This window comes from Aurantivibrio infirmus (genome assembly GCF_054767315.1).
The window spans coordinates 288,358-403,700 of the sequence record NZ_BAAFSK010000005.1 but is presented as its reverse complement, the minus strand read 5'-3'; the positions used below and the strand labels follow the sequence as shown (position 1 = coordinate 403,700).

Sequence of the window (115,343 nt, the reverse complement as noted above, 5' to 3'; positions counted from 1 at the left end):
GCGCAGGAACTCGCGCATCGACCTGTAAACCCAACACCTCGGTATAAAATTTCTTTGAGCGCTCCAAGTCACTAACTCGAATTCCCAAACCGGAAACACGAATTGGCTTTTCCGCATCTGTTAGTTCTGCTAAAGCATTTTCCGCCAACGAAGGCGTTGCGTAACACATCAATAATAAAATTGACGCACTGGTTATAGATAATAATTTACGAATCAAGAGATACTCCTTATGTTTATTTTTATTCACCCAAAATTTCTGCTCGATTAGCTAGTACGTTCACATTTGGACCCGCTTGAACTTTTGCTTTTCTGTCTGGAACGATACCATCAACAACATATGAAAATGAACGAGCGTTGCCTTCATCTTTAGGCGCTTGAGCTTTGTATGACACTACGGATGCCACTTCTTTTTTTGCATCTGGCGTCATCACAAACGCAGGTAGCGCTTCAATTCGCAACGCGAAAGAGATATGTGTTTTTTCGCCCATCGTTCCCGGTGGACTGTAATCAGCATTTCTTTTTAACGCATAATATATGCTCGGCAATTCAACCCAGGTTAGCGATTCAATCACCGGACCGCGAGCGTTTACCCACCCGTCATACACTGGCTTCCAAGGCCGGTACCCGCCCAAATAACCTTTGAGCGATCCATCTTCTTTCATTTCAAGCTGGAGTTGGGCTTGCAACATTTCCAGATCCCGAGTGTAGCCAGGTTCACGAATAACTAATTCACCTGGCTCCTTCGTATAGATCACTCCCTTCTTGGTTCGTGCAGACAATATGCCTTCGTACTTTGCATTTGGTTGAATACGAAAAGTGTAATTACTTGCGATATTGCCGTCGCCGCCTTTCACTAGCGGATCTTGGCTCATGTAAAAACCAACTTTTACATTCTTATCGTTCATCGGATCGGAACCTTGCCCTGAAACGACAATGACGACCGTCCATGAACCATTTCGCATTGAATCGTTAAACTGCAACGCACCGCTCGAAAGACGCTCGGGGGCCCGATACGTTTTCCAGCAACCAAGGGTTTTATAAAAAGTATTGTCTATGCCTTTTTCACCATTTGGGCTGATGAAACCGGTTTTTTTGTTGCCGTCTAAATTTATTCCTTCAGCAATTTTGCCACTGACTTCCGTCAAGCCCGGATCAGGATAGGATTCAGGATCAATATAAACATTTGCTCGGTTTTTACCGCGATACGCCATTTGATTCTGGCCATGAACCGGGCTTCGCGTCGGGTTGGCAGGGTTGCGCAACCACTCCGCTTCTTCTTTTGTGTAACCCGCATTGACCATGACCTCAATCCAATCGATTTCTGGATTAGTACCATTCGGACAATCAGTACCGGGCTCTATCACACCGCTTTCTGCACCGTAATACATTGCCGGCTCATACCATTCAATCACGTAAGAACGAGTCCAATCCGCCGCTGCCAATCCAGGAAAAATAGCAACCAAAGCGAATGACATTTTTAAGATAGTATTTTTCACAACGACCTCCTTCTATGCCATAACTTCGGTAATTGGACGAGAGGTTTTCATCGCGCCTTCTCCAAATTCACCAACAGGTGCGCCAGCAATTTGCATCGCGGTCAACGATAAGCGAGTAACTGATTCACCTTGTTGATGAATATGCTGCCCAGCTTTGTGACCGCCACCAGCACCACCTGCAAGAAACATCGGAATGTTTTCGATAGAGTGAATTTTTGCATAACCTGTATCACTGAACGCCATAATCAAACTGTTATCTAAGAGCGTACCGTCACCTTCTTTAATAGCATCCATTTCAGTTAGGAAATCACCAAAACCTTGCATCACATGACCTGCTAATTTACTGGTTTCCGGCTGATAGCCTAACGCTTTATCGGTTGGCTCATCGTGAGTAATTTGATGATAGATTTTGCTTTCACCGGCGATGTAAGTTTCAGAAGCACCAGCGGTATGCACAAAAGTAAACACCCTACTTTGATTACAGGCGAGACCCATTGCTAGTAATTTCGCCATCGCTTTAGTATTTGCGTTTACAGCGTCAACTGAGGCAGAACGCTTTCCTTCATCAGGAGCACCCGGCACAACACAGGCCTCACATTTTTCTGGACGTTGTAACTGAATCGCTAACTGATTCTCCATGTCGCGAACCGACGTAAAATATTGATCCAATTTAATTTGATCATCCTTTCCAACAGACCTCATTAACTCTTGGCGCTGATCTTTTACCGCCGAAAGCACGCTCTGACGTAAACGAATTGAAGGATCCGGCTGCCAGTTGTCGCTGTTTGGATCTTGAAAACCTTCACCAAATAAACGGTTGTATAAGGCCAATGGTGTGACTTCAGGAGAAGCGAAGGTCGAACCGGTTCGAGTGGAATAACTCACCGGCTGACGAGAAGTAGATGCGTCGATATCGAGTACTTTAAAGCGTGTTGACGTACCAATCGCATCAGCAATTTTTGTATCAAATGACGGCGCATCAAATCTATTCGACGCTGAAGGTGCAACACCAGAAAGAATCGATGCGTGGCCACTCCAGTGCACTAAGTTTGCACGACCATCAGGAATTGCGCGAAAACCAGAAAACACCGAGACCTTATCTTTTAAGGCACGCAAAGGTTCTAGTTCAGGCATTACTTCATAACCAAAGCCAGTAGTCGGCGGTACCCAACGAGTGCCACCTGCCGGTGTATCGGTTAGCCCTAAACCCCAAAAATAAGTTCCGAAACGCGTCGGCAATTTAGTGCCATCGGCAAAAGCACTGCCGTTGCCATTTAAAAACACATCCAAAACTGGAAGACCAACACAAACAGCGCTGCCACCTAACATGCCGCGCAGCAGCGAACGGCGATTAAAACGTGAACGTGAGCTCATGAGTAGTTCCTCTCTAGTTATTGTTGAGCAGCGATAGAAACGGATTCAGCAGCGGATGCTGTTTCTTGCCCTTCTGGCACTACCACTTTAAAAAATTCAGGTGTTGAAACAATTTGTTTCATTAAATCGGGAACGCGATAACCATTTTCCGCGAACGCATCGGTTTGGTCGGCGAGATAATCTTCATCCCAAAAATCTGTTTCACGTCCTACACCGTATGCATAAACATTACGAACTAAACAGGCCGGAATTCTTGGATCTTCGTGTAAAAATTCTCCAAGACCTTTCGCACCAACTAATTTAACGCCGTTTAGATCAGCACTAACATCAATCAATGTTCCGTTTTCGTATTTCCGTAGCTGACCGAGACCATCGAAATGCTCCAAGGCTAAACCCGGTGGATCACTTCGTTGATGACAAGCAGTACAACCAGTATTTTCCATATGATCCAGTAATCGCCCACGAACAGTGCCAGACATACTGTCTTTAACTTTAGAAAAATCGACATCGGCCGGTGGATCAGGAGTGGGTTCACACATAAAAATTTCATGAATTTTTATGCCACGCCGTGTGGGTGAAGATGTACCAGGATGCGCAAACAAAGAAAGGAAGCCGACTTGAGTAAGGATACCAGCACGTCCAGATGAATCTGAAAACTCATACTCCGTCCACTCTTCAGCGGAAGCAAAAGGAACGTTATAAATAGAGGCTAGAGATCTGTTGATAAACGTTTTATTCGAGGTAAATAAATCTCGATAATCACCGCGCTCCTCAATCAACAAGTTGATCGCAGTCTTTAGCATTTGCTCGCGGGCGCTATCGGAAACGGTTTGATTGAATTTAGGATAAATTGCGGGGTCTTTTACTAGATTGGCGAAACCATCGAGCTGTAGCACGTCTGCTAAAAAAGCATTTGCACCGTCTTTAAAATTCGGAGAAGACGCTAGGCGATCAAGTTGTTTATTTAAACCCGCTTCAGTGTGCAAAGCACCACTTTTCGCGGCCTCTAGTAATTCCTTGTCCGGCGTTGTATCCCAAAAAAGAAAAGACATGCGAGCTGCTTTAGTATATCCGTCAAGTCGCAGCTCTTCCGCATTATTGGGATCGGGTTCTGCCATCTCAACCCTAAAAATAAATTCCGGAGCCACTAACAAACTCGTCAACGCCATATTCAAACCAAGATAAAAATCTTTTTCTTGCTTTGCACCAGTAGCGGCAGTGTTGAGACGAGCGTTTGTTTCTCCCTCACTCAATGGGCGGCGAAACAGCAGCTCGCCATAGTGAGTAATGAATTGTTTTGCACAAGCTTCGTCAAATGACTTGGCATTTTTGGGTTCGCAGCTTACAAATTTCTTACGGTTCTCTTCATTGAGAACTTGAGTAGAAACGGCACTTGCTAAGGTGAAATACTGCTCAAAGCCGGAAGACGTCAGCGATAATAATGAGCTCCCTATCGCCAACAAACCACCCTCTCGTTTCTCAGGCTCGAAGCGAGCATTAATTTCAATCTCTGAACTGAAAATATCTTCGATCGTATTCCGGTATTGGGATTCTGTGAGCCTTCGCACAGCGACTTTAACGGTTTCAGCATTAGCCGCAGTTTCTACTGCGTGCGTTGAATAGCTTAAACTAGCTAATCCTAGACCCAGAACTGGAAGACATAAAAGACGCGCCAAATTCTTTTTGTTAAGCACTTAAAAACCTCCGGAATTGCAAATTTTCTTCGCTAGTTATTCTTTATTAACGAACTTCTACCCAGTTAGATAAGCGCCAGACTATTAACTTTTATTTTAATGAAGCCTAGACAGTACGGACTCATTAACGGTTCTTAACCAGGTGTTTTAATCTCGGAAAACAGTTTGTTCATTTATTAAATTTATCTTGCTTGCGTCCCATTTCCGGCAGCCACCTTAGTTATTAGCAACCAAAACGGCTGAGGATAAAACTAGGAAAATATAAAGCTGTTGTTGTTTTCCAGATCGACACGATTGTACAATGCGAAGGCTTAAAGTCAAGATAACAAGTGGCTAGTAGAGTTAAGGTAAAAAATGACTAGAACAAAGGAACCAGTGTTGGCGTTATAGACTCTTAAGGTTATATGAAAGGAGCGCTTCTTTTCACTAACAAATGTAAAAACAGCAAGAACTTGAAAACAGTAATAAATAGTTAAGACTATATTTGTAACAGGATTTATGTAATGAACAATAGAAATCAAACCAAAAACGAAGTGTCATTTTTAAACTCGAACCGTTTTAATCTCAAAATCTTTCTCGCCTTTATCACTTTTACATGCGCGTCGTTCAGCACCCTCAACACACTTGCGCAAGATAATATTATTCCCGATTTAAAATCCGGCCAGCAAATGTATAAAGCCGTATGTAGCGGCTGTCACGATGTATCAATTGCACCGACCTTACGGGGCATCATCAATCGCCCTATCGCTAGCGTTGATTCCTTCAAAGGTTACAGTGACGGCCTAAAAGAGAAACAGGCGATGACTTGGACTAAGGAAAACTTAAATACATTTCTTATCGACCCATTAAAATTCGCGCCGGGAACCTTAATGATTCAAGTTATTCCAGAAGCACAAAAACGCGCAGACATTATTGCTTTCTTGGAAAAACTCCCTCCGCCACGTAAATAAGTGCCTCTAAACAAAAAGGGCTGAATTAACTCCGATATTAATTCAGCCCGCGTTTTTGAAAAGCAATTTTTTAAAACAGATTAAGCCAACTACTGTGAAATTTTATTCCGTTCTTCTCGCTCGTCTGCAATTTTTTCCACCCTGGTTAGAAGTTCATTCAGCCAAATGCCTTGCTCTATCGACCAAAACTTCTCATGCAAAATCTCGGGGGAGGTCACTCGGTAGATTTTAAAGCCGCAACAAAAGCTTCCATCCATTTTTCAACATAGCGTTTATTCTTTTGCTCGTAGCCATTTCTAGACTTCCCATCTATATAGGAGTAGCTGGGGGTTTCAAGATTGATCGCATAAAACAACGCCTCTTCTGGAGATGTTAAAAAATATTCTAGATACACTTGCTCTGCTGGTTGATCTAAATATAAACCGTTCCGTGAACTATATTTTTTTGAGGATTTTAAAGAGGTGTGAGCACCGCCTCCAAAACCCAAACCAAATACATTAACGGAAATCGTATAGCTTCCTGGTTGTGGTTTTTCTAGCAAACTAAATCCTGCTTTATTCAATTCCGATTTTAATGAGTCCTTTATTAAATCAGCCCAAATAGTTGTCGCTTTATTTTGTTCATCTTGAGACCAAAAGGAAAAATCTACTGTTTTATAATATTCATCTAAAGATACCTCGACCCGGTCAATATAGATCTGATTTAAATTAATTTCAGAGAACTTAGAACTAATGAATACCTTGTCGATATTCAATACATTTGGAACCTCAATCATTCCCTGTTCCGTAACCAATGTGTTCACCGGTAATTGCACTAATTTCGCGCAAGCAGTAAACAGCGTAATACAAACAAGTCCAACAATGTAATTTCTCATATTAAGCACCAGTCATTTTATTTTGCGAGTGTAAAAACGTTAAAATTGAATTTTAAATCCCACTGAAGGGAAAAACGGCAAGCCTTCGAATTGCCTAACGGGTACATTATTTCCGTAGCCAGATGGTGGCGAACTTAAGGTATCTTCGCCATTCGGCGCAAATTCGTAGCCTTGCACATTTTCTGAAAAGTACGCGTTTAATACATCAACATAAAAACTAAACATTCCGAAGCCGGTTTCTTTCGTGTATTCAACGCGCAAGTCTAAACGATGATAAAAAGGCAGGCGTTCGCTATTGAGTTCACCGTAGACAGGAATCGTCACGCCGGGATTGGTCACGCTAGCTTGCGTGTCGACGATCGGGGTATACAAGGCGCCGCTTTGCAAAGACCATTTGGCGCCTAACATCCATCCTCTTCCCAAATCGTAATTCGCGACAAGGTTAATAATGATGGGCTTATCAAATTCATAATCACGTGTAACACCGTTGCGATCATTACGACGTGTAGTTTCTGCAACACTAACGGCAACCCAACCATAAAGTTTATCGGTTAATTCTTTATTTAATAGAAACTCAAAACCGGTGGCTTCACCACTTAAGTCATTCGCGTAACGATTAGCGAAATCAGCATCCACACCGGGAGTTAAACCTAAGGGTAAATTACTCATCTCTTTGTGATAAAGGTCAATTTGCCAAGACCAACCGTCACCAAACCTGTTTTTAATCCCGATAACACTGTGAGTTGATTCTTCATATTCTAAACTTGGGTTTCCGGTCGCGGGAGAAATAAATTCCGGCTCAGAAATTTGTGAATATGTCCCGTAAGCCAAATAAAAATTCCAATCATCATTTAAAGTAAAGTCCGCCCGAAAACGCGGATCCAATTGCTTATCATCAAGGAAATCATCACTTAACTGATGCAAACCAAAGCGCATTGAAAACCAGTCACTCGGTTGCCAACGATCTTCTAAGTAAAGCGTGGTGGCCTTAACCTGAAAATTATCATCGAATTGCACCAACGGTGCATCAGTGGTGAGGCAGTTCGTATCGAAATCAGAACAAATTGGAATTTTTGCGTTAATTACTAAGTCGAAATCGATGTCCTCGACATACACGCCAGTAGTTATTTGATGCTGAGATGCAACGTCAATTAAAAAACGACCGTGTGCGATATCTCGAATAGTGGAAATATCAAAAAATTGCCCGGTACCATAAACGTATTCGTCGCTTTCATCTAAACGGGATAACACTAAACTGCTGCTCATTTTCCCGGATGCCGATTGCCAATCCCAAAGTAAACCTTGGCTGTCGAAACGAGTATCTAAACTTGCTGGACCAGAAAGATCAGGATCGGTTAGTGCAGTATTTGAAGTTTGACCAAAGGTGAGCTTGGCCTTATCGCCCGCACCCGCCGCCAAAAAACTTAAACGCTGTTGTGTGGTGAGATCCCAGGTTGCTTTTACTTGATAGTCATCGGCAACGGGAAGACTGTTAACAACAACGCCCTCTTCTTCATCGTCGAGATCTTCTTCATTAATAAACTGATCAATTAAACTTCGTCGGTAAGACGCATAAATAGCGCTGTCTTCGGTAATCGCGGTTTCAATCATCGCGCCCGAACTCAAAAAGCTAGCGTCGAGTGTTGTAGTAAATCGCTGCTGCTTTGGATCACGAAGTCTGACATCAACTATTGCGCCGGTCGCATTGCCAAATTCACTAGAAAAAGCAGCAGGATATAAATCGAAACTATGAATAAGGTTGTGATTGAAAATACTATTTCCAAATAAATGGAACACGTAGCGCGCAGGCATTAAATCAATAAGATAGCCATTATCCGCCGGAGACGAACCGCGCACCGCCGGCTCGCTACTGTAATCACTGGCGAAAGTTACGCCGGGCAAGGACAATATTGCCGCCAGTGGATCAAGCCCAGCGCCGGCTACGTTCATCAATAGTTCTGTATCGGGGCGAATATCTGTTTTTGCAGGAAGGGGTTGGCCAACGACGAGAACTTCTTCTATATCCTCTGCTGGTCGCGTCTCCGCTTGCCTGGAAACCGGAGATGGATTGGCCGTTTCTGATTGAGAGTAACTCGATTGAGGGTAGGTAAATAATAAAGTGAAAGGTACTACTATCAGTAGCGGAGTCGGGGCCGCCGAGAACAAGCGAGTCATTATGAAGGTCCTTAGTCATTGAATTCGCAAATCTAAAGGCCGTAGTGTAGCACTGGTTTTAGATTGGATCTCCGACCCCGACTTCTAAATTAGGTTATTTTGTAGCCTTATTGCACAGATACCCTCCGAACAAACCCTCTACATCTATCAAACAATATGCGTCGCCTGACCCGCCACAATATACCAGGTGACAAATAAAGCATTTACCAGCGCACCAAGGTATGACCTTCCAGTGATTCGAAAACAGTATGTCGTGATGCACGCGATTACGATGAGCAAGGGTACAAACTGAATGGCAACAATGGTCAACAATGATTGATTAATAAGTAAGGTGCCGGTTTGAAATAGAGAAGCATATTGAATCAATAACAATACAATGAACCCGCCAGAAGCAATAAGCGCATTCACGCAAAATTGTGCAGCGAGATTTTGTTCTTTGGCTTGCCAAAAGGCACTACGCAAGGGGCCCATCAGATTCGCCGAAAATGTGAGAAAAAACACAACGAATATCGGCAAATAACAGAAGAATATTTTCCACTGTGGCCAAGACATTGGCTTTAAAGCGACGACCCAAAATCGAAAATCGCTATTGAAGATTGATTGCACGCCGGAAGCGAGAATCGACAATACAAGCATAATCACAGTAGCCAAAATGATGGTGCTGAATATTTCTTTAAGGCTTATAGTTAAACCATAACTTTCGAATCCACTCCCTCTGACTTTTGCACTACTCCAATGTCGAACTGACAACAATGCAAGCGTTATCAATCCATTTAAAACCGCCCACCCAGCAATCGCCGTCGTAATATTTTGTGGCCAGAACCAACTACCGGGGATTGCTGACGCCGTCCAATCGTAAAATACGAAAAAGCTCGCCGCCGGAATCGTCGTTGTTAACAAAGCGCCCATCCACCAGAATACGCCGCTGTCTCGATGGTTCACAGGCGATTGTTTTTTTAACGAAGCAAAAAAAGGCATATGCAAAAGCAACTGGCAAAGTGGGAAAATAAATAAAATAATCCCAATAAGCGCAATCAACGTTCCCAACTCTTTCCATAAAAATATGTGGTCATCCGGCGCTATCTCGCTTGGTTGATTCAAGCTTAATTGTAACCACGAGACGGCGTTAAGAATTGCTTCCGGAGAAATATGGTCGCCAGGGTGTGTCGTCGCAGGCTGATAAAGTATTCGTCCTGTGCCCTGCTCAATGTCACCATATAACTTTCCGACTTCTACGGGAGAATCGGTGCCGAAAAGTTCCATTAGTATTGGCGAGCTTGCAAGGTCTTGCGGTTTTGATCCGCGCCACATCATTTCGGAAAATTCATCATAGAGGCTAAACACAATGGCGATATTTTTTGGATCATTCGCGCTGCCAGTAAAATTACCAAAGGCCAATGACGTTGTCGAAGAACCCTCCATCACTATTGCGTGATACTGATCAGGCATCTGCTGAGTCGCTGCGCGACTTGCCCAGCCCCCCATCGAATGACCCTCTAAACCAATTCGATTGGTGTCAACAAATGGCAGGCTGCGTAAATATGTCAAACCGTCCGTTGCGCCGAAGGCGTTCGCAAATGCCGGAGGATCAGTATAGCCATGACCACTTTGATCAATAGCGAGAACAACGAAACCACGTCGAGCCAATTCAATCGCAAAACCCGATTGAGTTTCACGGGAATTTATATAGCCATGAATCGCCAATACGCCCGGCGCTTTATTCTCAGCGCTTGCCGTATCTGGCTTGTAAAGAAGCGCACTCATAGTGCCGCCGGAAGCCGTTGGGAACCGCAGATCTGAGATCGTAACTTTGCCTCCGGCCGTGCTAATCGTTTTTGATAACGCGCTACCAAAGAGAACCAAAACGAGCGAGATCACTAAAAACAAAACAGGTTTTTTCAACATAATTATTTTTCTTTTTGTTGGCGAGCCTGGCATCGAAAATTTGCTGCCTACTCGGGGTTAATTCAAATTGATAAATGTAGATATGTTACTTCTGAACTACTCGGGTCACAAAATACCTGAGCGACTATCAAACCAACCGATCGACGGAGTTTAATTCACGCAAATAGGCCCCTCCTCAACAAACTCCCCACATTTGAGAAATACGAAGGCAGGTACTTAAAACTAGAAAATAGCAAAAATCGCTGTACACTATGCCATCCGATGTTATTTAGAGAGTCCAATGTCAAAACGTATCAGTCGCCTCGACGAGATTGCCCGTCTAGTCCGACAAGAAGGTTTCGCCAGTATCGAAGAGCTCGCTGGCAACTTTCAAGTCACTCCCCAAACTATTCGCCGAGATATTAATAGCCTCTGTGAAGACGGGATCCTGAGGCGATATCACGGTGGCGCTGGTTTGGCGACAAGCAACAGCAATGTTGATTACAAAGATCGACAGACCCTCTATTCAAACGAAAAAAATAGTATTGCTCAACTCGTTGCAGACTTTATTCCAAACGACGCTTCTCTGTTCATTAATATCGGTACGACAACTGAAGAAGTCGCAAAACATTTACTCGATCACAAAAACCTTCGCGTCGTCACCAACAATCTCAATGTCGCTAATTTGCTTAGCAGCAATGAAACATTCGAAGTTATCATTGCTGGCGGCTCGGTGCGCCCCTGGGATAAAGGTATAACCGGTGAAGCAACTATAGACCTAATCAAACAATTTAGAGTTGACTACGGCATTATTGGGATCTCGGCAATCGACAGTGACGGTGCATTATTAGATTTCGATTATCACGAAGTTCGCGTCGCCCAAGCTATTATTGAGAATTCTCGTAATACGTTATTAGTCGCCGATCATAGTAAAATTGGTCGCAAAGCAATGGTGAGGCTCGGTCACCTTTCCCAAGTTGAAATGTGGTTTACCGATCAAGAACCCAGCGACGAGTTAATGAGCATTGCCAAAAGAGAAAATGTAGAAATTTATTTTCCTGCGAAAGTTTCCCACATTAACTCCGTTTCTTAGTTGTCTTTACCTACGCTCCCACAGCATGAACAACAGGGCCCTCAAATCCGAGAATAAGCTGTCGATATTCCTGTACTTTCATATCAGCTTTGGATTCACCAAATAAAATTGCCGCTATATGTAAAAGTGCAGGATGGTTAATTAATTCCTTCATCGGCAGCAGCTGTGCTATTTTCGTTCTTCGCCGTAAAAAATCGTCTAGCGTGATAATCATTTCTTGCTTTGCCATCAGCATTACTTCTGCAACACATATATCCATACCGGGAATTATTGGGTCGGTAGTTGTTGGATTTTGTTCTGCGATAATCAATATTTCATTTGCTTGCTCGCCATATAAACGCCACCAACGCTCCACCTGAGCAGGCTTAACTTCCGTCTTTGACCTAGATAAAGCAACGCTTAACTCACAACCGAAACCATGAGTCGCGGCACGATACAAAAAGTTCTTTTTATCTTGTTCAGCGGCTTCGCCGTACCATTTTTTCCTTTGACTGTTTGGCAGAATATCGAAGCGTTCACATTCGTCAATTAAAGTGTTGCCGATATTAATACAATCAGTAATCTTGCCACCAAAAATACTAATGAATTTATCGTCAGTATTTTTGTGGATCCGATGTTTACGCGATAAATTTATCCAATCGGCCGTTTCATGCTTTCTTCGCTCAACAACTAAAGGACGCACTCCACAGCGTTCGGCAATAATATTTGCCCGCGTTAAAGGCTCTTTTAACCTTAATAACTTGTTAACGTTTCTCAGAATAAAATCTCGATCATCATCGCAAACTTCAACCTCTGGATCTTCAACTTGCGTGTCGGTTGTACCAATACAAGTGTAACTGCCCATAGGAATAACAAAAAAAAGACGTCCATCGCTAGCAAAAAATGCCAAGACTCGCTCATGTTCCGTTAGCTGAGGAACGATCAGGTGTACGCCTTTGGAAAATACATGACGATAAGGAGTGTGTTGCGCAATGCCTTGATTGTATTCATCAACGAAGGCGCCGCAAGCATTGATCAAAACTTTCGATTTTAAATTAATCCGTCTGCCACTGAGCTCGTCCCGCAATTCTGTAACCCAATGCCAGCCACCACCGGGACGACGTTCTGAACCCAAGGCTTCGACATAGTTTGCGACTGCAGCACCACTCCCCATGGCAGCCTGGATAAAACCAAAAACAAAACGCGAATCATTTTCAGGCAAATAACAATCTGAGTACTCCACACCTCCAGCCAGCTCATCAATATTGATTACGGATTCTTGAGACTGCATATCGCTGCGTGTTAACAATCTTGGTGCCTTAGTGCGAAAATTACCGATAATCCAATAAAACAAAGCTCCTAAGTAAACACACCAGCTAGGCCAGCGAAAGTTTTTATTTATGGCCGTTAAAAATCGAACCTCTTTCACTTGTGAAGGGTATTCATCCATCAATAGGTTGCGGCTCTTACACAACTTACGTACTAAAAGTAATTCGCCGCTTTCTAAATATTTAATTCCACCCCACGCCAAGTTAGATGAGTTTGAACTAGAAAAGCTGGCGAAATCAGATTTTTCTACCAGCGCAACCTTCGCCCCTTGTTTAGATAGGGCTGCTGCTGCAACCGCACCATTAATACCTCCCCCCAAGATAAGAACATCGAATTCCTCTTCGGCAAAGCGTTGCAAACTAGACTGTCTTTGATTCATGAAAAACGATCACTAACTATATTGATAACAGAGAGGGTTTAGAAGCGCGAAATTATAGTTCACTTTCGAACTTTATTGGATCAGTATTTAGTTTTATTTTCTTATTCGAATGTTTGTACAACATACTATTGATCCAAGCTAAGCCCACGGGGAAGCCCAAAGGAGCATAACTTATTGTATTTGTTAGCTATTTATACATTTTGTGACACACAAACAATTATAAACCCTTACATCGCCAAGCTAACACCATGTACTCACTCAAACCAAAGTGCTAGCTAGTCGGTGAAAAACTTTCGGGGTGACAAGAATAGATAGCTAAAAATACGAACACTAAAATGCGTAACACCCAGAAAAAAAAGGGTATTTTTGTCTTTTCTACGAAAAACAGCGCGCCCGTTCACCTTTATCTAGCGACGCCCAACAATCGGTCTTTCTATTTCTAATAGCAACATTTATTAGAAATCATGTTCTATTTTTTTAAATAATGCAGTATTGTGTTCGTTTTCGAAACGATAATAATAAATAAGTAACATTTTAAGCCTGAGCGTCTTCCCAGTAACAATAATTAAAACCTAGGGGTGTCAAATGAATTCCAAGTTTATTCTAAAATCCTCAATTCCCTGTTTCCTAATCCCGACATTGTTGGCGGTCTCTAGCGCAAATGCCCAGCAAACGCGCGAGATAGAAGAGATCATGGTGACAGCGACTAAGCGAGTACAAAGTCTGCAAGATATCTCTGTCGCGGTGAGCGTTATCGATGGCCAGATGGTAGAGAATGCGCAAATGGATAATGGTACTGATATTGCCCGCCTGTCTCCCAACGTTAACGTGTCGTATTTTGGCTTACCTGACCAGCCCAAATATTCCTTACGGGGCGCGGCCACAACAGACTTTGCTTTAAACACTTCTTCAGCAACAGGCACTATTGTTGATGAAGTTAACTTGGCCGCCTCTTATTTCGGCGGCCCACTGCTATTCGATATCGAACGTATTGAAGCCCTCCGGGGTCCGCAGGGAACACTATTCGGAAAAAACACAACGGGTGGCGCCCTGCACTTTATAACTCGTAAACCCAGCTTTGAAACCGGCGGCTATATCAAAGCCTCTCTCGGTGAATATGGCTACGGCCACGTTGATGGCGCAGTCGAAACACCCCTTGTTGGCGACCAGCTTGCAGCCCGTCTCGCATTTAGCTATTCAAACAGTGATGGGTTTTGGGAAAACGAAAACCCCAATGGTTCAGACTTAGGAGATATCGACAACCGGGCCGCTCGACTTTCATTCCTCTATCAAAATGAAGGCTTCGATGCGACATTGCGATTAATCTCGTCGCGAAGCAGTCCAAAAGCAGCAGGCGTAATTGCCGTCGGCAGCGGCCCAGGTAACACCAATGCTATAGGGGTTAACCCTCGAGTCTCTTCTATCACCGGAAGCTCTTACGATCTTCACGAAGGTTTCTGGGATCGATCTGGAGATATCGAAGTTAAAACTGATGGTGCTTACCTAACCATGAATTTTGATTTAGGAGACCTGACCTTAAGCTCGGTAACATCGAAAATCTCTGGCTCATTTTTAAATCTCGTCGATGCTGACGGCAGCATGAATAATTTGCTTCATATCGATTTTTACGCGGAGTCTGACGAAGTTCAACAAGACTTAAGGATTACATCGAACTACGATTCTGGATTTAATTTTATCGCTGGGATTTATTATTTCGACGAACAGTCGGAAATCCCTACGACAACTCGTTTATTCGAGGAATTTATTCGCGACCCTAGTTTTGACCCAATGATAGATCCCTTTGCCAATACCCCGAGTTACGTTGAAACTGATTATGATCAGCGTCGAACTTCCTACGCTGCTTATTTTAATGGCAACCTAGACCTAAGTGATTCGCTAGTTTTGAACGCTGGAATTCGTTGGACTCAAGACGAAGGCGATCTGAATAATTTCACCTCAACCGGTACGTTTTTGTTGCCAGCAAGCATGGTCATGGTGCCATTTATTGTCGACAATCCTGCCAACGATTTAGACTATTCCGATTCTGACTTTACTGGAAAGATTGGTTTAGATCTTAAATTAGATCGAGGGTCATTGTTGTATGGACATTATTCTCGCGGCTATCGCAGCAGCGCGTTTGATGGTAGCGCCTTGTTCTCTACCAACCAACTAAGCACCGCAGCGCCGGAAACAATCGATACGATTGAATTTGGTTACAAAACACAATTTGCAGACAATCGTGTTCGAGTAAACTCGGCTGTGTTTTTCTCGAATTACAATGATTTGCAATTTCTCAACGTGATCAGCGCAACCGAGTCACAACTGGTCAACGAAGATGCAGAAATGTATGGCCTAGAAGTAGAGGCTATGGTCTTAGCAAGCGAAAATTTACAGTTGAGTTTAGGTTTGGGTTACTTACAAGGTGAATACAAAGACGCCGTACTTAACGGCGTTGATATCAGCGGTAATGATTTGGTTGAAGCCCCCGACATTAATTTTCATCTTGCTGTCGATTACAATATCGAGATTGGGAGCAGCTTGCTGACTTTACATGCGGACACTAATTTTGTGGACGAGCAGTATTTTGATGCTTTCAATTCCGAAGACGTTGCAACCGATAGTTTTTGGAATGCGAATGGAAAAATAATTTTCATTCCAGGTGATGGAAAATTCCAATTTTCAATATGGGGTAAGAACCTGACTAACAACGACGAATATGTTGGGCGAATTCGAGCAGGCGCCGTAAATTCCGTGTTTGGCATTGCTCCTCAACCACGCCGGTTCGGTATTGACGCAACATTTAATTTCTAGGGTTCAGAATAGACTTCTCAGAAATAGAAAATATTCAGCCACCAAGATAATTGGCGGCTGAATATCAATGATTTGTAAAGTGTAAAAATTTTAGAAAAGTGGAGCCGTCGATAAAAGTATTTGTTCAGGAAAGATTATTCGGCTATTTTATTCCTCGGTTCGCTCAAGAACTTGGCGAGACTGCTGATCAGCAGCTTCAGAAAACTGTTTTAATAGCTTCTCTAGTTTACTAATATCAATTGGCTTGCTCAAATATTCGTCCATACCTGCCTCAAAACACTCATCAACTTGAGTCTGCACGGCGTGAGCAGTCAGTGCAACAATACGGATAGGCGGTTTTTCTTTTTTTTGCTCCCATTCGCGAATATGTTTTGTTGCCGAAATCCCATCCATAACCGGCATATCGCAATCCATCAACACCAAATCAAAATGACCTGTTCCTTCTTGAACCGCTCTCAATGCTTTCTCACCGTCTTCAACGAGCGTTACTGATTGATCTAAACGCTTGAGAATACCGTCAATAACCATTTGATTTACTGAGTTGTCTTCCGCCACCAATATGGAAAGTTTTGCCAAACTCTTACTTTCATCCGAGCTAACGATCATGTCACCGTCTTGAGCTTCATCTTTGGACAGCAATTCTTTGTAGGCTTGTTTTAACTCAGCGGGAAGCGTTGGTTTTTCTTTGATTCGCTTTATGCCCGCCGCTGACAAAGTATGTGGTGCAGGGAAATTGGTTGCAGAAGTTAATAGTAAGCGAGGGATATTTTTGAAACGCGGATCTTGTTGAATTCTGCGACTGGTCTCCAACCCATCCATTTTTGGCATCACTAAGTCCAAGCTAATTAAATCAAAGTGATTACCTTTTTCGAATTCTCTTTCGAGAACCTCTAGCCCTTCCTCACCATCGCGAGCAACATAACTATCCATTCCCCAAGTGCGCGCTTGGCTTTGCAGTAATTCCGCGAAAGTATAATTGTCTTCAACAATTAGCAGCTTGTAGCCGCTAAGATCTATGTCACTGGCATCTAAAGAGCGTTGTACAAAGTCACTCTTCGGCAGTTTTGCGGTGATCCAAAAAGTTGAACCTTTGCCCTCTTCACTTTCTACGCCAATATCACCGGCCATCAAATAAGCCAATTGTTTACTTATAGAAAGACCCAAACCGGTTCCACCATGTATGCGTGCAGTTGACGTACTGGCCTGTGAAAAAGCTTTGAATAATTTTTGTTGGTTCGCTTTACTAATACCTTCACCAGAATCAATCACGGCGATACGAACCATATCTTCTTGACCCGCAACGAGATCTATTCGCAAAACTATTTGACCTTTCTCGGTAAACTTTATCGCGTTACTGATAAAATTGAGGATCACTTGTTTTACGCGATTAGGGTCTCCCAACACAAAAGACGGCATATCTAAATCAAGGTCAGCAATCAACTCGATATTTTTTTCAGCTGCCTTTACTTTGAATATATCGAGACTATCTACCGCTAGGCGCTGCAAACTAAAAGGAATTTTTTCTAGCTCCATCTTCCCGGAAGAAAATTTTGAGTAGTCGAGAATGTCATTAATTATTGTCAGTAGTGATGTGCCAGAGGATCGTATAATGTTGGTGTAATAAATATTCGTTTTATCTTTTAGTCGATCAGACAATAGTTCTGCCATACCTAACACCCCACTGAGTGGGGTGCGAATTTCATGGCTCATACGAGCAAGAAACTCGCTTTTAGCTTTATTATCAGCTTCCGCTTCCATCGTCGATTGTCGCATCGTTCGAATCCGATGCGCTAAGGCGAGAGCCAATAAAAGAACTTGTGCATCATAGCTAACGATCATTACCCAATAAGGTTCGCCTGGGAGAAAAACCGGACCGCGGCTAAGGCCAGACAAAAAATTTACGATAGATAGGCTATAAATGGTCCAAGCTATTAAATAGTATCTGCCGTGAACCACACCATTTCGCATCGCGAAATATCCAGCATAAATAAAACTTGCATACGCAGCGAGAGAGGTCAAAGACAATAGAAGAATGTTTGTTTCTGGAAACAGAATTCGAATAATCACCAAGGCGACCATAAATCCGAATAAGCCATAAAAAAAGCGGGTGAAATTTTTGGAAATTCTTGGTAGCTCCAAAAATTGAAGTGTAAACGTTATCCCGACAAGAACGGGCATATAAATAAATACGGGCCCGAGATAAACCTCCACCCAAGGATACTCAGGCCAAAGATACTTAAAGCTCAAACCTCTATACACCAGCATCCACATGCCACTGGAGACGAGGTAAAGTGAGTACATAAAATATGATTTGTCCAAGGTGGCGGCTGCCAACACCAAATGGTAAAACATCATGATCGCCAGTACGCCAAATGCAAATCCTAAGGCTGAAGCTTCGAATATTTCACTTTCAGTGAGCAATATTTCAGTCGTCAGGTTTGGATAGAAAAACGGATTGGCAGCTTTTTCGATTGTAAATATCAGGGTAAGGTTGGCATTCGCTGGAAGTTGCAGAGGAAAATGAATAAATCGGTGTGGGTGTGGCCGCTCTGAAAAAGTTTCTTTGCTGGACAAGATTGTCTCTTGGATTAACTGCCCATCCGCAAGTAGATACAAAGTTATGTCGCCACCAAAACCGCTATCTAAACCAAATAGCCATTCATCGTTCGGGTCAAGTTGGCCAGTACTAAAATCTGCCCTTACCCACAAAGGCGATCCACCAAATTCATCGATATTTAAAAATTCGCCTGGATTTAGCTGCCCCGACTCAATATCTTGTTCAGCAACCGCTCGCCAATCGAGCTTATCGCCCTTAAAGACATACGCTGAGTAACTAAGGTCGATTTTCTCCGCCGCTTCTACATGAATGGTCCTTCCAGGAACTCCTAGCTCTGTATCATCTGCACTGGACGCGCCCCAGGGGATCAGCAGGGTAAATAGTAGGCAGATCGCCGTCTTGAACCAAGGCGAAATTTTGACGCTATCGCCCCTAAAAGACCGCAAGCCGGAAAAGGAATCACTCATTAATTACTGCTCTCAAATGCTCATTATCTAATAAGCTTAGCAGAAATATGGAAATCCTCCGGCGTGCCCGCAGTAGGTGGCCCCCTACTGTTTGGCTCACAATAGAGCGGTCTTTCTAGATGAATAATTGGTCAGCAGCTAAATCGGGGAACTTGAATTGGCTTGAATTTACATATGCCTCGCACAGAGATCTGCTTTTTAAAAAAGGCTAAGCAAGGTCATATATGGTACTGAACTTTATTTTTCTGGGTCTCGTTCAATTGGTATCACGACAAGAAGCGGTATCTGCTACGTGAGCAAAATCTCTGAGGGCTGAAGAGGCATCTTCGTATCCTGAATTTTGAGACTTTTTCATCATGCAATGTAATTCCTCTATCGAATAAGCGGGATCGCCGGTATTCTTGCTAAGCATTGCCAAAAAATAATGAGCCTCTCCTGTTGTATCTTTCTTTAAAAGCGATTTATAGATAGATTTAGCGGCGTCTATATCTCTCGCTGAAACAGGAAGAGCTCCCTGCCATTTAGTTTTCGCAAACCCCAAAGACGCTTGATAATCTTTTGCTCGGTACCCCGCTTCGCATACTGCTACCGAATACAAAACCACTCTCTTCTCTACTGCTTTCATGCATAAGTTTCTATCAATCTTTCCAAAAGGCCTATCTTCATAGTATTGGTGAATTTCATTCACTATGTTATTTACACCAGCCATAATCAATTTATCTTTAAGCCCATTGGTAATCACATTTATTGATTTCAAATCATTTTCAGCAAGTTCCAACTGACTGAATTCTTCTTCTAGTTTTTCTAAGTCATAAGTAGCAAGGACAGTTTCAAATGCATTACCCGGATTATCTCCTCCTTCGGCAGTATGTTTTATTGCTTCCATTACTATTTCACCAAGAGTCGATGACATTAGTAACTCAATCAACTTCGCCTGCTCTAAAGTAATCTCCTCTGCTGTTATGTCGTATGCAAGCTCAATAACGGTATCAAAGTTAAAAAGTACATCTGGCCGTAATTCCTTCGGGAACGTAGCATCTCTCTCGACAATAGGTAAGCTTGCTTTCATCATCTCCTCAATTTTTGGTCTTAATACTTCAAACAAAGGAGCTAAAAAACCTTTAACGATGTCACGTTTTTCGTCGGCGTGAACAGGATTAATGATTAACAGTAGGCATAAAAAAAATATTTTTTTGTTCAACATAACAATCACCCAATTACTTTTATTTTAATTTCTCAACTAGACAATATTGACCCGAATAACTATTAGATTCCCGTTATCCAATACCTTAGCGTATTGGTTTGTTATTGTTCTTTTCAGCTGGGATTATTACTCAAAAATCATTGGTCTACACGCAGTATTTTGATGAGTTCACCCACCTCACAACACCAGATTATGGTACATTGTCGAACAAGAGTGCTTCCCACAATAACTGCAAATAACTCAGGGGTCATCATGCGAACTTTCCTTTCCCACACCACAGTAAAGCAAATACAGCTCATCAGTTTCTTGCGGCCATTAACAGTGGCCGCGGCCTTAATGGCTAGCTTAATTCTCACCGCTTGTGGGCAATCTGCCCCCACTGAAGAAAGCCCGAGCGCTGAATCAGAGTCAGCAAATACGCCTGCGGGCTCGGCAGTGGAATCTTCAGAAAACGACCTCATCGCCTCGACTGAATACGGAAAAGTGCGTGGTTTCGTCGATAACGGCGTTACGGTATTTAAAGGTATTCGCTATGGAGCGGATACCGCAACGACTCGTTTTCAAGCACCTAAAACGCCCGAGCCCTGGGACGGCGTTATGGATGCACTCAACTATGGGAATTCAACGCGTCAAATTCCGACCGGAAGTGGCGGCGGTTTGTTTACATCTTGGAAGCCTGATCCTACCCCGGCATTAAGTGAAGATTCATTATTTCTGAACGTCTGGACCCCAGCATTGCGTGATGGTAAAGATCGCCCGGTCATGGTTTGGTTTCATGGTGGTGGCTTTACGAGTGGCTCAGGTTCAAGTCTTGCTTACGATGGCGTCCGCTTAGCAAATCGAGGGGACGTAGTTGTCGTTACCGTTAACCACCGACTGAATTATTTCGGCTATTTAAACCTTGCCGAATACGGAGAGCAATTCGCTGACTCTGGTGCCGCTGGTATGTTGGACTTAGTTGCGTCATTGGAGTGGGTACGAGACAACATTAAAGAGTTTGGCGGCAATCCAGATAACGTTCTTATCTTTGGCGAATCCGGCGGCGGCATGAAGGTAAGTACTTTATTAGCCATGGACAATGCAAAAGGCTTGTTCCATCGTGCAGTTATTCAAAGCGGGCCTGCTATTACATTGGCGGATCCAGTCGATTCAGCTAATGCAGCAAAGCTTGTCGTCGACGCTTTGGGTTTAACAGAAGAAACCATTGATCAGGTTCTTACGATGCCACCAGAAAGAATTGAAGAAGCCGCTAGAAAAGTTGCTTCTGAAAATCGAATTGCAATCGCAAGCAACCCAACTGTCGACGGTAAAAATATCCCTCGCCATCCTTTCGAAGACGGCGCTCCTCCGCAGTCAGCTGACATTCCGGTTTTAATCGGTACAACTAGAACTGAGATGTCATTACTTGCTGGCTCACGTAACCCAAGCTTATTTGAAATCACCTGGGAAACCTTACCCGATGCGATTTCAAATCTTGCCCCCGGCATTAATGCCAGTGACGTTATAGATATTTATCGCGAGAACAATCCTGATATTGGCGCAGTAGAATTATATTTTACGGCGGCAACGGATCGCGGGTTTTTAAATCGTTCAGTAGAATTGGCAGAAAAGAAAGTCGTGCAAGGTGGTGCACCCTTGTATTTCTACTTATTAAATTGGGACACGCCAGTTGAAAACGGAAAATGGTTTTCGCCGCACGCACTGGAAATTGGCATGGTCTTCGACAATGTTGAAAAATCAGCGTCAATGTCTGGCACTAGTCCAGAAGCACAACGCATCGCGGATTTAATGAGTGAAGCTTGGTTGGCTTTTGCAAAAACCGGTAATCCAAATCATGAGGGTTTACCCGATTGGCCAAAGTATAACAACCAATCACTTCCGGTCATGGTATTTGATCTTGAACCCGAAGTTGTAAGCGACCCTCATGGTGAACAGCGAAGAGTATTTTTAGGTGGCGAAGGTTAAAACTAAACAAGTTCTGATAGCAAGATAAAGGCGTCCTCGGGCGCCTTTATCTTTTGGAGGTAAACAATAATTTTCGAAACAACTCGATCTTATTTAAAAAAGACTCACTGAAGGAAAGCATATCTTGATCGAATTTACATTCTGCCCTAATTGTCGTGCACCTTTGATCCCAAATTCCAGCGATATTGAATTTCGTATGGCCTGCTCAGAGAATTGTGGTTTCATTCATTACGACAACCCAACTCCCATCGTCGCCGTGGTTGTTGAGTATCGAGGTGAGATTGTACTCGCGCATAACCGAGCTTGGCCCGGCCCTTACTACGGTTTAATCACCGGATTTATTGAGCACGCAGAGTCACCCAGCCAATGTGCGATTCGGGAGGTGAAAGAAGAACTCAATTTGGACGCTACCGACGCGACCCTAATCAATGTATATCCCTCCGCAGCGATGAATCAAATCGTCATCGGCTACCATGTACTTGCAGATGGGGAAATTGTACTGAATGAAGAACTCGACGATTTTAAACTGTTATCTTTGGATAAATGTTTTAGCTGGCCAACCAGTACAGGATTTATATTTCGCGATTGGTTGCGAAGCCAAAATGTCGAGCCAAAAATGATCGAATTACCGAATATAGAAAACGTCTAAGTAATAAAAAAGGAATCAATAATAGATTCCTTTTTTTAAATGAGAAATGATCATTTTTCTCAGTTTTTAATTTCGCGAATTAACCTTCTTCTGCCAATTTTTTCATATTAGTTAATGCGCGCATAAAAATTCTTCGCCGCCCTTCTATCTGTGCTTCTTTCGCCGCTTCATCGCCTTCCACTAATGAATTGTCGTAAACCAAAGTGTAAACCAATTTGGACGTTTTATTATCGATTGGTCGAGCTTCTAAAGTGCCATGATAAAGGTTATAAGGGCGGCCTACTCGTACTGGCTGGGTATAGGTGTAGGACAACTCAGTTTTGCCCACTAGGATTTCAGTGCCCACTGAGCGCACGGAACCTACCGCGCCCTCTTCACCTGATAGCATTTTACATCCACCGGGAATCGACAACCATTCACCGATGTCACAATACTTCCCGACCCGCTGCCAAACATCTGCTGCTGGTTTATTGACATTTATCTCCATATAAATAGAAACATAATTTGGGTTTTCAACTGCCAAAGGCGGTGGCGCCGCTCTTTGCGCCAGCGCAGTTGTCGATACAAGAAATAAGGCACAAAAACCAATAAGGCGAATACGATTAGAAACAAATTGAGTTTGAATAAACAGTTTATTAATCACTACTTCTTCCTCTTATTTTTATTAAAAATTTGTATCTTCGGAGCCTAACAACCAATAGTAAGCAACTAATCATCGATTCACATCATCGAAACATGATTCCGGCCAACCCTGGGAAACCGACAAAAGAATAACCGCATAGGCTATCGACTTTTAATACCCAGGAAAATTGAAGATCCGGCAGTATACTGCGCCATCAGGAGTGAGTATACCCGCCAGGGAATCAACGAAAACACAAACCACATCAACACTCCTTGTAAAACCAGCATCTCTAAATCCAGCTATTACAGCGGCAGGCGGCAAAGCGGTTCTACTTTCCAAACTATCCTCGATACGTCTAACTATCCTCGACACGTCTAATGAGTGATTTTAAATCCGAGAGCCAAACACTTCGTCCTCTGAATCTCCCCCCAAAAAAATGCGCTAAATAAGAACGCAGTTTCTCTGTCACTAAAATTGTCTATCATCCAAGTTGATCCGCGACAATATGAATTTTTTATGATTGACACCGATGAACCAGCACCACGTTAGAAGCTAACTAGCGGTACTCGCGCCTTTCCCGAACCGTAAAACTAATTATAAAATGATACTTATGTCGCCAAAATCCTCTCGGCTAGAGCTTTCAGAATAATAAATCTGATTCTATTGTTCAAAAACGTATTAACAAGCTTATCAATCAGAAAGTTTCAAACCACTGATACTGATCTGTCGCTTATGCGCGGTCTGTTAAAATTTGTTTATTGTAAATAATAGTGATAGTAAAAATTTTACTTTCCTGGTAAAACAAATTTTCGCGATAACGTTCTCGTCATCCAATAAAATCCGTTCGTAGTTTTTAGACGTTTTATCGCACGTGCCTCCACAATAAAAACAAAAACATTTCTACAGGACCTCGTATATGAAAAAGTTGAACCGAAACTCGCTCGCTCTTTTTTCTGGATCATTGATTTTCATTCCTCTCACCTTCGCGCAATCACCAAGCGGAGAACAAAAAATTGAGGAAATTACAATTGTAGGCTCGCACATCCAAGGTGTGGCGATGGACGGTGTCCTACCCGTTACTGTTCTCACTAAAGAAGATATTTTCGCCTCTGGCGCTAGTACGGGAGATGAATTATTGCGATCCATTCCACAAATGGGTGAGATCGAATTTAACAACGAAAGGGAAGTTGGCGGAATTAATGATGCTCGTGGCGACGTCGCTTCAATCAATTTACGTGGTATCGGTACAGGAAACACCTTAACTCTCTTGAATGGCCGCCGCTTGGTATTACACCCAGGCACGCAAGCAGAAAACCTAGTTCCAGTCATGTCGGCGAACGCGAATACTCTACCGGTTAAAGGATTAGATAGACTTGAAGTGTTAAGGGATGGTGCTGCGGCAATTTATGGCACTGATGCTGTAGCCGGTGTAATTAATTATGTTATTAACAGCGGATATGAAGGTACGGAAATTAGCGGCCGCTACAGCGACTCAGCAAGCACAAACCTAGACGAAACGACCTTATCTGCCTTACATGGCTTTTATTTTAACGACGGTTCCTCTCACTTAACGCTATCGGGAAATTATTACCAGCGCGATCCTATGTACGCCTCCGACCGACCTTACGCCGCTAGTAATGATCGTCGCTTTTATCCTGGCTTACCGGAAGATTTTGTTGGAGATACCCAATTGCGCAACACCGTATCTTCAAACGCATGGGGCGTTTTTGATGCGGGTGGGCGATTTAGAATTCAACCCGATACCCTTTCAGGATGTGATGTCGCACTGGGTGGCGGCATTTGCCGTAACAATTATGGCGGTACTAGTACCGCCCTACCCGACAACATTAAATTTGATTCTTCGCCTTATCGCACCATGACGAATGAAGTTGAGCGCTTCAATTTTTCGGCCATGTTGAATGTCGCGATAAACGATTCGATGGAAGCTTATGGCGAGTTTCTCTACTACAAAGCTGAATCGGATATCAGTCGTGAGCCAGACAGCGTATTAAGCACCCAGCGTTTTACTATTGCTGACAATGCCGCGCTCAACCCCTTCGGCGAAGAGATTACCCTCATCCAATATCGACCACTAGACGCGCCACCCCAGGAAACGACAGTTAATGATTCCAGCTATCGTGTGCTAGGGGGATTCAGAGGTGCCTTTACTGACGGATGGGATTGGGACTCCGCGGTAGTTTATTCGAAAGCCACGTCGAAAGATAAAACCGATAACCGTATTCGCATGGATGCTTTTCAAGCAGCAGTAAATAGCACAGACCCAAATACGGCTTACGATATTTTTAATGGCGGTAGCTTAAGCTCTCCGATGACTGTTGATGGCACACCTAACTCTCAAGCAGTAATTAATCAATTCTTAACCTCGGTTTCGAGAGAAAGTACCACCGAATTAAGCATGGTAGATTTTAAAGTTTTAAATGGTGAGCTATTTGAAATTGCTGGAGGCTCAGCGGGTTTCGCTGCAGGTATCGAGTTTCGTAGAGAAACACTTAGTGATGATAGAGACCCCTTGTTAGAAGGAAGTAACCCCTTTATCGATTCCGTGACCAGTACTCTGGTGAATGAAAGTAATGTATTGGGAACCAGTTACACACCCGATACCAAAGCTGATCGTCATGTACTTTCCGTTTTTGGCGAATTGGTTATTCCTATTTTCGATGTCGTAGAGATCCAATTGGCTGCGCGTTACGAAGATTACTCTGATGTTGGCAACGTGCTAAAACCGAAAATTGCTGTCGCCGTCACGCCGTTTGATTTTCTTAAATTCCGCGGCTCGTATTCCGAAGCATTTCGCGCACCTAATCTAGCACAGGCGTCCGATAGCGAATTGGCACGCTCAAACGGCGGTCGAATTGATCCGGTTCAAGGTACGACTGGCGAGACGGTAGAAAGCCGTCGCTCAGGAGGAGATTATCTTAAACCCGAGGACGATGAGATATTATCTTTTGGTATCGTTGTAGAACCTTTAGATCAGCTTGTTGTGACTGCAGATTGGTGGCAGTTAAAACAAGAAAAAGTCATTGGGATTTTGGGTGATCGAAATCATATTTTTTATGATGCCTTATTGCGTGCAGACTTCGGCAGCACCAATCCAGCCGTTGTCAGGGCGCCAGATCTCTCACTACTCTACGTTGAAGATAGCTATTTGAATTTACAACCCAGAACCATCGAAGGCGCAGACCTGTCAGTTCAGTACGATCTAGATGTTGGAGATATAGGTTACTTTCGCTTTCGTTTTAATGGGGCGTACTTAATAACCTTTGATCAAGATCCAGATGCAATTACCCAACAACTCATTGACGCGAACGCCGCAGGCAACCCAGCGGTCCCCTCAGAAATCACCAATGCAGGTAGCTTAATAAAATTGGATGGTCACCCGCGCTGGCGTCACAACGCTTCACTAAGTTGGAACAAAGCGAATTTCACCTTGGGCTTGAGTGGGAACTACATCAGCGATTTTGTTGATACTGGCGTTAACTACACGGACGCTGATGGGAAAGATGTGTATCTTCCAATAGATTCTTACCAGCAATTGAATATATTTGCGCGTTATGAATTTGAAGAACTTGGTGTACTATCCGGACTCATCCTCGGTGCAGGCGTAAACAATGTAACCGATAATGATCCGCCATTGGCTGATGCAGGTTTTGGATATTTTGGTTCGGTTCACTCCAATCGCGGTCAACAATACTATTTGGATGTCACTGCACGTTTTTAAAAATGAAAAACTATTTAACTAATCGGCGGCCCAGTACGGGTCGCTTTTTTTATTTTTGGTTACAAGCAACAGCCATATTGGGTATTTTCCTCAGTCTTTCAACCTGTCAGCTTCTAAAACCAAAGCCCACCTGTGACTTTCAATCCGTTAAATTCATTGCAGATTTCCCCGGTGCTCGCCTAAACGCGTGTGATAAGCAATTCGACAATCATTTTTTATTAAGTATCACACCAGAAAACTTACCTATAAATGATAGCCCTTGGTACGCATTTAAAATCATCAGTGATACACCTCAAACTATTTCCATCACAGTAAAATTTATCGACGGGCTTCCGCGATACCGACCAAAGCAAAGTCGAGATCAGAAAAATTGGCAACTGATAAGGTATCAGAAAAATGAATCAACAATTAACTTCGACTTAAAAATCGAACCAGGATCAACTTGGGTAGCGGGTCAGGAATTACTGCTACCTTCGGACTATGAAAATTGGTTGGAGAATAAAACAAAAGCACAAAATAATAACACTGTAATCTTGGGAAAATCCGTTCAAGGGCATGACATTACCGCGCTTGACATCAGTTCAAACAATAAAGATACCATTGTCATACTTGGCCGACAGCACCCGCCTGAAGTTACCGGCGCCTTAGCGTTGTTTCCTTTTGTAGACAGGCTTCTGCTAGATGATGAAATTGCCCGCGACTTCCGCGAACGCTTTCGTATTATCGTAATTCCCTTGGTAAATCCCGACGGTGTTATTGCGGGAAATTGGCGACACAATGCAAACGGCATCGATACCAATCGAGATTGGGGGGTTTTTTCTCAAGCTGAAACGCGGCAAATTGCAAATTATCTTAAGCTGTTGCACGAAGCAGGTCAGCAGTTTTATCTCGGCTTAGACTTTCACTCCACTGGGCGTAATTATTTCTATACGCAACAAGACGAAGATCTTCTGTGCCCTCAACAATTTACCGCTGATTGGCTTAAAAATATAAGTGAAGCGATACCTGATTTTAACTTCCGACGCTCCTCTCGCAGCAGTGACGGAAACCCCACGTTTAAACAATGGTTTAACGAAACTTACCAGGTGCCATCGATCAGTTACGAAATGTCAGACCAAATTGATCGCGATCAGCTTGTTGAAGTCGCAGAAATTGCTGCGGAAAGTATGATGGAAGAATTGCTGCAATCCCAATGTCCTCTTTAGATTTGAATTTTTATTTCAATTCATGTTTTAGAGTAAGGACAGGTTAAGGCACGCTGACAAATTCATTCGAGAAGCGTATGATTCCCTCCGAAATAAATATAATAAAATTACGCTTAAGCTAGCTTACTTCGCTTGAGCCCAGTCACTGGAGATCATTCCATGAAATTTGTTCGATTACTTTGTCTTACTTCTTTAATCTCTCTCACCGCTCAACTCGCTTTCAGCGAATCACATCAGTACGTCCGCTATGAACAAGATGGCGTCGTTGCCTGGGGTGAGCTTGAAGGTACCACGATTCATCAATTGAGCGCGGCCCCCTATCTCGACTCAAGTAGTCGTACCGGTAAATCTGTCAAACGCGACAGTGTAAAACTCAAGGCTCCCGGTGATGCTCGTCATATGTTTGGTACCGCTTGGAATTTTCGCAGTCACTTAGGTAACCGCGAACCTTCAAAATACCCAACCGTATTCCTCGTTCCAGGCAATACACTGGTTGGGCCAGAAGATCCCATCGTGCGACATCCGGAAACCAAAAGATTAGCTTACGAAGCTGAGATGGCTGTCGTCATCGGCAAGCGCGCCGAAAATGTTAGTGTCGAAGATGCACCTAATTATATTTTTGCCGTCACGGCAGGCAACGATGTAACCGATCGAGCATGGCAAGGTATGGATAACGACTGGGTTCGAGCGAAAGGCGCCCGGGGATTTAATGCAGTTGGACCCGTTATTGTTACAGGACTCGATTACAACAATTTGGAAATCACCGGTAAATTAAACGGCGAGGAAGTTCAACGCGGCAACACGTCAGATTTATTGTTCAACATGAACGAAATGGTGAGTTGGATTTCTCATTATTTCACCTTGGAGCCAGGCGACATGGTGTGGACTGGAACTATGGGCACACCGCGTTTTTTAGAACCCGGCGATACATTCGAAGTTGAAGTAGAAGGCGTAGGCATTCTTAAGAATTCAGTCGTTCAAGGGAAGTAGCTCTTCTTCAAAGCTTACGATGCTGATTGCAAAATCAAGTAATCGGCATTCAAAATAAGCGAACCTTGTTAACCTTTTGGACCCGGGTAGCTTATTTCTGTCGTTCAAGTGTTAACTAATACAGCACTTGCGAACTCGCAACACTCTGGATTTTTCTCTGCCGATGCCGATCGGAACGGACTCCCTTGATTGGTTTTTCGCTCAGAAAAGAGCCACACCCTTTTAAGATTTATCCAAAATCTTTATTAAGCTCCCGAACTCCCCCCTTTTGCTTGAGCTACATAGGGCGATAGATATAGAAGAAATTTCCCATATTTTATTCATGGATTAATTGAACCCAGCAAACACTTTTAAAAAATTTATAAAAAAGTGCAGCGTGGTCCCTATCGTTATAAATTTTAGTTATCAGAATAAAGAAGTTTTTGTTAAAACGCCTAGAAATTCAAACCCCGATAAAATCCTGACTATAGTTATAACGCTAGGTCTCCATTCGCATACGCCTAAGCCATAAGAAATTATCACGTTATTGATAATCTCTTCGTAATGGTAGATCCCAAGCATGATGGATTAAGTGCCAACACACTTTATGAATGCCGTTTAAAAGCTTCTGTTGTAGTTACCTAGATTGCGGGAATTAGATGAGCTTTAAAAATAAAGAAAACGAAGATACGACGATTTTTGTAGTAGATGATGATGATGTCGACGTAATGGGGATTGAGAGAGCGCTAAAAAAACTCAACATTACGAATCCCATGTTGAGAGCACGAGACGGCGTCGAGGCTTTGCAAATGTTACGCACGCAGGACTTGTTGCAACAGCCGTTTATTATGTTGTTGGACATCAATATGCCGCGAAAAAATGGAATCGAAATGCTACGAGAGCTTCGGGGCGACCCAGAGTTACGTCGCGCGGTCGTATTCATCCTGACCACCTCGAATGCCGAGGAAGATAAGAAATTAGCTTACGATCTAAACGTAGCCGGATATATAGTTAAGAAAAATTTGGGGAGCGGAACTATGGAAATCTTGAAAATGCTACAACATTATTGGCAAAGTGTTGAGTTACCAATGCTTTCAAAAACTTAAATCCAGCGGTATCGATATCAATGAACATTAACACCCCAACAACTGTTTTGATTGTCGATGATGATGAATTCGATCGTTTGAGTATTATTCGGGCGCTTCGAAAAAACAGCGGTTTTGATATTAAGGAAGCCTCTACCTCGCAGCAAGCACTAGAATTAGCGCGAACTCAATGCTTCGAGTTAATTATTCTCGACTATAACTTGCCGGATCTCGACGGAATTAACCTACTCAAAAAACTTCGCGCCGATGAAAATCGGTCAGACAAACAATCCCCTTGCGCCATCGTCATGATCAGCCATTTGGACGACGACAGACTAGTCATCAAAGCCATCGAGGCGGGCGCGCAAGATTATTTACTAAAAGAAGAAGTTTCGGCTCGCAGCTTAATCCGTTCAATTCGACAAGCCAGATATCGCTACTCCTTAGAAACCGCTTTAGAAAAAGCACAAAACAAATTGTTACGCCAAGCCCAAACCGACCCCTTAACGAAATTACCTAATCGCTCTGAATTCGAGCGAGTACTCCAATCTGCAGTAGAGCGAGCAAAAAGAGGGTCCGTATTAGCGCTTTTACTATTGGACGTTGACAATTTCAAACAGGTTAACGACACCTTTGGTCACGCAGTTGGTGATAAATTATTGATCGAAGTCACTAAACGACTTCAAAATACGATGCGCGAGGGAGATTTCCTGTCTCGCTTAGGCGGAGACGAATTTGTCATCCTGCAATTAGACTTACAAAAAGACAATGAGGCAAAACATTTGCCTGATCGAATAATTCGAGCGTTCAACGAACCTATCGATTTAGGTGATAACAAATGGACCGTGACTACCAGCGTCGGCATTGCGGTTTATGGCCACTGTGCGCACAACAAAAAGGATCTGCTTAAATCTGCTGACATCGCGATGTACCGCGCAAAAAAAGAAGGTCGAAATCGCTATCATTTCTACACAAAAGAATTACATGAATCAGTTAACGAACAAACGGAACTAGAACATCAACTGCTAGAAGCCGTGAGTAAAGATCAACTAAGGATATTTTTTCAACCACAAATTAATACGCGAGACCACAACCTGGAAGCTGTCGAGGCTGTAGTTCGTTGGCAACACCCAGAAAGAGGTCTACTTGAACCTGAAAACTTCTTAGATATTGCAGACTATTTAGGAATTCTATCTGCAATAGATGATTGGGTGATGACTGAGTCCTGTCAGCAATTCCAAGACTGGAGTCAGCGATTAAACAGCCCTCTAAAGCGAATAGCCGTCAACCTTTCTGCCCCCCAATTGCGTAACAAACGACTCTTTGACTCAGTCCAACGTGTCATCGCGAATACAGAGATTGAACCCGAGCGTCTAGAATTAGTCATTACCGAAAACATACTTATTCAAGACTTAGAAAACATTGCTGAAAATCTTAAAAAAATCTCTCATCTTGGCGTAAGGATTTCCTTAAGTGATTTTGGTACAGGGTTTTCATCCTTTGATAATTTTAAGTTTCTACCGTTTTCCAGCATAAAAATAAACAAACAATTTTTGGAAAAAATTTCCTGCGAGGTAAAACAAGTAAAAATACTAGAAGCCATCATTAACTTCGCCAAAACTCTTGGCTTAGAAATAGTTGCTGAGGGTATTCAAACTAAAGAACAAGCAGAGATATGTGAAAGATTAAAATGCGGTTTATTGCAAGGAGACTATTTCTCGAAAGCACTCCCCAAAATTGTCTTCGAAGACACGTTCTTACTCAGCAAGATTGAGACCGTCTCGAAACCTCACCGCCCTCCGCAATATTACTAGAGAAAACACCACTTCGTATGTTTATCAGGCATATCATTTAATGACTTAACTCTACGTTTTCAAATGGAGAAACACATGCGCGATTGGCTAGCTTCTTTTTCCAACAATGATTTCATGCCACACGGTCATTGTTATCTCTGGCGCCCCGATATTCTTTGGACTCATGTTATTTCTGATCTTGTAATTACCGTCGCTTACTATACGATCCCAATCGTATTGGGAATATTTTTATATCGAAGAAAGAAATCTATCCCTTACCGCGGCATTCTCTGCTTTTTTGTCGCCTTTATATTTCTCTGTGGAACCACCCATTTGTTTAGGATTTATGTCACTTGGTTTCCTGCTTATGAAATAGAAAGCTGGCTAAAGGCAGCTACTGCAGCCGTTTCTATTACTACGGCATTATATCTAATCCCCAAATTACCTGAACTAATCGCCTTACCTGGCATACAACAAGCATACGAACAAAGTCAGTCTTCGTTAAAAATACTTCAAGAAAATAACGAAAAAATGTCAACCATGTACAACGTATCCATGGATCGGGAAGAGCGCATTATCGAACTAAAACAAGAAGTTAATGAATTATTAAAAAGCTTGAATAAACCAGAACGTTATTCTAGCAGTCCGGACGATATATAGTGCGTAGGTTAAGTATAATTCTAGGAATATCAGGAATCATTTTCTTTATTACATTTAATATATATCAAACTTACCAAACAAAAAAAATGTCCTCGATATTGCTCAATATAAATTCTGCTTTAGCGTTGCAATTTCAGCAACGAACAGAATTGCGTAATTACCAGACATCATTGCGGGATATCCCAACAGAAATTGAAGATCTTACCTTAAAATTTATTGATTCGACTTTTTTCTCGGAGAAAACCACTCGCTTAGATGAACAAACCATAAACATCAACTTTGAAGCAGACACCTTCGCTGAAATACACGAAAAGCGAAAACTACTCAGCGAGCTAAAATCAGAATTTAAAACTTCATTCTACGCAGAAAACCATTCAATTAGCGACGCGAATCGTTGGTCCGCAGACCTGGTAGACCTTTTAGACGAGCTCTACTATATCGAACTACTGTATAGCAGCAGGGTATCATCTTATCAAAGCGAAAAAGTTTCGAATGTTTTTAGAATAAACACATTAACTTTTTTATTTATTTGCATTCTTTTTATCGTTGCTTACTACTCCAAAAGAAAAACCTTAACCCTGATCAATAGACAGATCGAGGAGGAAATAGAAGAAAAAAACTCCAAACTTCGTCACTCAGAAAAAGTATTGATCAGTATAATGGAGGATGCCAACAAAGAAAAAGACAAGGCCATTGCCTTAATTAGAGAAAATAACTTATTAATTGCAATTGTTAAACAATCAAAAAACCCAGTTCTTCGAGTCGCCTTAAGCGGGATAATTATTGATGCCAACAGCGCAGCTAAATCAATCATCAATAGTGATTTTTTAGATAGCGACCCAACTCATATTTTGAGTTTATTTTCCGGCAGTGAGAAAGATACCTGCTTAGAACTTTTCGAAGAAGCGACGAACACCGATTTAACCCACATTTTCGAGGCCTCTAATGTTAAAATTCGCTCTACTATTAAGCAAATATTTGAGGTTACTCTCTTTGGACTAAGAGACCAAAGTCAAGAGATATGTGAAGTAGCCATTTCATTTCAGGATATTACCGAACGAAAACACAACGAGACTTTATTTCCTCTCCTCGTTGAAGCATCTCCTAGCGCAATGATCATGGTTAGCCAAGACGGAAAGATTGATTTCGTAAACTCTCAAGCCGAAAAATTATTTGGCTATTTAAAAGAAGAGTTACTCGACCAACATATCGAATTATTAATTCCGCAACGGTTCACAAAAAACCACCCCGATCTGCGCAATGAGTTTTTTGACAAACCTCAATCGCGATCAATGGGAGTCGGGAGAGACTTGTTTGGTCTCCGAAAAGATGGCAGCGAGTTCCCCTTAGAGATTGGTCTGAGTATTATTGAAACTAGCGCCGGAATCAAAGTACTTTCCGCAATCATTGATTTAACTGAACGGAAAAAATATATTACCGAACTCATGCGTACTAACGAAGAACTCGAGAAGTTTGCGTATGTCGCATCGCACGACTTAAAAGCGCCACTTCGAGCTGTCGATCAACTAGCGAGATGGATCGAAGAAGATTTATCTGGAAAACTCGAAGAAGATACCACCAATCATTTACGCTTGATGCGATCTCGCATCGATAGAATGGGCAACTTGCTCGCTGACTTGTTGGAGTTTTCTCGATCGGGAAGGATTTTAGGGACAATAGAACAAGTTAATACTGACGAGCTAATACGAGGGGTATTTGAATTAGGTCGTGTTGACGAGCGCTTTGAACTTGAACTAGCAGGAGAATTTCCGACGATAGAAACGCATAAAGCACCACTCGAATTAGTTTTTCGGAATCTAATCAGCAATGCCCTCAAACATCATGATAAAGACAATGGCAAGATTTCGATTAAGTGCGCGACCTTAGGCACATCTTTAATGTTTTCGGTAGCCGATGATGGACCTGGAATAGAGATTGAGCATCGCGACCGAGTTTTCGATATGTTTCAAACACTTCGACCCCGCGATGAAGTCGAAGGTAGTGGAATGGGACTCGCAATCGTGAAAAAGACAATTGAATCATTTGGCGGGCTGATAACTTTAACGCCCAACAAGCCAAGAGGTTCAATTTTTTCTTTTTCTTGGCCCAAACAGGTTGATAGTAGCCCCCCTTAAAATACCCTAACGCCAGTTCTCAGATCCTGATCAAGCATTTGTCTTTCAAACCTCACGCGTAGTGGTCAAGTTCCGCCTTTCATTGCCGATACACCCTTAGGAGCACTGGAAAAGCAGCAATACGTCCTTGAGCTTACTTAGCAAGCTATCGCAAATAATATTCTTCGAGAGAACGAAAGCATTGATCAAAATACCTAGGAAAAACACCAGTCAATCAGGCTTCACCCTAATAGAACTCATTGCTGTAATTGTAATCTTAGGAATTTTGGCAGCGGTTGCTATTCCACGATTCGCAAATTTACGAAGAGGCGCCATTATTGCTACAACCGAAGGCATTAGAGGAGCAGTTGAAAGTGCCACCACGATGGCTTACGCAAAATCTGTTGTTGAAGGCGTAGAAGGAGATCCGAGCGCTACAATCACCGTCGGTAGCCAAACTATCGATGTAGCTTACGGTTATCCGGCGGGGACAGCCTCTGGGATATCTCTTCTTATCGAGTACCCTGCAGACAACTGGAAAAGTCGCGCAAGTATATTTCCTGGTGCCTGGGTGTATTGGCATGGAAAAATCGCTGAAGATGCAGGTGCGGCCCAATGTTATGTCCGGTATCGACAGCCAACTGCCCCAGATACCCGCCCTGTCGTAGATACCGTGACCTCTGGATGCTAATCATTTCGTTTCGATATGCTCATGTAGCTCAAACAATTCGTCTTCATAAAAATCATTTTCAACATCTATTGTATTTTTTGATGTCAGCTTAACAGTAAAATTATTCAGTTCACAAAAACAAAACCCGCGGCCCTGAATAAAAGTCGCGGGTTTTATTTACAGCAACGTTTCTAAGTCAACGGACTCTAAAAAAATCACATCGTCTTATGCTGTTACCCTTAATTATTTACCCAAAGTCGGCAGACCTTTAGCGGTCACCAAGCTTGTTGGTGGCGGAATGGCGACATCAGGACCACCAGGTATAGTCCCATCGCGACGGCGGACAATGCCATCAACGACTACGCTATGAAAATACACTGCGGGTATTCGACCTTCATAAGGCGGTGCAAGCTTTTTATAAGAGGCCACTTGAAGTGCTCGCGCTGTCGCATCAGGCGTTACAACATATGCAGGAATTGCATCGACACGTAAAGCAAAAGAAATATGGGTATTACCTGAATTTTCCGACGCAGTTTTAGTACCTTCAGGATTGTAATCTGCGTTGCGTTTCAATGCGTAATAAACAGAAGGTAACTGCACCCAAGTCAATTGCTCAATCACTGAACCACGGGCCTCTACCCAACCGCGATACACGGGAAACCAAGGTCGATACCCCGCCACCAGTCCTTTTAACGAACCATCCTCTTCCATTTTTAGTTTCAGCTGCGCTTTGAGTAATTGCAGCTCGCGTGTGTAACTTGGATCGCGCATCCACACTTCATCAACCGGTGCAATTGTTTCAATCACGCCGTTGACAGTCTTAGCGTCGAAAATTGCTTCAAATTTAGCATCAGGTGCAATACTAAAAGTGTAATCTCGCGCGATATTTCCAGTCGCATCTTTTACCATCGGGTCGGTGCTGTTATAAATTCCCACCTGAACATTAGAATCATTCATCGGGTCTTTTCCTTTTCCCGACACAACAATCACGACGGTCCAAGAACCATTTAGCATCTCATCATTCTTACTCAAAGCAGAAGCTGATTGGCGTTCAGGGCCGCGGTAAGTCATCCAACAACCGAGAGCACGATAAAATTCATTATCAATTCCTGTTTCACCATTCGGACTGATAAAACCATTTTTAGAATTACCATCAAGGTCGAGACCTTCACCGATTTTTCCCGTTACCGGCGTAAAACCAGGATCAGGTGTCGACTCAGGATGCATATAAATATTCGCGCGGTCTTTACCTCGAAACGCCATTTGATTTTGGCCATGGTTCGGAATACGGAAAGGATGAGAGGGATCACGCAACCACTTGGCTTCTTCTCTGGTATAACCCGCGTCTACCAATACTTGAATCCAATCTGGTTCAGGGTTAGAACCTTTCGGACAATCTGTACCTGGATCGATTACACCAGTTTCAGCACCGTAATACATCGCCGGCTCATTCCATTCGACCACGTAACTCTTGCTCCAATCAGCAAGCGCAACATTCGACAAACCTGCCAAAAAAATTGCACAACCCGCAATTTTGAACAAAGGATTTTTCATCGTTATCCCTCTTCCTTTTTAAAAGAATTTTTTTAATTGAATTTTCTATAACTTTTCTTAATGATGTTTTATTTTTTATCAATAATTAAAGACGTCTTCAAAAATTGGATTTTTGGGTCAGAGTAAGGCGGCACCGCACGCAGAACCGGAATTTACTAAAGTAAATGAGGATTCGAGTACGGAGCCAACGCAGCACTGGCACAAAAAGACTTTTTTGAAACGTCTTTAAGCCATGACTTCGGAAATAGGCCTTGCCGTCTTCATAGCCCCTTCACCAAACTCACCCGCACTCACGCCAACTAACTGCTGTGCCGTTAATGACAATCGGCTAACCGGCTCGCCTTTACCGGCAATATGCTGACCCGCTTTATGCTTGCCAGCCGCACCGCCAGCAAAAAACACCGGAATATTTTCAATTGCATGAATTTTTGCGTAGCCGGTATCACTAAAAGCCATAACCAAAGTGTTATCCAATAAAGTCCGGTCACCTTCTTTAATCGCATCCAACTCGTGTAAAAACGCGCCGAATCCTTGCATAACCAAACCTGATAGTTCGCTAGTTTTCGGTTGATAGCCTAGCTTAGCGTCGGTGGGTTCATCATGAGTAATTTGATGATACGTTTTTGACTCACCAGCAATATAAGTTGTCGACAAACCCGGTGTATGAACAAAGTTAAACACTCTGCTTTGATCACAAGCTAGACCCATAGCCAACAATCGCGCCATTGCTTTGCTATTCGCGTTGACGACATCAACCGTCACAGATTTGCTAGTTTCTGGAGGAGCGCCAGGCAACAAACACGCTTCTCGTGGTTCGGGTTTTTCTAACTGTATCGCTAATTGATTTTCAATCTCACGCAACGAAGTAAAATACTGGTCCAGTTTTGCGCGATCGTTTGCACCGGCTTCCGCCATCAGTGCTTTGCGCTGCTCCGACACACCGGACAAAACACTTTTACGTAACATGATGTCTTGGTTCGGCTGCCAATTCGGATCATTCGGATCTTGAAAACCTTCACCATACAAACGGTTGTAAAGCATTAAGGGAGAGGTTTCTGGTGTAGCGTAAGTCCGACCATTACGCGTTGAGTAATTAGAGGTTTTCTCACCTGACGCCGTCATATCGATTTTTCTAAACCGCGAGGTCGCGCCGAGTGAATCAGCAACCTTGTGATCAAACGATGGGCCTTCCATCACGCCGTTAGTTTTCGGCGCAGACCCAGCAAGAATTCCCGCATTACCCGTCCAGTGGACGATGTTCGGTTTGCCATCACCGATCACACGAAAGCCAGAAAAAACTGACACCTTATGACGAAGATCAGCGAATGATTCTAGCTCGGGCGTCACTTCATAACCGCTGCCAATTGTTTTTGGCACCCAGCGAGTCCCGCCGGTAGGAGTGTCGGTCAAACCTAAACCCCAAAAATAAGTACCGAAACGAACTGGCAATGCGGAACCATCGGCCCAAGCGCCACCGTTGTTATCTAAAAATGCGTCGAGCATCGGCAAGCCCATGTAGACAGCACCGGTACCCAACATACCCTGTAAGAGTGTACGTCGAGTAAAGCGAGTGGATTTCGGACCGTGATGTTTGGAGCTTATTGATTTAGCGCCAATTATCTTTGAGTTATCGTTGTTCGATCGTCGTGTCATCGTGCTACTCCTGCGTCGGCGGTTTCGATAGCGGGTTTTGCAATCTTAAAAAAATCGGGGTCAGTCAACACACTGCGTAACAATGCGGGAACTCGATAATCATTTTTTTCAAAAGCACTGCGTTGACGACTTAGTATCTCTCGATCCGTCGCAGTATCGGCACGACCAGCGCCATAGTTATGTACTTTACGGACTAAGCAACTGGTCACGAGTGGATTGTCGTGCATAAACTCTCCCAAACCAACGGAGCCATCAAATGCTTGACCATTGATTTCAGCACTAACGTCAATGATGTCACCATTCTCCAAAACACGGTGCTGACCTAAACTGTCGAAATGCTCTAACGCCAATCCAGGAGGATCACTAATATTGTGACAAGAATAACAACCGGGGTTTGTTTTATGTTCAATCAGACGTGAACGGACAGTGCCATTTTCTACCGCTTGTACTGTTGAAAAATCCACATCGGGTGGCGGATCGGGTAACGCGATACATTGAAAAATATCATATATTTTCACACCGCGTTTTGTTGGCGAAGATGCAGCTGGATGTGAAAACAAAGATAAGAAAGATGTTTGCGTTAGCACTCCGGAACGCTCACTGTCTTCCGAAAATTCATACTTCATCCAATCGGCCTTTGAAAGATACGGGACGTCGTAAACAGCAGCCAAGCTGCGATTAATAAAAGTTTCCCGCGAAGTAAAAATATCTCGATAGTCACCGTCTTTCGTCACCAAAAGATCTACCATAAATTTCAGAGTTTCTTCACGAGCGCTATCTGCTACCGCCTGCGAAAACTTTGGATAAGTCGCGCCATCTTTGGTCAGCGATTCGAACATCTCAAACTGGAACATATCGGTAAAAAATGCGCGCACACCATCCTCTACTCTCGGTGACGCCAACAAACGATCGACCTGTTTGGCCAACATGGATGGCTTATGAATGTCTCCACTACTGGCAGCTTTCATGAGTTCAGTATCAGGAGCGGCATCCCACAACAAATAAGAAATCCGCGCGGCCTTACTATAGGCATCCAATCTATACTGATTGGCGTTTTGCGGATCAGCTTCAGCTCTTTCAACGCGAAACAAAAATTCCGGTGACATTAACATGCCAATAAGTGCAAGCTTAAGGCCCTTAGCCGGAAGCCCTGTTCCTTCGACTCCCTCGGTATAAGCGTCCATAAAAGAAGCTACTTCTTCCTTCTTTAAAGGCCGACGAAAAAGCTCGCTGCCGCGATTTTCAATGAACTCGCGAGCGCATTTAGCACTCGCTTTTTTGTTACTCGGGTTTTTCGTCGCGACTTCGTCAGACAAAGTGCAACCGATAAGCTCCGCCGCATCTTCGCCATCGACAATTTGCGTGGAGAGGGAGCGCGCCAAGGAAAGGTATTGCTCTAAGCCCGATGTCGTAATTGACAGCCGCGCATTCCCAATAGCCTGCAAACCCATCTCCCTTAACTCAGGTTCGAAGCGTGCATTTATCTCAAGCTTTGGGCTGAAAGTATCGGCAATAGCGTGACGATATTGGCTTTCAGTCAGCCTTCGATAGGCGACAGCCTCGGAATCCCCAGCAGTTGTGGGCAAGCTAACTAATGCAAGACAAAAAGATATAGGCAGGATATGTAATGTGTTGCGAATGTTCAGTTGCAAATGCAATCTCCTCTCGCTGTTTTTATTTTGCTCGATCCTAACATATAGGGTATCCCTACAGGTAGTACCGAGTAGTCGAAAACAGAGGAAACTACACATTTTTAATTATTCAGATCAGTTAATAAGGCCGACTCATATTAGTTATATGTTGATATTCACTGAAGCTTATTACTAAGAGTCATCCGATTAACAAATATCAATTAGTATGCATAACATACTGTTTTCCCAGGCTTTAGGACACTCGAAATAATCTTATTTAGCACAAACGATTATTGAATGCCAAGGTGCAGATGAGCGGTATAGCTAGGTGCTATGAGCTGCAATGATCACAAAAACAAAGAGCAAATCTTCAATTTTCGAGGAAATTTAAAATTCGGTTTTATATAACTATTAAAATCAAATTTTTAAAGTTTTCTAGATTCCCTTAAACGATAGGAACCTCGATCAGTTAAATTTTTTGCTCGCCACTGTAGTGACTTTAACTATCAAAGATTTTTCATCACGAAAACTCGATATCTGTATAACCGGAATCAATTAAATGATGATGAAATATTTTTTCGATAAAAGAGCAGAGTAACTAAAAAAGTGCAAAAAATATTTCCGTTATTTAGTTAATCTACTCCCTCTTAAATTCGAATCATCGACAATGGAAACACTCATCCTACTATACGGGCACCCTACAACTGTTTACTTTAATTAGCTGAACCCGAATTGACAGTAAATCAGTAGGTACCAATAATGCACGCCAAGATTAAACTGGCAAGAATTCTGGAGTCATTCGTTATGTATTCACCAAATCAAAAAATCAGACAGGGTTTTTATATATTGAGCGGCCATGTAATAGCGATGCTTATTTTTGCATTCACCGGAGCAAGTTACGCTACCACCGTTATCTACGATGAACGTGTGATTGAAATAACTGATACCCTTCCCGACGCCAATGATCTTTGGATAAAGCCAACAGACCTAACTCGCATTAACGGCTTCGAATTGAAACCAGAGGGTGCCTGTAGAGAAGAAATCTGTATTCCCATTTTGCAAGATAGAGATAGCAACTTAGTTATCACGCGCGACAAACAAACTTGGTTTAGCGCAACCGCCTTTGCAAAAAAATTGGGGCAAAGTTATGTGTCAGATTACGATACCGAAACCTGGAGCTTTGGTGCCATCCCTTTGGAGCGCGAAGCTTTTCTTAACAGCGCAGTTGCGCCTGACTTTACGTTAAAGGATCGCAATGGAAAGACGATCAGGCTATCCGATTATCGGGGTAAAAAAGTTTTTTTAACCACCTGGGCGTCCTGGTGTGGTTGCCGACTTGACGTACCCGTTTGGGAAAAAATATATCAACAAGTAAAAGATAACAATGTCGAATTTATTGTCGTTGCGCAAGATACCGGTGGCGAAGCTGCGGCAGGAAAATACTACGATGAAGTGAACCCAACATATACCGCCATAATTGATGAGAACCATACCATTAGCTCGCTCTATAATTTTGTCAATGTACCCAGTGCGGCATGGATTGACGAAGAAGGACGTGTTGTACGTATTAATGAAGGCACTTATGCTCAACGTCATGGACGTATCGGAACCGATGACTACACGCCTACATTATTAGATTGGATCGAAAAAGGCGCGAATAGTCGCTATGTATGGGACGTAGAAAAAGTGGCAACCAGAATAACTGCTCGCACACCTGAGCAAGACAAAGCCGAGCCAGCTTTTAAATTAGGGAATCACTTCCACGCTATTGGATCTCTCGAAAAAGCGGATATCTACTGGGGTATAGCGCAAGAACTTAGCCCGGACAATATAAATTATTTCCGCGAAGAATTATCCTACACAGAAGAAGGTTCTATGGGAGAAACCTACCGCAAGAAACGTGTTGAAATGCGCGAAGCAGGTAAAGATTATTATCGTCCGCTAGAGCTCGACAATTAACTTAACAGAATACATTAAATAATTAATTTTTCTGGTGGCTACGCAACCCCAGTCAACGTTGGAGTGATCTATGCAGGAATCCACCAAGTCTATGAAAATAATCGCGTGGTGCCTGCTAACCCCGATTGTTTTATTTTTATTAATGGCCGGCGGAACAAAAATCGCAGGCGTGAACCCGCTGTCCAGTATTGAATCAATGTCTCGCTGGGTTATGTGGATTGGATTAGGTGAAGTAACGGCGGCATTACTTATTTTGATTCCCCGCACATCGATACTTGGCGCTTTTGCGCTAAGCGCTCATTTGGGCGGCGCTATTCTTTTTCATATAATTCGCGGCGAGAATTTATTCGGTGCTTCGATATTTACGAGCTTTTGGTTTCAATCAACTTTATTACTTTGTGTTTGGCTGGTCGTTGTACTTCGTTACCCCGCCATTTTGACGAATTTCAAATGAGTTGTTTACGCTGATTTCTGAAATATTTGCCCATAAAATAATTATTCCATCACGCTAGATTTCTGTAACTAAATCGAAAATCATGCAGCACTGGTTTCTTTCTATTTTTTTACGCCCAATAACCACTGCAAAAAAGAACGCATATCCTGTTCGTATTTTTTCAGTGCGCCTGCTTCACCGGCAAGATGAGCACGCAAATAATATTGGAAAAAACCATCCAGCATCCAATAGGCCCGTTGCGCAGACATCTGAGCGTCTGTATTTGAAAGCGCTTTGGCTTTCGTAACTAGGTTATTTACCATATTGGCCAGTAGTAAATCGACTTCCTTCACACTGTCATTAAACTCAGATTCAAATAAGGCCTGTGATTTAATGTCGTACCAAAGCCGGTGCGTGTGGCTATCTTCAGCGACTGATCGGACTGAGCATTGCACAAATCCTTCTAGCAGTACGTTTATCGTGTTCGCGTCTGCAATTAAGGTATTAAATGCCTCAATAAAATCGAGCTTATATACGCGAGTGCAGTAGGCAATTAGATCAACTTTGTCTTCAAAATAATAATGTAAGGTTCCCAAGGAAAAACCCGACTTCGAAGCAATATCCCTCAAACTAGTATTTGCATAACCATTTTCGGCCAGCGCTTCTAGAGCGGCGGCGGCGAGCTCTCTGCGTCTTTCTTCAAATTTATTCGGCCTGTTGGCCCGGCCTTCTAAAATAACTTTTCTCGATTGTTCTGGCACGACTTCACTGCCTCCTTCAAGGCTAACATCCTGGGCTCTAAAATTTAGTAAGTGGATCATACCACCCTTGGCGGGTCTTTCTACATCACAGCAGCTTCACCTCCTGAACTCTTTCGTGCAGAAAAGGAATCATTTTCATCAGCTGGACGATCGTCCAATATATTTTGGACAAATGATATCTTTAATCTGGACGATCGTCCAACTTATCGATATGATCGGCTCTCGTTCGTAGGTGAATAACCAGTGAAGGACATCCTTTCTCGTGTCTTTCTATAATAATTTAGGAGCCACCATGAAAATAATGAAAACCATTCCGTCCATAAATATTTCGAATTTCAGCTTCCTCTCAACCGCTCTTCTAGTACCAGCCATATTATTTACCGCAAGTAACAGTAGCGCTGCGGGATTGGAAGAAATCGTTGTCACTTCCAGTAAACGGGTACAAAACCTTCAGGATGTCCCTGTATCAGTCTCGGCTATCAGCGGTGAAAAAATTAATACTTTGGGAATTCAACGAGCTGAGGAGTTATCCTCACTAATCCCCAACTTTAGCGTTCAACAAGATCCGATTGGCGACAAAATTAATATTCGCGGTATTCAGTCCGGTAACAATGCGGGTTTAGAACAATCTGTTTCTACTTTTGTTGATGGCATTTATCGCGGCCGCGGTGTGCAATCGCGCTTTGCATTTCTCGATGTTGAACGCATCGAAGTTTTGCGTGGACCACAAGGCACTTTATTTGGAAAAAACACGATCGGTGGTGCGGTAAGTATTATTTCAGCCAAACCCAGCGAGGTTTTCGAAGGTTCCATAACCGGCTTATACACCTTTGAAAACGTGGACGAAGTAGAAGTTAAAGGCCATATCACAGGCCCATTATCGGATAGTGTTCGCGGTCGATTGGCTTTTCAATCAAGAGAAATTAGCGACGGCTATATCGACAATATTTTTTACAATGAATCGACGCCACAACTTGATGAAACTGCAGTGCGCGGAACGCTGGAGTGGGATTTTTCGGCCGACACTCTAGTAACTGTAAAACTAGAATCCGCCGACTTTGATTTGCAAGGTCAAAATTTTAGCACCATTGAATCAGGCCCCATTGCGGGTTTCGGCCTGAAGGAAAACACTTACCAAGAATCAAATATCGGTTCTATTGATCCCATTCTTAATTTCGGTAGCAGCGGCGATCAAAAAGGCGATATTCTCGAGAGCTCTGTAATAATTCAAACTCAAATGGATGCCGGTGAACTCACAAGCATACTGTCTTATTCCGAATACGATTTTCAACGCTTGTGTGATTGTGATTTTAGTTTGTTAGATTTAATTCGCTTCGATGACGGAGAGGAATTTGACCAAACATCATTTGAAATGCGCTTTGCTTCAAATAGTGATGGCGCTTTTCAATATATTACCGGTGCATACATTCACAAAAATAGTTTATATGCAGACGCCGATACGTATTTCAATGTTCGCGGTGATGCGGCCTCAGGCGATCTAGCAATTGATACTGTTCTTAACTTGGGGTGTCTAGCTGGTGGTAGCAATCCTGGCGATCGTAATTGCATTGTCGCGGGTTTAGTCTCGACGTTTGATACTACGCCTTTAGAATATGTCGACTTTAATCGTTACCATTTTCTTGATCAGGATGATTCGGTCGCCGCCGCTTTTTTTCAAGGTACTTACGAAGTTAATGAAACTCTGCGTGCATCTTTAGGCTTGCGCTATACGCGCGAAGAAAAAGATGCGGTGCAGGCAGCATTTGCGGCCGACTACGGTACGCGTACCCCGAACAACGTGGTCGGCAATGAAACTTTGTACACAGGTGCAGCCGCGGGACTACAACCCTTTCTTACCATTGCTGAAGCTGTAAACCATACCAACAAATTAAATCGCAAAGAAAATAGCCTGACATGGTCAGGTAATCTGCAATGGGATTATTCCGATGACACACTCCTCTACGCTAGCGTTGCAACAGGTTTTAAAGCAGGTGGATTTAACACCTTTGCTTTTACCGCCGATCCGGATGAAGCGGAGTACGAAGAAGAGGAAGTGTTGAGTTTTGAAATCGGTGCAAAAATGTCTCTCCTGGACGATGCCGCTGAACTTAACATCGCTGTCTTTCACTCCGAGTTCGATGACATCCAAACGGCTCTTTTTACTGGGTCGGCGTCTTTTATTGTGCAGAATGCCTCCGCAGCTACTAGCGAAGGTATAGAGTTTGACGGTCGTTGGGCAGCAACGGACAACCTTCTGGTCTATGGCGGACTCGCGTATGTTGATTTCGAATTTGATGAATTCCCCAACGCCGGTTGTTATGCCGAACAACTTTTACAATTTCGGATCGACACCGCTAACCCCTTAGCAACCTTACAAGAATGTGGTGCCGCAGGAATTAACGATCTGTCCGGAAAAACGTCTGAAAACACACCAGAGTTTTCTGCCACCTTAGGCTTGCAACACACCCTAGAAATCGGCGATCAGTATCAGTTGTTTTCAAGCTTGGATTTAATTTATCAAGATGAACAATATCGCCAAGCGGATTTAGATCCTGTGAGTTTGGATGATTCGTTCTTCAAAGCAAACTTAGTTCTTAGCTTTGGTCCAAGCGATGCTAGCTGGGATATCTCACTGATTGTGAAAAACCTTACAGACGAAGAATCTTTTTCTTACGTCAACGACACACCATTAGTTGATGGTGCCCGACAGTTCATTCCGGATCGACCACGAACGATTGGTCTAAGTGCGAATTATCGGTTCTAAGTTGACGACTTTATTTACTAGAATTAGATCAAAAACATAATCAAAACAAGGATGTTTTCTATAACCAAGCTAAGCAATGAAGGGGCTATCTTGATATCTATTAATTCAGAGGAACCAAAATTGGGGGCCGATTTATTTAACCTGCACAAAAAATTATCTGGTGCGATCGGCAACTAAATCAGCCCACTTTATTAATATTATTTTCCAAATATCATTGCATTTTTAGCGTCATTTTCATTCCGTGGTTTTGATCATCATCTGTGAGAAAAATTTCCCCTTTTTTTATTTCTCGCTTTGGAAGCGTAAATTGATAGGTAACACTATCGAGTTTCAAGGTTAGTTTCTGTTCGTCAATAGACCACTTATTGACTGGTAAATAAAAATAATTACTTGGTGTATCCGGATTAAACCCAAACAGTCCGGTGTCTTGAAGCTCAATAAAAAACCCTTTTTTCCACATCGCTTGAACGTCTTGGGGAATAGCTATCGTAGGTGTTTTGGGAACGACGTTTATGTGCCAATAAGTGGGCAGTATAAATGGCTCAGCTACTACCGCTTCCTTTTCAGGGTTCACTGGTGTGGAACTTGCCACCGGAGGCGCTGGCACTTTAGAAGGCGAGGTCTGAATCGGTATTGTTCGGGTGTCATTTTTTTTCGTTGCTGCGGCGGGAGCTGGCTTTAAAGCCGCCTGCTGCTCAACAGTTTTTAGGTTGCCATTTATTACAGTGTACTGCGCCATCGATTCAAAGGTTTGACCTGGTGCGAATGCTGGACCACCGATGCGCGTCATGATGTCATTATAGGCCTTGATTTTATAGAGTAAATTTTTATATTCTCGACTAGATTCTGCTGTTTTTTTATGTACCCCACCTCTTTTTATTGCTTGCTGGTAAGATTCGAGTTGCCGCTGTAACTCTTCGGTTTGCGCATTCGCAAACAATACTTCAATCAAGCTGTATGAATTTTCGTGAGGCCGAATTGTGGGATCAGCACCATAATCCAAAAGCGCTTTTATAATTGCATAGGTAGCGACTTTCCATTGCTCAACACGCCAACCTGCGTATCGATACAGCAGAGTATCGGGCTCTAAAGCGTTTACTCCGGACACGCTGGGCGTATTTATCACTTTCAAGGACACTGGCTTATCGAACTTGAGTTGTAAACAGCGGGTGAACTCTTCTTCGACAAAGGGAAACAGAAAATCAAAATCGTATTGCTTATCCATCACATCTCGCGCCCATGCCACTTGCGCTTTTATTTCTGGATCATCAGGTACCGTGAGCATACTTAATTGTTTACGCTGCTCTTCGGTGGTAACAACACTTTCTCGACCACAACCGAAGGGTGGATGAACCATATATATAGCGTTTTGCCCTGGATTGAGATTTTGACCGATGAAGTGAAGAAAATTATATTGTGCAATTTCTTCTTCGTTTAATTTAACATCCCCTGCGTAACCCAATTTGCCTCGGTAAAACTCAATTTTTGCCACGTCATTCGCGCCCATAGCCTTAGCGAGATAATCTTTCGTTTTTGCACCAATGGGGGCTTGCTCATAAAAGAGTTTGATCAGCGCCATATTGCCGCTTGCGTAAACTTTATCCCAAACTCTCCCCGGAATGACGGACTCACCGTCTAAATGGCTTTGTGCCCGATCTGCCGATAACTCGCGAAAAAAATCAGCCGCAGGCTTAGCCAGAACCACTTTGATAGCGGCCATATCACCAGAATCGAGTGCGTCATAAATTTCAGCCTCGATGGCGAGATTTTGGTGAGATTTATAGCTCGCTTTACCGTCCTGACCGAACCCAACAGAAAGCCACTGTTTCGAGACGTCACCAGTAAATTGTCCGTCAGCACCCGCAAACTCCAACCAGTTCCCACCTTGAGTTACAACGAAATTAAGTCGCTCTTTTTTACCATCCTGGATCACCGATATGTAGCCCGCGCCAGACTCGACGATTGGCGTGTCCAAAAGTTTTCGCAAGAAAAATTTAGGCGGAAACTGCGATTGGTATGGAGTCGCTATCCAGCGTAGATAACGATTATCCCGCGTGATTTCAAACTCTATGAACCGGCCGCTAGAATCAGAGTTCCGCCACACTCCTATTAGATCCTTGTCAATTTCAGCGTAAGACGAGTTGACAAACACCAGAGAGAAAAACAACAAAGCACCAGTGCTGAAAGCAGACATCTGCAGAAAGCGTATAAAACGTGACGCATTACGCATGGATAATTCCTTAACTTAAAATTTAAATCGTCGATTTTCTAAGCAAAAATTGGCTTATGAAATAACTATATTTAGAGGTTTTTAAGATCAGCTTTTAGTATCACACACCGAATATGAACTCAATATGAACAAAGGCTTACCGACGAGTTATGTTCCGCTATCCATTCGAAAAATCGGTCTTTAAGAAACTGTCTGTTGATCCAAATATTAACTGCCGAATCACGATTAAACTGGATACGTAAAAAAGCACCCCTTTTCGGGTGCATTGAAATCAAACTCATGGCATATGGTATCGCTGTCGATTGTTAGCGTTTAAAGTCGGACTCTAGCACCGATATTAATATAGCGACTGGTAACATCGATAGCGTCATCAACATCGTCATCATAGCTAATTGCTTCAGAATGAATATTTGCGTAGATCCCAAATTTTTCCGTAATATCGAAATTAACTTGCGGCGTGAAAATTGCGCCAACGCCATCGGCGAAATCAAAGTCTAGAAAATCGAGTTGCAAACCCGCACCAACGGATAATCTTTGATTGATGTAGAACTTTATGTTTCCGCCAATAGAGGATCTCTCATCTTCCTCATCAAAATATTTATCTTCGTAAGAATAAGATTCACCAAATACATCGAAAGCAACTCTACCGCTACCGGATCCAACAACGTGTTTATAGTTTAGTCGGAGTGTTGTTTCGTCATCGTCTGGAAAAGCTCTAAATTCAATATCCGACGTTTTAAACTCAATTGTTAACGCACCATTATTACCGGTATAAAACCCGATCCCGAACCCATATCCGTTTTTCTTGCTATTGAAATTTTCGTAATCCTCTTCACCATCGACCAAAGAAGCCATTAAAATCAAATTTGGACCAGGTATAACAAAACGCCCCACTATCGTATTTTCACTTATCTCATAGTCACCGCCCAGCTCCTGATCATAGGTCAAACTGTCGAGGCTTACTGAAACTGAAGATTTTTTTGATAAAAAACCCGCTTCTTGGAAAGGTGTGCTATCGGTATCAACCAAGCCGAAATATATTTTTCCATCCAAATTATAGCGAGAAATATCATCAGTAAATTTCGGACCCACATCCGAATCAGTGGTATATTCCCCAGAGCCATAGCCCGCATCCAACTCAACCAAAAAATCGGCATAAGTGGACAAAGACACAGACAACATAGAACTCGCAACAAATATTTTCTTTAACATTTAAAATCCTTTCCATCGTTGAGGAGCGCAAGCAATGCGATCTAGATCGACCCTAGCCCAGGTTTCTGTTGGCTAGTAATTTTTTACTACAATCGTGTTAACAAATTTATCACCTAGGCGTTGACGGTTTTCACCAAAAATAAGAACAGCATCTATAATACCTAAAATTGGCGTAAAAACATTACGTATAAAAGACTGCCAAATATTACATGGCTTGCCCGTAGCTTTTGAAACAACCGATATACGAAAAGGTTTTTTCCCCAAACTTTGCCCACCTGGCAAAGAATCGGAGAATACAAAATAGAATGTCGGTATTGCAATAATCAGCGCATCAGCAAGTTTTCCATCAAACCCTATTGTTTTACAAAAATAAATTGTCAAGAAAAACAAAAGAGCTGATATAAGTCCAGCAGAAAATTGGGCTTGGTATCTTTTACCCGGATGGGCTAATTTGGCTCGCTTCCAATTAAATTCTTTTTGCATATTAATTACCTTGCATAATTGGCTGTCGCTTAAACCAGACAAAATTAAAGCGAAGATCAATTGAATTTAGGTTTCCGACTTTTGACTTCGAAAGCGGCAACTCTGGCCATCTGATTTCGCTCGCCGAAAAGAAGATTTTTTGATCTGACTCGAATCGATGTATCACCAAAACCTTCATTTAATCGAGTGCAAACGCAAGCCTTATTACCGCGTCCGTGATATTAGAATCAACCTTGCAAGAGCTTTCAAATAGGCCGTACAAGGTTAAACTTCTACACATTATCTGAATTAAATTACAATTTCTAATCTTTCACGTTTTGTTTAATATATATAACATTACCGACAATCGCCGCGATTTTTCGCGATCTCATAATTTGCACAGTTACCCAACTCGCATGCTTTCTGCCAATCCCAACAGCCCTTTACCTTATCCCCGAACTCGACCATGTACAGGAAACCTCGATTTTGAAAGGCTTTGTCATTTTTCGGATTCAATTGCAATGCGGTATCAAAATCCGTTAGTGCCTCAGATATCATTTCCTTTTCCGAGTAAGCATTTCCTCTGTTGTTATAGGCCTGTGAATTTGTAGGATCCAATTCTAGGGCTTTATTCGAATCTTCTATGGCCTCATCGTAAAATCCGGTCGCAATAAATGTCGACCCTCTATTAATATAAATTTCCGCATAATTTGGATTCAGTTTTATCGCCTTTTCAAAATCGACCATTGCAGAAGGATATCTTTTTAGGACATTTAACAAGTAACCGCGATTGTTATAGTTTTCCGCACTACTAGGTTCAAGCTTAATCGCTTGGTTAAAATCCGATATCGCATCGTCGAACGCACCGAGGCGCTGATAACTTATACCTCGCAAACTATATATCTGCCCCGCATTCGGTGAGAGGCTAATTGCTTTGGTGAAATCTTCTATTGCTTGCTTGTGTCTACCAAGATCTTGTTTTACGTATCCTCGACCTTTCAAGGCCTCGAGTAAACTTGAATCAATAGCAAGCACCGAATCGTAATCTAAGATTGCTTCTTCATAGCGTAATAATTTTCGATAAGAAGTGGCGCGAGCCAAATACCCTTCACTAGATTCCGTCAATCCTAAAGATGTGTCGAAGTCACTAATCGCAGAATCATGGTCTTGAGAAAACGCCTTCGCTAAACCCCTATTAAAGTAGTACTTTTGGTTATCACCCTCCAGCTTAATTGCCACACTGTAATGCTCAATTGATTTTTCGAATTCTCCAAGCTCCTTAAGCGCTATACCTTTATCGTTATATGCCAGTGCATAAGTGGGGTCCAACTCAATCGCTTTATCAAAACTTATTAGAGCCTCAGAATATCTAGCCAATTGATTTAAAGACAAGCCGCGATTGTAGTATGTAACACTGTAGTTTGGATCTAAAAATATTGCTTGATCATAATCGGAAATGGCCTTATCGAATTCCCCGATCCGGTGTAACACAGCACCCCGATTAAAGTACCCATAAAAATAATCTGGTTTCATAGAAATCGTCAAACCATATTCGTCTATCGCCTTTTGTAAATTTCCTTGCAGCTCGTAGACGATCGCACGACTGTTGTAAGCTTCGACATACCCTGGTTTTATCTCAATAGCCTCATTGTAATCTCGAAGCGCATATTCATAAGCTTCCATCGCCCTATATGCTTCTCCTCGATAATACAGCGCTTCACTTGATAGGGGATCCAATTCAAGAACTTTGTTAAAATCTGATAAAGCGTCATCTAACTTTTTCAATGTCAAATTACACCTTCCACGCTGTAAATATTTTCCGGGTGGCGCAGGATCTAGTCTAATCGCGGCACTGTAGTCCGCGACCGCTTGCTCACAATTATTCAACGCCTGATTAAATAAAGCTCTGAGCGAGAGGGCTATTCGCTGCAAGGTGTTTTTCTGGACCAGCGCCTCAGCTATATCAAGTCCTTTCTGATACTCACCTCTCTCAAAATAATCTTGGGCCTTAGAATACAATTCTCGCTCACTTAATAAGTCAGGCGATTGTTGCCCGCGATCATCGTCCAAACCGTTTGACTCGAAGCTAAATAAAAGCTTCGTCGTTACATCAGTCAATATAACAGGTCTTCCATCTTCGGTTATTGGGTCAAACTTCCACTTTCTAACTGCCTCAATAACCGCATCATCGAAAACATCTAGCGGTTCACTTTCAATTATTTTGATGTTCCTCGCTCGCCCATTTTGACTAACCGTGTACTTCACTACTACATGACCGGTGATATTTTCTTCAATAGCAAACTGAGGATATATCGGTGCAACTCGCTCGATAGGTTCCGCTGAAAAATCTTCTGGCATACCCTGTTTAGATTTTGTAATCGGAACTGAGTTTGGATTATTCGCTGCGCACGCTGAAATGAAAACAATGATAAATACTACAACACAAGCCTTTCTCATTTCTGAGCTCCTAACTATTTGGGTATTAATTTTTTGACTTTTCTAATTGCAACCCGTATCGAATGACTGAATACAAAAATAGGGACAGATTTATTTTTGTGGTGTAAAAAATAGTGCTCTTACTACCGCAAAATAGATCTGCCTCGTTTATATCACTTCAGTAATCTACGAAGCTTTTTCCGCAGCACCAAAGGTAAGAGCGACTATCTCATACGCGCGCAACTAATTTCTGCGTTCGGTGACTCACTTAAACCAAGCAATACATTTCCAATTTCATCAGCCAGGAAATATAAGATTTTGAAATTATTGACTAAATTATTTTCTACGGAGGGAGTTACTTGAAACGGAAACATCCTGTCGCACAAATCAACATTGCCCAATATTATATTTATAAGGCCTGATACTACACAAACACCAGAGTCGGGTGAATCATTAATTTGTTCTAAATATTATCTGGGAAAACGCTGAGGAACATTAGTTTTATTTTTTATCTATTCATCAAACAGTTGCACGACTTATGTTCAGCACTCGTGTTGTAGATATGCTGCAACCTCTCATCCCACTTTTTAAATATTTACGGCACCACACTCCGACCAGCAACCACCCAACTAGGCATTGCCAGCAAGAGCCCGTTACAAAACCTTCTGAGACAGGCCGTCGAAGAGAGCCACACGGACGTGTTTATGCGTGTTTTGTAATGGGCTCTTGTTGGCGATGCCGGGAAGGTTGAGATGTTTTCGCTCTATACAAACAAATTAATGAGATGTGAGCTAGATTAGAGATCTGTGCGGCGGGATGCATGAGGCACCTCCCTGTGCCTCACCCTGCGGGCAGCTCGGCTGTGCTAATTTGTTCCAGACAAATTTGTGAACCGGGAACTTTTGCCTCGCTCCCAATAAACACATGCAAATAAAAAACCCCCACTCTTTCGAGTGAGGGTTTTTTATTTGGTGGAGCTTAGCGGGATCGAACCGCTGACCTCAACACTGCCAGTGTTGCGCTCTCCCAGCTGAGCTAAAGCCCCGTAAATCGTTGGTTACTACTTTTGATTGGCAAAGCCAAACTTTCTATCCGCTTAGCGGGATGGACGCTCCCCGTCCTGGGTCGCGGGCTTCGCCCTTCTTCGCTACGCTGCGAATCCCAAATTCGTTCCAGACGAATTAGTGAACCGCTGACCTTTTATGCCCTTTGGGTACAACACTGCCAGTGTTGCGCTCTCCCAGCTGAGCTAAAGCCCAAGTGCCATGGATGGCACGAATGCCGTAAATGCAGGAGCAATTTTCGGCCTTAAATCGTTGTACTTTCTGAGGGCGGGCATTGTAACAGGAAGGCATCCCATCCTCTAGTCTTGTTATTCCCCAAATTTCTCCAACTTCTGGAACTCTTTTTCTAGCTTTTTCAAAGCCTTATTGCCGTATCCGCCTAGAGCTTCCACCGCATGGCGCAGTCTCGCCCGCGACATATCGGGGCCGAGTAGCACCATCGAATCCATGACCGAGAAAGAAGCCGAAGTCCCAGCGATAGCGATGAACAGCGGGGCTAGGAAATCTTTAAGTTTGATCTCCATGCCATCGGCCAAAGATTTCAACTCAGCGAAGATTAGATCCCGCTCCCAATGACGCAAAGCTTCTAGTCGCCATAGCGCGAATTGCAGAATAGTTTTTTGGTTTTCAACGGGAAGTTTATTCTCGCCAAAACTGGCTTCGGTGAGTGGCAACATCCCTGACAACAAGAATTGCGATAACGGTGCGAAGTCCGAAAGTGTCGACATGCGCTGTCTAGCATGGGGCAAAACTTGTAACAAATTCTCGCGGTTTAATCCCCAATTTTGCAATTCGTCAGCGAGCTGCTCAATGCTTAGATCTTCGCGAATCCACATACCGTTTAACCAAGACAATTTATCTTGATCGAAAATGGGACCACCTAAAGAAATACGGTTAATGTCGAAGTGATCAACCATTTCTTGGAAAGAAAATTTTTCGCGCTCATCGGGCATCGACCAACCCATACGGCCCAAATAATTTAATAAGGCCGGGGGTAAAAAGCCCATGCGTTGGTAATACAAAATACTGGTGGGGTTTTTACGTTTACTGAGTTTAGATTTATCAGGGTTACGCAATAAAGGTAAGTGGCAAAAAATGGGAACTTCCCAACCAAAATATTCGTATAGCTTTAAATGCTTAGGGGTTGAATTAATCCATTCTTCACCGCGAATCACGTGAGTGATATTCATTAAATGATCATCAACGACACAAGCTAAATGATAAGTGGGCATACCATCAGCTTTGACCAGCACTTGCATATCAATTTGCGCCCAATCGATATCTATTTGCCCACGCAACATATCTTCGACGCGGCAACTCCCCTCTTCGGGAATTTTCATACGAATAACATGAGGCTCGCCGGCGGCAAGTTTTCTGTCAATTTCTTCTTTACTAAGTTTTAAACCACGCCCATCGTACTTAGGCGTTTCGCCACGCTTCTGCTGCTCCACTCGCATTTCATCGAGTTCTTCAGCTGTAGCGAAACAATAAAAAGCGTGGCCTTTTTCAATTAATTCTTGCGCGTAGACTTTATAAATATCCATGCGCTCGCTTTGTCGATAAGGTCCGCAGTCCCCTCCTACATCGGGACCTTCGTCCCATTCCAAACCGAGCCAACGTAAACTATCAAATATTGCTTGCTCAGATTCTTTAGTTGAACGTGCTTGATCGGTATCTTCAATGCGCAATAAAAATTCGCCGCCGTGCTGGCGGGTAAAAACTAAATTAAATAATGCGATATAGGCAGTGCCTAAGTGAGGGTCACCGGTAGGTGAAGGAGCAATTCGCGTTCTGACTGTCATAGTTATTTTATTTCGTTCCCGTGTTTACTAATCTGTTCAAATTATTAATTAATTGATCGGACGCGCTACCAACTGATCAAGCAACGCTGCCATAATTTTATTGGTATTTTTAAAGTATTCTTTATTTTCTAACATTTGCGCTTCGCTTTGTACAAACTCGGAACCATCTAGCTCATCACCGCACTTCTCGATTAAGGTTTGCGCGGTACTCAAAGTCATTTCCAAATGAAATTGCAAACCAACTATTCGCTCGTCAATCACGAAGGCTTGATTTTCACAAGCTTCACTACTGGCAAAGTGCTGTGCGTTTTCTGGAATTGCAAAGGTATCACCATGCCAGTGGAAGACTTTCAAATCAGTGGGGATTACCTGTGCAATCTTTGAGTTTTCTGTTGAGAAAATATTTATTGGAAACCAACCAATCTCTCGATATTTATTTTTACTGACTTCTGCACCCAATGCCGCTGCAATTAATTGTGCACCCAAACAAATACCTAAAATGGGTTTATCGGTCGCGGCAACGTCACGAATAAATCCCGCCTCGTCTGTTAGCCATGGATACGCCTCGGCATCCCCAACTCCCATGGGACCACCCATCACTACCAGAAAATCAAAACTATTGAGAGCGGGCAATGGCTCATCCGCATAAAGACGAGTGAGGGTCATTTGATGGTGCTGCGCCTCTGCCCAATCGGCAATCGTGCCTGGCCCCTCAAACTCGACATGCTGTAGTACTTGAATCCGCATCGCCCGACCTACCCGTGTCGCCTGCTTAACTAGCGCTAAATAAAAAGACGCGCATGATACCACGTCAACGAATTGCCGTTACATGCACGACAGACATTCAGCTTCAGTTTCTTGGGGTATTCTCACCGGCTAAATTGATTATATTTATGTCCTAATAAGCCGTCCCGGTTTGCCACAATCTCTCCTAAAGGCTAAAATCGTTGGCCACACACTTCTCGATTTACTCTCCCACTTTTATATGCCCATGCCCTCTTCTACGCCGGACTCTCACCGCTTCTGCATTGCGCCGATGATGGACTGGAGTGATATGCATTGCAGGTATTTTTGGCGTCTGATCTCGAAGAACGCTTTCTTATATACAGAGATGGTGACCACCGGTGCGCTGATTCACGGCGATGTAAATCGCTTTTTACACTTCAACGAAGAAGAACATCCCCTAGCCTTACAGCTCGGTGGCAGTGATCCGAAAGATTTGGCGACTTGCGCAAAAATTGCGGAGCAATGGGGGTACGACGAAGTGAACTTAAATTGCGGCTGCCCCAGCGATCGCGTTCAATCAGGTCGATTTGGCGCCTGCTTAATGGCTGAACCAAACTTGGTCGCTGATTGCATTAAAGCCATGCAGGATGCAGTTTCAATTCCTATTACCATCAAACATCGCATTGGTATCGATGATCAAAACGAAGATGAAGACTTAGATACTTTTGTTAGCACTATCGCGGCAACGGGATGTAAGACTTTTATTGTTCACGCGCGAAAAGCTTGGCTTGATGGCTTAAGCCCTAAAGAAAATCGAGAAGTCCCACCCTTGAATTACGCACGTGCGTATAAACTCAAACAAGATTTTCCGGAACTGAATATTATTCTCAATGGCGGCCTCACTACAATTGCAGAAAGCCAAGAACATTTACAGCATGTTGACGGCGTCATGATGGGGCGCGAGGCTTACCACAACCCTTTTGTATTATCCCAGGTGGATTCAGTGTTGTTTGGCGACGAGCCCATCGATCTAGACCGTAGACAGATTTTAGAAAAATTTATGGAATATTGTGAGAGCCAATTAAATCTCGCTCGCAAACTAAAATATTCGTTATCGACTACAAAGCCTATCGACAAACAAGTCGGCCAAGTGTCCGCCGAATATGTCAGCCGCACCAAACTACAACACATGGCGCGTCACGTACTGGGTTTATTTTACGGTGAAGCGGGAGGCAAACGATTTCGACGTTACTTGAGTGAAAACGCAACACGCCCAGAAGCCAACGGACAGACACTATTAAACGCTTATGCGGCGATGATTGAGCGAAGTGGACGTAATATGTAAAAGAAATGTTTTAGGGGTTATTTGGTCGCGGGATCGCTGTAAATTTTTATTGTTAACCTTCTAAGGTATTCACCAAATCACGAAATGTTTCGCGATTCGCTTCATTCAGCTGCATTAAAATACTATGCGCTTCTAAGACGCGTTTTTTTGCACTGACTTCATCAACATCGGCAATACAAATATGTTTGCATTGTTCTGAAACCTGAGAGGGTTGGTGAATAATTTCTAAGATATCGCCAAAGCCCATAGTTTCGAGTAAACGATTAACGCTAGGATTGGTTGAGTAAACGACAGGAACAACACCGCAACGATCTTTGGATAGCAAAGCGATTTTTGCCATTAAACCAAAAGTAGTGCTGTCGATGGCTTCTGCATCTGTTAAATCAAATAATATTGAGCAGAAGTCACTGCCTTTAAACATTGAATCGATAAATTTATCGAAAGACACACATAGTGTTAAACGTACATCACCGATCATTCTGATAACGTGCGTACCGTTATGATCAGCTACCAATATTTGTCCCGCTTGCATATCAATGACCTCGTGTAACCATTAATACTGCTATGTCATCTGGGTAATCGCTATTTGCTTCAATACCTAAACAACGACATAAGTTTTCAATGGTCATTTCACCTTCCATATGAGACACCCGATCTAGCAAAAGTGTTTCCTTTTCTTCTATTTCATTTCCCGGCAGTATTTCAAAAATACCGTCTGAAAACATAACCATTACACATTTTTCTGGAAGCGAAATTTCATACACTTCCCACTCAATATCATGAAACAGACCTAAAGGTTTCCCCTTACCTTTTAAAAACTCTGTCCCTTCCTCAGTACGCAAAATGGGCATGGGTAGATGCCCACCTACAGCATAGCGCATTTTATGAGTTTTGCAGTCTATCGTGCCTTGAAACGACGTAAGGTGATTCTCCAAACGCGTTGCAATTAACTCGCGATTAATGCCTTGCAAAAGTAGATTTGGCGCTTCGGTAAAGACAAATTTTTCATCACCGTCAAAAAATATTGATCGGTCCCTTAACAATTGCCGGACTAAAAATTTTAGCCAAATGGTAACAAAAGCAGATGAAGCACCATGTCCCGAAACGTCGACTAAATAAAAACCCAAATACTGATTTAAGAAATACGCATAATCGATAAAATCTCCACTTAAATAGAGCGAAGGATTTATATAGCGCGAAATTGTATAGCCGCCGCGTGAAACTGGCGTTGGCGGTAATAAGCGTTCTTGTACTTGGTGGCCCGCTTTTTGATCGCGCTCAAATAATTGTAAAGTTTTAAGGAGTTCGCTATTACTGTGTTCCAATTCATCTCGGTAACGCCGGTTTTCTGCGACCAAGTCTTTATGCTCTAAACCCTGCTTAATTGCATGTTCTATTACTTTCATGTCGGCGATGGGTTTAATCAAATAATCACTGGCGCCTAAGCGCAGTGCTTCGACCACATCGTCCATCACTCCCACACCAGAAATAACAATTACCGGAACTTCTGGTGCTTTAGCAGTTATTTTTTTTAATACTTCCAGACCACTCACATCTGGCATCATCAGATCGCTGAGCACGAGTTCAGGTTGGAAGGAATCGAATAATGCCAAGCCAGCGAGACCGCTATCAGCCTCTTTGATGAGATAACCACTATCTTCTAGATATGCCGCCACGTTTTGGCGTACTGCAGTGTCATCATCTATGATGAGCAATTTCCTGATATAGGCCTCCATTGAACACCTATGTCTAATTAATCAAAGTCTAATCAATCTAGTCTCTACCAAAGCCTCAACCTTCAGAGTCTCGACCTTATGAGGCTCGATCTTTCGAACCTTGTTCAACCCCAGTAAAGCACTCTCAGGAATTGTTCGGTTTTTCAGCGAAATTTAAAGCGCGGTACACTACTCCTTTATGTTTGGAGGCGCAACAACTTCAAGCCTGAAATTAACCGACATTTGATATAGACTGTGCGGACGTATTTTCGCAGATGGTGGACTTAAATCTTCAGTAATTACTCTTAGATTCTGCCAAATTTTGTTGATAAAACTTAAACGACAAGGCTGTGAGGCGTACTATACTTTGGTTTATAAAATTGATAGTTAGGGACAAGAACTATAAGGGACGATTTAGGGCAAGCACTGGGCTTCGCAAACAATAGCCGCACTGGGGATACAACGAGAGAATCTGATGAATCGAAATAATCGCAACTATAATGAAAAGCGCAACTTCATCCGAATGAAGATCGACACACCTGCCAATGTCAGCATCGAGAATGATGGACAAAGCGTAAATGGCGTGTGTCGGGATTTGAGTGGCGGCGGAATGCTAATCGAGACTGACGACAAACTAGAGATTGGTTTGGAGTTAGAAATCCAACTGGCTTCTCACCACGCGGAAAGCCCGATGTTAAAAGCTAGAGCTCAGGTAGCCCGAGTTCAAGAAAACCCTTCTGGAACCTATACCTTGGGATTAGAAATATTAGAGATGCTCGATTAGATCAAAGACTTATTTCAAGCCACTTTTTTCACTTATAAAAGGCCGCGAGTCATTAGTACTCACGGCCTTTTATTAATTCATAACAACGCTAAATGTAAACGACGCTAAAACTCAACTTCGCCGTATTCTTCATCACCAAAGTCACTGCCAAAGTCACTCTCTATTTGCCCGTCATTCACCAGATAATCTCGCCTTTGAAGATAGCCTTCTCTGAAAAATATATAACGATCACCGGATATCAGAGCCTCTGCCTCCAGTAAACCCACTCGCGTATCGATGAAATCTAAGGCTCGAACACTGTTTCGAGTGGGAATATCGTCTAGCTGGCCAATTGGATCTGCGACCCAATCAAGAGGTAGGCCAGCAGTATCTCGAAGTGTGCTGGGCCCAAGGAAAGGCAGCATAATAAAAGGCCCATCGGGGACCCCCCATACCGCTAGGGTTTGTCCAAAGTCCTCACCCTCGCTCTTCTCTAAATTAACGTGCTGTGCAACATCAATAAAACCACCAATGCCAGCCGTCGAATTCACCAAGAATCGCCCAGTATCATTTCCTGCTTGCTTCCATTTCCACTGTAAAACGTCATTAAGTATATTGCGAAGCTCAAGGAGATTACTGAAGAAATTTGAAATGCCGGTTTCGATGAAATTTGGCGTTACGAATTGGTAGGCTGTCGCGACGGGCTTAAGAACCCAACGATCAAGAGTTTCGTTAAATACGAACACCGAACGATTTAAACCTTCCCAAGGATCAACATTTTTCTCCTCCTCTGCTGCATCTTGCCCATAAGCGCTTACGCTTAAAAAGACACTTAACAATAGCGAGGAGAGAACACGGGGGTTAAAAATTCGGGATTTGATTAATGAGAGCATGGCCATTCCTTCACCTCGGCTTCTTTTTAATCAGAGAAGCAATTGAATCAAAGTAAAACGGATTGAAAAAAGTCGCCGCAGTATGCTGTTTTAGCGCTAATTTGTGAAGGCTAGAATAAGAAAAGTATCAGATGGATTTGTAGATGAGCGGGGTGTTACATGAGAGGGCTTCCGCTTCAGAAACCGCACTTTGCATCCGCTAAAGGCAACTAAAACGATAACTCAACAAATAACCGTGCTCGATTGGCTTAACCAATTCTTGGTGATTTTCCCATCCATTTGGACATTTTTCAGCCATGCGCTTAAAAATACCTAATCGAGCAGATTCAGGGCCACCGCTAACAGAGAAAGGGGCTGATTCTTCGAAAATAGTGCTCGAGTCGAGTGCAGGCGTAGCCTTTCTCTCGGAATTTTTACTCTTAGTTTCAGTGGAGTTAAGGTTCGCCGACGTTTTTGGGCTCGTGTTAACTTGGTCGCTGTCTTTTTTAACACTGTCGTTATGATCCGTTTTACGGCCAAACTTTTTATCTTGATTGCATTCCATATGCATGCGATGAAATTCTAAAGTGTCCGCCATATCTACGGTCGCTTCACATTCCTTTTCGGCCGAAAAACTTTGTGTAGAAAAAGCCAATAAAAAAGCTGCTGTGAATAAAACCGAAGGGAGAGACGTTCTCGTATGTGTTACTGGTTTCATTTTATTTCCTAACAGTTTTTTAAATGGATAATGAATAAAAAAGTGCTTACAAAAAAGGGAGTGCGAAAACACTCCCTGTTTCATTTTTAGAACTTGTGTTCCATACCGACGCCGAATACGGTTTCTTCAGTGTCGAAAATACCTGATTCATCTTCGTTCTTAGTGAAAAAAGCAAACCATTTGGTATTTTTACCTAACTTTTGATCGTAACCCAATGACAAGGTCGTGGCTTCGAAATCATTCTTTAACTGCGCATCATCTTCAGTCATTCCGTACTGGGCCTTAAACACATGCTTACCCAATTTGTACTGTCCACTGACGAATATGCCATCTTGATCAACGATATCAACCGTTTCTGAATCTTCCGCTTGTTGGTACATAAAACCAAATTGAAAATCGCCAGGGCTCCACTGTGCCACTAAACGGATGATATCCATCAAGAACTCATCATTAGCGCCAATTAGAGGGCTAAAGTTGCTAACCGTAGGGTCATCCGAAACGACGTCCTGATCAATGGCAACTGCGAACAGCAAATCATCCAAGGTATAGGTTAACGCTAGCGATATTCCGTCAGCCAAGTCATCAGCTTCGTTAGTACCGACTTGCTCTTCACCTTGATCTGTAGAAAACGCAACCGAAGCCGCAAAACCTGCGATTGTGGGAGAGGTGTACATGACAATATCGTTAATACGATTTTCACCCGCGAATGTTTCTTTGATGTCTCCCGTCAAATCGTTAAACAAATCGATTTTGTTTTGCGCCATTTTTAACGGCGTATCATGTTTTCCCGCGATGACCGTGCCGAAATCCCCGGTCAAACCTACATAACGGTTCCTGGTACGTAAATCGCGATTATCATCACCAGTCGCGTCAATTTCCCATTCAATTTTGTAAATAACATTCAAGGAATCATTTAGCTCTGACTTCCCTTGCACGCCAATTCGCGATGCATTGGTCTTTAGCTCCCACTCGTCAACATCATTGCCGGTACCAGGTACATCTAACTCCTGGTTTTCGAGGGAGAGAAAAATCTTTCCGTAAAGTTCGCCATCGATTGGGCCTTCTGCATATACGCCAGTTGCCGCCATTGACGCGAGCACTAGTGGTAAGATTTGTCGTTTCATAAGGTTACCCTTCTATTGTGTAGGTTTGAGCTCAATAAACATCCGCTAGTAGAGACGAATCTAATCATCGAGTTCCATTGTCTTTATGGTGTTGGATAATTGCCTGCAAATGGGGCGCATGAATTATCTGGAAATGGATTTTGGGAGTTAAATATTTCAAAGATATTACAGTTGTCATCTAATTGACTTTTTTTAGTCTTTTTATGGCAATATTTTTGAAATACTTCGCCTCTCGAACGAGCGCGGTTCATATTGTTGGGAGGTTTTTGGGCCTATGATGCTCACTGCGTGTGAATTATTGTTAGCTTTTCACTTTGTTAGGCGTTTAAACCAACAAATCGTCGGTATCTTCTTCTTTGTCGCCTTGTTTAGCAGTCATCAAAAGTTCACGCTCTTTTAGCCAATCATTGAGTTGTTGAAAATGATCTTCACAACTCGTTGGGTGCTGTAGTAGACCCTTGGAAGAATAATTCCTCTGGCTACCGCCACTCTTACCAACAGTAAACAAACGAGCATCATGTTGGCCCATCTCTTCAATCCAATGACGACAATCATCGGCATTACCCCATAAACCCGCATGAAGATTTGCAAAATAGGCATTGGCTGGGAGTTTTGTGGCTTGAAGTGCGTCGCCATAATTGAACTTATCAACGGGATCACGCCAATCCTCACCATTCAACCAACGCTTCCACACAGATAGAGATAAACGGGTTTCTCTTTTAATTGATTCACTGAAAGGGATTCCGACATAACCATTTAAAAAGCTGTAAACCGCAGAGGTACCGGACCACAATCTGAACCCCATGAGTTTACGCCAAGAATCCAATTGGCACTGACGGGACGCCGCGAAATGGGCCATCCCCAAGACTGGTGCCGAGAGTTGCTGCAAACGAGCGTACGCACACAATAGCAAAATACTACCCATCCCCTGCCCCAACCAAAATTGGGCTACACCAGGGCGGAGTTTTTCTAGCATGCCCAGATGGGCGGGAATATCTTCGACGATCGCCTCATGCAAACCCCAATCAGAATGCCGACCCACTTTAGGCCAACTATTACCTTTACCGCGCAAATCAGCTAAGTAAACATCGTAACCTTGGGCCGCTAGAAATTGCGCTAACCCAGCTTCGGAACGATCGGGAAGAAAGACTTGAGAATTTTCAAGAAAACCAGCCAGCATCAATATCGGTGTGCCGGTAGCATTGCGATAACAGCGTCGGAGTTCTAGCTGATTACCATTAACGAAGACGTTATGGGATTCAATACGAAGACGAACACCTTTCCACGTTATATTTTGCATAGCGACCGTGTACTACCTGGTTATTATGTGGGCGCATTCTAGCCAAGAGTGTCATAGAAACCAAGCCTTAAGGTGGGATTACGCCAAAAGTCGCAAAATAAATCACACTAACTCTAATGATTTACTATTAGCAATATCGAGAAAAAACGAGTCCATTTTTTATGGAGCTGAGCTGTAATAGGAGTACGCAAAATTAAGAATGATGGAAGCATAGAGTTATTGTTGTTTAATTTTTCTGGCTTCTTTGTCGCTCGATAAGCGCCCATTGCTTATCGAGTCGTTTTGGCGAAATCGGAAAGCGTGTTTTCATCGGTTGCGCGAACAATGACAAACGAAACTCCTCTAACATCCAACGATATTTTTCCAGTTCCGCGTCACTTTTCAAAATCCAATCATCTCCACTATTCCAATAGTCCGCGAGGCGAGACGCATAAACTTGAAACTCTTCTTGACGCTCTAAATCTTTTTGAATTTGTGAATCGGCTTTTTCTAAGCGTTTTTCTATGCCAAGTAAATAACGGGGGAGTTGCTGCAAATTTTCCATCGGCGTGCTAAATAAAAACCCAGGACGAAATAACTGTCTGATTTGCTCGCCAATATCCTTTTTTATTGACACAAAAAGAGAAGATTGATTGCGGCTTACCATGCTTGCTTGGATAGCAACGACACCACGCGCTAACTCAAGCACCATCCTTTCTAGCTCTGTTGCCTTGGCAACAAAATTTTCTTTCCCTCTCTCAATGGCTGCATGATAATTATTTTTGTTTCGCGGCAAAGGCGCTGAACCCACGCAGACATCAAACACTGCCGCACACAACAAGTCTTCCTTCAGCGATGCTGGGTTTTCGAAACACGACAATGCCAGAGCAATATTCTTTGCGGAAAAAATCGACTTGGTTAAATATTTCGTGGCTTGTTTGAACTCCAACAACAGCAAGCGGGTCAAACCCTTTTTGTAAGCGTATTCCGCTTGTGCGGGATCATCAAATAACCTTAAGTCGACACTCTCGCCATTGTCGACCAAGGCAGAATATCCAACCGTAGTGATCCCACCTTTTTTCAAATGAACGGTTTCTTTTAATTCTTCAAAATCCCATTCGACGATATTCTTTCGCTCCATATCATCGCCTGCACTGCGAATACTTTTTTGTAGGCGATCTCGGTAGCTCGCCCGAAGTGCATTCAGATCACGATTTGAATCTACTATTTTGCCTTTTTCATCGAGCACTTTGATATTAAATCGGTAATAATCATCCACCGCGCTTTCGTTCCAAGCGGATTCTGGGACATCAACGGCACTGATTTTTTTTAGTTCATTAGCCAGAGCCAAGCTCAAAGCATCGTCAGAAGGAGTAAGTTTTGGCAAAATCCGATCAACAAAATCCGGTACCGGAACGAAATTTTTTCGCCATTGTTTTGGCAAAGACTTCACCAGTTGAATACATTTTTCACGAAACATGCCCGGCACCAACCACTGCAAACGATTTTCTGGGACTAGGTGTAACGCATGTATCGGGACATGAATGCTAACGCCATCTTCCTTGTGGCCCGGTTCAAAATGGTAACTTAAAGGATAGCTACGATCCTTCCATTGCAGCTGATTTGGAAACTGAGCCTGAGTGATTTCTTCGGCATCATGGCGCATTAATAAATCACGGGTTATAAACAATAACTTGGGAGAATCCTGTTCGGCCTGTTTGCGCCAGTGCTCAAAACCCTGCAAATTTACTACTTTGCTAGGAATTCTCTCATCGAAAAATTGAAACAACTCCCTGTCTTCAACAATTACATCGCGACGACGAGATTTCGCTTCCAGATCAAGCAGCTCTTTAATTAATGCTTGGTTGTGTTGAAAGAACTTTGCATTTTTGCCACGAGGACTTTGGTATTTTGCTTCAACCAAAGCGGCTTGAATAAATATTTCCCGCGCTTCTTTTGGATCAATGTGGCTGTAATCAACCGGTTTCTTATCTTCCAAGACAACGCCGTATAAGGTCGTTCTTGCAAAAGCCATTACCTGACCGCGACGACTTTCGTAATGGGGCTCAAAATAATTGCGTTTTATTAAATGCTTTGCGCTTTCAAGAATCCATTCTGGCTCTACCTTCGCAACGCAGTGGGCGTAAAGCTTTGTGGTTTCAATCAACTCAGACGCCGCGATCCACTTCGGTGATGCTTTAAATAAAGATGACCCTGGAAAAATTGAGAAACGACGATTGCGCGGTCCAATATACTGGCGTTGCTCATCAAGATTACCAATATTTCCTAACAGCCCCACTAAAAGGGCTCGATGAACGGTTTCTAAACTTGCGGATTGTTTGTTTTCACGAAAGCCCAGTTTTTTTGTTGCCAATCGCAACTGGTGGTGCAAATCACGCCATTCTCTTATTCGTAAAAAAGACAGAAACTCTTTTTTACAACGATTGCGTAACTGATTTTTCGACACCTCTTGGCGCAAGGTTTCGAGGTAATTCCAAAGGTTTATGTAGGCCAGGAAGTCCGAACCCTTCTCGGCAAAACGGCGATGTTTTTCATCAGCCGCCTGCTGTTTATCAGCGGGTCGGTCGCGGGGATCTTGAATGGTTAAGGCGCTGACGATCAACAACACCTCGCGTAAACAATCCAGTTCGGCGGCGGCAATACACATTCTCGCCAAGCGTGGATCAACAGATAATTGCGTCAGTTGTTTACCGATGGGCGTCAGCCGCCCTCGCTTGTCTAAGGCTTGTAACTCTTCTAGTAATTTATAGCCGTCGTTAATGAGACGGTGGTCAGGAACATCAACAAACGGAAAGTCGCGGATATCACCAAGACCCAGTTGTGCCATTTGTAAAATAACCGTCGCGAGATTACTACGGGCAATTTCTGGTTCCGTAAATTCTGCTCGACTATCAAAATCCGTTTGTTCATATAAGCGATAGCAAACCCCGTCGCTCACACGACCACTGCGGCCCTTACGTTGATTCGCACTAGCTTGAGAAATAGCCTCTATCGGAAGACGTAACACTTTTGTTCGATAAGAGTAGCGACTAATGCGAGCATAGCCGGGGTCAATGACATAACGGATTCCCGGGACGGTAATCGATGTCTCCGCAACATTGGTTGCCAACACAACTCGCCGACCTTTATGGTTTTGAAAAACTTTCGTTTGCTCCGCCAAACTTAAACGAGCATACAATGGCAGTACATCCAAGTGCGGAAAATTCGCTTTCCGAATTGCCAATGCAGCTTCACGAATATCTCTTTCACCACTAAGAAATACCAATATGTCACCGCGTTTTTCAGTAGACGATTTTTTTTCTACCGCAAGAATTTCATCAATTGTTCCAACTAAGGCATCAGTAATACTGTCTTCTTCAATACGTGGACGATAAATAACATCAACGGGATACGTTCTTCCCGATACCTGAATAATCGGCGCATTGTTGAAATGTTGTGAGAGCCGTTCTACATCAATAGTCGCAGACGTAATGATCACCTTTAAATCGGGGCGTTTCGGCAATAATTGTTTTAAGTAGCCCAATAGGAAATCAATGTTGAGACTGCGCTCGTGGGCTTCATCAATAATGATTGTGTCGTAGCGATTTAAGTAACGATCGTTTTGAATCTCGGCGAGTAAAATCCCATCGGTCATTAATTTAATATGCGTGTCTTCACTGCTATGATCAGTAAAACGAACTTGGTAGCCGACACTCGAACCGAGTTCAACTTTTAATTCTTCAGCAATCCGATTGGCCACGGTTCGTGCGGCAATTCTTCGTGGCTGCGTATGACCAATAGTGCCAAACACTCCTCGCCCCAGCTGCAAACACATTTTCGGTAACTGTGTGGTTTTTCCTGAGCCAGTTTCACCAGCGACAACCACGACCTGGTTGCTTTCAATCGCTTTCGTGATATCTTCGCGCTTTTGAGCGATGGGAAGCTCATCTGGAAACTCTATAAGGGGAACGTTTTTACGACGTCGTTCAACGCGGGAATGGGATTCCTGAATGGCCTGCGTTAATCGCAACAACACCTGATCAAAGGGCTTTTTTTGTTTTTGTCTCGCGAGGAGATTGCTGAGCTGTTTTTGCAAACGAAAACGATCCGCCACGAGACAGGTCGATATATCTTGGCGAAGAGAGGAAATAGAAAAATCAGAATTAGTCATGACTGAAAAAGGGCTTGTTGCGAAATTTAGCCATGAACTACAAAACCTTTGAATAAGCGGAAGATTTTTATGCTAACAAGGACAAGTAATTGCTCCTGCACTACTTGCATACATGCCCTCCTTGGCAATAAAGCGTCGTACGGTGAACCGGAGCTTACATGAAGTAAATGAGGAATCGGCTGGCGCCGCTAGCGTGAAAATATACGATTATTCAGTAATAACTAGCGGCTTAGATAGGCGATACCTTCATCCAAGCCCGCCAAGGTTAAAGGATACATTTTGTCATCGACTAATTCTTTGGTGATTTCAATGCTGCTAGTATATTCCCAATGTTCTTTGGTCGTCGGGTTTAACCAAATAACTTTATCGAAACACTCTTTCATTCGCTGCATCCAAATGTAGCCCGGCTCTTCGTTCATATGCTCGACGCTACCATACTGATGAGAAATCTCGTAAGCGCCCATCGTCGCATCACCAACGAAGATCGCTTTATAATCGCTACTGTAGGTATGCATTAAATCAAACATCGACATGGTGTTCTGTTGTCGTCGATAGTTATCCTTCCAAACACGCTCATAAATAAAATTATGAAAGTAAAAATATTCTAAATGCTTAAATTCGGTTTTACAGGCAGAAAATAATTCCTCGCAGACTTTTACGTATGGATCCATAGATCCACCCACGTCGAGGAATAAAAGGACTTTCACCGCGTTACGTTTTTCCGGCACCATTTTTATATCGAGGAGGCCCGCATTGCGCGCTGTCGAACTAATCGTGTCATTAAGATCCAATTCTTCTTCAGAACCCGTCCGAGCAAATTTGCGTAATTTGCGTAGCGCCATTTTAATATTACGCGTACCCAATTCGACTGAATCATCCAGGTTTTTATACTGACGTTGCTCCCACACTTTGGAAGCTTGCTTGTTACTGCTCTCACCACCGATACGAATTCCGCCGGGATGAAAACCGCTATGACCAAAGGGAGAGGTACCACCGGTGCCGATCCATTTGTTGCCACCAGAGTGACGCTTTTTTTGTTCTTCTAAACGTTTTTTAAACTCTTCGATGAGCTTTTCAAGCCCCCCCATGGATTCTATCTTGGCTTTTTCCTCATCGCTCAAGTCTTTCAAAAACTCTGAGCGCAACCAGTCTTCAGGAATGATTGCCTCGATGATGTCATCCAAGTTTTCTAAATCTTTAAAGTAGGCGCCGAATGCCTTATCGAACTTATCAAAATATTTTTCGTCTTTGACTAAGCAGGTTCTTGATAGCAGATAAAAGTCTTCAATACTGCCAAAGGCTAAATGCGCTTCCAAAGCCTCTAGCAAAACCAACAACTCCTTTATTGATACGGGGAGTTGTGCGTTTCGAAGACCATAAAAAAAATTAACTAACATTTAGTTCATCCGCGTTACTGGCCACAGTCCTGGCCCTGTTTAATTGCTTTGCAAAATCGAAAGGATTTAAAAAGCTTAACGATTTTCTCGTCGCACCATAAACGCCAAACGTTCTAACATATGAACGTCTTGTTCGTTTTTCAACAAAGCACCATACAATGGTGGAATCGCTTTGCTAGGATCGCGATTTTTTAACACTTCGTCAGGAATATCGTCGGCCATCAAAAGCTTTAACCAATCAATGAGTTCTGACGTGGAAGGTTTCTTTTTCAAGCCAGGTACTTTACGTACATCAAAAAAGATATCTAAAGCTTCGTTGATTAAGTCTTTTTTGAGCTTAGGAAAATGTACATCGATGATCGAGATCATAGTGTCGCGATCTGGGAAGTTTATGTAGTGGAAGAAACAACGACGCAAAAATGCATCGGGTAATTCTTTTTCATTGTTGCTCGTAATAATAACAATTGGCCGTTGTTTCGCTTTAATAGTCTCGCCGGTTTCGTAAACGAAGAACTCCATTTTATCGAGCTCGACTAAGAGGTCATTAGGAAACTCGATATCGGCTTTGTCGACCTCGTCAATCAAAAGTACGACTTGTTCGTCTGCGGTAAACGCTTCCCACAACTTGCCTTGTTTTATGTAGTTACGAATATCCTGAACCTTTTCACCACCCAACTGGGAATCTCTTAAACGAGAAACTGCGTCGTATTCGTAAAGGCCTTGTTGCGCTTTAGTGGTGGACTTAATATGCCACTGAATCAAACGCTTACCTAAAGCCGCCGCAACCTCTTCCGCAAGCATTGTTTTACCAGTGCCGGGCTCGCCTTTTATCAACAGTGGGCGCTGTAAAGTCACCGCTGCATTGACCGCCATTCGCAAATCTTCGGTGGCTACATATTTGTCAGTACCTTCAAACTTCATTATTTGGCCTCGTCACTATAATAAAATAAATTCAATTGATATCTAGGCAGCTCGCTGGTTTATAAGCCACATCCTGAACCACGTTAGCAGGCAGACAACGCCTACAAAAGCCGAGCAGTTTAGCATAAACAGGATTGATATTGGGAGCCTGATAAAATGGGCGTGTCGTAAAAATATAGAAGTTATCAAGTAGGGATCATCTAGTAGAGATCATAGCAGCGTGAACCCGGTGGTGCCGTTGGCAGCGCTGAGAGAATAAACAAGCTTTAACAGGAAGCATATGAATTGGGAGTCTAAAGCAGAGATTACGGCTCACGAAGAGAAAATGATAATTTAGAAGTTAATCAGATTTTTTCTCAGAATCTTCAGACGCTTCGTCATTCACCTCTTGGTTTAATTCTGAATTGGTAGCCTGCTCATCTGAAGTGGCTTCCGGATCAATCGCGGAATCTTCTTGAGCGTCTTCTGCTTTAGTTGCGATTTCTTCACCCGTTTCCGATTCCGGTTCCGTTACGTCTTTGGGAAGATCAACCGTATCATCTTCAGCCTGGAAATCATCAATAGAAAATTCAGCTGGCTCATTTTTTTCTTCACCACCCGTTTCACTTTCACTAAGATCCTCACCCGGGTTTACTTCCGCAGCAACTTCAGCGGTGGAAGACTGTTCGTTTTCTTCCGCATTGGAATCTACGTCTGTGTTTTCTTCTGCGTCAGAAGCGATATCTAATTCAGCGGCAAGCAATGCCAACTCCTCTTCATCAGACAATGCGCTCGCTTCTTTCTCGTCATCGCTTTCTTTTTCCCTTGTGCTTTCCTTTTCCGCCGCACCGTCTTGATCACTCGCCAAATCGGCCAAGCTAGGATCTAGTTCGACCAGCTCTGTAGGCGCTCCTGCGCCCTGCTCAGTCAAAACTTCTTCAAGAATTTCCTCTTCTTTCTTACCCATAATCATTCGATAAGCAAAAAAAGCGAGCCCTAGCATAAAAATATTGGCCAGTGCGATTCCACCGTAAAGCCATACCTTACCAAGCGTACCCGATTCCTCAGTACCCTCCTCTTCCATCGCCTGCTCAGGAGCGGCATTTTCGTCCGGTGCTATTTGTGTTGGTACGGGCGCCGGCTTTTCATCTTGAACGTCATCTTGTTTTGAATTTTCTGCTGCAAATGGATCGTCACCATCGGGGTGAGTAATACGAATTACATTTGAAGTAACTGAGAACCGTTTGCCTGCTACATCCTGTGCGTCAACATCAAAATAAACTTGATATGTACCGTCAATTCTGGGGATAACTTCCCGCTCCCAGCTATCGACTTGACTCAAAATCAATTCTTCACTGACGGATTTTTCATTCGGATCTATTATGCGCACCTTCACTTTTGTATTGTTTAAATCGATATCGTCACGATAGGTACGCAAGGAGATAAGGTGACGGGTTTGTGATCCTCGAATCGATTTTGTAACGGAGGTTGAAAACGCCTCATGTGCAGTGAGCTGGTGAGTGAATTCACGCTGAAAAGTTTTTCCGTCAACATTCACGCGAATGCGGTAACTCCCCGCTGTATCAAACATCGTTAAGGGAGTGTGAAAAATACCCTTGGCTAGACCGCTATTCGGCGCTGCCGGCTCCAATTTGCCTTCCCAGCGTTCACCATCCGTGATGCGCTCAACGAGATAAGTAAGCTCTAATAAATCTAAAAATTCATCTCGCGCTATCGTCTTGTTGTCTTCGCGCAATAAGGCACTCAGAGTCAACGCGTCTCCCACGGCGATATTGTTTTTCATCGCTTTTACAACCAGACTAAGGTTGCTAACGATTGATATTTTGCTTCCGGACGCTACGTCGACCGATACTCCCCACTCGCCTTCAAGCGGTCGAGTAACGGTTATCAGCTCATAGCTGTCTCCGTGAAACCAACTGACATCGTCAGAAGGTTTCTCGTATTCGTAGATACTGCCATCAGGGCTGGCGAGTTTGATTGCCTCGCCACTATCATTTGCAAAAATTAATGCGGTAAATTCTTCAACACTTGAATCAACAATGAAAGAATTTCCCTCAAAAGGTAATTGTTCGGCAGGTGCCGCACTGTCCAAAGCCTCGACAAATATTTTTACCAATTCATCGGCAGTATTTGCTACGGCGGATACACCATCTGTTGAGACCGACAATTTGTTGAGTAGCTCGACGTCAGCTTTTTCAGATAGAGCGATGGTATGTATTCTAAAACCAGCTTCTTTTAGGCTCGGCAATACTTCATCGACTATTCGACGCCACTCCGCGAGGTTTTCTTCGGGCTCTCTTGAAATATCAACCATACCGTCAGTGAGCAAAATGATATCTCTGCGGGACTTAATCTTCGATTCAAGGTCGTAAGCCGCTTTTTCTAATGCTTCACCCATATTGGTATACAAACCGTTAGATTTAATTCTTGACGACGCTTCCGCAGCAGAAGCACGCCATTCCTCGCTAACATCTTTATGGGGTACCAACATGTTGACGTACTTGCCAAATGTCCAAACGCCGGACTTACTATTTTCCGGCAATAACTTAACTAATAACTCGAGTGCGGGTTGACGTAAATTGTTAGGGTCGTTTTGACGCATGCTTCCTGACATATCGATGACAAAGCGCACATCAACTTGCGGTTCATCAAATTGAGCGTTGACGAGTGGAGCAAACAGGAATATCGAAAAGATAATGAGCGGACGAATGGCTGAGCGAACTCCAGATCGGAAGATCTCGATAGTTACTTGCAATAATTTCAGTTTAACCATACCAGCCACACACCTAGCAATAATAACGGCACACTGGGTTCCTCTTCAGTGGCAAGAGTAGGAACAAGGTGTGCAGAATTTGACGTCTTATTACATAGGTATAGCAGTTGCTAGCATGAAGGCAATGAAAGGGGGTTGTTTTTGTAGCGAAGGGGAATAAGCAGACACCTAAATATAACGATAGATGATCGAATACAATCGTAGCGTCAAAGTCATCTTAGCGTGTCACGATGTTTTTCCAGATGATTCTTTCACTAGCGCATCGTGTTCCTGTAGTTGTGACTGCTCTTGCTTGTTCTTGATCTGACGTTTTTGCCAAAACAGTTGCCAAGCGAAATCAATTAATAAATATAGTGCGATTGAAATGGCCATTGCCAGTAAAACCGGGACGCCCGCACGAGCAAAACCCTGATCTTTTATAAATACACCTTCCAACATGCTAGTGAAAAATGCCGGCGCTAAATGGGGATCTTGATACGCAACAGGGTATGGCATGATCAATACCACAGTGACGCACAAACGTAATATATTCCGCGGTGTTTTATAAGGAATCTTCTTGGTCATAAACCACCAAACGACTAAGGCGCATATTGCACCTGTTAAATAGATTAGCCATCCAGTTAAATATTCTTCGGCTGTAAACATAAAACAATCAAACTCGCTAATTGGTTTTTTTGCTGGGAATGCTAGTGGATCATCTCTTTTAACACAAGTGGCACCAAGCTGTATCTAAGCTGCCATCTGTTTAATTCATTCGACCCAATTAATTATGTGTTCGTCCATCCCGTCTGGGTGAACATAGGTTTCATTAAGAGTCCTTCCTTTTACAGAAATTCCCTGCTGATGAATTGTTTCTCTCGATCCCGATATAAGATGATGCCAATCTGGTAAGGGTTTCGATTCAGAGACTAAACGATAAGCACACGTTGAAGGCAACCAATGGAACTCGTTGACATCTTCTGGCTTTAACCAAACGCAATTGGGTACCAAGGTATTTCTATTTTCATATTCTGTACAACGACAATCATCGTTATTTAAATACCGGCAAGATATTTTGGTATAAACTACTTCGCCACTGTCCTCATCTTCTAATTTATGTAAACAACATTTCGCACAACCATCACAAAGGGATTCCCACTCTTCTCGTGACATCTCAGATAATTCTTTACTCTCCCAATAGCGCGACATATCTAGATTCACTTCACAACGTAAAGCGATGGTGGCATTTGTAAGTAGTATCCCTCTTTTTCTAATTGCTCAATTACTTTCTCTGAATTCGCTCGCGCCAACTTTTTTCCAGGCGTCAACACTATCGACATGACTTGGCGAGTACTTCCCAACTTTTGTAATAACAGCTCTGGAACTTTTTTCAGACCATCTTCTTTTTTAACATACAGAAACATCTCTTCATCCTTGTTGCCCTTGTATATATCACAGAGTATTTTCATTTTAATTTTCTCTTCTGAAGCGATGCGAGATTTAAGCTAAAATTCACATTACTTGGACTAATTCAACTTTTCCTCTACCACTGACAACAAAGCGCCACCAACAATCTCCCTCCTCCAGCCGGCCAACCTCGGTGGTAAACTACCGGCACTCCCCAATGCTTTAGCGCGAATGAGATACTCGTAATCGGCCTTACGGGCCAACATATCGACTGGCAACTCAAAGGCTTTGCTTTTTTCTAATACAACTTCTTTTAATTCCGCCAATACTTTTTTCTGCGACGACGACAAGGGCGGTGGTAATTGCGAAGGCAGGTCTGCATCAGAAATTTCAGCACCCTGCTGTACTAACTTAAGAATCTCGTCGCCGTACTTTTGTCTTTGTTTAGATCGCAACTCTGATATCTTGCTCAGATCATCCAAACTACTGGGCTGTAACTTCGCAATTTCCCATAGCGATTTTTCGTGAACAAAATGATTTCGCGGCACATCGCTGCGACGAGCACCTAGCTCACGCCACCCACTTAGTAGCTGCAGGGTTCCCAACTGTCTTGGGTTCAGCTTCCATGCGAGTTTTATTTTCAAATAATAGTCATCTGTATTGGCTGGCATTTTTGCCGAACTAACAATATTACTGCATTCTTCTAACAACCAATCGATACGCTTCTGGCTTTCTAGTTTTTCAAGCAGTTGCTCGTAAACCGGGAGCAAAAACGCCACGTCTTGGGCCGCATATATTTTTTGCTTTTCCTGCAAAGGTCGTTGCAACCAATTCGAGCGGGTCTCTTCTTTCGATAGCTCTACGCTCAACAACTCTTGCACTATCGCAGCATATCCCAGGGAACTGCCGTAATTTAACAAAGCCGCTGCCACCTGTGTATCAATGAGCGGCTCGGGTATGCACTTTAAAAAATAGTGAAATACTTCCAAATCTTCTGAACAAGAATGCAAAACCTTGACCACTTTAGGGTCAACAAATAAAGCGACTAAAGGAGAAAAATCAGATATCGCCAAAGGGTCAACTAGAAAATGTGACTCTCCATTTGATAATTGAAACAAAGCCGCCTTTGGAAAAAAAGTATCACTACGCATAAACTCAGTATCGACGGCAATATGAGATGACTGCGATAATAATTGGCAACACGAGTTAAGCGCCACATCCGAATCTACCCAAGAAAACGTTAACGACAAGGAAAAAATCTCCAAATTAAAATAAATCCCCGTAAAACATTATTCGTATAGGGAAATTGAAAACAGTTCAAACCGAACGCCGACTTAAAAATGCATGGACCAGGGTGCTGCCATCAATATACTCAAGCTCGCCACCCATTGGCACTCCATGAGCAATTCGACTCACTGCTATGCCGATACGTTTTGCTTCTTCTGCTATGTAATGGGCTGTCGCTTCTCCTTCCACAGTGGTATTAGTTGCGAGTATTAACTCGGCAATATTATCGTCGCGTAGTCGCGCCAATAACTGGTCTATACCAATTTCAGTTGGACCAATGCCATCAATAGGTGACAAATGCCCCAGTAGCACAAAGTATTTGCCACTAAAATTTCCGGCTTGTTCAATTGCGATGACATCTGCCGGTGTTTCAACAACACACAAAATGCTTGAATCGCGTTTGTGGTTCTTGCAAATAAAACATTGCGTCTGTTCGGTTAAGGTTCTACAAGTTTCACAGCGTCCAACACCATCTACGGATCTCAAAATTGAGTTTGCGAGTTGGCTGGCGCCGCTACGATCCCGCTCAAGTAGGTGTAACGCCATGCGCTGCGCTGACTTGGAACCGACACCGGGTAAGCAACGGAGCGCAGCAATTAATTCGTCAATTAAGGGACTAAACATATAGGGACAACATTTTATTTAACGATTTTTATTTTTTAACATACGTACTACAAGATAAATTTAAAAAGGGAATTTAAAACCTTCTGGCAAATTAAGCCCAGAAGCTAAGCCACCCATTTTGTCTTTACTGGACTCTTCTACTTTTCTAACCGCGTCATTCACCGCAGCGGCAAGTAGGTCTTCGAGCATTTCCTTATCTTCTTTTAGCAAGCTTTCATCCAGCTCAACATTTTTGACATCATGACGCCCATTCATTTTTACTTTCACAAGACCTGCGCCGGATTCACCAACAACCTCTAAATTAACGAGATCTTCTTGCATTTTTTTCATATTTTCTTGCATGGCTTGCGCCTGCTTCATAATATCGCCGAGACCTTTCATGGCCTATACCTCATATCAACTTGTATTAATAAATTGTTGCGAAAACCGCTAATCGGCCTATTGCAAATCAATAGGTTTAACCGTTTCTTCTATTAACTTTGCGGAAAAAACTTTTATGACCTCTTGCACTTTTGGATCGCTCTTCATCGACCGTAAAGCCAATGCTAAGCGTTCCGCTTTCAATCTAGCTTTTGTTACTTGGGGTGTTTCTTCTGTAACAGCACCCATAACAATATTCACGTAAACGGCTTCGGAAAAATAATCCGTCAAAATATCTTGTAAACGTTGCTGATGAGAGTCGTCATACAAGGTACTGTTTTGTTCATCCAATATAAACTCTAAACCACTACCTTCGCAGCGGATCAGCTGGCAGTTCATGACAGTATTGTGTATCACTCCGCCAATGGGCAATTGACTAACGACGGTGTTCCAAAGTTGTGGTTTCAACTCGCTGAGACTGATGCGCTGCTCCTCAACAGAAGCCATTTTTTCTGCGCCTTGCTCCGCGGCTTTCTCGCTCTCACCGAGCACTTCGCTAAGTTCTGCTACATCGTGTTGAGAAAAATTATTAGTAGAGTACTCTTCGCGAGTTTCTGTCTCGTGAAAAACGTCTTGATCTTGCGTTGCGATACTCTCCGCCTGTGGTGCGGATTGCGAAACTTCTCTCGGTGTTCTATCTTCCTGTTGATTTTCCGCTTCCGAATGATCAGCTTGTAAAGCTTGGTAGGATTCCAAATCCTGGTCAATAGACGCTGATAATTCTCTTCTTGTTTCGGGGTCTTCGATCGGGTTATTTGCGAATTCTAATTTTGTTGCGTCTTGGTCAGTTGATTCTTCAGGTTTCTGTGTGGCTTGCTGAGATTCAGACTGGTTATCGGGGGCCATTACAAGTGAATCATTTGCCGGTGCTTTTGCATCTTGTTGCCTTTGATTCTCTTCCATGATTTCAGGGCGTAGGGACGCATCTTGCAGCGGATTCGATTCAGGCTTTTTTGCCTCTGCTTTGTCGACCTCCTGTTGACTCAGACTTCCACTTTCATTTTCTTTAGCTTCACTGCCGCTGGGCTTACTAATTTGTTTTTGAATACCTTGCGGCTTAAACGCTAACATCCGCAACAGAACCATTTCGAAACCGCCACGCGGATCCGGTGCTAAAGGTAAATCCCGCCGCCCTAATAAAGCGGTTTGATAAAACAATTGAACATCTTCACCAGGAAATTGTTGCGCAAGTTTTAGAACATCGTCGCGATCTCCAAAGGTATTATCGATTGCTTCCGGTAACACCTGCGCGACCGCTAAACGGTGCAAAACATTAATAAGATTCGCCAAGGCATCGGCGTAATCTGGCGATTGTTCCGCCATCTGATCTACACACTGTAATATTTTGCTGCCATCGTTTTCGGCTAAAGCGTATAAAATTTCGTACACTTTGCGTTGATCTATCGCGCCCAACATGCTGCTCACGTCGGCTTCGCTAATTTTCCCATCACCAAAAGATATCGCCTGATCGGTGAGACTCAATGCATCGCGCATGCTGCCATCGGCAGAGCGACCGAGCTGCCATAGGGCGGAGGCTTCAAATGGGATCGATTCTTGTCCAAGAATATGTTCTAGGTGCTCGACGATGCGCTCTGGGGACATATTCTTCAAACTAAACTGCAAACAGCGAGAAAGAATTGTTACCGGTAATTTTTGCGGATCGGTTGTGGCGAGTAGAAATTTAACGTGGGGCGGTGGCTCTTCCAAGGTTTTTAACAGCGCGTTGAAGCTGTGTCCCGAAAGCATGTGCACCTCATCAATGAGGTACACTTTATAGCGACCTTTCGTGGGCGCGTACTGAACGTTATCAAGTAATTCCCGGGTATCTTCAACTTTGGTTCGCGATGCCGCATCCACTTCAATCAAATCAACAAAACGACCACCGTTGATTTCTTCGCAGGCATTACATTGATCACAGGGTTCCGAGCTTACACCCGCTTCACAATTCAGACATTTCGCTAAAATACGCGCGATCGAGGTTTTGCCGACGCCTCGAGTTCCCGTAAATAGATAAGCATGGTGGAGTCGATTGGTATCCAAGGCATTGATAAGCGCCTTCAAGACGTGCTCTTGCCCGACCATTTCTTTAAATACGCGGGGCCGCCATTTTCTCGCAAGTACCTGGTATGACATTGACGCTAAACCCAATCCTGTGAATACAAAAAGAGCGGCATTATACCCCAGTCAGCTGGCCCGGCCTATTTGCTAAGTACAGGAAAACACCGGAATCACGACGGAATTAATGGCTCATAAATGCCGAGTAGGATTTTCACACTGAGAATAAATATAACGGAGAGAATCGGGCAATGGAGGTGACTCAAACCAGCCACACCCCGGCACACGATGTCACCACTACCGTTGCTCCCTTCCGGGCCTGGCGGGGTTCGCGGCTGATCATTGCGGGGGGACCAATAAGAGCCACCATTGCAAAAGAGGCGCGAATTATCCGGGCTTTAAGCCCGTTTTGCAAGGGAACTCGATCAGCTGGCGACAGGCTGTTTCAATATTAGGCGAAACAAATCAATAAGTAAGCTCTCTGTTATCGAGCGAGCTCAGCAAGAGAGCTGCAGATATCAATACATTGAGACAAACAAGCCGGGGAATGGGATCCCATAAACATCGGCAAATCTAGTGATCTGTTATATTATCCCGCTTCCTTTTTATTAACTGACCACATCATGCTGCTATTTGTCGACAATCTTACCAATTCCGATTTTTGTTTCCTCGACCCGAAACGGGGTCTTCTCGGTGAAACCTGGCTTTCTCATATCACCCTTGAGGGCGACCTTGACGGCCAGGGCATGGTTTGTGACTTTGGCACGGTTAAGGCGGCGGTGAGACAACTCTTAGATGAACATATCGATCATTGCTTATTAGTTCCCAGTCATTCGCCTCATGTAACGATCCATCAAGGACAAGCTAAAACCGATGTTCGCTGGCGAATGGAAAACGGTAATCAAATCCATCACCAATCACCCCCTCAATGTGTCACGCTTATTGAAGCTGAAGTCATCAATACTGAAACTGTGGGTACTTGGTGTGAAAACGAATTGAGACGCTTACTACCAGACTCACTAAAAGCAATTGATGTGAGCTTTAGTTGCGAAAAAATTGACAGCGCGTATTACCACTACGGTCACGGGCTAAAAAAGCATGCTGGAAAATGTCAACGAATCGCTCACGGCCATCGATCTAAAATCGAAATTTGGTGTAACGGCGAAAGAAATTTAACCCTGGAATCTGACTGGGCCAACAATTACGCGGATTCTTACATAGCAACTCGCATAGACTTGCTTAACAACGAAGATTGCCCAGAAAATCATTACCAATTTAAATATCAAGCACCCGAAGGTGAATTCTTTCTTCAGCTTCCGCAAGACCAGTGTTATTTAATCGATTCAGATAGTACGGTTGAACATATCGCAAATCATATTGCGACTACTCTAAAGGAAAACTATCCGCAAAATACTTATGTCGTAAAAGCTTATGAAGGCATATCCAAAGGCGCTATCGCGAGCTGCTGAATTGCCCACCAAAATCTTCTCCGCTAACTTTATCTAGCATTGGAATAATTAAAATTTATGAACCAAAGCGACAAGCCCATAATCGGCACTGAAGAGTGGTGCGCGTTTCCAGAATTAAAAATCCCCGCTGTCAAAGCGCGTGTAGATTCGGGGGCAAAAACCTCTGCGTTACATGCATTTCATATTCAAGCCTTCAAAAAAGATGGCCAACAATGGGTGCGATTTTTAGTACATCCACTGCAAAATAATCGTAAAACAATAGTCGAGTGTGAAGCTCCGGTTGTCGGTCGACGCTTAATTAAAAGCTCCAGTGGTACAACAGAAAAACGCTTTGTTATCTCGACTCCGATTTCAATTAATCGTGAACAGTTTGAAGTCGAACTAACCCTAACCAATCGAGATTCGATGGGGTATCGAATGCTCTTAGGACGGGAAGCATTAAATAATCGAATGATTGTCGATTCGGCCTTACATTTTAATTTTGGCGAGCGAAGCGCAGAAGAGATCAACAGTTTTTATGGGCAGGACAATCAAAATCAGAACGATCTCAAACAAGACGGCCTTAGAATTGGCATTCTTTCTAGCGACCCCAACTCTTATAGCAATCAGTTTTTACTAGATAAATGCATATCCCGCGGACATGAAATATTTGCTATTGATACTCGCGATTGCCACATAGAACTTAGTTCTGAAAATTCCGAAGTACATTACACCGGGAATCAAGACTTAAGTGACTTTGACGCTATTATTCCCTTCCTATCAAGCGAAGATGCGAGCTACGGCGTTGCTCTTATTCGTCACTTTGAAAGCTTAGGGATCTTTATAGCAAATAGTGCGGATTCGATTGATAAAGCCTATGACGATATTTTGTCCTTGCAAATTTTACAATCGAATGAGTTACCAACACCAAAATCAATGGTAACAAAATCGACTGATCATGTTATCGAACAACTCGCGTCGTTCGGTGGATTTCCAGTATTAGCAAGACTCAGCGGCCAACATTATTCCACGACGGAACAGGTGATCAGTAATACCCAAGAGATGAATTCACTGTTAAGTGATGATCGCGCTGCCTATGCCAATTTATTAGTACAAGAATATTTCCCTGAATCCGAGCAATCAACCATCACTACACTGTGTATTAATAAAAATTTATCTTATTCATTTCGCAACAACACCCCCTCCTGGTTGGCCGGAAAAAACCAAGAGAATAGTGAAGAACAGAAAACTATAAAAGCGATAAAGATTGACAAGGACGAACAAAAATTAGTGCGTCAAGCTTGTAAGGTATTGCGGTTAAAAGTCGCGGAAGTTGAGTTTATTAGATCAGATAAGGGGCCAGTCCTAAAAAAAGTTTTACCCTGCCCTTTAATAAGAAAAATTCGAACCAGGAAAGATCCGGGCGATATAATCATCCAATTTATTGAAAAAAATTTGGGCTGGCAAAAACAATCATGACTTAAAACGATCGATAGACTCTCTCGCCTTAAGTCATTGCATTAAACTATTAAATTCTAATTTAATTATTTTATTTTTGCGTAAGCGTGACCACCATCTACAGCAATAGTGTCACCAACCACGTAATCACCGGCCTTAGAAGCCAAAAATATCGCCGCACCTGCCATATCTTCGTCGCGTCCAATACGACCTAGTGGCGTAACACTCGCCACCATCGCTTCCTCATCACGAGCAACACGATTCATTTCCGACGCAAAGGGTCCAGGCGCGATAGCCGTTACGACAATTCTCTCACTGACCAACTTTGCTGCCAAACGACGAGTCAGAAAGATCAGTGCCGATTTAGACGCGTGGTAAGAATAGGTTTCTTGAGGATTCAAGCGAATACCATCGATCGACGCAATATTAATGACTTTAGCGGGCTGCTGATCAGATGCTCCCGCTTTCAATAATGAATGCATTGCCTGTAAAAGAAAAAAGGGGGATTTAAGATTTAAATTCATCACCTTGTCCCAACCACTTTCAGGAAACTCATCGAACTCCGCACCCCACGCAGCACCGGCGTTATTTACCAAAATATCGAGATGTTTTTCGTGTTTCCCATAGTCCGCGGTAAGCGCCTTACAACCCTCTACCGTCGAGATATCATGAGGTAAAGCAATACACATACCTTTATCGCCGCCAAGCTCTTTAGCAGTGGCGATACATTGCTCAGCCTTACGAGAAGAAATATAGACCTTTGCACCCTGTGCGATAAACCCAGCAGCAATCATCTTGCCAATTCCACGCGAACCACCAGTAACTAACGCGGTTCGGCCTTCTAATGAAAATAGATTCGTATACATTTATTTTTCCTTATTAACGACACTGATACTCAGTTATTTTATGTGGTGGTGAGTATACCGCAGAAAAATGTCGAAGAAAGTACGGCCACTGCTGCGACAATATAACTCCAAAACATCTATCTACCGTCGTAAATTCTTGGATTCTACGTACTGAACATCCAAGTTGCGGCTCTCGTATTTACACTTGTGCACATCATTGATACATCTCAATGATTCTTGCTGAGATTATTAGGTCAAACCGAGATCAATCTTAGAGCTTACTTTTCCGCCTCCACTAACTCGGCGGATCAACCTATACATTTTTGTATTTTAAATAAACCTTTGTTCCAAGTTGAATCAAGACTGTTTATTTCTGTGCATTAATTTTTTCCTCAAGAATAAAAACCTCATTACTCGCATTATCTTTGTGCAATTTCTCACTAAAAAATAAATTTTCTGCAAAAAATCATGGACTTTTCGCTCTGGCATAGACTTTGCTCATCTCATATTGATTACATCTTAAGAACTGAAATTCATCAACTTTGAATAACAAATTCAAAATCAAGCGTATATATGGAGAAACTTTATGGCTACACTTTTTGAACGTTTGGGGGGAGCGCCTGCGGTAGACGCGGCTGTGGATATTTTTTACCGGAAAGTACTAATGGACGATCGAATTAGTCACTACTTCGATACTGTCGACATGGCATCTCAGGCGGTAAAACAAAAAGCGTTCCTTACAATGGTTTTCGGTGGCCCAAACAACTATACCGGCAAGGATTTAAGGGCCGGTCATGCACACTTAAAAGGTTTAGATGATTCACATCTTGATGCGGTTATTGAAAACCTCGGCGGTACATTAGCAGAACTTGGCGCAGCGGCAGAAGATATCGAAGAGGTCGCAGCTATTGCAAATAGCGTCAGAGATGATGTTCTCAATCGTTAGAGGATGATGGAGGTGAATGTGTAATACATTTCATTAGATAATTTCACTTACGAATGAAACAAATTCTGTAATCAAATCATTTTGTCCATAGCTCACCCTAAAAGCCAAGGTGCCGCATTCTAGTGGAGATAGTTTTAAACAACCGAAAACTTAGCATTGAAGACGATGAATCAGTTCTGAATGCCTCTATTCGATCTAAATGTGGAATTCCAAATAGTTGTCGAAATGGTATCTGCCAAACATGTCTAATTAAAGTTGATCAGGGTTGTATTCCCGCTGCGGCGCAAATGGGGCTCAACGAAAACCAAAAAAAACAAAATTTTGCTTTGGCATGCCAACTATTTCCAAAATCTGATTTAACACTACATACACTTGACAAACGTCGGCGAGTCTCAGCCACAGTAATTGAACACAACTCGCTAAATTCTAAGGTGCTTAGACTCCGACTAGATGCCAATATCAACTGGTCACCAGGGCAATTTCTAAGCGTATGGAAGAGCAGTAATGTCGGGCGACCCTATTCTATTGCGAGTTTAAAATCCGAAGGTTTTGTAGAGCTTCATGTTAAGTATCACAGCCAAGGCGAGGTGAGTCGGTGGCTTCACAATCAAATCACAATCGGCAATAGCATTAATATTGGCGAATCACACGGAAACTGTTTTTACAATATTGCCATGCGAGATAGAGCTCTGATACTTGCTGGCATAGGTACCGGTCTCGCCCCTTTATACGGCATTGTGCGCGACGCACTTATGTCAAAGCACGTCGCCCCGATTCATTTATTATTAGCTGGGAGCACTATTGATGATTTTTATCTGATTGATGAACTAAATAGACTCGACAAAGAATTCGATAATTTTTACTTTCATCCTGTATTAAGAGATGAGAAAAGAAAAGGGTTTATCGAAGGGGAAATTGCAAACTTGGTTCCTGAAATTATTCCAACTTCAAAAAAATGGTGCGCTTTTTTATGTGGTGCGCCTGTTTTCGTGCAAAAAATCCAAAAACTGTGCTTTTTAAGTGGCCTACCGATGGCAGATATTTTTTCTGACCCTTTCATACTCAACGAAAAACAATAATGTCCATGCGCTAATTTGGTGATTTTTCCTTTTAGTCAGCCTTAAAGAATTAAAACAACGCGTAATTTAAGTGTTTTCATCTCTCAATAATCTAAAGTGCACCGAAATGCCGCTTAATCAATTGAAAACTTACTATTAATTCTCCGGCCAACAATAGTGCAATTTTACATTTTTATTTTGGCAAGAGATTTGCAATATTAATTTCATCGTCACTTACATAAACATGAAAAGGCAAGTAACGCTTTCGAGAAATTTTTATTTACGGATACTTTCACGCAATGGGTAACGCTCTATCCTCATCACACAACCGCCCCGACCTGCCACCAAACATCCCAACTACTGGCAAAAGACCCAAAATAGTAATCGTCGGAGCAGGCCCCGTGGGAATACGTTGTGCTACCGAGCTAAAAAAACGTTTTCGGTCAGATTGCTCGATCTCGCTTTTTGGTGATGAACCTTACTCCCCCTACGATAGAATCAAACTCAGTCAGCTTCTCGCAGGAACTATTAATTATCCCGATATTTTTTTTAACGTAGAAAAAGATTTTCATACCCAAAGTAACCCCAGGGTAGATTTTCAATTTCGGTTCGCACGAATTGTTGCTATCGACACTGCCAAACACCACATTCGCGACAGTTTAAACAAGCGATATGAATACGACATTTTAATTCTTGCAACGGGTTCAAAACCTCATGTCCCCAACATCAAAGGGATTGACCTTAAGGGCGTATACACATTCAGGAATATTCGAGACACCGAAAGTTTGCTCGCTCGTGGTAGCAGGTCTCGTCACATCGTTGTTGTTGGCGGAGGATTATTGGGTCTCGAAGCGGCTAGGGGCCTACAAAAAAACAACACACAAGTGACCTTAGTACATCAATCGCCACGCTTAATGAATCGACAATTAAACGAAACCTCCGCTGAAACGTTATTGGATTACGTAAGCCGCCAGGGCATCGCGGTGATCACCAATGATGGTTTAGGAGAAGTCAAAGGGGATCAGCGCGTCCAAGCTATTCTGACGCGAAAAAATAAAAGAATTGAGTGTGATACTGTCGTTCTTTGTACTGGCATCAAACCAAATATCGATCTCGCCTACTCCACCGGTATTCGATTTAATCATGGCATCGTAATTGATGAATCTTTAAGAACTTCCATTCCAGGAATATATGCTGTTGGAGAATGCTGTGAATTTAATGGTGACATCTTTGGTTTAGTTGCCCCCGGCTTCGAACAGGCAACAATCCTTGCCGAAAATTTGTCTGGTGGCCAGGCGATATTCCGTGGAACGCAACCCTACACGAATCTAAAAGTCATGGACGTCGCCGTGAGTAGTATGGGTGAGGTTGCAGACTTACCTAGTCGTCCAAAGCTATCAGTCATAAATTATTCTCGTAAAAACAAACTTACCAATAAAAATGAATCACGCTCATTGGCGATTTACAAAAATAAAATACTTGGTGCCTGTGCCGTAGGTGATTGGCCCGAACTACAACGGGTACGTGAAGCTTTTATTGGAAAGAAGTTCCTATTTCCATGGCAAACGTTATTGTTCAGAAGCACCGGCAATTTATGGTTGCTAAAACAGGAAGAAAATATCGCTGCATGGCCAGCGACGGCTATAGTCTGTCAGTGTAATCAAGTTACTCGCGCGGTTATTGACCTGAAGATATCAGAAGGTTGTTATAGTCTTGCCGCCGTGAGCAGGACTTGTGGTGCTGGCGCAGTGTGCGGCAGCTGTCAACCTCTAATCGAAACATTAATTCGCAATCGCTCACCGATCGAAGGAACGAATTCAGCGAATAATGAATCACCACTTATCTACGACAACACGTTATTAGCGCTGACTCTCCTCTGTTTTATAGCTTTGATCGTTGCGACTTTTACTTGGGTGATGCCGGGCATCGAAGCACCTCTTTCGGTTCAACAAAAGTCACTATCTTGGCTTTGGACCGATTCAAGATTGAAACAAATATCTGGTTTTAGCCTTCTTTCTGCCACTGTAATTGGCCTTATTTTATCGCTTCGAAAACGTCTTGGTTGGTCATTTCTCGGGAAGTTTTCCCGCTGGCGAACTATTCACGCTGGTATCGGCGCTTTAACTTTATTAATTTTATTCGCACACACGGGTATGCATTTAGGTGAGAACTTAAATCGTCTTCTTATGTTAAATTTTTTGATGGCAGCAACTCTTGGAGCGATCGCCGGAATAGCGATCGGACTTTTAAAAAACTCAGGTTTGAGAAGCAAGGTTAGACGCGCTAGTTTTTGGTTGCATATCGTTACGATTTGGCCCCTACCAGTTTTGGTTAGCGCGCACATTGTATCAACCTATTATTTTTAAATAGGGTACGGGATTGTTAAATAAATTTATTTGGTTAATTTGGGGAGCAGGTAGTTTGTCATTAGCGGCATACTATATTTATCAATTTGAATGGTCTGAAGACAAATCCCCATTATTAATTGGAGAAACTAGCCATGGCCATCATCAAATTGAACTCGCCTGTTCTACGTGCCATACCGAGCCATTTGGTGGCCCAGAAATATTACATACAGCTTGTCTGAATTGTCACAGCCAAGAACTGACACTCGCAGATGATTCGCACCCAAGAAAGAAATTTACCGACCCTCGAAATGCTGATCGCGTCGCAATTTTGGATGCTCGCTATTGCGTCACCTGCCATAGCGAGCACAAACGACAAAACACTTTAGCTATGGGCCTAACAATTCCTTCCGACTATTGTTTCCAATGCCATCAAAATATCGATGAAGATCGGCCTAGCCACGCGGGTATGGGCTTCGACACATGTGCGAGTTCTGGCTGTCATAATTATCATGATAATCGCGCACTATATGAAGATTTTCTTGTTCAACACGCTAACGAACCCAAGCTTTTAATTGGCGGCAAACTCCCTACCCTGCTTTTCGAAAACCAACCTAAACAATTCGCTCACCAGTTACCCAGTCCGGGTATTACATATAACTTGCCAGCTGACGCTCCCTTAGAGCATTTAAAAGAACCTTTTGTTGGTGAATGGCAAACAAGCACTCACGCCAGAAAGGACGTAAATTGCAGTGACTGTCATCAACCAAAAAATTCTGCTTGGATAAACAAACCCGGTATAAGCGAATGCAAAATCTGTCATGAATTTCAAGTGCAGGGTTTCACCAGTGGCAAACATGGGATGCGATTATCTGAACAACTGTCATCGACATTAGGGCCAATAACACCTGCGAAAACGTCACGTTTAGATTTTCACAAGGATAGTTTGAACAAAGAACAAAATTGCCAAGCTTGTCACAACTCCCATCAATACGACACGCAGTTCGCGGCCGTCGACGCTTGCTTAACCTGCCACAACGATGAGCACAGCCGTGCCTTCAAACAGTCGCCTCACTTTCAGCTGTTTCAGCTAGAAGTCAATGAGCAGATCGAATTCGGACATGGCGTGAGTTGCGCGAGCTGTCACTTACCGCGCGAAACACACACAAAAAACGGAGTCGATATTGTCAACGTTCAACACAATCAAAACGGAAATTTGAGGCCAAACGAGAAGATGATTCGAAGTGTTTGCATGAACTGCCACGGCTTAGGTTTTTCTATCGACGCCTTGGCTGATTCAGAATTAGTTAGAAATAATTTTTCCGGGTCGCCAAGTGTTCATATTCAATCTATTGATATGGCCATTCAACGTGAGAAGCAATGATTCTATCGTTCAAGGATTTCATTATCGCAACCAACCGTTAATTAACAAAAAGTCATTTACAAAAATCACTCACCAAACCGTAGGGGTAAATATCCAATGAAAATTGTCAACACACTCAGCAAACTAACCATGGTCACAGTGTCGCTACTGATTCTAAGCGCCTGCACCGCAGAAGAAAAAAGTTCCGGAATCGAACCGAAACTATATACCGATTCTCTTTTCGCTGTCATGAATTCTGATAGAGCGAATTACACCAAGCTAATTGTTCAGCGACTCGGACCTAATGGCTCGGGAGTCATCAAACCGGATGAACATTGGAATGAACTCGATAACGGCGCCCTTCTTCCCGCACAAATGTTTCGAGCGGGCGCGGAAGCTGTCGCGGAAAAAACTGATGAATTCAGTTATTCCTTACAATCCATTTGGCCAGTCAATAAACAGAACGCGCCAAGAACAGCTATGGAAAAAGAAGGCTTGCAATTTGTTGCCGATAATCCTGGGGAAAATTTTTACGGCGAAGAAACATTGGGGGATATTACTTATTTCACTGCCGTTTACCCTGACGTTGCGGTATCAGAAGCTTGCACCAAATGTCACAACGAACATAAAGACAGCCCCAAAACAGACTTTAAAATAGGCGAAGTTATGGGTGGCGTAGTCATACGTGTTCCGATCTAACAAAGTATTAACCACGTAATCGTCGAAAGTGTTGGCAACTTTATCAACAATAGTTGAAAACTGCTTTGCTTTATCTCCTTCGATGAAGATCACTAACTTATGCGCTTATGAAAACGTGAGGGAATGAAATGAATAAAATTGCTCTGCGATCGATTAAGATGATTGGCAAACATTTCGCGATCAGCTCAACAATTCACTATCTATCATTAAATCAAGTCATTCGAACTGCACAAAAGCGCCTCTTTCACTTGACGATCGTCTGTGGACTAATTGTTACCACTGCCTGTGAAAAGACTGACCCAGATCTTCCAGCAGGTGAAGCGATCGTCAATCAAACTTGCAAAGCTTGCCACGCTGCGGGCTTAAACAATGCGCCGATACTTGGCAATAAAAAGATGTGGGAGCCCCGAGCTGCACAAGGACTGGATACATTAGTTGAGCATGCCATTAATGGTTTTGAACTCATGCCTGCTAAAGGAGGGAATGACACTTTAACAGATGAAGAAATACGGCAAGCGATCAAGTATATGTTGTCATTGTTGGAAAAATAATTTGCAGCGCTTAAAGCGTAACCTTGATTTAAGTTGGCGGTGAGGAAGGGATTAACTAAAACACCCTTCAGGGTGTTTTACTCTGCGAGCTCGCTTCGCTCGGTTCAAAATGCGCTGCATTTTTGTCGAACCTGGCGAGGCTTCTCACCCTTCCTCACACCAAAAAAAATCGCCTTTCGGCGATTCTTTTTATTGGCGGTGAGGGAGGGATTAACTAAAACACCCTTCGGGGCGTTTTACTCTGCGAGCTCGCTTCGCTCGGTTCAAAATGCGCTGCATTTTGTCGAACCTGGCGAGGCTTCTCACCCTTCCTTACACCAAAAAAAATCGCCTTTCGGCGATTCTTTTTATTGGCGGTGAGGGAGGGATTCGAACCCTCGAAGACTTGCGCCTTACACACTTTCCAGGCGTGCTCCTTCAGCCACTCGGACACCTCACCTTAAACTTTTTTTAATTCACTTTACTCGTTTCTCTAACCAACGGGAGGGATTAACTAAAACACCTTTGGGGTGTTTTACTCTGCGAGCTCGCTTCGCTCGGTTCAAAATGCGTTGCATTTTGTCGAACCCTCGAAGACTTGCGCCTTACACACTTTCCAGTGTGTGCTTGCATGCCCTCGGGTGCTCCTTCAGCCAGTCGGACCCCTTAGCTTACAGTTCCCCGAACAAATCCCAGCTCCGAAAAAGGGCGCTAACTTTACACAAGAGAGCCTCCTAGCGCAATGAAGTTGCTGTTTTTAACATTCGCAAAACACCCGAGTGTGTACCATAATTTTCTAAGACTTTAAGCCACGAAATCAGAAATGGATTAATCAATGGAATTATCAAGTTGGGCTGCTTATGCGATTGTTGAGGCTTGCGTTGTGCTTTTGGTGATCTGCATAATCTTGGTTTTCATCCTCCGCAAACAAAAAAAGACTCTTTCGTTGGCAGTATTGCAGCTAAAGCAGTTCCAAATCATCAATGAAAAACTCACTAAGAAGCTCGTAGACAGCCAGAGAGTTGCCGTTAGCGCTAATTACCAGGAGCAAATAAATCATCAAATCCAGCTCACTAAGGACTACCATCAGAGCTTGGATCCTGGTCATAACATCGCGCTAGACCTTGATCCAGAAAGCCCTATGCCGCTACAAGTCGCAGCTTTTAGACATGCCGTGTTGGTTGCCGAGAAAGAAGCACTAAATGCTAGTGTTGACGGCATCCCCGACTGGAGATTTCTCTCTAACAAACTCTCTCAACTTATTAATTTTTATACGGATTTCCAAAAAACGAATTAAAATTTAAAGTACCAGCACCCCGCCAAACCTATACCCCTTACACCCTTCGAAAAAACTTAGTTCATTGATTCGGCGCTTATTACAACCGTTTACTCAATTGCTTTGGCCTATTGTCTGACGATGTAAATTCCACAAACTATAGTAGATACAATGCCTTACAAGGATAAATTACAGAGCAATGATAGGCAGCTGAGACACCACCCACTTAAAAGATGAACAAGAAACGAGACCTCGCGAGCACACAATCATGGACCATATCAAAATAAAATCAGCGTCCAATACCCTGCAAAAATCAAAATCTCGACACAACTTTTTGCCTGAAGGTCTTTGATGGTCGCAAAGCCTAATAACAAGCCCTCTTCTAGAGCTAAACCAAAAGCCTTGTCACGAAATAGCGTGACCGGCATTCCTTTATACCAATATTACTTTCGAGCACTCATCTGCTTCGCGGCAAGCGGCACTTTAGCGACGGACCTCACATGGCCTAATGTCGATATTGCTCGCGCTGCATTGATCGTAATATTACTTTCTTACACATTTTTAACTTATTACATCGTCAAGCGCGTCGACCGTGAGAAGTCAGCTTTAATCGCGGAACGCCTAACCTATGGCGATGCCGCTCTAATTGGCGTAGTCATTAATTTAATCGATTTCAGCTTGCTACCCTCCATCCTTTTCATCACCATGATTCAATTTAATGCCCTCCTCCAAGGTGGTGTAAAAAAATGGGCAGGAGACAATCTTGCGCTGATCGCTGGGATCATCGTTAGTTTATTATTGCATCGCCCAAACTGGGTGTTTAGCGGCAACCTAGAAATAAGCGCCGCGAGCCTTATTGGCATTACAACTTATTTTTGCGCTTATGCCCTCTACACTTACGGCAGAGTTAGAAAACTAAAAATGCTCAATGAACAATTACAAAATGAACAGCACCTCCACAAATTGCGCGCCTACAAACTTTCTCGCTACCTTCCGCCACCAGTTTGGCGGGCGATTAATGAAGGTCGAGATCGCGCTTTGGCGACAGAACGCAAACGTCTAACAATATTTTTCTGTGACATTAAAGACTTCAGTCAAATGTCGGAAGAATTAGAAGCTGAAACCCTCACCGAATTACTGAATAGTTTTTTAACTGAAATTACCAAAATCGCTACGAAACACGGCGGCACCGTAAACAAGTTTATGGGTGATGCGGTGATGATTGTATTTGGTGATACCAACGAAACCCAGGGCATAAAACCCGATTGTATTCGTTGTGTCGCGATGGCAATCGCGATTAAAAAACGTATGAAGGTACTACAACAAGAATGGTTTAAACGCGGCATTAAAAAACCTTTGCAAATTCGCATGGGGATCAACACGGGTTATTGTACTGTTGGCACCTATGGCACTTCGGAGCATCTGGATTACACCGTATTAGGCACCCATGTTAATCTCGCTAGCCGCCTAGAAACTGCCGCAGAGCCTGGTCAAATTTTAGTTTCTTACGAAACGTGGTCGCTCATTAAAGACGTCATAATGTGTCGCGATAAAGGCGATATATTGGTTAAGGGCTTTAGCCAGCCCATTCAGGTTTATCAGGTGGTGGACTTAAGAAAAGACCTTGGTAAAAACCAAAGTTATTTTGAGCAAAATATAGATGGCTTTTCAATGCACTTAGATATTGAGAAAGTTCGCAATTACGACAAAGATAAAGTTGTGCGCTCTCTATTGGAGGCTGCGGAGAGATTGAAAGATAAGGTAATAATTTAGAATAATAAGTTCAAAAAACTTACTGTCGGACTAAGCGAAATTCCGGCAATTCGTCACCACAATTCGTTCTAAACGGATTGATATCTAAACCACCACGACGCGTATATCTTGCGCAGACACTTAAACCTTCCGGTTGACATTTTTCAAGAATATCCATAAAAATTCTTTCAACACAACTTTCATGAAAATCGGCGTGCTCACGAAAAGACACAATGTACTTCAATAAACCTTCACGATCGATCGGTCTACCTAAATAGGAAATCATCACGCTTGCCCAATCGGGCTGTCCCGTCACTGGGCAATTCGTTTTTAGCAAATCACTATATAAAGTTTCTCGAAGTGATGGCGAATGCACATCAATTTGCAAAAAGCTGGGGTCAATCGAGTAGCTATCTATTGAGACGTCTAAACCATCTATATTCTCACCAGCAAAATGTCCCACACCGCCATTGGCCGCTTTTGCCAAAGGCAAAATACTGACCATCACCGGGCCGCCAATCGCTGTACTCAAATCGGACTCCAGTGTCTTAACCACTTCGTTATTATTATTAAAACGCGTCTGATTAAATGAATTTAAATACAATTTGAATGATTTAGATTCGATCAAATGGGAGCTACTACAAGGAAACAAAAATTTACCGACACCCACTTGCGGTTTGCCCTGAGCATTCAGCCACGACAATTCATAGCCAGTCCAAAGGTCCATACCCTTGAACGGCAAGGAATCATTATCTATACCGAGTGGGCTTCTATATTCAGAACGGGGAAGTGGGCACAGCAATGAGGGCGTATAGACAGATGTATACGTAGATTTTTTTCCCAAAGGGGACATGATAACTGATGGCTCGCCCATCTCAACCTCGTTGCACTTGACCAAATAATCATTGAATTAGCTGCAAGTGACTAAGCGTTAGTGGCTGGGTTCTGCGGTGAAGGTCATGACCAGCGAAGCTAAAACCCGATGCCACCAAAGCCGTCACCGAAAGTGAGGATTATAAGGTAATTTATCTACACCTCCGTCCGCCAAGCCGACCAACGGGCTATTTACTTAACTCCGCAGGCGCTGCCCCGCGTTCAATAAATACAGGGCTATAGATCCCAACAGAATGATAAAACCAATAATACATGCGAAGGCTATTTTAATATCGATATCCGATATACCGAGTATCCCGTAGCGAAAAGAATTCACCATGTAAAGAACGGGATTCAATTTTGATACGACTTGCCAAAAATCGGGAAGCAAAGAAATTGAATAGAAAACTCCACCGAGATAGGTCAAGGGAGTCAAAATAAACGTCGGAATAATACTAATATCATCGAAGCTTCGAGCGAATAACGCGTTTAAGAAACCGGCAATAGAAAATAAAATAGCCGTCAGAACAACAACGCTAACGGTAATCCCCCAGTGCTCAATAGAAAGATCGGTAAAAAACAATGAAACAAAAGTGACGATGGCTCCAACTGCCAACCCGCGCATCACACCACCCAAGACAAAGCCCAGCAAAATAATATAATTCGGTGTTGGCGAAACTAATATTTCCTCAATACTTCGTTGAAATTTAGTACTAAAAAAAGACGAGGCAACGTTAGAATACGAATTCGTAATCACCGACATCATAATCAAACCGGGGACGACGAAGGACATATAATCAAAACCACCCATTTCGCCTATTCTCGAACCTATCAGGGTTCCAAAAATTACAAAATACAGAGCCATGGTGATGACAGGAGGGATAAGGGTTTGCACCCAAATTCGTAAAAAGCGCTTAACTTCTTTTCGAGTAATTGTTATTAAGGCGATGAGCTGTTGTTGAGCACTCATTGTTGAGTCCCTCGCCCATTTTCAACCAATGATACAAATAATTCTTCTAGACGATTTGCTTTATTACGCATACTGGTAATATTGACCCCTTGTTCCGACAGACAATCAAACAAATCATTCAGTGATTGGCCTTTTTCTATCTCCACCTCCATGCAATGATCATCTACTCGGGAAATTTGATAAGATCCAATTTCAATCTCAGGTAATAACACTTCCTTGGTATCTAAAATAAAAACTTCTCTATTCAGAGTTTGCAGTAAGGCTCTGATACTGGTGTTCTCGACAATCTTACCCTTATCAATAATTGCTACATTTCGACACAAGCTTTCCGCTTCTTCTAAATAATGAGTAGTTAAAATAATCGTCGTACCCGCTTTATTAATCTCTTGCAAAAACTGCCACATCGATCGCCGCAATTCGATATCAACACCGGCTGTTGGCTCATCCAAAATCAAAAGTTTAGGCTCATGCACCAAAGCTCGGGCAATCATCAATCGCCGCTTCATCCCCCCAGACAAACTCCGTGAGCTATCCCTGCGTTTCTCCCAAAGACCAAGCTTACGCAAATATTTTTCCGCTCTCTGCTTAGCTATCGCCAATGGAATACCGTAATAACCGCCCTGATTGATAACGATATCTTCAACTTTTTCAAACTGATTAAAATTGAACTCTTGTGGGACTACGCCCAATTCTGATTTCGCAGCGGAGAAATCTTGATCAATATCCTTGCCAAAAATAGCGACATTACCCCCAGATTTTTTTACCAGTGAGCTTATCACTCCGATCGTTGTCGACTTACCAGCACCGTTAGGGCCTAGCAACGCGAAAAAATCCCCTGGTTGAACTTCCAGGCTAATGCCTTTTAAGGCTTCGAATTTATTATCGTAGATTTTACTAAGGTTCTGAATGGACAGTGCTACAGTCATATTTTTGCTGATTTAGTTAGGATAAAAAATGCGGCCTATTCAACCCGCCTATGGATAAATATGCAAGCGTTATGACGATAACATTAGCCCAGCCTTTCAAATAGGCTGAAGGTAATGAACGGTATGCAACACTAGCCGTATTAGTTTTTGTCCGCGGGTAGAATAAAACAAGGCCAGGATAGAATCCTGGCCTTGTCGTTAGAAATAAAGATCTCAATTGGCTAAGCGGCACTCAACTTTCTTTTTTCCGGTGCAGCTTGAGATTTAATTTCGATCGATCTCGGTTTCATGACTTCCGGTAGCTCGCGAACTAGCTCAATATGAAGCAAGCCGTTTTCATGGTTAGCGCCACTTACTCGAACATAATCGGCTAACTGAAAACGCCTTTCAAAGTTTCGCGCGGCAATACCTTGATGAAGAAATTTTCTTTCCTCTTTTTCTTCTCTTTTCTTGCCGCGAACAACCAAGGTGTTTTGTTCTGATTCAATTTCAAGTTCATCGCGATCAAAACCGGCTACTGCCATTGAAACTCGATATTCGTTTTCACTCTCAACCTCAATGTTATAAGGCGGATAGTTTGATTGACTTTGCTGGTTCACAGGTAAGCTATCCAACAAATTCGCGATACGATCAAAACCAATTGAAGATCGGTAAAGTGGTGCAAAATCTAATGTACGCATAATTATATCCTCGCAATTAAGCAATATAAGTGGCTTATTCAATGAATCAAGCCAAGGTTTTTTAGCCCAATAGGGCAAAGTTTAATCGAAGGTATCTTCGACGTATCGCCAGACATTCCGGCCGACACCTTAAAAGATATTGGGATAAGGGATTTTCTTTTCAAGTTTGGCGTTCAAAAAAAAGGAATAATTCACGTTACTGCAGACGGCCTAGCCCAACCTAACTACATGGCCATCGAAGCCAGAACTACTGAGCTTAAGTGAGGGTTTATGTCCACAATAGGACCCAGCGGCCACATCTGTTTATCAGGGCCCTTACCCATCTAAAGCCCAAACATTCTACATAAAGCAGATTCTAGCCGGTCTACCGAACTAGCGAAAAGCCCCAAGATATGGGCAAATAATCTTTTTATATCAAATAGTTATCGGAGCCTATTAAAGTTAAAACATATTGAACTACTCAAGCTGTGAAGCCACTCATTGACAGCTTTAGTAAGTCAAGGGAACATACCTACACTAAATTTTTCAAAGCAACATCGCGGGCTGCCATTGAACATGTTTTATAGTTTCTTTGGCCTTAAGAAACATTCTTCATTTGAAGCAAATTTACATTCCGGATAAATCATGAAACTTTCTTTCCCCAAAATGATAAGCAAGCACGTACAAGGTCTTTTATTCTTGTCTTTCGCACTAACGTCTTTTCTTTGGGCGTCTGCAGCACTCAGCCTCAAGCCCGAATATGAAGCCGATCGCCTGCTGATGGCAGCGGAACAGGCATTTGCAATCAGTGATTTTGATCAGGCTGCCGAACTTCTAGACAGAGCCAGTCAACTAGGCATTGAGCTACCCGCTGACTATGATTTTTTAAATGGCAGATTGTTACAACGTAGTGGCCAGTTAGAACAAGCGCGAGAAAAGTTAGAAAGCTATGTGGACAAAGAAGGTAACGAAGGAATTTACTACAGAGAAGCCCTGAATTTAATAACTGACATTGAACGCAAACAAAATCAGAAACAAGCCGTTGCCTCACTCAATACCGATTCCATTAATGAAAAAGTCGAAATTCGTTTAAGCGGTACCACCGAAGAATACGTCGCCGGTCTTCGCAATCAATATGGACTGAGTGATTCAAGACTCGCACTCGCTGCTCACATTAACAAACTATTAAAAGAAAATGCTTACACCAACGAGGGGGTGATTGCAGGTAGCCGTTTAGGTACACCAAGCCAACACCGAATCAATTCCACCTCTGCTGGCGAAGTCGTCTCGCTTAATAAAATAGGCGACGCAGAAAGCGACCCCTTTCGCGAAGATCGATTTCCAGTGTACGGCTTAAGCCCAACTATTAGTTTCGATTGCGGCAACACAGCGTCCTCTTGTTGGATTCGCCATCCGGTAACCAAACAGCCTTGGATACAAATAAGAGAAAACGAACGCGTCGCTAATGAAGTAGCAAAGGCGATATCACAATTGATCAGAGTACTTCAAAAAATAAACGCCTAAAAACCTTAACTCAATCGACCCAAAAATTAAAAAATCTTCCCTGGATTCATAATATTATTGGGATCAAAAATTTGTTTTATCGAGCGCATATAGCCGATTTCAGCTTCTGATCGGCTAAAGTGTAGGTACGGTTTTTTTAATAAGCCCACTCCGTGTTCCGCCGATATACTTCCTGAAAACTTTTCAATCAACGCGTAAACTTTTTCATTGGCTTGTTCACAGCGACGAAAAAAATCGTCTCGATCCAAACGATCCGGTTTCAAAATATTTAAATGTAAGTTACCGTCACCAATATGGCCGAACCAAACAATCTCAAAATCCGGATTTTCGTTCCGAATCACGTTCTCGATGTCATGAATAAATTCTGGAATTTTTGAGACCGCAACAGAAATATCATTTTTATAAGGCGTGTAAGCGGATAGCGACTCACTGACAAATTCGCGTAATTGCCATAAGGATTGGGCTTGGGCCTTACTTTTGCTAATCACACCGTCAACAATCAGGCCTTGTTCCAAGCAAGATTCAAATATTTCCATTGCTGCTTCAGCGGCATCATCTGTTTCGTTGTTATCAAACTCCAAAAGAACATAATAAGGACTCGTTTCCGCAAAAGGTCTTTGCAGGTTTTGCACCTTTGTTACAATCGTCATCGCTTTGTCGGAAAATACTTCAAAGGCATTGAGTTTAATTTTTTCTCTAAAGGCTGCCAGTAAAGTCATCACTGAATTTATACTGGGCGTCGCCAACACCATAACAGAAGGGTCTTGCGGAATTTTCGTTAATCTCATCGTCGCCTCAACAACGAAACCGAGCGTCCCCTCCGCACCAATAAAAAGCTGCCGCAAGTCATATCCCGTAGCATTTTTAACGAGCTTGTCATTTAATCGTAGAACCTCTCCCTTTCCCGTGACAACCGTTAGCCCCATCACCCACTGTCTGGTTAGACCATAGCGAATAACTTTAATACCGCCTGCGTTAGTAGAAATATTCCCACCCAGCTGACTAGAACCCGATGACGCAAAATCTACTGGATAGAATAAATGATTTTCTTCAGCAAAATTTTGAAGTTGTTCGGTCACAACTCCGGCTTGGCAGCGCACCGAACAGGCTATCGGATCGAACTCTTCGATCTTGTTCATTAAGTCAAACGCGACGACGACTTCCTGATTAGTCGCCACTGCTCCAGCACTCAGGCCGGTGCGTCCACCCGAAGGAACCAGGGGCAACTTATGTTGATTGGCGAATAGGACAATTCTTTGAACTTGTTCAAGGTTGCGTGGAAATACAATAGCCAAGGGGTTTGGCTCAAACTTTTTAGTTCGATCGACACCATAGAATTTCAAATTATCATCGTCGGTCAACACTCGGCCATCATCAACGATCGCTTCTAGCCCCGCAATAATACTTCCCGTATTCAAAATACCCCCCCAATAAACATCATGTTTGACAGTGTGGCTTCGAATCTTCAATACTCACGATTCAAAAACCACCAATTCTATTTTAAATTGAAGTGTATGACACTCCTAAATTGTCTATGTATACTTTTCACCATCCGGTATTCACGACTTCGTTACGGCCTAAATAAACAGTAACAAAAACTAACAAACGACTTGAACATTATATTTCTTACAACGCGAGTATCTATTCGATGATTACGCTGCTTAATCTTTTCGTCGGTTTGGCGATATTTCTTTATGGAATGTCTCAACTTGAAACCGCAGCCAAGAACTTAAGTGGTCGCAGGCTAAATACTTGGCTAAGCAATTCAACTCGAACTCCGGTATCGAGCGCCTTCAGCGGTATTGTATTAACCACAATATTACAGAGTAGCTCCTTGGTTGGTTTAATCGTGCTGGCCTTCGCCAGCGCTGGCGTAATTCCCCTAGTCAATGCAATAGGTGTTTTATTAGGAGCTAACCTTGGCACAACGTTCACCGGTTGGCTTGTTACTTTTCTGGGGTTCAAATTAGATATCGCAAAATTCTCGCTACCTTTAATTGCTTGCGGAGGATTTGTTCAAGTCATTCTCAGCAAGCAATCGCGAAGCCGTGAAATCGGTCTCTTAGTTCTTGGGCTTGGCTTGCTGCTTTTCGGTTTATCCCACATGAAGGACAGCGTCGCTGGGATACAAGAAGCTTTCTCGCTCGATAGTTTGCAAGGTCATCATGCCTTTGTCTACTTGCTCGTTGGCATGGCCCTCACCGCATTAATACAATCAAGTTCCGCAATGATGATGCTGGCACTGGCGGCATTAAACTCTCAGCTAATAAGCTTACCAGAAGCCGCCGCGGTGGTTATCGGCGCTGATTTAGGCACGACGAGTACGGTAATATTGGGAAGCCTGACTGGAAATACGATAAAAAAACAGCTCGCCTTCGCCCACTGTTTCTTTAATGTAGTCGTCGATCTTAGCGCTTTCTTTTTAATGTTGCCTTTTCTCGCTTCAGTATTAGCGATACTGAATGTTTCTGACCCCCTGTATGGTTTGGTCGTTTTCCATAGCCTTTTTAATTTTGCAGGTCTTATCTTGTTTCTGCCTTTTTTAAATATTTTTAGTCTTTGGATACAAAAAATATTTCAAGATGATCGCAGCGTTGTATCGTTACTTAACAAAATCCCGACAACTGTTCCTGATGCCGCAATGCCCGCGCTGGTCAATTCTATAAAAGAACTTTGGTTACAAGCTGTGTATCTAAATTTATTTCACTTCAAATTAGATTTTTCAGATATCGGTATTAAGGAAGAAACATTACTTGGCCGCTACAAGATTAGCGATATGGATTTTAGTGAACGCTACGAAGATATCAAAAGGCAAGAAGGTGAAATTTTGCGTTTTACGCTGAGACTACAGGAACAAGCATTACAAACAGAACAAACTGAAACCATTACACGCTTAATCGAAGTCGCGCGAGCCATAATTTATAGTGCAAAAACACTAAAAGACATTACGCGAAATTTACATAGCATCGAAGATTCCAGCATTCAACATGTTCGTGAGCTGTTTTCTCTACAAAGACAATATCAGCAAGAACTATATCGCCAAATTTTCAATTACGCGATAGAAAGCCACGACACCACCTTTGTTCAAGAAGAACTTAGCAAGTTAATAAGCAATAATGATTTACACCAGCAAAAAATGGATAAACTCGTCTATGAACATGCCAACAAACTGCATACCGAAGACGCCTTGACGTCTACTCAACTAAACGTCAACAGAGAGATTCATCACGCTACGAAAAATATTTTACTCGGACTGCAAACCTGGAATAGATCCCAGGCAGCAATATCTGTTTAATTTTTCGGATTTCCCAAGCCCCATACCCAAGGCCGAATCTGAACGTCTTCAAACAGCCCCGCCTTAGAATAAGGGTCTCCCGCCATTAACTCCTGCACTGCTTGAATTGATTCAGCTTCAGCAATAATAAGCGTTCCATTCATGGTTTCATCCGCTTCGCTCAACGTCGGGCCACCATGTATTAACTTTACCGCTTGCGTATGAGCGCCAAGATATTTTAAATGTTCAGGTCTAGTTGCTTCGCGTAAAGCCAGACTGTTTGGTTTATCGGTAGTAAAAACGACGAAATACATAATTTATTTCCTTAAAAATTTAGCTACATTAATTGATCCGGTCGACGATGACTTCGGCGAAAAAATGAGGGGGATTCATTGGTATATTTATGAACAAAACGAGTGAAATAAGCGGGATCGTTAAAACCTAAGGAATAAGCAATTTCTGTAATCTGTAAATCTGTATAAGCCAACAAACGCTTCGCCTCCAATAAAATTTGCATATGGATATAGCGTTGCGCCGATTGGCCCGTTTCCTTTTTACAGGTGTTATTAAGTTGCGAAGTCGAAACGCCCAATTTTTTCGCGTAAAAAGAGATAGGTTTTGCATCTTTGTAATGCTGGGTCACTAAATGACTGAACCTATCCATTCTCAGCTTATATCGATCTACTGAATGATTAATGTGCTCGCTAGTGACTTCGCGGCTAATCATGACTAATAAGAGCGTCAACAACGACATCATTGCAGACAATTTTCCCGCTCGATTATGTTGATATTCTGAAGCAAAACTATCGAGTAAAAATGAAATATTTTTTCTTAGGGTTTTGTCCTTCGAAAGCTCAAGAACGATAGCCTTTTCAAATTGCGGGGTAACATTGGGCGTCAATGCCAACAGCTCGTGCAATAGAGCTTGAGGAAAGCTAACTACATGACCCGATGCTTCTTCATTGAAGGTAAAACCATGTACAGTTAACGGCGGTATCACCACCACACTAGGGCCAATCAAATTTATATGGTTTCCATCCAGGGTCATTTTCGAAGTATTTTTAACATAAATAAGTTGCGACAAGTTGTCATGCCGATGGGGGCTAATCTCCCAATTAAACAATGCGCTTCGCTGCTGAATATCTTCATAGTGCAGAGGTTCCGCCGTAGCCCAAGGTGCGCTTTCTCCATATAGCTTATAAACAGGAATTTTCTGGGGGGACATAGCAGCACTGGCCAAGGCGTAATTATCAGATTTGATCACTGACACGCATAATCCTAAAAAGTCCTCAAAAGTGCAAGTAATGTATGCAAATCATCCAAGCGAAAGGCTTTTAAGCGCCGTACACTTCAAAATATTCGCGAATAGTGCAAACACAAGAATAATTAACGTTACGGAGAATTGCCTTGAAAACTCAAGTCGCCATAATTGGTGCTGGCCCCTCGGGCCTTATACTCGCTCGCTTGCTCAGCTTACAAGGTATTCCTTCTGTCATTGTTGAACGTCAAACCCGCGAATATGTTGAAGCACGTATTCGTGCAGGTATTCTCGAACAAACCGCTGTCGATTTATTGCGTGAAGCGCAGGTCGTCGACAACTTGGACCAACATGGTTTGATTCATGGAGGGTTCAGCCTAGCGTTTAATGGACGCCAAGAACGAATCGACATGAATAAATTCACGGGAAAAAACGTCATTGTTTACGGACAAACCGAACTCACTAAAGATCTTTATGATGTGGTACTGAGTGACGACTCAATCACCGTTATCTTCAATGCCGAAAACGTCGAGCCGGTAAACTACTTAGAAGGGCACAAGCCACAAGTAAATTTCCGTCATAACGATCAACAAACAACGCTAGATTGTGATTTTATTGCTGGATGTGACGGCTATCACGGCCCTTCTCGCGCCAGTATTCCAAGTGGAATGATAAGAAACTTTGAGCGGGTTTATCCTTTCGGTTGGCTTGGTGTTCTTTCTGAAACACCTCCAGTTGACGAAGAATTAATTTATGCGAATCACGAGCGTGGATTCGCGCTTTGTTCAATGCGCTCACTCACTCGCAGCCGCTATTACATTCAAGTTCGCAGCGATGACAAGGTTGACAACTGGAGTGATGACGCTTTTTGGGACGAACTACGGAGACGTTTACCGAAACAAAATGCCGAAGCATTAATTACCGGCGCGTCGATAGAGAAAAGTATTGCAGCAACTCGAAGCTTTGTTGCTGAGCCCATGCGTTTTGGCCAATTATTCCTTGCCGGTGACGCCGCTCACATCGTGCCACCCACGGGCGCCAAGGGACTAAATCAAGCCGCGGCTGATATTAATTATTTATCAAAAGCATTTATTAAATTTTACAAAACTGGAAGTACAGATTTACTCGATCGATATTCAGAAGTTGCGTTACGAAGAGTTTGGGCTTCTGTTCGTTTTTCCTGGTGGTTTACTTCTCTTACTCATAATTTCAACGATGACCCCATCGAACATAAAATTCAATTATCCGAGTTAGATTACATTTTTAGCTCAACTGCGGGGCAAACTGTCGTTGCGGAAAACTATGTAGGACTACCATTTGAAATTTTTGAATAAAATGAATCAGGAACGGCAACCATACAAGGAACGCGCACAAAGAACACAAATAAAAATAAATAGGCAAAAAATTTTTACACAACACCTAGCAATGTAATAACACTTGCTTTACTCGCAAATACTTATCACTAATTGACGAGCGGAATCGTTTAGCGAAAGCGATGTCACGGCGCTTTTTGCCAATCTCGTCGGGAACTAATTAAGATGCTCGATAATCGACTAAAGTTACGCCACATTACCTGCTTTTTAGAAATCGCAAACAAAAAGAAATTTGCTTTAGCGGCGGATAACCTTTCAATTACTCAGCCTGCCATCTCTAAAACAATTCGCGAACTAGAAGATATTCTCGGTGTACGCTTATTTGAACGCTCAAAAAAGGGTGCCACATTAACTGCGTTTGGAGATTTATTTTTAAATCATGCAACCAGTAGCTTTACCTCACTTAGACAAGGCATGGATAGCATCGTCCAATCGAAAGCTTGCGGTGGCACTTCAATTTCTGTCGGTGTTCTTCCAACCGTCGCGGCGCAAGTAATGCCTAAGGCGGTACGGCACTTCAAACAAGAAGATATAGATATTACCTTGCGTATCTACAGTGGGCCCAACACCTATTTGCTTGAACAATTGAGAATGGCAAATTTAGACCTCATGGTTGGCAGGTTAGCCGAACCAGCGCTAATGAAAGGTTTAAGTTTTACTCACTTATATTCGGAACGAATCTGCTTTGTCGTAAGACCCGGACATCCGCTTCTGAATCAGAAAGAGTTTAACTTACAATCAATTGTCGATTACGAAGTGTTATTACCCACAGAAGAAGCGATTATCCGCAGTACCGTCGATCGCTTTCTCATCACACAAGGTATTGCACAGTTGCCGAAAAGAATTGAAACCGTCTCACAATCATTTGGCCGCTCTTACGTTTCTCAAACTGATGCAGTATGGATAATTTCTCGCGGCATTGTTGCGCAAGATATCAACTTGGGTTTCTTGAGTGAGCTGACGGTAGATAACAAGCATACGCAAGGACCGGTAGGCTTAACAACTCGAACAGATAGCAATCCTTCCGATGCGCTCAGATTGTTTATGCGAGCTATTAAAACGGTCGCAAGGCCGCAATAAGTCGTCTTACCAAAAACAATAGCAATAGAAAAAAGTATCGACGGCAAAACAAAAAACCTCGAACGCGATTACCACGTTCGAGGTTTTGCGATTGAATAATCAAAAGATTCGAATTTAATTACTTCTTCTTAGCTTCTTTCTCTTCCAAGCGCGCACCCGCTAAAATTCCGGGTAAAGCGTAATTACCTTCGTGACAAGCGTATTCGTATACGTTGTCTTCGACGGCATTAAACTTCATTTCTGCCTTCCAAGTCTGCGTGAATATCTCGGGATCGGTAATTTCAAAGGCGTATAAAATTCCTGTCTGTGAAGTACGAGTAAAACGCTCTACGATTTTAGCGTTTCGTGAAAGATAAAATGATTGATTGAAATTAAGTCGCAATAGCTCACCTGGATTCAAATTAGTCGTTTCAACGACTAAAGTATCTCCCTCCCAATGACCAATGGAATCGCCCAACCAAGGCGTCATGCTACTCGGAATGTGTTCCGAATTTAAGCGAACAATTCTGGCATCGTGGTTCATCTCCACCAATATCATTACCGCGTCATCTGACTGCACAATTTGGTAATTGTTGTTGTAAAGCACATTAATCATAGGTGGCCCACCGGTAGAACCAAATCCAATAATGCAACGCTCAGCCATTGGCCGCCCTTCCGGATCATCAACATTATTTCGGTAAAGAGAAGCTTGCTCCTGAAAAGTTTTTCGCCCTTTTTCGGTATAAGGAATTTGACCATCAGCAGGGTCGACGATCCAGCTACTGCGGTACTCGCCATTAATTTGTGCGTAAGCATCGCCAGGGTCTAACCAAAAATTGTTGTAACCCCCTACTCCACCACCGCCCGCTGTCGGCGCCGGCGCATTAGGATCCGTTGGCTTTAAAGCGTTTTCATTGGCTTTCGCGCGACCTTGAGCAATTGCACTGGCCTGCTGCTCAGTAATGACTAAGTCTTTAAACTGTCGAGAACGCGTAAGTTGAGTAAGACTCGAATTTGTCCATACGCCCTGTAAATCTGGCTGTCCATTCGCCAAACGCGGCACTTCATAATCTGCGGCGTTCGTGGCACTAAAGCCGAACAGCATAGGAATTGCTAAGCCCGCCAATAATCCATAATGCACTTTTGAATTTGTTTGTCTCATTTGCAACACGCTCCGGGGTCTGTCTACTTTTAAAAGTGAGGTCTTATAAACGGCTTTTTGTACAAGTATGTGGCTCAAAAAACCAGCTCAAAATGCTAGGTCTATCAAAACTATTTATTGCTTAAGTAAAATACTGCCTATTTAAGGCAGGCAAAGATAGCGTCCACTTGCTTGTTCGTCAACAAGCTTATCGGGCTATATGCCGAAGCCATGACTTCGGTATTTATATTTGGACTCAATATGGACTTAAATCGCGGACACAAAAAAGCCCACAAAAGATATGGGCTTTTAAGTTGTTGATATTAAAGATTAATTTGGTCGGAGAGGCCGGATTTGAACCGACGACCACCACACCCCCAGTGTGGTGCGCTACCAAACTGCGCTACACTCCGAAATCTCTTTTTACCCTGGGGGGAACGGGCTTTAAAAGAGGCGGAATAATACCTTACCTCCTTCTGAATGCAATATCTGAATCGGCCAAATCAATGAATTCGCCTAAACTGAATACGGATTCTACACCAGCTAAACCGGCTTCAAAAAAGAGGGGTCTAAAAAGGAAATACAAACTAAAGCTTGAGCAGCTTCAGGACTTCTTCTAGCTCGTTAACCATTTGTTCCACTAGTTCGTTGAACTGAGTACTTTCAACTTGTGCGCCATCGCCAGACATCTGCTGTCGAGCACCACCAATGGTAAAACCTTGATCGTAGAGCAAGGCACGGATTTGGCGGATGGTAAGCACGTCATCACGCTGATAGTAACGGCGGTTGCCGCGACGCTTGACGGGTTTTAACTGGGGAAATTCCTGCTCCCAATAACGTAAGACATGCGGTTTTACGGCGCAAAGTTCACTCACTTCGCCGATCGTAAAATAACGCTTACCGGGAATTGCTGGTAATTGATCGTTATTGCTTGGTTCCAGCATAGGCCTCTACTCGAGCTTTCAACTTTTGCCCGGGTCTGAAAGTAACAACACGTCGAGCAGTAATAGGTATTTCTTCGCCGGTTTTAGGATTACGTCCTGGGCGCTGGCTCTTGTCCCGTAAATCAAAATTTCCAAAACCGGAGAGTTTAACTTGTTCGTTGGTTTCCAGAGAATGGCGAATTTCTTCAAAGAAAAGCTCCACGAGCTCTTTTGCTTCGCGCTTATTCAAGCCCAATTCTTCGTACAGCTTTTCAGCTAGATCAGCTTTTGTTAGCGCTCCGTTCATTGGAGTGAAGCCCCTTCATCTGTTAACAACCTACCTAAGGTCGGCGTTAAATTCCTCCTTCAAACTACTCACTACAGCGTCGATGGAGGTGTTAATTTCGAGTTCATTAAGAGTGCGCGAAGGATGTTGAAAGGTCAAGCCCAGCGCAACGCTTTTTCTATGTGTATCAATGCCTTTGCCGACATATAGGTCAAACACCTTTAAGTCTTGGAGGTGGTCTCCAGCGACTTGTTTTACTGTAGTTAACATGGCCCCGACAGTAACGGATTTGTCGACGACCAGCGCTAAATCCCGCCGAACGCCAGGAAACTTACTAATTTCGGTGAAATTTGGCACTTTTGAGACTAGGTAGTCAGATTGCTGCAGCTGAAACAGGTATACAGGCTGGCTAATATCGAGCTGTTGCTGAATTTGGGGATGCAGGGTTCCAAGCATTCCAACCGCGGTATCTCCCTTGAAAATCTCCGCACATTGGCCCGGATGTAAGGCCGGATGAGTGCCCACCTCAAACCGAAAACAATTCTCCTCACCGGTTAAGGCTAACAGTGCTTCCACATCACCTTTGAGGTCATAGAAGTCTACCTCACCGCCCTTCTCACTCCAGTTTTCAGGCAGCTTCGCGCCACTCAACAAACCGGCGATCATAGGCTTCTGCGTTAAGCCCTTTCCTTGTTCGAAACATAAACCTGTTTCAAATAATCGCACGCGAGACTGCTGTCGATTGACGTTGTGCAAAAGCGTTTGCACAAGCCCTGGCCATAAACTGCCACGCATTACCGCTAGATCTGCACTCATGGGGTTTCGTAAATTAACAGCTTCATTTTCTGGTGCAAATAATGTGTTTAGTTTTTCACTAACAAAACTATAAGAGATTGCTTCGTGATACCCCCTTGCCACCAAGCACCGTTTCACAGATCGTAAATCCAAGACTTTTTCTGACTTACTTTGCATGCTTAACTTCGCCGATAAATCAGCGATGGGCAAATTATTGTAGCCGTATATTCTGGCAAGCTCTTCTAACAAATCTTCTTCAATTTCTAAATCAAAACGATAACTGGGAATACTAAACGTCCACTGTTTGTCATCATCATTACCTGTCTCAGATTCCAAATCCAAGCCTAAACACGTTAGAATTTCGACGACATCTTTATCATCTAATGAAAAACCTAAGCCACTTTGAATGCGTTTTTTTCGTAAGGTGACGGCCTTATTGCTCGGCAAATCACTTGCACTCTCCTGGATAACGAGGGGTCCTGGTTCGCCGCCGGCAATCTCCAACAACAACGCGGTAGCTCGCTCAATCGCTTGCTCTTGTAAACAATAATCCACACCTCGCTCATAACGATGACTTGCATCGGTATGCAAACCATAGTTTCGCGCTTTACCGGCCAGAGCCAAGGTAGAGAAAAATGCACTTTCGAAGAAAATGTTTTTGGTATTTGTTGTCACTGCTGTTTTTTCGCCACCCATAATGCCAGCAATAGCAATGGGACCGCTCTCATCAGCAATCAATAAAGTATCGTCTTTAAGTTTTACCGATTGACCATCAAGTAATTCGATTTCTTCTTTAGACTTCGCCATGCGCACAGTGATTTTTGTACTGAGTTTATCTAAATCAAAGGCATGCATCGGTTGGCCGAGTTCGATCAACACATAGTTGGTAACGTCAACAACACAATCGTGCGGCCGCACGCCGGCACGCCTTAATTTTTCTTGCATCCATAATGGGCTTGGTTGGGTGATATCAATATTTTTAACAACCCTACCTATGTAGCGAGGACATGCTGATTTGGCGTCGATACTCAAGGGAAAAGTATTGTCGATAGTAGGCGTAACGGCTTGTATTTTAGGTTCTCGTAGATCGAGGCGATTTAACACAGCGACTTCACGGGCGATGCCGCGAATACTTAAACAATCGCCACGATTAGGGGTTAGATCAACATCGATGACGGTATCGGCTAATTGCAGATAGTCCTGTAAGTTTTTTCCTACTGGCGCATCGCTGGGTAACTCCCACAATCCGCTATCGTCTTCACCGGCTTTCAATTCAGTTTGTGCACACAGCATGCCGAAGGACTCAACACCGCGAAGCTTGGCTTTTTTAATTTTGAAATTGCCGGGCAAAACCGCACCCACAGTAGCAAATGGAATTTTGATACCTTCGCGTGCGTTCGGGGCGCCGCAAACAACTTGTGCGGTTTCGCCATTGCCGGCGTCGACTTTACAAACTCTCAACTTATCGGCATCGGGGTGTTGTTCTGCAGAAATAATTTGACCAACAATGACACCACTAAACTCCCCCGCCACTGGCTCAACGGCATCGACTTCTAAACCCGCCATGGTAATTTGCGCGGCAAGTTCATTTGTATCGAGATCAGGGCTTACCCATTCTCGCAACCAGGATTCACTTACTTTCATTGACCATCTCTTTTTATTTACGAAATTCTGAATCGATATCTAATCGTTCAGACGCTTCGAATCGAGCAAATTAATAATTTTCTATAATTTAAGTTACCGGCGATTAAAACTGCTTTAAAAACTTCAAATCATTTTCGAAAAATAATCGCAAATCATTTACGCCATACCGCAACATAGTTAAACGATCCGCGCCCATTCCGAAAGCAAAGCCAGTATATTTTTCAGAATCGATGCCGCTTTTACGGAAGACATTTGGATGCACCATGCCGCAGCCCAACACTTCAATCCAACCAGTTTGGCTACACACTCGACAGCCGTCGCCCTCACAATGCGTACATTGAATATCGACTTCTGCGGATGGTTCAGTAAACGGAAAGTAAGATGGTCGAAATCTTACTGCGACATCTTTTTCAAAAAATGCCTTTAAAAACTGATCCATCGTTGCTTTGAGGTCAGCGAAACTTATTCCTTCATCAACTACCAAGCCTTCAACTTGATGGAACATCGGTGTGTGGGTTAAATCGGAATCACAACGATAAACGCGACCTGGACAAATCACTCGTATTGGCGGTTTAGTATTTTCCATGGTGTGAACTTGCACCGTTGAGGTGTGGGTTCGCAGCACTAAATTTTCATCACCGTTTTTATTATCAACATAAAACGTGTCGTGCATTGCGCGTGCAGGATGGTGCGCAGGAATATTTAGGGCTTCAAAATTATAATAATCGGTTTCGATTTCTCGGCCTTCTTCAATGGTGTAACCAATCGCAGAAAAGATATCTTCGATGCGCTGGATCGTTCGTGTCACTGGATGTAACGAACCAAGCTCTTGACCGCTGCCGGGCAAGGTAACGTCAAGCGTCTCTGAAGCGAGCTTTTCGTTAACCGCCGCCAATTCCAACGCTTGTTTACGCGCAGAAATTTGCTCTTGAACTTGTTGCTTCACTTCATTAATTTTTGCACCCGCTTGCGGACGTTCTTCCGCAGACAACGAGCCTAAAGTTTTTAGCAAGCCTGTGATTTGGCCTTTTTTACCCAAGAAATCGACACGCAACTGATCTAGATCGGCGAGAGAGTTGGCTTTATTCACCAAACCTAGTGCTTTGTCTTTAATTTCCGCGAGATCTTGCATCGATGATTTCCATTTTTAACTGTGCGCTTTTTAGATTTAAATGATTTTATTTATTAATCTTGAAAGCTAGATGTAAATTTTTATTTGACAATAATTTTCGTTACGCCAGATACACATTAGCCCATCGACCTTAATACCAAGATTCGTTTGGTAAAAGGAGATGGGCTAATAGGTTGCAACAGGTGTATTAAACAGTGCTTATAAAGATGCTTTGGCCTGTGCAACCACGGCAGCAAACGTGCTCTTATCATGTACGGCTAGGTCAGCCAAGACTCGGCGATCTAAGCTGATGTTTGCTTTTTTCAATCCAGCGATTAAACGGCTATAGGACATGCCTTCTGCTCGAGATTGCGCATTAATTCGCGTAATCCACAATGCTCGGAAGTTACGCTTTTTAACGCGACGATCGCGATAAGCATATTGACCGGCTTTAATAACGGCTTGTTTTGCAACGCGGAATACGCGAGACCGCGCTCCGTAATAACCTTTCGCTGCTTTTAGAATTTTCTTGTGACGCTTACGCGCTTGTACACCACGTTTTACACGGGCCATAATTTTATCCTCAACAAATATTTAATTTCTTAAGCGCTTACTTTCTTTGCAAACACTTAGGGTTTCGATAAGAAAGACTAGTTAGCCCGTAACATGCGATCGACTGATGGCTTATCAGCTGCACAAACAATTGTTGTGCCACGCAAATGACGCTTACGCTTGGTAGTCATTTTAGTGAGGATATGGCTTTTGTTAGCACGTTTAACTTTGTAACCAGCGGCCGTCTTTTTAAAACGTTTTTTAGCGCCGCTATGAACTTTAGCTTTGTTAGACATAATAGTAACTCGCATTTGGAAACCCTAAACTACTTAGGTTTCGATTGATTAAATAAAGTAAGAAGGCAGCTAATAGCCCGATTACTTTTTCTTTTTTGGCGCCAAGACCATGATGAGTTGGCGACCTTCCATTTTAGGGTACTGTTCAACAACACCCCAATCTGCAAGATCAACTTCAATCCGCTTCATCATTTCCATCCCTAGTTCTTGGTGAGCCATTTCTCTACCGCGATAACGCAGAGATACTTTAGCCTTGTCGCCGTTTTCAAGAAAACGTATCAGGTTGCGTAGTTTTACCTGATAATCCCCTTGGTCCGTTCCTGGACGAAACTTCATTTCTTTAACTTGTTGCTGCTTCTGCTTTTTCTTCGAAGCAGCTTTGGCCTTTTTGGCCTCAAACTGTTGCTTACCGAAATCCAGTATCTTACATACCACTGGATCGGCATCAGGAGCGATCTCTACAAGATCAAGCGTTGCAGCTTTCGCTGCAGCCAGTGCTTCTTCTAATGTAACGATTCCGACTTGTTCACCGTCAGCGCCGATGAGTCTTATTGATGTTGCCTCAATCTGTTCGTTTACTCTGGCTTTTTTCGCTTTAATAGTGTCTTTCTCCTGTGTTCATTAATAAAAAGCTAATTCCTGCCCCGGAAACCCAGGGAAATTATCCTCGCTGGAAGGCTAATTAAGGGAACTAGCATGCTCTGACACGCGCCCTTTGCGTGCCAGATCTGTTGATAATAGCTCAGTAAATGCCTCTATCGACATGGACCCGAGATCTTCTCCGCCTCGAGTTCGCACTGTGACGGTTCCGGCTTCTGCCTCTTTATCACCAAGGACAACGAGATAGGGAACGCGTTGAATTGTGTGCTCGCGGATTTTAAAGCCGATCTTCTCGTTTCTCAAGTCACAAATGGCCCGGAATCCCTTGTCTTGCAAGGATTTTTCAACTTTTTTCGCGAAATCAGCCTGTCGGTCGGTAATATTGAGAATTGCGACCTGTTCTGGCGCCAACCATAACGGGAAAGCGCCCTCATAGTTTTCAATTAAAATACCAATAAATCGCTCGAAAGAGCCCAGGGTAGCCCGGTGTAACATGACAGGAACTTGCCTCGATCCGTCTTCTGCGACGTATTGGGCGTCAAGTCGGCCCGGTGTCGAGAAATCCACCTGCATAGTGCCACATTGCCACACTCGGCCGAGGCAATCTTTCAAAGAGAATTCTATCTTCGGTCCGTAGAAGGCACCCTCTCCTGGCAATTCCTGCCAAGGTAAATCTTTTGCGTTTAGCGCATCCGCCAAGGCCTTCTCCGACTTGTCCCAGTCGGCGTCACTTCCCACTCGCTGCTCAGGTCGTGTTGACAGCTTGTAGATAAGGTTTTCTTTATCGAAACCAAAATCGTCATAAATCTCATGGAGAAAGTCGATAAAATCCGCTACTTCTGACTGAATCTGGTCTTCGGTACAGAAAATATGGCCATCGTCTTGAGTGAAGCCTCGTACTCGCATGATCCCGTGCAAAGCACCCGACAATTCGTTGCGATGACAGGAGCCAAACTCGGCATAACGTAAAGGGAGATCGCGATAACTACGCAAGCCCTGATTAAACACTTGAACATGACAAGGGCAGTTCATGGGCTTAATCGCGTATTCACGTTCATCCGCACCCAATATAAACATGCCTTCGCTGTACTTATCCGCGTGTCCGGATTTTTTCCATAAGCTGAGATCGACAACTTGCGGGGTTTTTATTTCACGATAGCCATTCGCATTTTGCTTGCCGCGCATATAGTCTTCAATACTGGTGTAAATTGACCAACCTTTCGGATGCCAAAACACCATTCCCGGCGCTTCCTCTTGCAAATGGAATAGATCATATTTTTTACCAAGCTTACGATGATCTCGTTTTTCCGCTTCTTCAATACGATGCAAGTACGCTTTCAGCTCTTTTTTATTGGCCCAAGCCGTGCCGTAAATACGTTGCAACATGGCATTGTTTGAATCGCCGCGCCAATAAGCACCAGCAACCTTGGTTAACTTAAACGCTTTAATTTTTCCAGTTGAGGGCACGTGTGGACCACGGCATAGATCCTCAAAATCGCCTTGCTTATAGAGCGATAAGGCCTCGTTGGCAGGGATACTTTCAATAATCTCGGCTTTGTATTCTTCACCCAAACCACGAAAGTATTTCACCGCATCATCGCGAGATAATTCACGGCGTGTCACCGGGAAGTCTGCTTTTGCCAACTCACCCATTTTCTTTTCGATAGCGGCTAAATCTTCTGGGGTAAAAGGTCGATCGTAAGCGAAGTCATAATAAAACCCATCTTCGATGACGGGTCCAATAGTCACTTGCGCTTCAGGGAATAAGGTCTTAACTGCTTGCGCTAATAAATGTGCGCAGGAATGCCTTAGTACCTCGACGCCTTCTTCGCTGCGCTCTGTAACGATAGCGAGGCTGGTGTCTTGATCGAGAATAAACGACGTATCAACAGTTTCGCCATTCACGATACCGGCGAGTGCGGCATTTGCGAGACCCGGCCCAATATCCGAGGCAACGTCTAACACAGAAACAGGTTTAGGGAATTGTCGTTGGGAACCATCAGGGAGGGTAATAAGGGGCATGCTGCTTTCCTGTATCAGTGGTGACCCCTACGAAAGGCCACGTGAAAAATAAATGGGTTCTAGATATTTGGGCCTCTAGAGAGCCCGTTTTAATCAAGTATGGTAGGCACGATTGGATTAATTGCAACAACATAAGGGTCGTTACAAGCGCTGCGCGGCTTCGTCGCTTTGCTCCTCGTTCAAATCGATATGCGATTTGTCGAACTATGGTCCTCACCAACGTACATACCAAACCTAAGCAACCCCGCTGGGGCTTGCTTAGGTTTGGTAGGCACGATTGGATTCGAACCAACGACCCCCACCATGTCAAGGTGGTGCTCTAACCAACTGAGCTACGTGCCTATACTCTACAAACCTATTATTTACGTGTTGATTTTCAACAGAAATTACACGAAAAGTACTAACTTATTTCAGGAAGCACCTAAAAATAAGGCTGCGAACTTTAACAGCGCTATAGCGTCTTGGCAAGAATACTTGGCCTACCGAAGTTAGCGAAGTCACGAATCTTTCATTGAACAAGAATAGGCTACGGGTGAATGTCATCACTACATCGGCTAGCATCACGTACCAGCAACTAAAAACTGATCTTACTTAAGTAAAAATCCAGGAAAACATGAAATCAAAAAAGCTCGTCGCTTGCTTAGCTCTCGCGTTATTCATGGTAATTACAATACTTGGCCTACACGCGTGTGGCACTCAGAACAATAATCTACACGCGGACAAAAACCTGCCTTACCCAATTGCGACCTTGACCGCCTATGCCGACCATCCTGAGCTAGCCGAGCTAAGCGGTATCGTTAAAAGCAAAACCTATCAGAACGTCTACTGGGTGCATAACGACAGCGGCGACAAACCGAGAATTTTTGCCATCAATCGCGCAGCTGAAGTTCTAGTGCCACCTGAAAGTAATTTGCTTGATGCAGAAAAACCTTGGCAAGGAGTAATGATAAACGGTGCGAAAAATCGCGACTGGGAAGATATCGCCATCTATGATGGGAAAATATATCTCGCCGACATGGGCAATAACCGCAACGCGCGCGTAGATTTGGGAATTTATATTTTT

Annotated in this window: 89 protein-coding genes, 4 tRNA genes and 1 other RNA gene (2 of these 94 only partly in view); 33 read left to right on the top strand and 61 right to left on the bottom strand. The window is 43.1% G+C overall.

Going from position 1 to position 115,343, the window contains the following annotated elements:
- The 4 genes in view from ACYUCY_RS13380 to ACYUCY_RS13365 are tightly spaced (at most 22 nt apart) and all read right to left on the bottom strand, a layout consistent with a single transcriptional unit that may run on beyond the window.
- Positions 1-217, bottom strand: partial view of a VOC family protein gene (locus ACYUCY_RS13380; protein WP_460227005.1) — the beginning only. 263 nt of this gene lie to the left of the window's left edge; 217 of the gene's 480 nt are visible here — the first part of the coding sequence; it begins with the start codon at positions 215-217; its stop codon lies beyond the left edge, outside the window.
- A 22-nt stretch (positions 218-239) separates the two neighbouring features.
- A complete protein-coding gene (locus ACYUCY_RS13375; RefSeq protein ID WP_460227004.1) occupies positions 240-1,496 on the bottom strand; it encodes a hypothetical protein in 1,257 nt (418 codons plus the stop codon).
- 12 nt (positions 1,497-1,508) lie between these two features.
- Complete coding sequence (locus ACYUCY_RS13370) at positions 1,509-2,870, bottom strand: DUF1552 domain-containing protein (RefSeq protein ID WP_460227003.1); 1,362 nt, start codon at positions 2,868-2,870, stop codon at positions 1,509-1,511.
- 17 nt (positions 2,871-2,887) lie between these two features.
- Complete coding sequence (locus tag ACYUCY_RS13365; RefSeq protein ID WP_460227002.1) at positions 2,888-4,564, bottom strand: DUF1592 domain-containing protein; 1,677 nt, start codon at positions 4,562-4,564, stop codon at positions 2,888-2,890.
- Between the two features lie 503 nt (positions 4,565-5,067).
- Here ACYUCY_RS13365 and ACYUCY_RS13360 point away from each other — a divergent pair.
- Positions 5,068-5,514 carry a c-type cytochrome gene (locus ACYUCY_RS13360; RefSeq protein ID WP_460227001.1) on the top strand — a complete coding sequence of 149 codons (447 nt, stop codon included), beginning with the start codon at positions 5,068-5,070 and terminating at the stop codon, positions 5,512-5,514.
- Positions 5,515-5,728: 214 nt separating this feature from the next.
- On the opposite strand, the gene ACYUCY_RS13355 is transcribed toward ACYUCY_RS13360, so the two are convergent.
- The 3 genes from ACYUCY_RS13355 to ACYUCY_RS13345 all read right to left on the bottom strand — a co-directional run bounded on the left by ACYUCY_RS13355 (position 5,729) and on the right by ACYUCY_RS13345 (position 10,468).
- Positions 5,729-6,388 carry a hypothetical protein gene (locus ACYUCY_RS13355; protein WP_460227000.1) on the bottom strand — a complete coding sequence of 220 codons (660 nt, stop codon included), beginning with the start codon at positions 6,386-6,388 and terminating at the stop codon, positions 5,729-5,731.
- 39 nt (positions 6,389-6,427) lie between these two features.
- On the bottom strand, positions 6,428-8,563 hold the full coding sequence (locus tag ACYUCY_RS13350; RefSeq protein ID WP_460226999.1) for a TonB-dependent receptor plug domain-containing protein: 2,136 nt from the start codon (positions 8,561-8,563) through the stop codon (positions 6,428-6,430).
- 147 nt (positions 8,564-8,710) lie between these two features.
- Positions 8,711-10,468, bottom strand: a complete 1,758-nt coding sequence (locus ACYUCY_RS13345) for an alpha/beta hydrolase family protein (RefSeq protein ID WP_460226998.1) — start codon at positions 10,466-10,468, stop codon at positions 8,711-8,713.
- Between the two features lie 280 nt (positions 10,469-10,748).
- Here ACYUCY_RS13345 and ACYUCY_RS13340 point away from each other — a divergent pair, with 280 nt between their 5' ends.
- Positions 10,749-11,540, top strand: coding sequence for a DeoR family transcriptional regulator (locus ACYUCY_RS13340; RefSeq protein ID WP_460226997.1), 792 nt, complete (start codon positions 10,749-10,751; stop codon positions 11,538-11,540).
- Between the two features lie 10 nt (positions 11,541-11,550).
- Here the strand turns inward: ACYUCY_RS13340 and ACYUCY_RS13335 are convergent, their stop codons facing one another.
- Complete coding sequence (locus tag ACYUCY_RS13335) at positions 11,551-13,227, bottom strand: glycerol-3-phosphate dehydrogenase/oxidase (RefSeq protein ID WP_460226996.1); 1,677 nt, start codon at positions 13,225-13,227, stop codon at positions 11,551-11,553.
- A gap of 585 nt (positions 13,228-13,812) precedes the next feature.
- Here ACYUCY_RS13335 and ACYUCY_RS13330 point away from each other — a divergent pair.
- Positions 13,813-16,038, top strand: a complete 2,226-nt coding sequence (locus ACYUCY_RS13330) for a TonB-dependent receptor (RefSeq protein ID WP_460226995.1) — start codon at positions 13,813-13,815, stop codon at positions 16,036-16,038.
- 147 nt (positions 16,039-16,185) lie between these two features.
- Here ACYUCY_RS13330 and ACYUCY_RS13325 read toward each other — a convergent pair whose 3' ends face one another.
- The gene (locus ACYUCY_RS13325) at positions 16,186-19,062 is read right to left on the bottom strand and encodes a hybrid sensor histidine kinase/response regulator (protein ID WP_460226994.1); all 2,877 of its coding nucleotides are present in this window, start codon (positions 19,060-19,062) and stop codon (positions 16,186-16,188) included.
- 256 nt (positions 19,063-19,318) lie between these two features.
- On the bottom strand, positions 19,319-20,266 hold the full coding sequence (locus ACYUCY_RS13320; protein WP_460226993.1) for a hypothetical protein: 948 nt from the start codon (positions 20,264-20,266) through the stop codon (positions 19,319-19,321).
- A gap of 252 nt (positions 20,267-20,518) precedes the next feature.
- Here ACYUCY_RS13320 and ACYUCY_RS13315 point away from each other — a divergent pair, with 252 nt between their 5' ends.
- Positions 20,519-22,231 (top strand): carboxylesterase/lipase family protein, encoded by a 1,713-nt coding sequence (locus ACYUCY_RS13315; RefSeq protein WP_460226992.1) that lies wholly within the window; start codon positions 20,519-20,521, stop codon positions 22,229-22,231.
- Between the two features lie 124 nt (positions 22,232-22,355).
- Positions 22,356-22,880, top strand: a complete 525-nt coding sequence (locus tag ACYUCY_RS13310; protein WP_460226991.1) for an NUDIX domain-containing protein — start codon at positions 22,356-22,358, stop codon at positions 22,878-22,880.
- 79 nt (positions 22,881-22,959) lie between these two features.
- Here ACYUCY_RS13310 and ACYUCY_RS13305 read toward each other — a convergent pair whose 3' ends face one another.
- A complete protein-coding gene (locus tag ACYUCY_RS13305) occupies positions 22,960-23,523 on the bottom strand; it encodes an SRPBCC family protein (RefSeq protein ID WP_460226990.1) in 564 nt (187 codons plus the stop codon).
- An 895-nt stretch (positions 23,524-24,418) separates the two neighbouring features.
- On the opposite strand from ACYUCY_RS13305, the gene ACYUCY_RS13300 reads away from it, so the two are divergent.
- The 8 genes from ACYUCY_RS13300 to ACYUCY_RS13265 all read left to right on the top strand — a co-directional run bounded on the left by ACYUCY_RS13300 (position 24,419) and on the right by ACYUCY_RS13265 (position 35,758).
- Complete coding sequence (locus tag ACYUCY_RS13300; RefSeq protein ID WP_460226989.1) at positions 24,419-27,241, top strand: TonB-dependent receptor domain-containing protein; 2,823 nt, start codon at positions 24,419-24,421, stop codon at positions 27,239-27,241.
- 2 nt (positions 27,242-27,243) lie between these two features.
- Positions 27,244-28,446 carry a M14 family metallopeptidase gene (locus ACYUCY_RS13295; protein ID WP_460226988.1) on the top strand — a complete coding sequence of 401 codons (1,203 nt, stop codon included), beginning with the start codon at positions 27,244-27,246 and terminating at the stop codon, positions 28,444-28,446.
- Positions 28,447-28,605: 159 nt separating this feature from the next.
- The gene (locus tag ACYUCY_RS13290) at positions 28,606-29,436 is read left to right on the top strand and encodes a fumarylacetoacetate hydrolase family protein (RefSeq protein ID WP_460226987.1); all 831 of its coding nucleotides are present in this window, start codon (positions 28,606-28,608) and stop codon (positions 29,434-29,436) included.
- A 638-nt stretch (positions 29,437-30,074) separates the two neighbouring features.
- Positions 30,075-30,521 carry a response regulator gene (locus ACYUCY_RS13285; RefSeq protein ID WP_460226986.1) on the top strand — a complete coding sequence of 149 codons (447 nt, stop codon included), beginning with the start codon at positions 30,075-30,077 and terminating at the stop codon, positions 30,519-30,521.
- A gap of 20 nt (positions 30,522-30,541) precedes the next feature.
- Positions 30,542-32,314 carry a putative bifunctional diguanylate cyclase/phosphodiesterase gene (locus ACYUCY_RS13280; RefSeq protein WP_460226985.1) on the top strand — a complete coding sequence of 591 codons (1,773 nt, stop codon included), beginning with the start codon at positions 30,542-30,544 and terminating at the stop codon, positions 32,312-32,314.
- Between the two features lie 75 nt (positions 32,315-32,389).
- Entirely contained in the window at positions 32,390-32,953 is a 564-nt protein-coding gene (locus ACYUCY_RS13275) for a hypothetical protein (protein WP_460226984.1), read from the top strand.
- 86 nt (positions 32,954-33,039) lie between these two features.
- Positions 33,040-35,088 (top strand): PAS domain-containing sensor histidine kinase, encoded by a 2,049-nt coding sequence (locus tag ACYUCY_RS13270; protein ID WP_460226983.1) that lies wholly within the window; start codon positions 33,040-33,042, stop codon positions 35,086-35,088.
- A gap of 181 nt (positions 35,089-35,269) precedes the next feature.
- Positions 35,270-35,758, top strand: coding sequence for a type II secretion system protein (locus tag ACYUCY_RS13265; RefSeq protein WP_460226982.1), 489 nt, complete (start codon positions 35,270-35,272; stop codon positions 35,756-35,758).
- A 222-nt stretch (positions 35,759-35,980) separates the two neighbouring features.
- Here ACYUCY_RS13265 and ACYUCY_RS13260 read toward each other — a convergent pair whose 3' ends face one another.
- From ACYUCY_RS13260 to ACYUCY_RS13250, 3 genes are all read right to left on the bottom strand, one after another.
- Positions 35,981-37,291, bottom strand: a complete 1,311-nt coding sequence (locus ACYUCY_RS13260) for a hypothetical protein (RefSeq protein WP_460226981.1) — start codon at positions 37,289-37,291, stop codon at positions 35,981-35,983.
- Positions 37,292-37,516: 225 nt separating this feature from the next.
- On the bottom strand, positions 37,517-38,944 hold the full coding sequence (locus ACYUCY_RS13255) for a DUF1552 domain-containing protein (protein ID WP_460226980.1): 1,428 nt from the start codon (positions 38,942-38,944) through the stop codon (positions 37,517-37,519).
- Positions 38,941-40,596 (bottom strand): DUF1592 domain-containing protein, encoded by a 1,656-nt coding sequence (locus ACYUCY_RS13250; RefSeq protein WP_460226979.1) that lies wholly within the window; start codon positions 40,594-40,596, stop codon positions 38,941-38,943. Before ACYUCY_RS13250 ends, ACYUCY_RS13255 begins: the two co-directional genes overlap by 4 nt.
- A 783-nt stretch (positions 40,597-41,379) precedes the next feature.
- Between ACYUCY_RS13250 and ACYUCY_RS13245 the strand changes: the two genes are divergently transcribed.
- Both ACYUCY_RS13245 and ACYUCY_RS13240 read left to right on the top strand, forming a co-directional pair.
- The gene (locus tag ACYUCY_RS13245; RefSeq protein WP_460227084.1) at positions 41,380-42,534 is read left to right on the top strand and encodes a redoxin family protein; all 1,155 of its coding nucleotides are present in this window, start codon (positions 41,380-41,382) and stop codon (positions 42,532-42,534) included.
- A 91-nt stretch (positions 42,535-42,625) separates the two neighbouring features.
- A complete protein-coding gene (locus tag ACYUCY_RS13240; RefSeq protein ID WP_460226978.1) occupies positions 42,626-42,988 on the top strand; it encodes a DoxX family protein in 363 nt (120 codons plus the stop codon).
- Positions 42,989-43,089: 101 nt separating this feature from the next.
- On the opposite strand, the gene ACYUCY_RS13235 is transcribed toward ACYUCY_RS13240, so the two are convergent.
- The gene (locus ACYUCY_RS13235; protein ID WP_460226977.1) at positions 43,090-43,788 is read right to left on the bottom strand and encodes a TetR/AcrR family transcriptional regulator; all 699 of its coding nucleotides are present in this window, start codon (positions 43,786-43,788) and stop codon (positions 43,090-43,092) included.
- Between the two features lie 232 nt (positions 43,789-44,020).
- On the opposite strand from ACYUCY_RS13235, the gene ACYUCY_RS13230 reads away from it, so the two are divergent.
- On the top strand, positions 44,021-46,492 hold the full coding sequence (locus ACYUCY_RS13230) for a TonB-dependent receptor (protein ID WP_460226976.1): 2,472 nt from the start codon (positions 44,021-44,023) through the stop codon (positions 46,490-46,492).
- A 211-nt stretch (positions 46,493-46,703) separates the two neighbouring features.
- Here ACYUCY_RS13230 and ACYUCY_RS13225 read toward each other — a convergent pair whose 3' ends face one another.
- From ACYUCY_RS13225 to ACYUCY_RS13195, 7 genes are all read right to left on the bottom strand, one after another.
- Positions 46,704-48,722, bottom strand: a complete 2,019-nt coding sequence (locus ACYUCY_RS13225; protein ID WP_460226975.1) for a hypothetical protein — start codon at positions 48,720-48,722, stop codon at positions 46,704-46,706.
- A 312-nt stretch (positions 48,723-49,034) separates the two neighbouring features.
- On the bottom strand, positions 49,035-49,934 hold the full coding sequence (locus ACYUCY_RS13220; RefSeq protein ID WP_460226974.1) for a putative porin: 900 nt from the start codon (positions 49,932-49,934) through the stop codon (positions 49,035-49,037).
- Between the two features lie 72 nt (positions 49,935-50,006).
- Entirely contained in the window at positions 50,007-50,417 is a 411-nt protein-coding gene (locus tag ACYUCY_RS13215) for an RDD family protein (protein ID WP_460226973.1), read from the bottom strand.
- Between the two features lie 336 nt (positions 50,418-50,753).
- The gene (locus ACYUCY_RS13210) at positions 50,754-52,853 is read right to left on the bottom strand and encodes a TonB family protein (RefSeq protein ID WP_460226972.1); all 2,100 of its coding nucleotides are present in this window, start codon (positions 52,851-52,853) and stop codon (positions 50,754-50,756) included.
- A gap of 948 nt (positions 52,854-53,801) precedes the next feature.
- A tRNA-Ala gene (locus ACYUCY_RS13205) sits at positions 53,802-53,877 on the bottom strand.
- A 327-nt stretch (positions 53,878-54,204) separates the two neighbouring features.
- The gene (gltX, locus tag ACYUCY_RS13200) at positions 54,205-55,698 is read right to left on the bottom strand and encodes a glutamate--tRNA ligase (RefSeq protein ID WP_460226971.1); all 1,494 of its coding nucleotides are present in this window, start codon (positions 55,696-55,698) and stop codon (positions 54,205-54,207) included.
- Positions 55,699-55,746: 48 nt separating this feature from the next.
- Positions 55,747-56,445 (bottom strand): type 1 glutamine amidotransferase, encoded by a 699-nt coding sequence (locus ACYUCY_RS13195; protein ID WP_460226970.1) that lies wholly within the window; start codon positions 56,443-56,445, stop codon positions 55,747-55,749.
- 238 nt (positions 56,446-56,683) lie between these two features.
- On the opposite strand from ACYUCY_RS13195, the gene dusA reads away from it, so the two are divergent.
- Positions 56,684-57,769, top strand: coding sequence for a tRNA dihydrouridine(20/20a) synthase DusA (gene dusA / locus ACYUCY_RS13190; RefSeq protein ID WP_460227083.1), 1,086 nt, complete (start codon positions 56,684-56,686; stop codon positions 57,767-57,769).
- Positions 57,770-57,821: 52 nt separating this feature from the next.
- On the opposite strand, the gene ACYUCY_RS13185 is transcribed toward dusA, so the two are convergent.
- Both ACYUCY_RS13185 and ACYUCY_RS13180 read right to left on the bottom strand, forming a co-directional pair.
- Positions 57,822-58,301 carry an STAS domain-containing protein gene (locus ACYUCY_RS13185; RefSeq protein ID WP_460226969.1) on the bottom strand — a complete coding sequence of 160 codons (480 nt, stop codon included), beginning with the start codon at positions 58,299-58,301 and terminating at the stop codon, positions 57,822-57,824.
- A 1-nt stretch (position 58,302) separates the two neighbouring features.
- The gene (locus ACYUCY_RS13180) at positions 58,303-59,505 is read right to left on the bottom strand and encodes a SpoIIE family protein phosphatase (protein ID WP_460226968.1); all 1,203 of its coding nucleotides are present in this window, start codon (positions 59,503-59,505) and stop codon (positions 58,303-58,305) included.
- Between the two features lie 454 nt (positions 59,506-59,959).
- On the opposite strand from ACYUCY_RS13180, the gene ACYUCY_RS13175 reads away from it, so the two are divergent.
- Positions 59,960-60,268, top strand: a complete 309-nt coding sequence (locus tag ACYUCY_RS13175) for a PilZ domain-containing protein (protein WP_460226967.1) — start codon at positions 59,960-59,962, stop codon at positions 60,266-60,268.
- A gap of 104 nt (positions 60,269-60,372) precedes the next feature.
- On the opposite strand, the gene ACYUCY_RS13170 is transcribed toward ACYUCY_RS13175, so the two are convergent.
- The 16 genes from ACYUCY_RS13170 to ffs form a co-directional block, all read right to left on the bottom strand.
- A complete protein-coding gene (locus tag ACYUCY_RS13170; protein ID WP_460226966.1) occupies positions 60,373-61,146 on the bottom strand; it encodes an MlaA family lipoprotein in 774 nt (257 codons plus the stop codon).
- Between the two features lie 193 nt (positions 61,147-61,339).
- Entirely contained in the window at positions 61,340-61,837 is a 498-nt protein-coding gene (locus ACYUCY_RS13165; RefSeq protein WP_460226965.1) for a hypothetical protein, read from the bottom strand.
- An 86-nt stretch (positions 61,838-61,923) separates the two neighbouring features.
- Positions 61,924-62,961, bottom strand: coding sequence for a porin (locus ACYUCY_RS13160; RefSeq protein ID WP_460226964.1), 1,038 nt, complete (start codon positions 62,959-62,961; stop codon positions 61,924-61,926).
- A 325-nt stretch (positions 62,962-63,286) separates the two neighbouring features.
- Positions 63,287-64,261: a serine aminopeptidase domain-containing protein gene (locus tag ACYUCY_RS13155; RefSeq protein ID WP_460226963.1), complete on the bottom strand. Its 975-nt coding sequence runs from the start codon at positions 64,259-64,261 to the stop codon at positions 63,287-63,289.
- 226 nt (positions 64,262-64,487) lie between these two features.
- The gene (hrpA, locus tag ACYUCY_RS13150; protein WP_460226962.1) at positions 64,488-68,411 is read right to left on the bottom strand and encodes an ATP-dependent RNA helicase HrpA; all 3,924 of its coding nucleotides are present in this window, start codon (positions 68,409-68,411) and stop codon (positions 64,488-64,490) included.
- 221 nt (positions 68,412-68,632) lie between these two features.
- A complete protein-coding gene (locus tag ACYUCY_RS13145) occupies positions 68,633-69,808 on the bottom strand; it encodes a vWA domain-containing protein (RefSeq protein WP_460226961.1) in 1,176 nt (391 codons plus the stop codon).
- 75 nt (positions 69,809-69,883) lie between these two features.
- Positions 69,884-70,729 carry an AAA family ATPase gene (locus ACYUCY_RS13140; protein WP_460226960.1) on the bottom strand — a complete coding sequence of 282 codons (846 nt, stop codon included), beginning with the start codon at positions 70,727-70,729 and terminating at the stop codon, positions 69,884-69,886.
- 340 nt (positions 70,730-71,069) lie between these two features.
- A complete protein-coding gene (locus ACYUCY_RS13135; RefSeq protein WP_460226959.1) occupies positions 71,070-73,502 on the bottom strand; it encodes a VWA domain-containing protein in 2,433 nt (810 codons plus the stop codon).
- 225 nt (positions 73,503-73,727) lie between these two features.
- Positions 73,728-74,147, bottom strand: a complete 420-nt coding sequence (locus tag ACYUCY_RS13130) for a hypothetical protein (RefSeq protein ID WP_460226958.1) — start codon at positions 74,145-74,147, stop codon at positions 73,728-73,730.
- Positions 74,148-74,252: 105 nt separating this feature from the next.
- A complete protein-coding gene (locus ACYUCY_RS13125; protein WP_460226957.1) occupies positions 74,253-74,690 on the bottom strand; it encodes a YcgN family cysteine cluster protein in 438 nt (145 codons plus the stop codon).
- 8 nt (positions 74,691-74,698) lie between these two features.
- On the bottom strand, positions 74,699-74,950 hold the full coding sequence (locus tag ACYUCY_RS13120) for a YcgL domain-containing protein (protein ID WP_460226956.1): 252 nt from the start codon (positions 74,948-74,950) through the stop codon (positions 74,699-74,701).
- Positions 74,951-75,007: 57 nt separating this feature from the next.
- Entirely contained in the window at positions 75,008-76,138 is a 1,131-nt protein-coding gene (gene rnd, locus ACYUCY_RS13115; RefSeq protein ID WP_460226955.1) for a ribonuclease D, read from the bottom strand.
- Positions 76,139-76,205: 67 nt separating this feature from the next.
- On the bottom strand, positions 76,206-76,799 hold the full coding sequence (gene recR / locus ACYUCY_RS13110; protein ID WP_460226954.1) for a recombination mediator RecR: 594 nt from the start codon (positions 76,797-76,799) through the stop codon (positions 76,206-76,208).
- A 60-nt stretch (positions 76,800-76,859) separates the two neighbouring features.
- Positions 76,860-77,180 carry a YbaB/EbfC family nucleoid-associated protein gene (locus ACYUCY_RS13105; RefSeq protein WP_460226953.1) on the bottom strand — a complete coding sequence of 107 codons (321 nt, stop codon included), beginning with the start codon at positions 77,178-77,180 and terminating at the stop codon, positions 76,860-76,862.
- 57 nt (positions 77,181-77,237) lie between these two features.
- The gene (gene dnaX, locus ACYUCY_RS13100) at positions 77,238-79,352 is read right to left on the bottom strand and encodes a DNA polymerase III subunit gamma/tau (protein ID WP_460226952.1); all 2,115 of its coding nucleotides are present in this window, start codon (positions 79,350-79,352) and stop codon (positions 77,238-77,240) included.
- Between the two features lie 184 nt (positions 79,353-79,536).
- Positions 79,537-79,633, bottom strand: an RNA gene (ffs, locus tag ACYUCY_RS13095) — signal recognition particle sRNA small type.
- Between the two features lie 264 nt (positions 79,634-79,897).
- On the opposite strand from ffs, the gene ACYUCY_RS13090 reads away from it, so the two are divergent.
- Both ACYUCY_RS13090 and ACYUCY_RS13085 read left to right on the top strand, forming a co-directional pair.
- Positions 79,898-80,743: a 6-carboxytetrahydropterin synthase gene (locus ACYUCY_RS13090; RefSeq protein WP_460226951.1), complete on the top strand. Its 846-nt coding sequence runs from the start codon at positions 79,898-79,900 to the stop codon at positions 80,741-80,743.
- 57 nt (positions 80,744-80,800) lie between these two features.
- Positions 80,801-82,201, top strand: coding sequence for a putative ATP-dependent zinc protease (locus ACYUCY_RS13085; protein ID WP_460226950.1), 1,401 nt, complete (start codon positions 80,801-80,803; stop codon positions 82,199-82,201).
- A 65-nt stretch (positions 82,202-82,266) separates the two neighbouring features.
- Here ACYUCY_RS13085 and ACYUCY_RS13080 read toward each other — a convergent pair whose 3' ends face one another.
- The gene (locus tag ACYUCY_RS13080; RefSeq protein WP_460226949.1) at positions 82,267-83,046 is read right to left on the bottom strand and encodes an SDR family oxidoreductase; all 780 of its coding nucleotides are present in this window, start codon (positions 83,044-83,046) and stop codon (positions 82,267-82,269) included.
- Positions 83,047-83,611: 565 nt separating this feature from the next.
- Between ACYUCY_RS13080 and ACYUCY_RS13075 the strand changes: the two genes are divergently transcribed.
- The 6 genes from ACYUCY_RS13075 to ACYUCY_RS13050 all read left to right on the top strand — a co-directional run bounded on the left by ACYUCY_RS13075 (position 83,612) and on the right by ACYUCY_RS13050 (position 89,987).
- Entirely contained in the window at positions 83,612-83,971 is a 360-nt protein-coding gene (locus ACYUCY_RS13075) for a group I truncated hemoglobin (protein ID WP_460226948.1), read from the top strand.
- A gap of 122 nt (positions 83,972-84,093) precedes the next feature.
- Positions 84,094-85,050 (top strand): 2Fe-2S iron-sulfur cluster-binding protein, encoded by a 957-nt coding sequence (locus ACYUCY_RS13070; protein WP_460226947.1) that lies wholly within the window; start codon positions 84,094-84,096, stop codon positions 85,048-85,050.
- 278 nt (positions 85,051-85,328) lie between these two features.
- Positions 85,329-87,395: an FAD-dependent oxidoreductase gene (locus ACYUCY_RS13065; protein ID WP_460226946.1), complete on the top strand. Its 2,067-nt coding sequence runs from the start codon at positions 85,329-85,331 to the stop codon at positions 87,393-87,395.
- 13 nt (positions 87,396-87,408) lie between these two features.
- Complete coding sequence (locus ACYUCY_RS13060; RefSeq protein WP_460226945.1) at positions 87,409-88,758, top strand: cytochrome c3 family protein; 1,350 nt, start codon at positions 87,409-87,411, stop codon at positions 88,756-88,758.
- 96 nt (positions 88,759-88,854) lie between these two features.
- Complete coding sequence (locus ACYUCY_RS13055; RefSeq protein ID WP_460226944.1) at positions 88,855-89,436, top strand: Tll0287-like domain-containing protein; 582 nt, start codon at positions 88,855-88,857, stop codon at positions 89,434-89,436.
- A 128-nt stretch (positions 89,437-89,564) separates the two neighbouring features.
- Complete coding sequence (locus tag ACYUCY_RS13050; RefSeq protein ID WP_460226943.1) at positions 89,565-89,987, top strand: c-type cytochrome; 423 nt, start codon at positions 89,565-89,567, stop codon at positions 89,985-89,987.
- 351 nt (positions 89,988-90,338) lie between these two features.
- On the opposite strand, the gene ACYUCY_RS13045 is transcribed toward ACYUCY_RS13050, so the two are convergent.
- Positions 90,339-90,426 (bottom strand) — tRNA-Ser (locus ACYUCY_RS13045).
- A gap of 375 nt (positions 90,427-90,801) precedes the next feature.
- Between ACYUCY_RS13045 and ACYUCY_RS13040 the strand changes: the two genes are divergently transcribed.
- A complete protein-coding gene (locus tag ACYUCY_RS13040; protein ID WP_460226942.1) occupies positions 90,802-91,263 on the top strand; it encodes a hypothetical protein in 462 nt (153 codons plus the stop codon).
- Positions 91,264-91,520: 257 nt separating this feature from the next.
- Here the strand turns inward: ACYUCY_RS13040 and ACYUCY_RS13035 are convergent, their stop codons facing one another.
- The gene (locus tag ACYUCY_RS13035) at positions 91,521-91,670 is read right to left on the bottom strand and encodes a hypothetical protein (protein WP_460226941.1); all 150 of its coding nucleotides are present in this window, start codon (positions 91,668-91,670) and stop codon (positions 91,521-91,523) included.
- On the opposite strand from ACYUCY_RS13035, the gene ACYUCY_RS13030 reads away from it, so the two are divergent.
- Positions 91,660-93,015, top strand: a complete 1,356-nt coding sequence (locus ACYUCY_RS13030) for an adenylate/guanylate cyclase domain-containing protein (RefSeq protein WP_460226940.1) — start codon at positions 91,660-91,662, stop codon at positions 93,013-93,015. The two genes, ACYUCY_RS13035 and ACYUCY_RS13030, sit on opposite strands and share 11 nt — an antisense overlap.
- A 19-nt stretch (positions 93,016-93,034) precedes the next feature.
- Here ACYUCY_RS13030 and queF read toward each other — a convergent pair whose 3' ends face one another.
- From queF to ACYUCY_RS13010, 4 genes are all read right to left on the bottom strand, one after another.
- Positions 93,035-93,868 (bottom strand): NADPH-dependent 7-cyano-7-deazaguanine reductase QueF, encoded by an 834-nt coding sequence (gene queF, locus ACYUCY_RS13025; protein WP_460226939.1) that lies wholly within the window; start codon positions 93,866-93,868, stop codon positions 93,035-93,037.
- Between the two features lie 195 nt (positions 93,869-94,063).
- On the bottom strand, positions 94,064-94,837 hold the full coding sequence (locus tag ACYUCY_RS13020) for an ABC transporter permease (protein ID WP_460226938.1): 774 nt from the start codon (positions 94,835-94,837) through the stop codon (positions 94,064-94,066).
- Positions 94,834-95,763, bottom strand: coding sequence for an ABC transporter ATP-binding protein (locus ACYUCY_RS13015; RefSeq protein WP_460226937.1), 930 nt, complete (start codon positions 95,761-95,763; stop codon positions 94,834-94,836). Before ACYUCY_RS13015 ends, ACYUCY_RS13020 begins: the two co-directional genes overlap by 4 nt.
- Positions 95,764-95,984: 221 nt before the next feature.
- The gene (locus ACYUCY_RS13010) at positions 95,985-96,443 is read right to left on the bottom strand and encodes an Hsp20 family protein (RefSeq protein ID WP_460226936.1); all 459 of its coding nucleotides are present in this window, start codon (positions 96,441-96,443) and stop codon (positions 95,985-95,987) included.
- A 624-nt stretch (positions 96,444-97,067) separates the two neighbouring features.
- Between ACYUCY_RS13010 and ACYUCY_RS13005 the strand changes: the two genes are divergently transcribed.
- On the top strand, positions 97,068-97,946 hold the full coding sequence (locus ACYUCY_RS13005) for a hypothetical protein (protein WP_460226935.1): 879 nt from the start codon (positions 97,068-97,070) through the stop codon (positions 97,944-97,946).
- Between the two features lie 26 nt (positions 97,947-97,972).
- Here ACYUCY_RS13005 and ACYUCY_RS13000 read toward each other — a convergent pair whose 3' ends face one another.
- Complete coding sequence (locus ACYUCY_RS13000; protein WP_460226934.1) at positions 97,973-99,364, bottom strand: FAD-binding oxidoreductase; 1,392 nt, start codon at positions 99,362-99,364, stop codon at positions 97,973-97,975.
- A 230-nt stretch (positions 99,365-99,594) separates the two neighbouring features.
- Between ACYUCY_RS13000 and ACYUCY_RS12995 the strand changes: the two genes are divergently transcribed.
- The gene (locus ACYUCY_RS12995) at positions 99,595-101,241 is read left to right on the top strand and encodes a Na/Pi cotransporter family protein (protein ID WP_460226933.1); all 1,647 of its coding nucleotides are present in this window, start codon (positions 99,595-99,597) and stop codon (positions 101,239-101,241) included.
- Here ACYUCY_RS12995 and ACYUCY_RS12990 read toward each other — a convergent pair.
- Both ACYUCY_RS12990 and ACYUCY_RS12985 read right to left on the bottom strand, forming a co-directional pair.
- On the bottom strand, positions 101,238-101,534 hold the full coding sequence (locus ACYUCY_RS12990; protein WP_460226932.1) for a YciI family protein: 297 nt from the start codon (positions 101,532-101,534) through the stop codon (positions 101,238-101,240). The genes ACYUCY_RS12995 and ACYUCY_RS12990 overlap by 4 nt on opposite strands.
- Positions 101,535-101,557: 23 nt before the next feature.
- Positions 101,558-102,490: a helix-turn-helix domain-containing protein gene (locus ACYUCY_RS12985; RefSeq protein ID WP_460226931.1), complete on the bottom strand. Its 933-nt coding sequence runs from the start codon at positions 102,488-102,490 to the stop codon at positions 101,558-101,560.
- A gap of 137 nt (positions 102,491-102,627) precedes the next feature.
- On the opposite strand from ACYUCY_RS12985, the gene pobA reads away from it, so the two are divergent.
- Together pobA and pcaQ are read left to right on the top strand one after the other, a co-directional pair.
- Positions 102,628-103,812 carry a 4-hydroxybenzoate 3-monooxygenase gene (gene pobA, locus ACYUCY_RS12980; protein ID WP_460226930.1) on the top strand — a complete coding sequence of 395 codons (1,185 nt, stop codon included), beginning with the start codon at positions 102,628-102,630 and terminating at the stop codon, positions 103,810-103,812.
- Positions 103,813-104,016: 204 nt separating this feature from the next.
- Positions 104,017-104,931 carry a pca operon transcription factor PcaQ gene (pcaQ, locus tag ACYUCY_RS12975; protein WP_460226929.1) on the top strand — a complete coding sequence of 305 codons (915 nt, stop codon included), beginning with the start codon at positions 104,017-104,019 and terminating at the stop codon, positions 104,929-104,931.
- 118 nt (positions 104,932-105,049) lie between these two features.
- Here pcaQ and ACYUCY_RS12970 read toward each other — a convergent pair whose 3' ends face one another.
- From ACYUCY_RS12970 to ACYUCY_RS12920, 11 genes are all read right to left on the bottom strand, one after another.
- Positions 105,050-106,072, bottom strand: coding sequence for a hypothetical protein (locus ACYUCY_RS12970; protein WP_460226928.1), 1,023 nt, complete (start codon positions 106,070-106,072; stop codon positions 105,050-105,052).
- A gap of 315 nt (positions 106,073-106,387) precedes the next feature.
- Positions 106,388-106,464, bottom strand: a tRNA-Pro gene (locus ACYUCY_RS12965).
- 174 nt (positions 106,465-106,638) lie between these two features.
- Positions 106,639-106,995: a MerR family transcriptional regulator gene (locus ACYUCY_RS12960; RefSeq protein ID WP_460226927.1), complete on the bottom strand. Its 357-nt coding sequence runs from the start codon at positions 106,993-106,995 to the stop codon at positions 106,639-106,641.
- Positions 106,976-107,281 carry an integration host factor subunit alpha gene (gene ihfA, locus ACYUCY_RS12955; protein WP_460226926.1) on the bottom strand — a complete coding sequence of 102 codons (306 nt, stop codon included), beginning with the start codon at positions 107,279-107,281 and terminating at the stop codon, positions 106,976-106,978. Before ihfA ends, ACYUCY_RS12960 begins: the two co-directional genes overlap by 20 nt.
- 30 nt (positions 107,282-107,311) lie before the next feature.
- Positions 107,312-109,699, bottom strand: coding sequence for a phenylalanine--tRNA ligase subunit beta (gene pheT, locus ACYUCY_RS12950; protein WP_460226925.1), 2,388 nt, complete (start codon positions 109,697-109,699; stop codon positions 107,312-107,314).
- 103 nt (positions 109,700-109,802) lie between these two features.
- Positions 109,803-110,831 (bottom strand): phenylalanine--tRNA ligase subunit alpha, encoded by a 1,029-nt coding sequence (gene pheS / locus ACYUCY_RS12945; protein ID WP_460226924.1) that lies wholly within the window; start codon positions 110,829-110,831, stop codon positions 109,803-109,805.
- Positions 110,832-111,029: 198 nt separating this feature from the next.
- Positions 111,030-111,383 (bottom strand): 50S ribosomal protein L20, encoded by a 354-nt coding sequence (rplT, locus tag ACYUCY_RS12940; protein ID WP_460226923.1) that lies wholly within the window; start codon positions 111,381-111,383, stop codon positions 111,030-111,032.
- A 77-nt stretch (positions 111,384-111,460) separates the two neighbouring features.
- Entirely contained in the window at positions 111,461-111,658 is a 198-nt protein-coding gene (rpmI, locus tag ACYUCY_RS12935) for a 50S ribosomal protein L35 (protein WP_460226922.1), read from the bottom strand.
- Between the two features lie 81 nt (positions 111,659-111,739).
- Positions 111,740-112,258 carry a translation initiation factor IF-3 gene (gene infC / locus ACYUCY_RS12930; RefSeq protein WP_460227082.1) on the bottom strand — a complete coding sequence of 173 codons (519 nt, stop codon included), beginning with the start codon at positions 112,256-112,258 and terminating at the stop codon, positions 111,740-111,742.
- A gap of 78 nt (positions 112,259-112,336) precedes the next feature.
- Entirely contained in the window at positions 112,337-114,280 is a 1,944-nt protein-coding gene (gene thrS / locus ACYUCY_RS12925; protein ID WP_460226921.1) for a threonine--tRNA ligase, read from the bottom strand.
- A gap of 265 nt (positions 114,281-114,545) precedes the next feature.
- Positions 114,546-114,622: transfer RNA gene (locus ACYUCY_RS12920), tRNA-Val, on the bottom strand.
- A gap of 271 nt (positions 114,623-114,893) precedes the next feature.
- On the opposite strand from ACYUCY_RS12920, the gene ACYUCY_RS12915 reads away from it, so the two are divergent.
- On the top strand, positions 114,894-115,343 hold the start of the coding sequence (locus ACYUCY_RS12915; protein ID WP_460226920.1) for a hypothetical protein. 516 nt of this gene lie beyond the right edge of the window; only the first 450 of its 966 coding nucleotides appear in the window; it begins with the start codon at positions 114,894-114,896; its stop codon lies beyond the right edge, outside the window.

What these genes read in the sequence shown, in the direction of transcription:
- ACYUCY_RS13010 (WP_460226936.1), bottom strand. Translation starts at nt 96,443, where the DNA reads ATGCGTACATTAGATTTTGCACCACTTTACCGATCTTCAATTGGTTTT.
- ACYUCY_RS13315 (WP_460226992.1), top strand. Translation starts at nt 20,519, where the DNA reads ATGCGAACTTTCCTTTCCCACACCACAGTAAAGCAAATACAGCTCATC.
- ACYUCY_RS13020 (WP_460226938.1), bottom strand. Translation starts at nt 94,837, where the DNA reads ATGAGTGCTCAACAACAGCTCATCGCCTTAATAACAATTACTCGAAAA.
- dnaX (WP_460226952.1), bottom strand. Translation starts at nt 79,352, where the DNA reads ATGTCATACCAGGTACTTGCGAGAAAATGGCGGCCCCGCGTATTTAAA.
- ACYUCY_RS13220 (WP_460226974.1), bottom strand. Translation starts at nt 49,934, where the DNA reads ATGTTAAAGAAAATATTTGTTGCGAGTTCTATGTTGTCTGTGTCTTTG.
- pheT (WP_460226925.1), bottom strand. Translation starts at nt 109,699, where the DNA reads ATGAAAGTAAGTGAATCCTGGTTGCGAGAATGGGTAAGCCCTGATCTC.
- ACYUCY_RS13350 (WP_460226999.1), bottom strand. Translation starts at nt 8,563, where the DNA reads ATGACTCGCTTGTTCTCGGCGGCCCCGACTCCGCTACTGATAGTAGTA.
- ACYUCY_RS13370 (WP_460227003.1), bottom strand. Translation starts at nt 2,870, where the DNA reads ATGAGCTCACGTTCACGTTTTAATCGCCGTTCGCTGCTGCGCGGCATG.
- ACYUCY_RS13345 (WP_460226998.1), bottom strand. Translation starts at nt 10,468, where the DNA reads ATGTTGAAAAAACCTGTTTTGTTTTTAGTGATCTCGCTCGTTTTGGTT.
- ACYUCY_RS13035 (WP_460226941.1), bottom strand. Translation starts at nt 91,670, where the DNA reads ATGCCGGTCACGCTATTTCGTGACAAGGCTTTTGGTTTAGCTCTAGAA.
- ihfA (WP_460226926.1), bottom strand. Translation starts at nt 107,281, where the DNA reads ATGAACGGAGCGCTAACAAAAGCTGATCTAGCTGAAAAGCTGTACGAA.
- ACYUCY_RS13195 (WP_460226970.1), bottom strand. Translation starts at nt 56,445, where the DNA reads ATGCGGATTCAAGTACTACAGCATGTCGAGTTTGAGGGGCCAGGCACG.
- pheS (WP_460226924.1), bottom strand. Translation starts at nt 110,831, where the DNA reads ATGCAAGATCTCGCGGAAATTAAAGACAAAGCACTAGGTTTGGTGAAT.
- ACYUCY_RS13295 (WP_460226988.1), top strand. Translation starts at nt 27,244, where the DNA reads ATGAAAAACTATTTAACTAATCGGCGGCCCAGTACGGGTCGCTTTTTT.
- rplT (WP_460226923.1), bottom strand. Translation starts at nt 111,383, where the DNA reads ATGGCCCGTGTAAAACGTGGTGTACAAGCGCGTAAGCGTCACAAGAAA.
- ACYUCY_RS13090 (WP_460226951.1), top strand. Translation starts at nt 79,898, where the DNA reads ATGCTGCTATTTGTCGACAATCTTACCAATTCCGATTTTTGTTTCCTC.
- ACYUCY_RS13300 (WP_460226989.1), top strand. Translation starts at nt 24,419, where the DNA reads ATGAAAAAGTTGAACCGAAACTCGCTCGCTCTTTTTTCTGGATCATTG.
- thrS (WP_460226921.1), bottom strand. Translation starts at nt 114,280, where the DNA reads ATGCCCCTTATTACCCTCCCTGATGGTTCCCAACGACAATTCCCTAAA.
- ACYUCY_RS13245 (WP_460227084.1), top strand. Translation starts at nt 41,380, where the DNA reads ATGTATTCACCAAATCAAAAAATCAGACAGGGTTTTTATATATTGAGC.
- ACYUCY_RS13320 (WP_460226993.1), bottom strand. Translation starts at nt 20,266, where the DNA reads ATGTTGAACAAAAAAATATTTTTTTTATGCCTACTGTTAATCATTAAT.
- ACYUCY_RS13145 (WP_460226961.1), bottom strand. Translation starts at nt 69,808, where the DNA reads ATGTTAGTTAATTTTTTTTATGGTCTTCGAAACGCACAACTCCCCGTA.
- ACYUCY_RS13015 (WP_460226937.1), bottom strand. Translation starts at nt 95,763, where the DNA reads ATGACTGTAGCACTGTCCATTCAGAACCTTAGTAAAATCTACGATAAT.
- ACYUCY_RS13170 (WP_460226966.1), bottom strand. Translation starts at nt 61,146, where the DNA reads ATGGCCATGCTCTCATTAATCAAATCCCGAATTTTTAACCCCCGTGTT.
- ACYUCY_RS13120 (WP_460226956.1), bottom strand. Translation starts at nt 74,950, where the DNA reads ATGAAAATACTCTGTGATATATACAAGGGCAACAAGGATGAAGAGATG.
- ACYUCY_RS13055 (WP_460226944.1), top strand. Translation starts at nt 88,855, where the DNA reads ATGAAAATTGTCAACACACTCAGCAAACTAACCATGGTCACAGTGTCG.
- ACYUCY_RS13160 (WP_460226964.1), bottom strand. Translation starts at nt 62,961, where the DNA reads ATGAAACGACAAATCTTACCACTAGTGCTCGCGTCAATGGCGGCAACT.
- ACYUCY_RS13050 (WP_460226943.1), top strand. Translation starts at nt 89,565, where the DNA reads ATGAATAAAATTGCTCTGCGATCGATTAAGATGATTGGCAAACATTTC.
- ACYUCY_RS13280 (WP_460226985.1), top strand. Translation starts at nt 30,542, where the DNA reads ATGAACATTAACACCCCAACAACTGTTTTGATTGTCGATGATGATGAA.
- ACYUCY_RS13135 (WP_460226959.1), bottom strand. Translation starts at nt 73,502, where the DNA reads ATGGTTAAACTGAAATTATTGCAAGTAACTATCGAGATCTTCCGATCT.
- ACYUCY_RS13270 (WP_460226983.1), top strand. Translation starts at nt 33,040, where the DNA reads ATGTCCTCGATATTGCTCAATATAAATTCTGCTTTAGCGTTGCAATTT.
- ACYUCY_RS13180 (WP_460226968.1), bottom strand. Translation starts at nt 59,505, where the DNA reads ATGGAGGCCTATATCAGGAAATTGCTCATCATAGATGATGACACTGCA.
- ACYUCY_RS12960 (WP_460226927.1), bottom strand. Translation starts at nt 106,995, where the DNA reads ATGCTGGAACCAAGCAATAACGATCAATTACCAGCAATTCCCGGTAAG.
- ACYUCY_RS13325 (WP_460226994.1), bottom strand. Translation starts at nt 19,062, where the DNA reads ATGAGTGATTCCTTTTCCGGCTTGCGGTCTTTTAGGGGCGATAGCGTC.
- ACYUCY_RS12990 (WP_460226932.1), bottom strand. Translation starts at nt 101,534, where the DNA reads ATGTATTTCGTCGTTTTTACTACCGATAAACCAAACAGTCTGGCTTTA.
- ACYUCY_RS13155 (WP_460226963.1), bottom strand. Translation starts at nt 64,261, where the DNA reads ATGCAAAATATAACGTGGAAAGGTGTTCGTCTTCGTATTGAATCCCAT.
- dusA (WP_460227083.1), top strand. Translation starts at nt 56,684, where the DNA reads ATGCCCATGCCCTCTTCTACGCCGGACTCTCACCGCTTCTGCATTGCG.
- pcaQ (WP_460226929.1), top strand. Translation starts at nt 104,017, where the DNA reads ATGCTCGATAATCGACTAAAGTTACGCCACATTACCTGCTTTTTAGAA.
- ACYUCY_RS13255 (WP_460226980.1), bottom strand. Translation starts at nt 38,944, where the DNA reads ATGACACGACGATCGAACAACGATAACTCAAAGATAATTGGCGCTAAA.
- ACYUCY_RS13330 (WP_460226995.1), top strand. Translation starts at nt 13,813, where the DNA reads ATGAATTCCAAGTTTATTCTAAAATCCTCAATTCCCTGTTTCCTAATC.
- recR (WP_460226954.1), bottom strand. Translation starts at nt 76,799, where the DNA reads ATGTTTAGTCCCTTAATTGACGAATTAATTGCTGCGCTCCGTTGCTTA.
- ACYUCY_RS13185 (WP_460226969.1), bottom strand. Translation starts at nt 58,301, where the DNA reads ATGCAAGCGGGACAAATATTGGTAGCTGATCATAACGGTACGCACGTT.
- ACYUCY_RS12995 (WP_460226933.1), top strand. Translation starts at nt 99,595, where the DNA reads ATGATTACGCTGCTTAATCTTTTCGTCGGTTTGGCGATATTTCTTTAT.
- hrpA (WP_460226962.1), bottom strand. Translation starts at nt 68,411, where the DNA reads ATGACTAATTCTGATTTTTCTATTTCCTCTCTTCGCCAAGATATATCG.
- ACYUCY_RS13230 (WP_460226976.1), top strand. Translation starts at nt 44,021, where the DNA reads ATGAAAATAATGAAAACCATTCCGTCCATAAATATTTCGAATTTCAGC.
- ACYUCY_RS13125 (WP_460226957.1), bottom strand. Translation starts at nt 74,690, where the DNA reads ATGTCGCGCTATTGGGAGAGTAAAGAATTATCTGAGATGTCACGAGAA.
- ACYUCY_RS13240 (WP_460226978.1), top strand. Translation starts at nt 42,626, where the DNA reads ATGAAAATAATCGCGTGGTGCCTGCTAACCCCGATTGTTTTATTTTTA.
- ACYUCY_RS13340 (WP_460226997.1), top strand. Translation starts at nt 10,749, where the DNA reads ATGTCAAAACGTATCAGTCGCCTCGACGAGATTGCCCGTCTAGTCCGA.
- ACYUCY_RS13225 (WP_460226975.1), bottom strand. Translation starts at nt 48,722, where the DNA reads ATGCGTAATGCGTCACGTTTTATACGCTTTCTGCAGATGTCTGCTTTC.
- ACYUCY_RS13140 (WP_460226960.1), bottom strand. Translation starts at nt 70,729, where the DNA reads ATGAAGTTTGAAGGTACTGACAAATATGTAGCCACCGAAGATTTGCGA.
- ACYUCY_RS13290 (WP_460226987.1), top strand. Translation starts at nt 28,606, where the DNA reads ATGAAATTTGTTCGATTACTTTGTCTTACTTCTTTAATCTCTCTCACC.
- ACYUCY_RS13355 (WP_460227000.1), bottom strand. Translation starts at nt 6,388, where the DNA reads ATGAGAAATTACATTGTTGGACTTGTTTGTATTACGCTGTTTACTGCT.
- ACYUCY_RS13165 (WP_460226965.1), bottom strand. Translation starts at nt 61,837, where the DNA reads ATGAAACCAGTAACACATACGAGAACGTCTCTCCCTTCGGTTTTATTC.
- queF (WP_460226939.1), bottom strand. Translation starts at nt 93,868, where the DNA reads ATGGGCGAGCCATCAGTTATCATGTCCCCTTTGGGAAAAAAATCTACG.
- ACYUCY_RS13075 (WP_460226948.1), top strand. Translation starts at nt 83,612, where the DNA reads ATGGCTACACTTTTTGAACGTTTGGGGGGAGCGCCTGCGGTAGACGCG.
- ACYUCY_RS13105 (WP_460226953.1), bottom strand. Translation starts at nt 77,180, where the DNA reads ATGAAAGGTCTCGGCGATATTATGAAGCAGGCGCAAGCCATGCAAGAA.
- gltX (WP_460226971.1), bottom strand. Translation starts at nt 55,698, where the DNA reads ATGACAGTCAGAACGCGAATTGCTCCTTCACCTACCGGTGACCCTCAC.
- ACYUCY_RS13260 (WP_460226981.1), bottom strand. Translation starts at nt 37,291, where the DNA reads ATGAAAAATCCTTTGTTCAAAATTGCGGGTTGTGCAATTTTTTTGGCA.
- ACYUCY_RS13065 (WP_460226946.1), top strand. Translation starts at nt 85,329, where the DNA reads ATGGGTAACGCTCTATCCTCATCACACAACCGCCCCGACCTGCCACCA.
- ACYUCY_RS13285 (WP_460226986.1), top strand. Translation starts at nt 30,075, where the DNA reads ATGAGCTTTAAAAATAAAGAAAACGAAGATACGACGATTTTTGTAGTA.
- rpmI (WP_460226922.1), bottom strand. Translation starts at nt 111,658, where the DNA reads ATGTCTAACAAAGCTAAAGTTCATAGCGGCGCTAAAAAACGTTTTAAA.
- ACYUCY_RS13130 (WP_460226958.1), bottom strand. Translation starts at nt 74,147, where the DNA reads ATGTTTACAGCCGAAGAATATTTAACTGGATGGCTAATCTATTTAACA.
- ACYUCY_RS13235 (WP_460226977.1), bottom strand. Translation starts at nt 43,788, where the DNA reads ATGATCCACTTACTAAATTTTAGAGCCCAGGATGTTAGCCTTGAAGGA.
- ACYUCY_RS13080 (WP_460226949.1), bottom strand. Translation starts at nt 83,046, where the DNA reads ATGTATACGAATCTATTTTCATTAGAAGGCCGAACCGCGTTAGTTACT.
- ACYUCY_RS13210 (WP_460226972.1), bottom strand. Translation starts at nt 52,853, where the DNA reads ATGAGAAAGGCTTGTGTTGTAGTATTTATCATTGTTTTCATTTCAGCG.
- ACYUCY_RS13040 (WP_460226942.1), top strand. Translation starts at nt 90,802, where the DNA reads ATGGAATTATCAAGTTGGGCTGCTTATGCGATTGTTGAGGCTTGCGTT.
- ACYUCY_RS13335 (WP_460226996.1), bottom strand. Translation starts at nt 13,227, where the DNA reads ATGAATCAAAGACAGTCTAGTTTGCAACGCTTTGCCGAAGAGGAATTC.
- ACYUCY_RS13360 (WP_460227001.1), top strand. Translation starts at nt 5,068, where the DNA reads ATGAACAATAGAAATCAAACCAAAAACGAAGTGTCATTTTTAAACTCG.
- ACYUCY_RS13085 (WP_460226950.1), top strand. Translation starts at nt 80,801, where the DNA reads ATGAACCAAAGCGACAAGCCCATAATCGGCACTGAAGAGTGGTGCGCG.
- ACYUCY_RS13175 (WP_460226967.1), top strand. Translation starts at nt 59,960, where the DNA reads ATGAATCGAAATAATCGCAACTATAATGAAAAGCGCAACTTCATCCGA.
- ACYUCY_RS12970 (WP_460226928.1), bottom strand. Translation starts at nt 106,072, where the DNA reads ATGAGACAAACAAATTCAAAAGTGCATTATGGATTATTGGCGGGCTTA.
- ACYUCY_RS13005 (WP_460226935.1), top strand. Translation starts at nt 97,068, where the DNA reads ATGAAACTTTCTTTCCCCAAAATGATAAGCAAGCACGTACAAGGTCTT.
- ACYUCY_RS13275 (WP_460226984.1), top strand. Translation starts at nt 32,390, where the DNA reads ATGCGCGATTGGCTAGCTTCTTTTTCCAACAATGATTTCATGCCACAC.
- ACYUCY_RS13215 (WP_460226973.1), bottom strand. Translation starts at nt 50,417, where the DNA reads ATGCAAAAAGAATTTAATTGGAAGCGAGCCAAATTAGCCCATCCGGGT.